Annotated in this window: 109 protein-coding genes and 4 pseudogenes (1 of these 113 running past the window's edge); 53 read left to right on the forward strand and 60 right to left on the reverse strand. The window is 72.7% G+C overall.

Annotated features, from left to right (window positions below; genetic code table 11):
- Window positions 1-125: 125 nt before the first annotated feature.
- From ACFWJX_RS18795 to ACFWJX_RS18805, 3 genes and pseudogenes are all read right to left on the reverse strand, one after another.
- Window positions 126-518, reverse strand: coding sequence for a VOC family protein (locus ACFWJX_RS18795; protein WP_383244058.1), 393 nt, complete (start codon window positions 516-518; stop codon window positions 126-128).
- Window positions 519-588: 70 nt separating this feature from the next.
- On the reverse strand, window positions 589-1,053 hold the full coding sequence (locus ACFWJX_RS18800; protein WP_383244061.1) for a pyridoxamine 5'-phosphate oxidase family protein: 465 nt from the start codon (window positions 1,051-1,053) through the stop codon (window positions 589-591).
- A pseudogene (locus tag ACFWJX_RS18805) lies at window positions 1,050-1,436 on the reverse strand (GNAT family N-acetyltransferase); the annotation flags it as partial. The pseudogene ACFWJX_RS18805 and the gene ACFWJX_RS18800, both read right to left, overlap by 4 nt.
- 153 nt (window positions 1,437-1,589) lie before the next feature.
- On the opposite strand from ACFWJX_RS18805, the gene ACFWJX_RS18810 reads away from it, so the two are divergent.
- Both ACFWJX_RS18810 and ACFWJX_RS18815 read left to right on the forward strand, forming a co-directional pair.
- Window positions 1,590-1,952, forward strand: a complete 363-nt coding sequence (locus tag ACFWJX_RS18810; protein ID WP_383244064.1) for a DUF1304 domain-containing protein — start codon at window positions 1,590-1,592, stop codon at window positions 1,950-1,952.
- Window positions 1,949-2,512 (forward strand): TetR/AcrR family transcriptional regulator, encoded by a 564-nt coding sequence (locus ACFWJX_RS18815; protein ID WP_383244067.1) that lies wholly within the window; start codon window positions 1,949-1,951, stop codon window positions 2,510-2,512. Before ACFWJX_RS18810 ends, ACFWJX_RS18815 begins: the two co-directional genes overlap by 4 nt.
- Window positions 2,513-2,516: 4 nt before the next feature.
- Here the strand turns inward: ACFWJX_RS18815 and ACFWJX_RS18820 are convergent, their stop codons facing one another.
- Together ACFWJX_RS18820 and ACFWJX_RS18825 are read right to left on the reverse strand one after the other, a co-directional pair.
- Window positions 2,517-3,368, reverse strand: coding sequence for a hypothetical protein (locus ACFWJX_RS18820; protein ID WP_383244070.1), 852 nt, complete (start codon window positions 3,366-3,368; stop codon window positions 2,517-2,519).
- A 63-nt stretch (window positions 3,369-3,431) separates the two neighbouring features.
- A complete protein-coding gene (locus ACFWJX_RS18825; RefSeq protein WP_383244073.1) occupies window positions 3,432-4,391 on the reverse strand; it encodes a GlxA family transcriptional regulator in 960 nt (319 codons plus the stop codon).
- Between the two features lie 71 nt (window positions 4,392-4,462).
- Here ACFWJX_RS18825 and ACFWJX_RS18830 point away from each other — a divergent pair, with 71 nt between their 5' ends.
- Entirely contained in the window at window positions 4,463-5,413 is a 951-nt protein-coding gene (locus ACFWJX_RS18830) for an NADP-dependent oxidoreductase (protein WP_383244076.1), read from the forward strand.
- Window positions 5,414-5,420: 7 nt separating this feature from the next.
- On the opposite strand, the gene ACFWJX_RS18835 is transcribed toward ACFWJX_RS18830, so the two are convergent.
- Both ACFWJX_RS18835 and ACFWJX_RS18840 read right to left on the reverse strand, forming a co-directional pair.
- Window positions 5,421-6,533, reverse strand: coding sequence for an NAD(P)-dependent alcohol dehydrogenase (locus ACFWJX_RS18835; protein ID WP_383244079.1), 1,113 nt, complete (start codon window positions 6,531-6,533; stop codon window positions 5,421-5,423).
- A 25-nt stretch (window positions 6,534-6,558) separates the two neighbouring features.
- Complete coding sequence (locus ACFWJX_RS18840) at window positions 6,559-8,022, reverse strand: aldehyde dehydrogenase family protein (RefSeq protein WP_383244082.1); 1,464 nt, start codon at window positions 8,020-8,022, stop codon at window positions 6,559-6,561.
- Between the two features lie 105 nt (window positions 8,023-8,127).
- Between ACFWJX_RS18840 and ACFWJX_RS18845 the strand changes: the two genes are divergently transcribed.
- Both ACFWJX_RS18845 and ACFWJX_RS18850 read left to right on the forward strand, forming a co-directional pair.
- Window positions 8,128-8,565 (forward strand): MarR family winged helix-turn-helix transcriptional regulator, encoded by a 438-nt coding sequence (locus ACFWJX_RS18845; RefSeq protein WP_383244085.1) that lies wholly within the window; start codon window positions 8,128-8,130, stop codon window positions 8,563-8,565.
- Window positions 8,566-8,779: 214 nt separating this feature from the next.
- Window positions 8,780-9,160 (forward strand): anti-sigma factor antagonist, encoded by a 381-nt coding sequence (locus ACFWJX_RS18850; RefSeq protein ID WP_383244088.1) that lies wholly within the window; start codon window positions 8,780-8,782, stop codon window positions 9,158-9,160.
- Between the two features lie 22 nt (window positions 9,161-9,182).
- Here ACFWJX_RS18850 and ACFWJX_RS18855 read toward each other — a convergent pair whose 3' ends face one another.
- The gene (locus tag ACFWJX_RS18855; protein WP_383244091.1) at window positions 9,183-10,136 is read right to left on the reverse strand and encodes a ribose-phosphate diphosphokinase; all 954 of its coding nucleotides are present in this window, start codon (window positions 10,134-10,136) and stop codon (window positions 9,183-9,185) included.
- 200 nt (window positions 10,137-10,336) lie between these two features.
- Between ACFWJX_RS18855 and ACFWJX_RS18860 the strand changes: the two genes are divergently transcribed.
- Both ACFWJX_RS18860 and ACFWJX_RS18865 read left to right on the forward strand, forming a co-directional pair.
- Window positions 10,337-10,999, forward strand: coding sequence for a DUF4230 domain-containing protein (locus tag ACFWJX_RS18860; RefSeq protein WP_383244094.1), 663 nt, complete (start codon window positions 10,337-10,339; stop codon window positions 10,997-10,999).
- Between the two features lie 229 nt (window positions 11,000-11,228).
- On the forward strand, window positions 11,229-11,864 hold the full coding sequence (locus ACFWJX_RS18865) for a VanZ family protein (RefSeq protein ID WP_383244096.1): 636 nt from the start codon (window positions 11,229-11,231) through the stop codon (window positions 11,862-11,864).
- 24 nt (window positions 11,865-11,888) lie between these two features.
- On the opposite strand, the gene ACFWJX_RS18870 is transcribed toward ACFWJX_RS18865, so the two are convergent.
- The 3 genes from ACFWJX_RS18870 to ACFWJX_RS18880 are packed head-to-tail and all read right to left on the reverse strand — an operon-like array spanning window position 11,889 to window position 14,033.
- On the reverse strand, window positions 11,889-12,131 hold the full coding sequence (locus ACFWJX_RS18870) for a hypothetical protein (protein WP_383244099.1): 243 nt from the start codon (window positions 12,129-12,131) through the stop codon (window positions 11,889-11,891).
- 35 nt (window positions 12,132-12,166) lie between these two features.
- On the reverse strand, window positions 12,167-13,213 hold the full coding sequence (locus ACFWJX_RS18875; RefSeq protein ID WP_383244101.1) for a DNA topoisomerase IB: 1,047 nt from the start codon (window positions 13,211-13,213) through the stop codon (window positions 12,167-12,169).
- A gap of 10 nt (window positions 13,214-13,223) precedes the next feature.
- A complete protein-coding gene (locus tag ACFWJX_RS18880; RefSeq protein WP_383244104.1) occupies window positions 13,224-14,033 on the reverse strand; it encodes an SDR family oxidoreductase in 810 nt (269 codons plus the stop codon).
- A gap of 126 nt (window positions 14,034-14,159) precedes the next feature.
- Between ACFWJX_RS18880 and ACFWJX_RS18885 the strand changes: the two genes are divergently transcribed.
- The 4 genes from ACFWJX_RS18885 to ACFWJX_RS18900 all read left to right on the forward strand — a co-directional run bounded on the left by ACFWJX_RS18885 (window position 14,160) and on the right by ACFWJX_RS18900 (window position 18,476).
- Window positions 14,160-15,197 (forward strand): PHP domain-containing protein, encoded by a 1,038-nt coding sequence (locus ACFWJX_RS18885; protein ID WP_383244107.1) that lies wholly within the window; start codon window positions 14,160-14,162, stop codon window positions 15,195-15,197.
- Window positions 15,198-15,258: 61 nt separating this feature from the next.
- A complete protein-coding gene (locus ACFWJX_RS18890) occupies window positions 15,259-15,915 on the forward strand; it encodes an HAD family hydrolase (RefSeq protein WP_383244110.1) in 657 nt (218 codons plus the stop codon).
- Window positions 15,912-17,087 (forward strand): aromatic acid exporter family protein, encoded by a 1,176-nt coding sequence (locus ACFWJX_RS18895; RefSeq protein WP_383244113.1) that lies wholly within the window; start codon window positions 15,912-15,914, stop codon window positions 17,085-17,087. The genes ACFWJX_RS18890 and ACFWJX_RS18895 overlap by 4 nt, the downstream gene beginning before the upstream one ends.
- A 357-nt stretch (window positions 17,088-17,444) precedes the next feature.
- Window positions 17,445-18,476 carry an SDR family oxidoreductase gene (locus ACFWJX_RS18900; RefSeq protein WP_383244116.1) on the forward strand — a complete coding sequence of 344 codons (1,032 nt, stop codon included), beginning with the start codon at window positions 17,445-17,447 and terminating at the stop codon, window positions 18,474-18,476.
- 1,044 nt (window positions 18,477-19,520) lie between these two features.
- On the opposite strand, the gene ACFWJX_RS18905 is transcribed toward ACFWJX_RS18900, so the two are convergent.
- Together ACFWJX_RS18905 and ACFWJX_RS18910 are read right to left on the reverse strand one after the other, a co-directional pair.
- Complete coding sequence (locus tag ACFWJX_RS18905; RefSeq protein WP_383244119.1) at window positions 19,521-19,817, reverse strand: hypothetical protein; 297 nt, start codon at window positions 19,815-19,817, stop codon at window positions 19,521-19,523.
- Between the two features lie 69 nt (window positions 19,818-19,886).
- On the reverse strand, window positions 19,887-21,176 hold the full coding sequence (locus ACFWJX_RS18910) for an ROK family protein (RefSeq protein WP_383244121.1): 1,290 nt from the start codon (window positions 21,174-21,176) through the stop codon (window positions 19,887-19,889).
- Window positions 21,177-21,294: 118 nt separating this feature from the next.
- On the opposite strand from ACFWJX_RS18910, the gene ACFWJX_RS18915 reads away from it, so the two are divergent.
- From ACFWJX_RS18915 to ACFWJX_RS18930, 4 genes are all read left to right on the forward strand, one after another.
- Window positions 21,295-21,891 (forward strand): HDIG domain-containing metalloprotein, encoded by a 597-nt coding sequence (locus ACFWJX_RS18915; protein ID WP_383244124.1) that lies wholly within the window; start codon window positions 21,295-21,297, stop codon window positions 21,889-21,891.
- Window positions 21,892-22,028: 137 nt separating this feature from the next.
- Window positions 22,029-22,523, forward strand: coding sequence for an FBP domain-containing protein (locus tag ACFWJX_RS18920; RefSeq protein WP_383244127.1), 495 nt, complete (start codon window positions 22,029-22,031; stop codon window positions 22,521-22,523).
- 105 nt (window positions 22,524-22,628) lie between these two features.
- Window positions 22,629-23,900 (forward strand): aromatic acid exporter family protein, encoded by a 1,272-nt coding sequence (locus ACFWJX_RS18925; RefSeq protein WP_383244130.1) that lies wholly within the window; start codon window positions 22,629-22,631, stop codon window positions 23,898-23,900.
- A gap of 129 nt (window positions 23,901-24,029) precedes the next feature.
- Window positions 24,030-25,271 carry a lactonase family protein gene (locus tag ACFWJX_RS18930; RefSeq protein WP_383244133.1) on the forward strand — a complete coding sequence of 414 codons (1,242 nt, stop codon included), beginning with the start codon at window positions 24,030-24,032 and terminating at the stop codon, window positions 25,269-25,271.
- Here ACFWJX_RS18930 and ACFWJX_RS18935 read toward each other — a convergent pair.
- Together ACFWJX_RS18935 and ACFWJX_RS18940 are read right to left on the reverse strand one after the other, a co-directional pair.
- Complete coding sequence (locus ACFWJX_RS18935) at window positions 25,239-25,964, reverse strand: DUF2470 domain-containing protein (protein WP_383244136.1); 726 nt, start codon at window positions 25,962-25,964, stop codon at window positions 25,239-25,241. The genes ACFWJX_RS18930 and ACFWJX_RS18935 overlap by 33 nt on opposite strands.
- Before the next feature lie 87 nt (window positions 25,965-26,051).
- Entirely contained in the window at window positions 26,052-26,666 is a 615-nt protein-coding gene (locus ACFWJX_RS18940) for a TetR/AcrR family transcriptional regulator (protein WP_383244139.1), read from the reverse strand.
- Window positions 26,667-26,773: 107 nt separating this feature from the next.
- Between ACFWJX_RS18940 and ACFWJX_RS18945 the strand changes: the two genes are divergently transcribed.
- Window positions 26,774-28,312 (forward strand): cytochrome P450, encoded by a 1,539-nt coding sequence (locus ACFWJX_RS18945; RefSeq protein ID WP_383244142.1) that lies wholly within the window; start codon window positions 26,774-26,776, stop codon window positions 28,310-28,312.
- Here ACFWJX_RS18945 and ACFWJX_RS18950 read toward each other — a convergent pair.
- Window positions 28,274-29,104 carry a pentapeptide repeat-containing protein gene (locus tag ACFWJX_RS18950; protein WP_383244145.1) on the reverse strand — a complete coding sequence of 277 codons (831 nt, stop codon included), beginning with the start codon at window positions 29,102-29,104 and terminating at the stop codon, window positions 28,274-28,276. The two genes, ACFWJX_RS18945 and ACFWJX_RS18950, sit on opposite strands and share 39 nt — an antisense overlap.
- A 184-nt stretch (window positions 29,105-29,288) precedes the next feature.
- Here ACFWJX_RS18950 and ACFWJX_RS18955 point away from each other — a divergent pair, with 184 nt between their 5' ends.
- Window positions 29,289-29,489: a DUF5999 family protein gene (locus tag ACFWJX_RS18955; RefSeq protein WP_383244147.1), complete on the forward strand. Its 201-nt coding sequence runs from the start codon at window positions 29,289-29,291 to the stop codon at window positions 29,487-29,489.
- A 176-nt stretch (window positions 29,490-29,665) separates the two neighbouring features.
- Here ACFWJX_RS18955 and ACFWJX_RS18960 read toward each other — a convergent pair whose 3' ends face one another.
- The 9 genes from ACFWJX_RS18960 to ACFWJX_RS19000 all read right to left on the reverse strand — a co-directional run bounded on the left by ACFWJX_RS18960 (window position 29,666) and on the right by ACFWJX_RS19000 (window position 39,509).
- On the reverse strand, window positions 29,666-30,409 hold the full coding sequence (locus tag ACFWJX_RS18960) for a PIG-L deacetylase family protein (protein ID WP_383244150.1): 744 nt from the start codon (window positions 30,407-30,409) through the stop codon (window positions 29,666-29,668).
- A 30-nt stretch (window positions 30,410-30,439) separates the two neighbouring features.
- Entirely contained in the window at window positions 30,440-31,741 is a 1,302-nt protein-coding gene (locus ACFWJX_RS18965) for an alpha/beta fold hydrolase (protein ID WP_383244153.1), read from the reverse strand.
- Between the two features lie 148 nt (window positions 31,742-31,889).
- A complete protein-coding gene (locus tag ACFWJX_RS18970) occupies window positions 31,890-32,921 on the reverse strand; it encodes a LacI family DNA-binding transcriptional regulator (RefSeq protein ID WP_383244156.1) in 1,032 nt (343 codons plus the stop codon).
- Between the two features lie 84 nt (window positions 32,922-33,005).
- Window positions 33,006-34,430 carry a BNR repeat-containing protein gene (locus ACFWJX_RS18975; protein WP_383244159.1) on the reverse strand — a complete coding sequence of 475 codons (1,425 nt, stop codon included), beginning with the start codon at window positions 34,428-34,430 and terminating at the stop codon, window positions 33,006-33,008.
- A gap of 50 nt (window positions 34,431-34,480) precedes the next feature.
- Window positions 34,481-34,801, reverse strand: coding sequence for an L-rhamnose mutarotase (locus tag ACFWJX_RS18980; protein WP_383244162.1), 321 nt, complete (start codon window positions 34,799-34,801; stop codon window positions 34,481-34,483).
- A 17-nt stretch (window positions 34,802-34,818) separates the two neighbouring features.
- Window positions 34,819-35,901, reverse strand: a complete 1,083-nt coding sequence (gene rhaS, locus ACFWJX_RS18985; protein WP_383244164.1) for a rhamnose ABC transporter substrate-binding protein — start codon at window positions 35,899-35,901, stop codon at window positions 34,819-34,821.
- A 50-nt stretch (window positions 35,902-35,951) separates the two neighbouring features.
- Window positions 35,952-36,965 (reverse strand): ABC transporter permease, encoded by a 1,014-nt coding sequence (locus tag ACFWJX_RS18990; RefSeq protein WP_383244167.1) that lies wholly within the window; start codon window positions 36,963-36,965, stop codon window positions 35,952-35,954.
- The gene (locus ACFWJX_RS18995) at window positions 36,958-37,995 is read right to left on the reverse strand and encodes an ABC transporter permease (RefSeq protein ID WP_383244170.1); all 1,038 of its coding nucleotides are present in this window, start codon (window positions 37,993-37,995) and stop codon (window positions 36,958-36,960) included. Before ACFWJX_RS18995 ends, ACFWJX_RS18990 begins: the two co-directional genes overlap by 8 nt.
- Window positions 37,992-39,509 carry a sugar ABC transporter ATP-binding protein gene (locus tag ACFWJX_RS19000; protein ID WP_383244173.1) on the reverse strand — a complete coding sequence of 506 codons (1,518 nt, stop codon included), beginning with the start codon at window positions 39,507-39,509 and terminating at the stop codon, window positions 37,992-37,994. Before ACFWJX_RS19000 ends, ACFWJX_RS18995 begins: the two co-directional genes overlap by 4 nt.
- A gap of 295 nt (window positions 39,510-39,804) precedes the next feature.
- Here ACFWJX_RS19000 and rhaI point away from each other — a divergent pair, with 295 nt between their 5' ends.
- The 6 genes from rhaI to ACFWJX_RS19030 all read left to right on the forward strand — a co-directional run bounded on the left by rhaI (window position 39,805) and on the right by ACFWJX_RS19030 (window position 47,501).
- Window positions 39,805-40,965 carry an L-rhamnose isomerase gene (gene rhaI / locus ACFWJX_RS19005; RefSeq protein ID WP_383244176.1) on the forward strand — a complete coding sequence of 387 codons (1,161 nt, stop codon included), beginning with the start codon at window positions 39,805-39,807 and terminating at the stop codon, window positions 40,963-40,965.
- A 115-nt stretch (window positions 40,966-41,080) separates the two neighbouring features.
- Entirely contained in the window at window positions 41,081-43,117 is a 2,037-nt protein-coding gene (locus ACFWJX_RS19010; RefSeq protein ID WP_383244179.1) for a bifunctional aldolase/short-chain dehydrogenase, read from the forward strand.
- 5 nt (window positions 43,118-43,122) lie between these two features.
- A complete protein-coding gene (locus tag ACFWJX_RS19015) occupies window positions 43,123-44,559 on the forward strand; it encodes a rhamnulokinase family protein (RefSeq protein WP_383244182.1) in 1,437 nt (478 codons plus the stop codon).
- A 73-nt stretch (window positions 44,560-44,632) separates the two neighbouring features.
- On the forward strand, window positions 44,633-45,388 hold the full coding sequence (locus ACFWJX_RS19020; RefSeq protein ID WP_383244185.1) for a (Fe-S)-binding protein: 756 nt from the start codon (window positions 44,633-44,635) through the stop codon (window positions 45,386-45,388).
- Window positions 45,385-46,863, forward strand: a complete 1,479-nt coding sequence (locus ACFWJX_RS19025) for a LutB/LldF family L-lactate oxidation iron-sulfur protein (protein ID WP_383244188.1) — start codon at window positions 45,385-45,387, stop codon at window positions 46,861-46,863. The genes ACFWJX_RS19020 and ACFWJX_RS19025 overlap by 4 nt, the downstream gene beginning before the upstream one ends.
- A complete protein-coding gene (locus ACFWJX_RS19030; RefSeq protein ID WP_383244190.1) occupies window positions 46,860-47,501 on the forward strand; it encodes a lactate utilization protein C in 642 nt (213 codons plus the stop codon). Before ACFWJX_RS19025 ends, ACFWJX_RS19030 begins: the two co-directional genes overlap by 4 nt.
- A gap of 7 nt (window positions 47,502-47,508) precedes the next feature.
- Here the strand turns inward: ACFWJX_RS19030 and ACFWJX_RS19035 are convergent, their stop codons facing one another.
- Window positions 47,509-49,047 (reverse strand): FAD-dependent oxidoreductase, encoded by a 1,539-nt coding sequence (locus tag ACFWJX_RS19035; RefSeq protein WP_383244192.1) that lies wholly within the window; start codon window positions 49,045-49,047, stop codon window positions 47,509-47,511.
- Between the two features lie 193 nt (window positions 49,048-49,240).
- Here ACFWJX_RS19035 and ACFWJX_RS19040 point away from each other — a divergent pair.
- Window positions 49,241-49,679, forward strand: a pseudogene (locus tag ACFWJX_RS19040) (NmrA family transcriptional regulator); the annotation flags it as partial.
- 13 nt (window positions 49,680-49,692) lie between these two features.
- On the opposite strand, the gene ACFWJX_RS19045 reads toward ACFWJX_RS19040, so the two are convergent.
- On the reverse strand, window positions 49,693-50,271 hold the full coding sequence (locus ACFWJX_RS19045) for a hypothetical protein (RefSeq protein WP_383244195.1): 579 nt from the start codon (window positions 50,269-50,271) through the stop codon (window positions 49,693-49,695).
- A gap of 181 nt (window positions 50,272-50,452) precedes the next feature.
- Between ACFWJX_RS19045 and ACFWJX_RS19050 the strand changes: the two genes are divergently transcribed.
- On the forward strand, window positions 50,453-51,310 hold the full coding sequence (locus ACFWJX_RS19050; protein ID WP_383244198.1) for an AAA family ATPase: 858 nt from the start codon (window positions 50,453-50,455) through the stop codon (window positions 51,308-51,310).
- The gene (locus ACFWJX_RS19055; protein WP_383244200.1) at window positions 51,307-52,683 is read left to right on the forward strand and encodes a VWA domain-containing protein; all 1,377 of its coding nucleotides are present in this window, start codon (window positions 51,307-51,309) and stop codon (window positions 52,681-52,683) included. Before ACFWJX_RS19050 ends, ACFWJX_RS19055 begins: the two co-directional genes overlap by 4 nt.
- A 63-nt stretch (window positions 52,684-52,746) precedes the next feature.
- On the opposite strand, the gene ACFWJX_RS19060 is transcribed toward ACFWJX_RS19055, so the two are convergent.
- The 3 genes from ACFWJX_RS19060 to ACFWJX_RS19070 form a co-directional block, all read right to left on the reverse strand.
- Window positions 52,747-53,106: a cupin domain-containing protein gene (locus ACFWJX_RS19060; protein WP_383244202.1), complete on the reverse strand. Its 360-nt coding sequence runs from the start codon at window positions 53,104-53,106 to the stop codon at window positions 52,747-52,749.
- Between the two features lie 207 nt (window positions 53,107-53,313).
- Window positions 53,314-54,291 carry a pyridoxal-phosphate dependent enzyme gene (locus ACFWJX_RS19065; RefSeq protein ID WP_383244205.1) on the reverse strand — a complete coding sequence of 326 codons (978 nt, stop codon included), beginning with the start codon at window positions 54,289-54,291 and terminating at the stop codon, window positions 53,314-53,316.
- Window positions 54,288-55,001, reverse strand: coding sequence for a transcriptional regulator (locus ACFWJX_RS19070; RefSeq protein ID WP_383244208.1), 714 nt, complete (start codon window positions 54,999-55,001; stop codon window positions 54,288-54,290). The genes ACFWJX_RS19065 and ACFWJX_RS19070 overlap by 4 nt, the downstream gene beginning before the upstream one ends.
- A 193-nt stretch (window positions 55,002-55,194) precedes the next feature.
- Here ACFWJX_RS19070 and ACFWJX_RS19075 point away from each other — a divergent pair, with 193 nt between their 5' ends.
- On the forward strand, window positions 55,195-56,013 hold the full coding sequence (locus ACFWJX_RS19075; protein ID WP_383244211.1) for an SAM-dependent methyltransferase: 819 nt from the start codon (window positions 55,195-55,197) through the stop codon (window positions 56,011-56,013).
- Between the two features lie 12 nt (window positions 56,014-56,025).
- Here ACFWJX_RS19075 and ACFWJX_RS19080 read toward each other — a convergent pair whose 3' ends face one another.
- Together ACFWJX_RS19080 and ACFWJX_RS19085 are read right to left on the reverse strand one after the other, a co-directional pair.
- Window positions 56,026-56,949 carry a helix-turn-helix domain-containing protein gene (locus ACFWJX_RS19080; protein WP_383244214.1) on the reverse strand — a complete coding sequence of 308 codons (924 nt, stop codon included), beginning with the start codon at window positions 56,947-56,949 and terminating at the stop codon, window positions 56,026-56,028.
- A gap of 134 nt (window positions 56,950-57,083) precedes the next feature.
- On the reverse strand, window positions 57,084-57,314 hold the full coding sequence (locus ACFWJX_RS19085; protein WP_366056571.1) for a DUF397 domain-containing protein: 231 nt from the start codon (window positions 57,312-57,314) through the stop codon (window positions 57,084-57,086).
- A gap of 173 nt (window positions 57,315-57,487) precedes the next feature.
- On the opposite strand from ACFWJX_RS19085, the gene ACFWJX_RS19090 reads away from it, so the two are divergent.
- The 6 genes from ACFWJX_RS19090 to ACFWJX_RS19115 all read left to right on the forward strand — a co-directional run bounded on the left by ACFWJX_RS19090 (window position 57,488) and on the right by ACFWJX_RS19115 (window position 60,825).
- Complete coding sequence (locus ACFWJX_RS19090; RefSeq protein ID WP_383244217.1) at window positions 57,488-57,898, forward strand: ATP-binding protein; 411 nt, start codon at window positions 57,488-57,490, stop codon at window positions 57,896-57,898.
- Window position 57,899: 1 nt separating this feature from the next.
- On the forward strand, window positions 57,900-58,391 hold the full coding sequence (locus ACFWJX_RS19095) for a hypothetical protein (RefSeq protein WP_383244220.1): 492 nt from the start codon (window positions 57,900-57,902) through the stop codon (window positions 58,389-58,391).
- Between the two features lie 18 nt (window positions 58,392-58,409).
- Window positions 58,410-59,375, forward strand: coding sequence for a pirin family protein (locus ACFWJX_RS19100; protein WP_383244223.1), 966 nt, complete (start codon window positions 58,410-58,412; stop codon window positions 59,373-59,375).
- An 86-nt stretch (window positions 59,376-59,461) separates the two neighbouring features.
- Entirely contained in the window at window positions 59,462-59,971 is a 510-nt protein-coding gene (locus ACFWJX_RS19105) for a MarR family winged helix-turn-helix transcriptional regulator (protein WP_383244226.1), read from the forward strand.
- A complete protein-coding gene (locus tag ACFWJX_RS19110) occupies window positions 59,968-60,402 on the forward strand; it encodes a MarR family transcriptional regulator (RefSeq protein ID WP_383244229.1) in 435 nt (144 codons plus the stop codon). Before ACFWJX_RS19105 ends, ACFWJX_RS19110 begins: the two co-directional genes overlap by 4 nt.
- Before the next feature lie 63 nt (window positions 60,403-60,465).
- The gene (locus ACFWJX_RS19115) at window positions 60,466-60,825 is read left to right on the forward strand and encodes a tetratricopeptide repeat protein (RefSeq protein ID WP_383244231.1); all 360 of its coding nucleotides are present in this window, start codon (window positions 60,466-60,468) and stop codon (window positions 60,823-60,825) included.
- Window positions 60,826-60,921: 96 nt separating this feature from the next.
- Here ACFWJX_RS19115 and ACFWJX_RS19120 read toward each other — a convergent pair whose 3' ends face one another.
- Window positions 60,922-62,316, reverse strand: a complete 1,395-nt coding sequence (locus ACFWJX_RS19120) for a PepSY-associated TM helix domain-containing protein (RefSeq protein WP_383244234.1) — start codon at window positions 62,314-62,316, stop codon at window positions 60,922-60,924.
- A 133-nt stretch (window positions 62,317-62,449) separates the two neighbouring features.
- Here ACFWJX_RS19120 and ACFWJX_RS19125 point away from each other — a divergent pair, with 133 nt between their 5' ends.
- A complete protein-coding gene (locus tag ACFWJX_RS19125) occupies window positions 62,450-63,094 on the forward strand; it encodes a peptide deformylase (protein WP_383244237.1) in 645 nt (214 codons plus the stop codon).
- Between the two features lie 7 nt (window positions 63,095-63,101).
- Here ACFWJX_RS19125 and ACFWJX_RS19130 read toward each other — a convergent pair whose 3' ends face one another.
- The gene (locus ACFWJX_RS19130; protein ID WP_383244240.1) at window positions 63,102-64,520 is read right to left on the reverse strand and encodes a dihydrolipoyl dehydrogenase family protein; all 1,419 of its coding nucleotides are present in this window, start codon (window positions 64,518-64,520) and stop codon (window positions 63,102-63,104) included.
- 142 nt (window positions 64,521-64,662) lie between these two features.
- Between ACFWJX_RS19130 and trxA the strand changes: the two genes are divergently transcribed.
- Window positions 64,663-65,040, forward strand: coding sequence for a thioredoxin (gene trxA / locus ACFWJX_RS19135; protein ID WP_363087959.1), 378 nt, complete (start codon window positions 64,663-64,665; stop codon window positions 65,038-65,040).
- Between the two features lie 9 nt (window positions 65,041-65,049).
- On the opposite strand, the gene ACFWJX_RS19140 is transcribed toward trxA, so the two are convergent.
- The 3 genes from ACFWJX_RS19140 to ACFWJX_RS19150 form a co-directional block, all read right to left on the reverse strand.
- Window positions 65,050-66,486: a benzaldehyde dehydrogenase gene (locus tag ACFWJX_RS19140; RefSeq protein ID WP_383244243.1), complete on the reverse strand. Its 1,437-nt coding sequence runs from the start codon at window positions 66,484-66,486 to the stop codon at window positions 65,050-65,052.
- Window positions 66,487-66,734: 248 nt separating this feature from the next.
- The gene (locus ACFWJX_RS19145; protein ID WP_383244246.1) at window positions 66,735-67,784 is read right to left on the reverse strand and encodes a LacI family DNA-binding transcriptional regulator; all 1,050 of its coding nucleotides are present in this window, start codon (window positions 67,782-67,784) and stop codon (window positions 66,735-66,737) included.
- 88 nt (window positions 67,785-67,872) lie between these two features.
- Window positions 67,873-68,523 (reverse strand): TetR/AcrR family transcriptional regulator, encoded by a 651-nt coding sequence (locus tag ACFWJX_RS19150; RefSeq protein ID WP_383244249.1) that lies wholly within the window; start codon window positions 68,521-68,523, stop codon window positions 67,873-67,875.
- Between the two features lie 119 nt (window positions 68,524-68,642).
- Here ACFWJX_RS19150 and ACFWJX_RS19155 point away from each other — a divergent pair, with 119 nt between their 5' ends.
- A complete protein-coding gene (locus ACFWJX_RS19155) occupies window positions 68,643-69,206 on the forward strand; it encodes an NAD(P)H-dependent oxidoreductase (RefSeq protein ID WP_383244252.1) in 564 nt (187 codons plus the stop codon).
- 101 nt (window positions 69,207-69,307) lie between these two features.
- Here the strand turns inward: ACFWJX_RS19155 and ACFWJX_RS19160 are convergent, their stop codons facing one another.
- On the reverse strand, window positions 69,308-70,189 hold the full coding sequence (locus tag ACFWJX_RS19160) for an LLM class F420-dependent oxidoreductase (RefSeq protein WP_383244255.1): 882 nt from the start codon (window positions 70,187-70,189) through the stop codon (window positions 69,308-69,310).
- Window positions 70,190-70,364: 175 nt separating this feature from the next.
- On the opposite strand from ACFWJX_RS19160, the gene ACFWJX_RS19165 reads away from it, so the two are divergent.
- Window positions 70,365-71,309 carry an FkbM family methyltransferase gene (locus ACFWJX_RS19165; protein ID WP_383244258.1) on the forward strand — a complete coding sequence of 315 codons (945 nt, stop codon included), beginning with the start codon at window positions 70,365-70,367 and terminating at the stop codon, window positions 71,307-71,309.
- 174 nt (window positions 71,310-71,483) lie between these two features.
- Window positions 71,484-72,458, forward strand: coding sequence for an alpha/beta hydrolase (locus ACFWJX_RS19170; RefSeq protein ID WP_383244261.1), 975 nt, complete (start codon window positions 71,484-71,486; stop codon window positions 72,456-72,458).
- A 19-nt stretch (window positions 72,459-72,477) separates the two neighbouring features.
- On the opposite strand, the gene ACFWJX_RS19175 is transcribed toward ACFWJX_RS19170, so the two are convergent.
- Window positions 72,478-73,806 carry a TerD family protein gene (locus ACFWJX_RS19175; RefSeq protein WP_383244264.1) on the reverse strand — a complete coding sequence of 443 codons (1,329 nt, stop codon included), beginning with the start codon at window positions 73,804-73,806 and terminating at the stop codon, window positions 72,478-72,480.
- A gap of 182 nt (window positions 73,807-73,988) precedes the next feature.
- On the opposite strand from ACFWJX_RS19175, the pseudogene ACFWJX_RS19180 reads away from it, so the two are divergent.
- From ACFWJX_RS19180 to ACFWJX_RS19190, 3 genes and pseudogenes are all read left to right on the forward strand, one after another.
- Window positions 73,989-74,977, forward strand: a pseudogene (locus ACFWJX_RS19180) (helix-turn-helix domain-containing protein).
- A 190-nt stretch (window positions 74,978-75,167) separates the two neighbouring features.
- Window positions 75,168-75,485: a response regulator transcription factor gene (locus tag ACFWJX_RS19185; protein ID WP_383244267.1), complete on the forward strand. Its 318-nt coding sequence runs from the start codon at window positions 75,168-75,170 to the stop codon at window positions 75,483-75,485.
- A 491-nt stretch (window positions 75,486-75,976) separates the two neighbouring features.
- The gene (locus ACFWJX_RS19190) at window positions 75,977-76,492 is read left to right on the forward strand and encodes a MarR family winged helix-turn-helix transcriptional regulator (protein WP_383244270.1); all 516 of its coding nucleotides are present in this window, start codon (window positions 75,977-75,979) and stop codon (window positions 76,490-76,492) included.
- Window positions 76,493-76,579: 87 nt separating this feature from the next.
- Here ACFWJX_RS19190 and ACFWJX_RS19195 read toward each other — a convergent pair whose 3' ends face one another.
- The 3 genes from ACFWJX_RS19195 to ACFWJX_RS19205 all read right to left on the reverse strand — a co-directional run bounded on the left by ACFWJX_RS19195 (window position 76,580) and on the right by ACFWJX_RS19205 (window position 78,278).
- A complete protein-coding gene (locus ACFWJX_RS19195) occupies window positions 76,580-77,002 on the reverse strand; it encodes a PPOX class F420-dependent oxidoreductase (protein ID WP_383244273.1) in 423 nt (140 codons plus the stop codon).
- Between the two features lie 71 nt (window positions 77,003-77,073).
- Window positions 77,074-77,469, reverse strand: a complete 396-nt coding sequence (locus tag ACFWJX_RS19200) for a nuclear transport factor 2 family protein (RefSeq protein ID WP_383244276.1) — start codon at window positions 77,467-77,469, stop codon at window positions 77,074-77,076.
- Window positions 77,470-77,495: 26 nt separating this feature from the next.
- The gene (locus ACFWJX_RS19205) at window positions 77,496-78,278 is read right to left on the reverse strand and encodes an MBL fold metallo-hydrolase (protein ID WP_383244278.1); all 783 of its coding nucleotides are present in this window, start codon (window positions 78,276-78,278) and stop codon (window positions 77,496-77,498) included.
- Window positions 78,279-78,888: 610 nt separating this feature from the next.
- On the opposite strand from ACFWJX_RS19205, the gene ACFWJX_RS19210 reads away from it, so the two are divergent.
- Entirely contained in the window at window positions 78,889-79,029 is a 141-nt protein-coding gene (locus ACFWJX_RS19210; RefSeq protein ID WP_383244281.1) for a hypothetical protein, read from the forward strand.
- Window positions 79,030-79,044: 15 nt separating this feature from the next.
- Here ACFWJX_RS19210 and ACFWJX_RS19215 read toward each other — a convergent pair whose 3' ends face one another.
- From ACFWJX_RS19215 to ACFWJX_RS19225, 3 genes are read right to left on the reverse strand one after another with little or no spacing between them, the layout of a single operon-like run.
- Window positions 79,045-79,494, reverse strand: coding sequence for a hypothetical protein (locus ACFWJX_RS19215; RefSeq protein ID WP_383244284.1), 450 nt, complete (start codon window positions 79,492-79,494; stop codon window positions 79,045-79,047).
- Complete coding sequence (locus tag ACFWJX_RS19220) at window positions 79,491-80,162, reverse strand: formylglycine-generating enzyme family protein (protein WP_383244287.1); 672 nt, start codon at window positions 80,160-80,162, stop codon at window positions 79,491-79,493. The genes ACFWJX_RS19215 and ACFWJX_RS19220 overlap by 4 nt, the downstream gene beginning before the upstream one ends.
- Window positions 80,163-80,204: 42 nt before the next feature.
- Window positions 80,205-80,588, reverse strand: coding sequence for a nuclear transport factor 2 family protein (locus tag ACFWJX_RS19225; RefSeq protein ID WP_383244289.1), 384 nt, complete (start codon window positions 80,586-80,588; stop codon window positions 80,205-80,207).
- Between the two features lie 373 nt (window positions 80,589-80,961).
- Here ACFWJX_RS19225 and ACFWJX_RS19230 point away from each other — a divergent pair, with 373 nt between their 5' ends.
- Complete coding sequence (locus tag ACFWJX_RS19230) at window positions 80,962-81,489, forward strand: TerD family protein (protein WP_383244292.1); 528 nt, start codon at window positions 80,962-80,964, stop codon at window positions 81,487-81,489.
- 144 nt (window positions 81,490-81,633) lie between these two features.
- Here the strand turns inward: ACFWJX_RS19230 and ACFWJX_RS19235 are convergent.
- From ACFWJX_RS19235 to ACFWJX_RS19250, 4 genes and pseudogenes are all read right to left on the reverse strand, one after another.
- A pseudogene (locus ACFWJX_RS19235) lies at window positions 81,634-82,131 on the reverse strand (MFS transporter); the annotation flags it as partial.
- 165 nt (window positions 82,132-82,296) lie between these two features.
- A complete protein-coding gene (locus tag ACFWJX_RS19240) occupies window positions 82,297-83,175 on the reverse strand; it encodes an alpha/beta fold hydrolase (protein ID WP_383244295.1) in 879 nt (292 codons plus the stop codon).
- Window positions 83,176-83,187: 12 nt separating this feature from the next.
- Window positions 83,188-83,889 carry an SDR family oxidoreductase gene (locus ACFWJX_RS19245; RefSeq protein ID WP_383244298.1) on the reverse strand — a complete coding sequence of 234 codons (702 nt, stop codon included), beginning with the start codon at window positions 83,887-83,889 and terminating at the stop codon, window positions 83,188-83,190.
- 551 nt (window positions 83,890-84,440) lie between these two features.
- Window positions 84,441-85,829 carry a glycoside hydrolase family 43 protein gene (locus ACFWJX_RS19250; RefSeq protein ID WP_383244300.1) on the reverse strand — a complete coding sequence of 463 codons (1,389 nt, stop codon included), beginning with the start codon at window positions 85,827-85,829 and terminating at the stop codon, window positions 84,441-84,443.
- A 229-nt stretch (window positions 85,830-86,058) separates the two neighbouring features.
- Here ACFWJX_RS19250 and ACFWJX_RS19255 point away from each other — a divergent pair, with 229 nt between their 5' ends.
- Together ACFWJX_RS19255 and ACFWJX_RS19260 are read left to right on the forward strand one after the other, a co-directional pair.
- A complete protein-coding gene (locus ACFWJX_RS19255) occupies window positions 86,059-87,480 on the forward strand; it encodes an amidase (protein ID WP_383244303.1) in 1,422 nt (473 codons plus the stop codon).
- A 485-nt stretch (window positions 87,481-87,965) separates the two neighbouring features.
- Window positions 87,966-88,412, forward strand: coding sequence for a type II toxin-antitoxin system PemK/MazF family toxin (locus ACFWJX_RS19260; protein ID WP_383244306.1), 447 nt, complete (start codon window positions 87,966-87,968; stop codon window positions 88,410-88,412).
- A 52-nt stretch (window positions 88,413-88,464) separates the two neighbouring features.
- Here ACFWJX_RS19260 and ACFWJX_RS19265 read toward each other — a convergent pair whose 3' ends face one another.
- Window positions 88,465-89,346: a TIGR02452 family protein gene (locus tag ACFWJX_RS19265; RefSeq protein ID WP_383244308.1), complete on the reverse strand. Its 882-nt coding sequence runs from the start codon at window positions 89,344-89,346 to the stop codon at window positions 88,465-88,467.
- Window positions 89,347-89,688: 342 nt separating this feature from the next.
- Here ACFWJX_RS19265 and egtA point away from each other — a divergent pair, with 342 nt between their 5' ends.
- From egtA to egtD, 4 genes are read left to right on the forward strand one after another with little or no spacing between them, the layout of a single operon-like run.
- Window positions 89,689-90,996, forward strand: a complete 1,308-nt coding sequence (gene egtA, locus ACFWJX_RS19270; RefSeq protein WP_383244310.1) for an ergothioneine biosynthesis glutamate--cysteine ligase EgtA — start codon at window positions 89,689-89,691, stop codon at window positions 90,994-90,996.
- The gene (egtB, locus tag ACFWJX_RS19275) at window positions 90,993-92,318 is read left to right on the forward strand and encodes an ergothioneine biosynthesis protein EgtB (RefSeq protein ID WP_383244312.1); all 1,326 of its coding nucleotides are present in this window, start codon (window positions 90,993-90,995) and stop codon (window positions 92,316-92,318) included. Before egtA ends, egtB begins: the two co-directional genes overlap by 4 nt.
- Window positions 92,318-93,106: an ergothioneine biosynthesis protein EgtC gene (gene egtC, locus ACFWJX_RS19280; RefSeq protein WP_383244315.1), complete on the forward strand. Its 789-nt coding sequence runs from the start codon at window positions 92,318-92,320 to the stop codon at window positions 93,104-93,106. Before egtB ends, egtC begins: the two co-directional genes overlap by 1 nt.
- Window positions 93,103-94,065 carry an L-histidine N(alpha)-methyltransferase gene (gene egtD / locus ACFWJX_RS19285; RefSeq protein ID WP_383244318.1) on the forward strand — a complete coding sequence of 321 codons (963 nt, stop codon included), beginning with the start codon at window positions 93,103-93,105 and terminating at the stop codon, window positions 94,063-94,065. The genes egtC and egtD overlap by 4 nt, the downstream gene beginning before the upstream one ends.
- A gap of 21 nt (window positions 94,066-94,086) precedes the next feature.
- Here the strand turns inward: egtD and ACFWJX_RS19290 are convergent, their stop codons facing one another.
- Window positions 94,087-95,349, reverse strand: coding sequence for an extracellular solute-binding protein (locus tag ACFWJX_RS19290; RefSeq protein WP_383244322.1), 1,263 nt, complete (start codon window positions 95,347-95,349; stop codon window positions 94,087-94,089).
- 222 nt (window positions 95,350-95,571) lie between these two features.
- On the opposite strand from ACFWJX_RS19290, the gene ACFWJX_RS19295 reads away from it, so the two are divergent.
- Complete coding sequence (locus ACFWJX_RS19295; RefSeq protein WP_086765982.1) at window positions 95,572-95,787, forward strand: dodecin; 216 nt, start codon at window positions 95,572-95,574, stop codon at window positions 95,785-95,787.
- A 147-nt stretch (window positions 95,788-95,934) separates the two neighbouring features.
- On the opposite strand, the gene ACFWJX_RS19300 is transcribed toward ACFWJX_RS19295, so the two are convergent.
- Complete coding sequence (locus ACFWJX_RS19300) at window positions 95,935-96,426, reverse strand: hypothetical protein (protein WP_383244325.1); 492 nt, start codon at window positions 96,424-96,426, stop codon at window positions 95,935-95,937.
- A gap of 112 nt (window positions 96,427-96,538) precedes the next feature.
- Here ACFWJX_RS19300 and rpmF point away from each other — a divergent pair, with 112 nt between their 5' ends.
- Complete coding sequence (gene rpmF / locus ACFWJX_RS19305; protein ID WP_383244328.1) at window positions 96,539-96,709, forward strand: 50S ribosomal protein L32; 171 nt, start codon at window positions 96,539-96,541, stop codon at window positions 96,707-96,709.
- A 50-nt stretch (window positions 96,710-96,759) separates the two neighbouring features.
- On the forward strand, window positions 96,760-97,776 hold the full coding sequence (locus tag ACFWJX_RS19310; RefSeq protein ID WP_383244330.1) for an LLM class flavin-dependent oxidoreductase: 1,017 nt from the start codon (window positions 96,760-96,762) through the stop codon (window positions 97,774-97,776).
- A 120-nt stretch (window positions 97,777-97,896) separates the two neighbouring features.
- On the opposite strand, the gene ACFWJX_RS19315 is transcribed toward ACFWJX_RS19310, so the two are convergent.
- The 6 genes from ACFWJX_RS19315 to ACFWJX_RS19340 all read right to left on the reverse strand — a co-directional run bounded on the left by ACFWJX_RS19315 (window position 97,897) and on the right by ACFWJX_RS19340 (window position 104,071).
- Window positions 97,897-98,799, reverse strand: coding sequence for a DUF2382 domain-containing protein (locus tag ACFWJX_RS19315; protein ID WP_383244333.1), 903 nt, complete (start codon window positions 98,797-98,799; stop codon window positions 97,897-97,899).
- Window positions 98,800-98,840: 41 nt separating this feature from the next.
- The gene (locus ACFWJX_RS19320; RefSeq protein WP_383244335.1) at window positions 98,841-99,701 is read right to left on the reverse strand and encodes a lysophospholipid acyltransferase family protein; all 861 of its coding nucleotides are present in this window, start codon (window positions 99,699-99,701) and stop codon (window positions 98,841-98,843) included.
- Window positions 99,701-100,474: a GNAT family N-acetyltransferase gene (locus tag ACFWJX_RS19325; protein WP_383244338.1), complete on the reverse strand. Its 774-nt coding sequence runs from the start codon at window positions 100,472-100,474 to the stop codon at window positions 99,701-99,703. The genes ACFWJX_RS19320 and ACFWJX_RS19325 overlap by 1 nt, the downstream gene beginning before the upstream one ends.
- Window positions 100,475-100,701: 227 nt before the next feature.
- Window positions 100,702-101,451 (reverse strand): succinate dehydrogenase/fumarate reductase iron-sulfur subunit, encoded by a 750-nt coding sequence (locus ACFWJX_RS19330; RefSeq protein ID WP_383244341.1) that lies wholly within the window; start codon window positions 101,449-101,451, stop codon window positions 100,702-100,704.
- The gene (locus tag ACFWJX_RS19335) at window positions 101,448-103,397 is read right to left on the reverse strand and encodes a fumarate reductase/succinate dehydrogenase flavoprotein subunit (protein WP_383244344.1); all 1,950 of its coding nucleotides are present in this window, start codon (window positions 103,395-103,397) and stop codon (window positions 101,448-101,450) included. The genes ACFWJX_RS19330 and ACFWJX_RS19335 overlap by 4 nt, the downstream gene beginning before the upstream one ends.
- Window positions 103,398-103,399: 2 nt before the next feature.
- Window positions 103,400-104,071 (reverse strand): succinate dehydrogenase, encoded by a 672-nt coding sequence (locus ACFWJX_RS19340; RefSeq protein WP_383245011.1) that lies wholly within the window; start codon window positions 104,069-104,071, stop codon window positions 103,400-103,402.
- A 120-nt stretch (window positions 104,072-104,191) separates the two neighbouring features.
- Between ACFWJX_RS19340 and ACFWJX_RS19345 the strand changes: the two genes are divergently transcribed.
- A complete protein-coding gene (locus ACFWJX_RS19345; RefSeq protein WP_383244347.1) occupies window positions 104,192-105,076 on the forward strand; it encodes a LysR family transcriptional regulator in 885 nt (294 codons plus the stop codon).
- Between the two features lie 256 nt (window positions 105,077-105,332).
- On the opposite strand, the gene ACFWJX_RS19350 is transcribed toward ACFWJX_RS19345, so the two are convergent.
- Window positions 105,333-105,734, reverse strand: coding sequence for a DUF4440 domain-containing protein (locus tag ACFWJX_RS19350; RefSeq protein ID WP_383244350.1), 402 nt, complete (start codon window positions 105,732-105,734; stop codon window positions 105,333-105,335).
- Window positions 105,735-105,784: 50 nt separating this feature from the next.
- A protein-coding gene (locus tag ACFWJX_RS19355) for a putative bifunctional diguanylate cyclase/phosphodiesterase (protein ID WP_383244353.1) crosses the window boundary here: on the reverse strand, window positions 105,785-107,807 show its 3' portion. 113 nt of this gene lie beyond the right edge of the window; the window shows 2,023 of its 2,136 coding nt (coding positions 114-2,136); its start codon lies beyond the right edge, outside the window; the stop codon is at window positions 105,785-105,787.

Consider the following 107,807-nt stretch of genomic DNA (forward strand, 5'->3'; position numbering starts at 1 on the left):
GGGGGCGGTGGGGCCGGGTGGGGCTGCCAAGCTCGCGCCCCCGGGGGGGGGGGGCCCGGGGGGTGGGGGGGGGGGGGGCGGGCGGGGGGGGGGGGGGGCCCCCGGGGGGGGGGGGGGCACCCCGGTCAGGCCTGCTTGGGTGCGGTGGACGGCCGTAGGCGCAGGGTGAAGGAGTGCCCGGCCGGGTCCCCGTACTGGCGCTCCTCGAGCGGGCCGTGGGCGCCCCTGGTCTCCAGCGGGCGTCCGCCGAGGCCCACGATCCGGCGTTCCGCCTCGTCGAGGTCCTCCACCAGGAACTCGAGGTGGGCCTGGAGCGAGTTCTCGGGGCGGGGCCAGCTCGGCGGGGTCGCGTTCGCGTCGCGCCGGAAGGCGATCCGGAAACCGGCGGCGCCCGTGATCTCCACGAGGTTGGCGTTCGCGTCGGTCTCCTCGGTGTCCAGCAGGGCCTTGTAGAACTCGGCGAGCTTCTCGGGCTCGGCGCAGTCGAGCACCACGATGCCCGCTTTCACCAGTGCCATGTCTCTCCTCCGCGAGGTCCGGTGGCGGGGCGGACCCGTGCCGCCCCCGAACCCTGCGGATACCCCGGATTCAGTCGGCCACCAGCCACTCCCCGTCCCGCATCAGTTCCCGCCCCTCCGGTGCGTCGGTCTCGCGCCAGGCCTGGATGCGGCGCGGCCGGACGTAGAAGTACAGGTAGGGCTCGGGCAGTTCGCGCGGGTCGAAGCCGGTCTTCGCCTCGAAGATCTCGGCGTCCTCCTCCGGGAGGTCGGCGGGTTCCACGGCCAGGGCCGAGCCCTCGATGAGCACGACGTCACGGGTCGGGCCGATGCCGAGACGGGCGACTCGGGTGGCGCTCAGGTTGCGCCCGGTGCGGCTCGCGGCCGGGGTGGCGATGAGCAGGGTCGCGCCGTCCCAGACGTAGGAGAGCGGGATCAGGTAGGGGGCTCCGCCCCGCTCGGCGGCCGTGGCGACCCAGGCGTCGACGTCGTGTTCCAGCCGGCGCAGGGTGTCGTGCTTGCGCTGCTGCGGGGAGCGTGCGGGTGCTGAGGTCATGATCCCAGTGTGGACGTCGGGAGGCTCGCTCGCAGGGTCTCGCCGTCCGGTGGCGGCGCCACGGCTACAGGGCGCCGCAGGACAAGGGTGTGCGGGCCGAAGCCGTGCCGTGCGTAGAAGCGGACGGCGTCGGTGTCGTCGGTGTACGCGGTCACCTCGGCCTGCCGGGCGCCCTGTTCGCGGGCCCGGTCGGCGAAGGCCTCGACGAGCCGCGCACCCGCCCCGGACCGCCGGTGGGCGGCACGGACGTGGATCCCGACGAGGGTCGCCGAGGTCACCGGCGGCACGGCGGTGCCCACCGCGACCGACCCGCTGAGATGCCCGACCACCCGCCCGCCGCGCTCGGCCACGAGCACCGGCCGCGTGGGGTCGCCGAGCGCGGCGGCGAAGGACGCGGCGCCGTGCTCACGCGGCCGCTCACCTCTTGATCACTCATGCACCGGCCAGCTGCGACCACCGACAACGCCTGCCCCCCCCCTGACTTCTGGACACCTGTCCATCTATAGTGGACACCTGTCCAAGAAATGAGGAAGACGATGGAAGCCGTCGCCGGTGTTCTCGTGGGGCTCGTCGCCGCACTGCATCTCTACATCCTGGTGATGGAGATGTTCCTGTGGCAGAAGAAGCAGGGGCGCTCGTTCCACGGGTTCGACGCGGAGATGGCGCGGGCGACCGCCCCGATGGCCGCCAACCAGGGGCTCTACAACGGGTTTCTCGCCGCGGGCCTGGTCTGGGGGCTGATCGCCGGTGACCCGACCGGTTTCCGGGTGCAGGTCTTCTTCCTGTCCTGCGTGATCGTCGCGGGCGTCTACGGGGCGGTCACGGCCAACCGCCGGATCCTGGTCGCGCAGGCGCTGCCCGGCGCCCTCGCCCTGGCCGCCGTCCTGATCGCGCCGTGATCCGCGGCGAGCCGGAGGACCCGCGGGCGGCCCGCACCCGGGCGAGGCTGCGCACCGCGCTCCTCGCCGAGTGCGCCGAACGGCCGCTGGCGGAGGTCGGTGTGGCCGCGCTGGTCCGCCGGGCCGGCGTCGGCCGGGCCACCTTCTACGTCCACTACGACGACCTGGAGGCCCTCGCGGTCGACGCGTGCGCGGACGTCGTACGCGAGGCGGTGGAGGCGCTGCACTCCTGGCGGGGCCGGCCCGATCCGGTGCGCGCCCCGGCGGCGCTCGGGGAGTTCTTCGCGTCTCTGACCCCGCACGCGGCGCTGTACCGGGCCCTGTTGACGCCGGGCGGCGGGGGGCCGCTGGGCCGGGTGCTGCACCGGGATCTGCGGGCCTACAGCCTGCGGGAGCGCGAGCGGGCGGGCGCGGCGGACGCGCCGCTGGTCGCCTCGGCCGTCGCCGCGACGTTCGCCGGGGTGCTCGCGGACTGGCTGCACGGCCTCCTGGGCGCCGGCCCCGCCGAGATCGCCGACCAGGTGTGGCAGTTGCTGGTCGCCCTGCACGCGAGCCGCTGAGCGCTCACATGCACGCCACCCCGTCCGTCGCCGAGGGCCAGGCCTCGACGCCGTCGGGAGTGCGGACGTACGCCGTCCCGCGGTCGTCCGTCAGCCACAACTGCCGGTCGCCGTACCGGTATCCGGTGTCGCGCGCGCCGGCGGGCAGCGGGACCTCGGGGTCGTACGGGGCACTCAGCAGGCCGGTTCCGAGGGCGCCGTCGGGGTCGCGGACGTAGGTCGTGGCCTGTTCGCCCCGGCCGAGCGTCAGGAAGCGGGCGGTCTGCCAGTCGCAGTGCTCGGGGCCCAGGGAGCTGTGGATCCGCGCGATCGGCTGCCGCCTGCCGTGCACGTCCGTCCAGAACTCGTAGCGACTCGAGTCGGTGAATTCCGCCGGGAGTTCGGCCGGGTCGCAGGAGGCGCTGGTCTCCGGGCCCCAGCCGGGCCGTTCCTTCTGGTCGTGGGCGACCACGACGGCCACCTTGGTCCGGCCGCCGACGTCGAAGGAGTACAGGACCCGGTCCGTCTCGCGGCGTTCCACGCGGTAGCCGGAGAGGGGCACTTCGGGGGCGAAGAGGTCGAAGTGGAGCCGCAGCCCGTCCTCCGGGGTGTCGCCGCCGTCGCCGCTCCCCCAGCCGTCGGGCCCGTTGCCCCCGAAGATCTCCCCGTCGCACTCCAGGGCGCGGCCCGCAGCGCCGGTCACGGCGAGCAGCGCCCGCTGGGTGCTCCCGTCCACGTCCTTGGTCGGGATGTCGAGCGCGCCGCTGTACGGGGTGGCGGGCGGAGTCCCCTCGACCACCACGTCCTCGCCCTCGGCGCCGCATCCCACGGCCACCACCGCCGCCAGTGCCGTCATCGCCACGAATCCTCTGCGCATTCTTCCGCCCCTGTTCCACCGGCCGCTCCTGCGCTTCTGCGACGCGGCGGGGGCCCGGAACGTTCAGCGGGCCGTCTGGAACGTCTTCCGGTACGCCTGGGGCGAGACGCCGATCGCCGCGTGCAGGTGCTGGCGCAGCGAGGCGCCGGTGGCGAAGCCGACCCGGCCGGCGACCTGGTCCACGGTGAGGTCGCTGGACTCCAGCAGGTGCCGGGCGTGCGCCACGCGCTGCTGGATCAGCCAGCGGCCGGGGCTGAGTCCCACCTCGTCGTGGAAGCGGCGGGCGAAGGTGCGCAGGCTCATCCGGGAGTGCGCCGCGAGGTCGGCGAGGGTGAGGGGTTCGCCCAGGCGTCGCAGGGCCCAGGCGCGGGTGGCCGCCGTGCTGGTGGCGCCCGCCTCGGGCACCGGCCGCTCGATGTACTGGGCCTGGCCGCCGTCCCGGAAGGGCGGGACGACACAGCGGCGGGCCACCGTGTTGGCGAGGCCGCTGCCGTGGTCCTTGCGGATGAGATGGAGGCAGATGTCGACGCCGGAGGCGGCGCCCGCGGAGGTCAGCACCGGGTCGTCGTCGACGAACAGGACGTCCGGGTCGAGGTCGACATGCGGGAACAGCCTGCGGAACTCGTCGGCGAGCTGCCAGTGGGTGGTGGCCCGGCGACCGTCGAGGAGACCGGCGGCGGCGAGCACGAAGGCGCCGGTGCAGATGGACACGATGCGGGTGCCGGGGCGGATGCGGGCGAGGGCGGCGGCGACCTCGTCGGGGAGGACGGCGGTGACCCGCGAGGAGGACACGGGAGCGATGACCACGGTGTCGGCGGTCTCGAGCGCCTCGGGGCCGTGTTCGACGCCGATCGTGAAGTCCGCGTCGGTGCGCACCGGACGGCCGTCGACCGTGCAGGTCAGCACCTCATAGCGGCCGTCGGCCGCGCCGAGGATGCGGCTCGGCATGCCGAGTTCGAAGGGATAGACACCGTCGAGGGCGAGGACGACCACGCGTTCGGGATGCCGCTGCTTGCCACGCATGGCACGATTCTATCGAAGAGTGGCAATCATGCCATTGGCTGGGTGCGTGGACCCTGGCAGGCTGTGGCCTCATGAGTACTGAGCGCACGATGCGCGTCATCGGACAGGACGTCCTCGGGGGACCCGAGGTTCTGAAGGTGGAGACGGTGGAGCGGCCCGAACCGCGCCCCAACGAGGTACTGGTGCGGGTGCGCGCCGCCGGGGTGAACCCGACGGACTGGAAGCACCGTGCCTCGGGCGGCTTCCTCGGCAAGCCGCCGTTCACCCTGGGCTGGGACGTCTCCGGCACGGTCGAGAAGGTGGGCATCGGCGTCGCCGCCTTCGCGCCCGGCGACGACGTCTTCGGCATGCTGCCCTATCCGCACGGCCACGGCTCGCACGCCGAGTACGTCGTCGCCCCGGTCCGCGCCCTCTGGCACAAGCCCGCCTCGATCGACCACGTGCAGGCTGCCGCACTGCCGCTGGTGTCGCTGACCGCGCTCCAGGCGCTCGGCGAGGCCGCCGATCTCCAGCCGGGTCAGCGGGTGCTGATCCACGCGGCGGCCGGCGGCGTCGGGCATGTGGCCGTGCAGATCGCCAAGGACCGCGGCGCGTATGTGATCGGCACGGCGAGCGCGGCCAAGCACGACTTCCTGCGGGAACTGGGCGCCGACGAGGTGATCGACTACCGGGAGACGGACTTCACCGAGGCCGTGAAGGACGTCGACGTGGTGCTGGACACCATCGGCGGGAGCACCTCGACGGGTTCGCTGCGGGTGCTGCGTCCGGGGGGCGTCGTGGTGTCGATCCTGCCGGTCGGTTCCCGGAAGTTCTTCGACGAGGCCGAGGCGCTCGGCGTGCGCGCGGTGCGCATGCTGGTGGACGCCGACCGGGCCGGGATGCGGCGGATCGCCGAGCTGGTCGATGCGGGCAGTCTGCGCGCCACGATCGCCGGGACGTTCCCGCTGGCCGATGCCGCCGAGGCGCACCGGCTCGGCGACACCGGGCGGACCACCGGGAAGCTGGTCCTGACCGTCGACTGACGGTCGGTCAATCCCCGAAGGTGAGCACGGGCTTGATGGTCCGGCCCTTGGTCATGTCGCGCACCGCCCGGTCGATGTCCTGGAACGGATAGGTGCCGACCAGGCGGTGCAGCGGGAGCCGCCCCTCCTTGACCAGCCGGACCAGGGCCGGGATGAAGGTCTGCGTCTCGCTGTCGCCGAGGGTGAGACCGACGACCCGCTTGCCGCTCAGCAACCCGTTGACGTCCAGGGCGACTTCGGTACCGAAGGGCGGAGCGCCCACGACGACCAGGGTGCCGCGGGCGGCGAGCGCGTCGACGCCCTGGCGGAGCACGGCGACGCTGCCCGTGGTCTCCACGATGCCGTCGGCGCCGCGGCCGCCGGTGATCTCCGCGAGGGCCGGGCCGAGGTCGGCCTCGCCCGCGTTCACGGTGTGGGTGGCGCCCAACTCCTTGGCCAGGTCGAGGCGTTCGGTGACCCTGTCGACGGCGACGACGGTGGTCGCCGGGCCGAGGGCGGCCGCCATCACCGCCGACAGGCCGACGGCACCGGCGCCGAGCACGACGACCGTGCCGCCGGCCGCCGGCTTCAGTACGTTCCACACGGCACCGACGCCCGTCTGCACTCCGCAGCCCAGCGGAGCGATCGAGGCCAGCGGCACCTCGGGGTCGACCTTGACGAGGCTGCGCTCGTCCACCAACGCCCGTTCGGCGAAGGAGGACTGGCCGAAGAAGTGGCCGCCGAGCGCCACTCCGTCCCGGCTGACGGTGGCGGTGCCGTCGGCGCGGCGGCCGCCGAGGAGGTTCAGCGGCAGCCAGGACGCGCAGTAGGCGGGGTGCCCGCCGTGGCATTCGCGGCACGCGCCGCAGGAGGTGAAGGACAGCACGACGTGGTCGCCCGGGGCGACGCCGGTGACGGCCGCCCCCACCGCCTCGACGACTCCCGCGCCCTCGTGGCCGAGGACGCCGGGCAGCGGGAAGGGCAGCCCGCCGCTCGCCACGCTCAGATCGGTGTGGCACAGCCCGGCCGCCACCAGCCGGACGACGGCCTCGTGCGGGGCGGGGTCGTCCAGGACGACCTCGGACAGGGTGAAGGGGGCTCCGCCGGACTCGACGACGGCCGCGCGCGTGATGAGGGACATGCGGCGAACTCCTTTGGTACGGCGCTCAGTCGAGCGAGAGGACGACGGACTTGACCTTGGTGTAGGAGGCGAGCGCCTCGGGCCCGTACTCGCGCCCGAAGCCGGACTCCTTGACGCCGCCGAAGGGGACGGCGGGGTCGAGCATCGCCCAGTCGTTGACCCAGACGATCCCGGCCTGGAGCCGGTCGGCGACCCGGTGGGCGCGGGCGAGGTTCCCGGTCTGCACCCCCGAGGCCAGGCCGTACGGCGTGGAGTTGGCGAGGGCGATCGCCTCGTCCTCGCTGTCGAAGGGCTGGACGGTGAGGACCGGGCCGAACACCTCCTCCTGGATCACGCGGGAGTCGTTGGCGAGGTCGGCGATCACGGTGGGCCGGTAGTAGTAGCCGCCGTCGAGGTCGAGACGCTCTCCGCCGCAGACGATCCGGCCGCCCTCCTCGCGGGCGAGGGCGACGTACTCCTCGACCTTGCGCAGGTGCCGCTCCCCCGCCATCGGGCCGACGACGGTCTCCGGCAGCCTCGGGTCGCCGACCGGGACGCCGGGGACGGCCTCGGCGAGGATCTTCAGCAGGGTGGCGTGGACCGGGCGGGCCACCAGCAGGCGCGGGCCTCCCATGCAGAACTGGCCGGTGTTGAAGACGAAGGCCTTGATGACCGCGCCGACGGCCCTTTCCAGGTCGGCGTCCTCGAAGACGAGGTGCGCCGCGTTGCCGCCCAGTTCCATGGTGACCGGCTTGAGGGTCTCGCCGGCGACGCTCGCGGCGTGCCGGCCGACCGCGGTGGAGCCGGTGAAGGCGATCTTGTCGACGCCGGGGTGGCGCAGCAGCGCCTCGCCGGCCACCGGGCCGGTGCCGGTGACCACGTTGACCACGCCGTCGGGGACGCCCGCCCGCTGGAACAGCCCCGCCATGTAGAGGGCGCTGAGCGGGGTCTCGTCGGCGGGCTTGTGGACGACCGTGTTGCCGGCCGCCAGCGCCGGGGCGATCTTCGAGCCGGCCAGGATCAGCGGGAAGTTGAACGGGGTGATCGCGGCGACCACGCCGAGCGGGCCGCGCTTGGTGTAGGCGAGGGCGTTGAGCGGGGTGTCGCGGGTGGCGCCGTCCAGGGTGTGGGCCAGGGCGGCGTAGTACTCGTAGTCGTTCGCCGCGTTGGTGACGTCCACGGCGCGCGCCAGGGTGATCGGCTTGCCGACGTCGAGGCTCTCCAGGCGGGCGATCTCGTCGGCCTCCTCGCGGATCAGCTCGGCCACGCGGTGCAGGACGCGGCCCCGCTCCCGGCCGCTGAGGCGGGACCACGGTCCGGTGTCGAAGGCCTCGCGGGCGGCCCGCACGGCCGCGTCCACGTCGGCGGCGCCGGCCGCGGCGACGGTGGTCAGGACCGTGCCCCGGGACGGGTCGACCACCTCGGTGCGGGCTCCGTCGGCGGCTTCGCGCCACTGTCCCCCGACGAAGAGTCGGCCGGGGCCGGTCGGGTCGGTCTCGAAGGTGGTCATGGCCACTCCTCAGCATCGTCGCCAAGTTTTCAACAAACAGGATTCCTGTTGGTCCGCAGTCTCATTACAGACAGGTTTCCTGTCAATGCTCTAGGCTCCGGTCTCATGGTCGGCACTCACACAGCCAAGGCACCCCCGTCCCTGCTCTACATGGTGAAGCAGGTGGAGCTGGTCGTGCGCTCCCACCTGGACGAGCTGGTCAGGCCGTCCGGGATCACGGCGCTCCAGTACACGGCCCTCACCGTGCTGGAGCGGCACGACGGACTGTCGGCCGCGCAGCTGGCCAGGGACTCCTTCGTCACCGCCCAGTCCATCGCCGACGTGGTGCGCTCCCTGGAGAGCCGGGGGCTGATCCGGCGCGAACGCAATCCTCGCAACCGGCGTGAGTTGCTGATCCTGCTCACCGACGAGGGCCGGCAGGTGCTCGACCGGCACGCCGGGCCGGTGCGGGAGCTGGAGGAGCGGATGGTGCGGGACCTCACCGACCGCCAGGCCGAGCAGTTCCGGCAGGCGCTGTCCAAGGCGTGGCAGGCCCTTTCGTAGGCGCGCACGCCCCCGTCGGAGGGTATTCTTCACCACTTCGTTCACGGCACGAAAAAACTCGGTCGAGACACGTCCTCATTTCGAAGACATATGTCAATCGAACATGCTGGAATTCACTCCACCGGGGGTACCTTGCTGGGGTGGGGAACTGCCGCGCGCGCCCCCGCCGTTGGAGGCTCCCGACCGGTGGAGCTGTGTGGGAGGCGATGTCGTCGTGCAGCATGAACCCGCCGCGGACACCCCGCATCTGCGCGTCCGCGAGGACCGGGGATACACGGTGCTGGAGTTCCGCGGCGAGATCGACATCGTTGCCGCGACGGAGATCGGCTCGCACCTGGACAGCGCCACGGCCGGTCCCGCCCCGCGCGTGGTGCTCGACCTGAGCGGGATCGAGTTCTTCGACTGCTCGGGCCTGCGCCTGCTCTACCGCGCCCGCGGCCGGGTCCTGGACCACGGCGGCGACCTGCACCTCGTCTGCACCCACGCGCTGACCCTGCGCATCCTGCGGGCCACCGGCCTGTCCCGGCTGCTGCCGCCAGCGCCCAGCCTGGACGCCGCTCTGGCACGGCCCGGGGCCACGTCCGGCTCGTTATGACCCTGATGACCCCGCCCGGGGACTATCCGGCCCGGTCCGCGTCGAACAGGGCGCTCACCGACTCACCGTTGTGAATGCGCCGTACGGCCTCGGCGAGGGCCGGGGCGATGGACAGCACGCGCAGCTTGTCGGTGTGTTCCCCGGCGGCCACGGGCACGGTGTTGGTGCACACGATCTCCAGTACGTCCGGCTGCTCGCTGAGCCGCTTGAGGGCGCCGCCCGCGAAGAGTCCGTGCGTGCAGGCCACCCGGATCGACCGCGGCTCCGACTCCCGGAGCCGGTCCAGGAGTTCGAGGACGGTGCTGCCCTTGGCGATCTCGTCGTCCAGCACGATCACATCCCGTCCGGTGACCTCGCCGATCACCGTGTTGATGCTGACCCGGTCGTCGGGATACCGCTGCTTGGCCCCGGCCGCCACCTGCGCTCCGAGCATCCGGGCGAACGCGGCGGCCTCCTTGGCGTTGCCGAGGTCCGGTGAGACGACGGTCGTCCGGGTGAGGTCGTAGCGGCGGAAGTGGGCGGCGAGTTCCCGGCGGGCGTGCAGATGGTCGACGGGGACCGAGAAGAAGCCGTGCACCTGCGGCGAGTGCAGGGTCATGGTGAGGACCCGGTGCACTCCTGCCGCCGCCATCAGATCGGCGACCAGCCGTCCGCCCAGGGAGATGCGGGGCTCGTCCTTCTTGTCGGAGCGGGCGTAGGAGTAGTGCGGCATGACGACGGTGATCCGGCCCGCGGACGCCCCGCGGGCCGCGTCGCACATCAGCAGCAGCTCCACGAGGTGCTCCTGCACGGGCCGGACCAGGGGCTGCACGAGAAAGACATCGCGTTCCCGGCAGTTCGCCTGGAGCTGGACCTCCAGGCAGTCGTTGGCGAACCTGCTGAGCCGGGACGGGCTGAGGGGCACGCCGAGGTGGGCACAGACCTCGGCGGCCAGGTCGGGGTGGGCGCTGCCGCTGAACACGGAGATGTCTCGCACTGAGGGCTCCTCGGATGACCCTGGTCCGGCGGGATCTCCCATGCTGGCCGATCTCACCCGTCCCGTCACCCTCACCCGTACGCCGTCCGGACCCGCCGCGGCCCGGCCCCGGCCCGGAAGCCACCGGCACAGGTCCTCAACGGGCGGGCCTGTCGCGGCATTTGGCGGGCATCAGGTGTGCAGGAAGGAGGACCGTCGACATGACGACTTCCATCAAGCGCCTCCCCGGGCGCATGCCCGGCTGGGCCAAGATGCTCACCGCCGTCGTGGTCGTGCTCGTCGTGATGTTCGCCGGGATCCGGCTCAGCCTGCTGCCGGGACTGCGCGACTTCTTCGGCACCGAGACCCACGACCGTTCGGGGCCCGCACTGCTCAGGTCCATCCAGGACATGAGCCGCTACGAGGCCGCCTCCGGCAACTTCCAGGTCGTCGTCGACCTGGAGAAGGACGCCAAGTACCTCCCCGACGCGCTCCGCGGCACCCGCACCCTGTACGTCGGGGCGGGCACCGTGGACGCCTACGTCGACCTCGGTCAGGTCGGCGACAAGGACGTGACGGTCGACGCCGACCGCACGTCGGCCACCCTCCGGCTGCCCCACGCCCGGCTCGGCACACCGGCCCTCGACCCCGACCGCTCCTACGCCGTCTCCAAGCAGCGCGGTCTCCTCGACCGGCTCGGCGACCTCTTCTCCGACAACCCCAACGGCGAGCAGGCCGTGCAGAAGCTCGCGGCCCGGCACATCGGCGACGCGGCGAAGGACAGCGAGCTGACCGCGCGCGCCGAGACCAACACCACCAGCATGCTCCAGGGCCTGCTGCGCTCCCTCGGCTTCGAGGAGGTGCGGGTGACCTACGGCGCCTGACCTGCTGGGCCTGATCCAGGAGTGACCAGGCCCGGCAGGGCCGGCCCCGCTCCGGGTGCATGGCGCCGGCGAGGCCGGGGTCACCCGACGGCGAGGGAGGGGGCCGCCGAGCGCACGAACGGGCACCGCGGGTGGGGGGACGGGGAACCGGGATCCGGCCCGTCGCATCCTCCCGCCGTTCGGGGGTAACCGCCCTACCACGCAGGCAAGTTGAAGACTGGAGGACCGCATGGACCGTGCAGCCCTACGTCCGCGTGCCGCCGCACTGCGCGTGCGCACCGCGTTTCGCCTGCGCACCGCCAAGCCCGAACCGCCGGCGGAGGCCGCGCCCGCCAAGAGGGGCAAGGGGGCGAAGGCCGGCAAGGGGGCGCCGAAGCCGTCCGGTGGCTCGGAGCGGGGCGGGCGTCGGCCGCTGCCGCTCCCCCTGCGGCTGCTGGCGATGCTGCTCGCCTTCGCGTTCATGGTGGCGTTCGCCGTCGTGCTGGCCCGGCTCACCCTGGAGCCCTCCCCCGCCTCCGAGTCGCTGGTGCACTCCAACCTGCGGCCCGGCCGGTCGCTGCGGGCGTATCTGGACCAGCCGGAACTGCGCGACGCGGTGAAGCAGATCGGCGGGAATCTGCTGCTCGGTGTGCCGTTCGGTGTGCTGGTGCCGGTCGTCGCGCCCCGGGCGCGCGGACTGGTGCGGGTCCTGCTGCTGACCGCGAGCGTGATGCTGCTGGTGGAGTTCGCCCAGGGTGCGCTGGTGACCGGCCGCGCCTTCGACGTGGACGACGTCATCCTCAACACGGCGGGCGCGCTCGTCGGTTATCTGCTGGTGGGCCGGCGGATGGGCCGGGCCGTGCACGCGCGGGAGCGCCGGGTGTGACGACTCGGGCGGCGGGCGGCGGCGCTAGTGGCGTCGGGGGCTCCAGGTGTACCGGTCACCGCCCACCCAACGCACCACGTCCGGGTCGTCGAGGTCGTGGACGATGATCCCGAACGCGGCGGCCGTCTCGAGGACGTCGGTGACGGCCCTGGCCTCACCGACCACCTCACCGTCGATTTCCACGATGCGGAACGGGGACTCGCCCGGCTGCACCCCGAGCACCGTGATCCGCGGTCGGGAGATGTAAGGGCTCGCGATTTCGGTCATGCCATAGAGCCTAAATCGCAACCGGCGGGTAGGAATCACCCGATTCTGTCCTCGGCTCGGCTTTTCCCGCCGTTGAGCAGGTCCAGCACGGCCGCCTCGACGGCACCCTGTGTGGCCGGCCGCCCGAACGCCCCGTGTTCGCCCAGCCGGGTGAGCGCGGGGGCGATCGTACGGCCCTGGTCGAACAGCTCGAAGACGCGCGGGTCGATGTAGGAGGCCCGGCACACGGCGGGCGTGTTGCCGAGGTACCGGCTGACCTCCCGCACCGCGCGGGCGGCCTGCCGGCGCCGGGCGGCGGGGGTGGCGCGAGCCTCCCCGGTGGTGACGGCGAGGGCGACAGCGGCGAGCACGGTGGCGTGCCAGGTGCGGAAGTCCTTGGCGGTGACGTCGGTTCCGGCCAGCCGGCGGAGCGCCTCGTTCAGGTCGCCGCCGTGCAGGTCGTGCCAGGCGCCCCGTTCCCAGAAGACCAGCAGCCGCTCCCCGCCGCGGCGGCGCCGCAGCAGGGCACGGACCACGGCGTGGGCCTGCTCGTCCACCAGCGCCCGGACCAGCTCCGTGCCGCCCTTGGCCGGGAAGCAGAACGCCAGCTCGCCGCGCCCGCAGGTGACGTGCTCACGCAGCATCGTCGTCAGTCCGTACGTCTCGCTCACCTTGGTGTGCCGGTCGCTGCCGATCCGGAAGAAGCCGAGGTCCAGCAGGCGTACGGCGCACGCGGTGACGCGGCTCCGGCTCAGGCCGCGGCCGGCGAGGTCGGCGGAGACCCGCGCCCGCAGCTCGGGCAGGGCACGGGCGACCACGCGGACGTGGGCGTGCTTGGCCTGCTCCTGCTGGGCGCGGAAGCGCTCGTGGTAGAGGTACTGGCGGCGGCCGGCGTCGTCGGTGCCGACGGCCTGGAGGTGGCCGTCGGGCCAGGGGCAGATCCACACGTCGCGCCAGGCGGGCGGGATGGTCAGGGCGCGGATCCTCGCGAGCTGCTCCGGGTCGGTGAGGGGGCCGCCGTGCTGGTCGCAGTAGCGGAAGCCCCGGCCGTGGCGCAGCCGGGTGAGGCCGGGGCCGTCGCAGGAACTGGTACGGAGTCTCACGGCCGGCCGTTCAGGGCCTGCGCCAGTCGTCGCCGCCGAGATGCGATCCGGCCTGGGGGCCCATCCGGAGCATGCCGCCGTCCACGCTCCAGGAGGCGCCGGTGACGTAACTGGCGTCCGGCCCGGCGAGGAAGGCGATGACGGCGGCGACCTCGCGGGCGTCGCCGGGGCGTCCCAGCGGGACACCGGGGCGCTTCTGCGTGTGCGGGTCGGTGTCCTCCTGCCCCGTCATGGGGGTGGCGATCTCGCCGGGCGCGACGGCGTTGACGGTGATGCCGTACTCGGCGAGTTCGAGGGCCATGACCTGGGTGAGCAGGCCCAGGCCGCCCTTGGCCGCGCAGTACGGTGCGGCGCCGACGCGCGGCTGGTGCTCGTGGACGGAGGTGACGTTGACGATCCGGCCGCCGTCGCCCTGCCGGATCATGTGCCGGGCCGCCTTCTGCCCGCACAGGAAGGGGCCGACGAGGTCGACGTCCAGGACCCGTCGCACCTCGTCCGGCTCCAGGTCGAGGAAGGGCGTCATGGTGCCCGTACCGGCGTTGTTGACGAGGACGTCGACGCGGCCGAGCCGCTCGCACAGCTCGTCGACGGTGTCGGCGGCGGAGGGCAGCCGGGTCAGGTCGAGCTGGGCGACGGCGGCCCGCCTGCCGTGCGAGCGGACCTCCTCGGCGGTCTCCTCGGCCCCCTTCAGGTCGCTGTGCCAGGTGATCCCGACGTCCATCCCCGCCGCGGCGAGGCGTACGGCGGTGGCGCGGCCGATGCCGGAGTCGGCGCCGGTGACGAGGGCCACCTCGGGGCGGGGGACGGTCGGGGCGGACATCGGCGGCCTCCTCGGGAACGGCGAGGTTGTCGGGACGTCGCAGTACCCGGGTGGGTACCGGGCAAACCGGCGCCCCCGTCGTGCGGGCCCGGCGCGGGTGGGGAACTCTGGAGCCAGGAGGTGGCGATGGATCCCGTCGAGGCCCTGGACCGGATCGCCTTCCTGCTGGAGCGGTCCCTGGCGCCGACCTACCGGGTACGCGCCTTCCGTACCGCGGCCCGGGTGCTGGCGCGGCTGCCGGCCGGGCAGATTTGGGAGCGGGCGGACACGGGGACGCTGGAGTCCCTCAAGGGGGTCGGTCCGAAGACCGCGCAGGTGGTGCGCGAGGCGCTCGCCGGAGGGGTCCCCGCCTATCTGGAGAAGCTGGAGGAAGAGGTCGGCAAGCCGCTCACGGGCGGTGGCGCGCGGCTGCGGGCGCTGCTGCGCGGGGACTGCCACCTGCACTCCGACTGGTCGGACGGCGGCAGCCCCATCGAGGAGATGGGCCTGGCGGCCGCCGCGCTCGGACACGAGTGGGCGGCGCTGACCGACCACTCGCCGCGCCTGACGGTGGCCCGCGGGCTGTCCCCGGACCGGCTGCGCCGGCAGTTGGACGTGGTGGCGGAGCTGAACGCGACGTGGGCGCCGTTCCGGCTGCTGACCGGCATCGAGTGCGACATCCTCGACGACGGCTCCCTCGACCAGGAGCCCGAACTGCTGGAGCGGCTCGACGTGGTCGTGGTGTCCGTCCACTCCAAGCTGCGCATGGACGCCCGCGCGATGACCCGCCGCATGGTGAACGCCGTACGCGATCCGCACGCGGACGTGCTCGGGCACTGCACCGGGCGGCTGGTGACCGGGCGGGGGCGGCCGGAGTCGCAGTTCGACGCGGACGAGGTGTTCGCCGCCTGCGCCGAGTCGGGAACGGCCGTGGAGATCAACAGCCGGCCCGAGCGGCTCGACCCGCCCCGGCGGCTGCTGCGCCGGGCCGTGGAGGCGGGCGTGCTGTTCTCGGTCGACACCGACGCGCACGCGCCCGGACAGCTGGACTGGCAGGTCCTCGGCTGTGAGCGGGCCGAGGAGTGCGGGGTGCCGCCGGACCGGGTGGTGACCACCTGGCCGTTGGACGATCTGCTGGCCTGGACGCGGGAGGGCCGGGTGCCGACGGGCGTGACGGGCGGCTGACGTGGTACTCGGTGCCGGCCACGCGGACGACAGCTGGCGAACGCCGACGAAAGGACCCCGGATGGAACGCGCCGCCGTCTTCGATGTCGACGGCACCCTCGTCGACACCAACCACCTGCACGTCGTGACCTGGTGGGAGGCCTTCCGGCAGGCGGGTCACCGGGTGCCCATGCACGCCGTGCACCGGGCGATCGGGCTCGGTTCCACCGATCTGATCGCCCATGTGCTGGGCGTGGACCGCGACGAGGACCAGGACTCCGCGCTGAGCGCCGCGCACAAGGCCCTGTACGGCCAGTACTTCGACCGGCTGCCCGCGCTCGCGGACGCCGGGGCGCTGCTGAGGCGGCTGCACGGCGACGGCCGTCGGGTGGTGCTGGCCACCTCGGCCAGCGGCGCGGAGCTGGCGGCGCTGCGACGTGCCCTGGACGCCGACGAGGCGATCACCGCCACGGCGAGCGCGGACGACGTCGAGGAGGGCAAACCCGCGCCGGAACCCGTCGAGCACGCCCTGGAGCTGGCCGGGGTGCCCGCCGAGCGGGCCGTGTTCGTCGGCGACACCGTGTGGGACATGCGGGCGGGCCGCCGGGCAGGCGTCCGGTGCGTGGCGGTGTTGTGCGGCGGCATTCCGCGCGCCGACCTCGAGGAGGCCGGCGCCCAGGCGGTCTACGCCGATCCGGCCGCCCTGCTGGCCGCCCTGGAGGACAGCCCGCTGGCATGAGTTTCCGCGACGGGACACGGGTGACGGAGGCGGTACGGCGGGAGGCGGGTGCCGTCGCCGGGGCCGCGCGGGCGGCCGGCGCCGGGCCCGGCCGGGAACGGGACCTGGTCGTGCAGTCGCTGAAGGCGGCGGTGGCGGCCCTGCTGGCCTGGCTGGTGGCGGGCTACTGGCTGGGCGACCCGATGGCCCTGATGGCGCCCTGGGTGGCGCTGGTCCTGGTGCAGGCCACGGTGTACGGCTCGCTGCGGCAGGCCGCCCAGCAGTGGTCGGCGATCTGCGCGGGGACCCTGCTCGCCTCGGCGGCGCAGGCAGTCACCGGGGACACCCTGGGCGCGCTCGCGCTGTCACTGCCGGTGCTGATGCTGCTGGCCAACTGGCCAAGGTTCGGCGACCAGGGCGTCTACGCGGCCACCACGGCGGTGTTCACGGTCGCCTCGGGAGCGGTGTCGGCGTCGGCGGTCGGGCACCGGGTGTGGCAGGCGGCGCTCGGCGCGGTGATCGGGGTCGCCGTGAACGCGCTGGTGCTGCCGCCGGTGCACCTGCGGGACGTGCGGGAGAACCTGGTGTCGCTGGCCCGGGAGGCGGGCGAGCTGCTGGACGCGGTCGCGGGCGGGCTGCGGGAGGGCGAGTGGGACGCGGCGACGGCCGCCGAGTGGTCGCGGGCGTCCGCCCGGCTGGAACGTCGGCGGGAGGGGCTGCGCTCGGCGCGCGGCTGGAGCCGGGAGAGCCTGCGGCTGACCTCCGGCCCGCTGCGCGCGCTGCACCGGGTTCCCCTGGACGTGCCGCCGGAGTCGGAGGACGTCCGCTGGGGCCGGGTCACCGACCATGTCGCGGCCCTCACCCGCACGCTCGCCGTGGCGGCCGACGGCGACCGTACGCCCGCCCCGCCCGAGGCGGCGGCGCTGCGGACGTACGCCCGGCTGCTGGAACTCCTCGGCGGAGCCTGCCGGACCGAGGCGGAACGGCTCCGGGGCGCCGCGGCCGGACGCGGGGAGAGTGTGGAGGAGCCTGCGGAGCTGGAGGAGCTTCGGTGCCTCTTGCAGGACAGCCTGCGCGACCACGCCACGCGGGGCGCGGCGCACACGGCGGTCCTGGGGACGCTGCTGCTCCAGGCGGAGAACCTCTGGACCGAGATCCTCCCGGCCGCCCGGGAGGCGGACCGGAGCCGGTGACACAGATCACCGGGGGCGGCCGCAGAGCGGGGAACACCCACAGGTGGTTCGCCGTTGAACAGACCGTGGGTGCGGATGGGACAGTGTCCCCGGGCCTCACCTTTTGCCCACAGGGACGATCGTTCGGCTGAAGCCCTGTGGAGCCTTTCGCCGAGAGGCGACCGCCGTCCGCGCCCACGCACAGACCGCCCCGGCCGTGATTCCCCCGTCACGGTCGGGGCTTCTCACTCATCCCGCTCATCCCGCTCGTGCGGTGATCACCTCCCACCCCTCCGGCTCGTCCCGGGCGCTCGCGTGCCCCGCGCGGAACGGGGGTACTCGTCGCGCCCCAGCCGAGGGCGGCGAGAGGAGTCGAAGGTGAGCAGCGGGTCGGGCAAGAGGGTCGTGGTCACCGGGGCCACCGGCAATGTCGGCACGAGTGTGGTGCGGCTGCTGGCGGAGGATCCCGAGGTGGAGTCGGTGGTGGGGCTGGCCCGGCGGTTCCCGGACCGGACGCCGCCGAAGACGGAGTGGTCGACGGTCGACCTCAGCGCCGAGGAGGGCGGTCTCGCCCGGGTGTTCGAGGGCGCGGACGCGGTGGTGCATCTCGCGTGGGCGTTCCAGCCGACGCACGATCCCGCGGTGACCTGGCGGACCAATGTGCTGGGCAGCCTGCGGGTGTTCGAGGCGGTGGCGGCGGCGAACGTGCCGGCACTGGTGCACGCCTCGTCGGTCGGCGCGTACTCGCCGGGGCCGGAGGAGGAGCGTGCGGTGGACGAGTCGTGGCCCACGCACGGCTGGCCGGACGCCGCGTACTGCCGGGAGAAGGCCTATCTGGAACGGGCGCTGGACACCTTCGAACGCGATCACCCGAGGACCCGCGTGGTGCGGATGCGGCCGGCGTTCCTGTTCAAGAGGGAGTCCGCGAGCGAGCAGCGCCGCATCTTCGGCGGCCGGTTCCTGCCGGGGCCGATCGCCCGGCCCGAGCTGCTGCCGTTCCTGCCGGACGTGCCGGGGCTGCGGGTGCAGGCGCTGCACACCGAGGACGCGGCGGAGGCGTACCGGCTCGCCGTGCGCACGGACGTGCGCGGGCCGTTCAACCTCGCGGCCGATCCGCCCGTCGACGTGGAGCTGCTCGCCGAGATGTTCGACGCCCGCCCGGTGCGACTGCCCAGGACGGCGGCCCGCTCGGCGATCGCCGCCGCGTGGCGCCTGCATCTGCTGCCCGCCTCCCCGCACCTCTTCGACGCGGTCCTGCGCCTCCCGCTGCTGGACTGCACCCGCGCGCGCGTGGAACTGGGCTGGCGCCCGCAGCGTACGGCGACGGAGGTTCTGGAGGAGTTCCTGCACGGGATGCGCGCCGGCGCGGGCGCGCCGACGGAGCCGATGCGGGGTCGCAAGGTCGGCTGACGGCCGGGCGGGACGGTCAGCGCCAGGCCCGATGCGGTCCACCACCGCGTCCGCCTCCTCCCGCCGTACGGCCGCCTGCATCCAGCCGGGCCAGGAGCCGTCGCCCTGCCGCCGCGCCCAGTGTCCGGCGGCCTCCTCCCGCAGTTCGGCCAGCGCCCGGCCCGGGTTCACCCGCGGCGGCGCGAACAGGCCGGGGGCGGCGCGGGCGTGTTCGGTCCAGCGGTCCGCCCAGAAGTCGACCGTCCACCCGGGCCACCGCGTGGCCATCTCCGCCGCCCGCGGGACGGTACCCAGGAGCCACCAGCCGATCCGCCCGCGCGCGGGGTCGATGTGCAGGCCCGACTGGACGGCGGCCCGGCACCGCCCGTGCCGGGGCGCCCCGGCGAGCCGGTCGAGGAGCGCCGGTCCTTCGGTGACGGGGTGGTCGTTGACGGCCGTGAGCAGGTGGCAGCGGTCCTCGCCGACGGTGACGATGCGGAGGTAGGGGTCCCGCTCGCGTGCTTCCTCGTCGTCGCGCCCCAACGGCCACTCCGGGTACACCCGTGCCTCGCGCTCGCGGACGGCGTCCGGGTCGAGGCCCAGGTGGATCCGGAGATCGGCGGGGCCGTCGTACGCCCAGCGCGGTTCCCAGCCGGGCCAGGCGAGGGCGAGGCGGTGCAGCGTCACGGCCCGGTGCCGCAGCTGCGTCACCGGGCCCTCGCTCGCGAACAGCAGCATGACCCGGCGGTGCAGGTCGAGGAGGACCGCCGCCTCGCACACGCCGTCGTCGCGCCAGTGGCCCTCCACGCGCGAGCGGGCCCTGACGGCGGGCAGGACCACGTCCGGGCCGGCCAGCAGGTCGAGATCCAGGCCCACCGCGCCGAAGCGCGCCTCGTACACCTCGTGCGTGCCCGGCGTGCCGTCCTCCGGCACCACCACGAAAACCGCCCAGTCGGCCATGCGGACGATCATCGCAAGGAACTGGGCGGTCGGCCGTCGGGTTCTCTGCCCCGTTGTCTGCCCCGTTCGTCGGCCCGGGTCATGGGCCGGGAGTGGAGGCGGGGTTCAGCCGGTCGACTCGTCGGGGATGGGGTGATCGGGGTTGACGGTGGCCGGGCGGGGGGCGCCCTGCCGGCCCGCGCCCGCCTCGTCCGTGTCGGGGACGTCCATGTCGGGGGCGTCGGCATCGGCGTCGGCCGAGTCGTCCGCGTGGCCCGAGTCGGCGTCCGTGCCGGTGTTCCCGTCCGCCCTCGCGGGGGCGACCTCCCAGGGGTCCTCGCCCGCGTCCGCCTGCTGGTCGGGCAGGTCGCGCGGGACGGGCGTGCCGTTCTCCCCGGGTCCTTCGAGGCGATGATCGGCCACGATGTCCTCCCTTCGAGGTCGTGTCGCACGCGGCGGGACGCGAGTACCTCCGGGTCGACCGGCGAAACCTCAGTGCGGGGCGCGTTCCTCCAGCGCGGTGCGCCAGGCGGGCGCCGGGCCGGCGGGGAGGGGCTCGGGGCGTCGGCCGCCGCGGGAGAAGAAGTCGGCGAGCGGCAGGATCGCGGCGCCCACGGTGACCGCGTCGGGCCCGAGCCGGCCCAGTTCCACGGTGACCTTCTCGGCCGGGTGGCGCAGCGCGTACGCGGTGGCGTGGCGCCGTACGGCGGGCAGGAAGCGGGTGCCGAGCTGGAGGCCGGCCCAGCCGCCGATGAGGATGCGCTCGGGCTGGAAGAGGTTGATCAGGTCGGAGAGCCCCGCGCCCAGGTACTCGGCGGTCTCCTCCAGGACGGCGAGGGCGACCGGGTCGGCCTCGCCGCCGTGGGCCGGGTAGGCGGCGGCGAGCATCGCGGTGAGCGCGGTCTCCTCGTCGGTGTCCCGAGGGGGCTCGCCGCCCTCCTCGCGCCAGCGGTCGAGGAGCGCCTCGGCGCCCGCGTACGCCTCCAGGCAGCCGAGCGCCCCGCAGCGGCAGCGGCGCCCGCGCACCCGCACGGTGAGGTGCCCCCACTCGACGGCCCGGCCGTTCTCCACGTCGGGGGTGACCAGGCAGGCACCGACGCCCGAGCCGAAGAGGACGACGCAGGCGTTGCGGGCCCCGCGGCCTCCGCCGAACCACATCTCGGCCTGGCCGAGGGTCTTGGCGCCGTTGTCGATGAAGTACGGGACGCTCTCGGGGAGGGGGGATCCCGCCCGCAGCAGTTCCTCGAGCGGGACCGCGTCCCAGCCGATGGTCTGGCCGTGCACGACGGCCCCGTGTTCGGGGCCGCGCTCGACGATGCCGGGGACGCCGATACCGACGCCGAGCAGCCGCTCGGGGCCGATGCCTGCGGCGTCGAGCACCTGGGCGATGCCGTCGCGGATGTGGCCGACGATGCCCTCGACCTCGTACCGGCGCTGCTCCAACGGGCGTTCCGCGCGGGCGAGTTCGGTGAGGGTGAGGTCGAACAGCTCGACGCGTACGCGGGTCTCGCCGACATCGACGCCGATCATGTGGCCGCTGGCGGGCGCGACGCGCAGCAGGGTGCGGGGGCGGCCGCCGTCGGAGTCGACGCTGCCGGCCTCCTCCACGAGCCCGTCGGCGACCAGGTCGGCGACGACGTTGCTGACCGAGCCGGAGCTGAGGCCGGTGACCGGGCCCAGCTCGAAGCGGCTGAGGGGGCCGTCGAAGTAGAGCCGTTGCAGGACGGCCGTGCGGTTGGCCCGCCTGAGATCGCGTACCGTACGCCCGTTGCGCTCCGCCATATCGGCCCCCTTCGAACCCTGCCCGACCTGCAACATACCTGGGCGGGCGGGGTCCGCGCGACATTCGTCCAACCCTTAGTTCACGATGTGAGCTAAGAGACGTGACTACTCTGACCCGATGACCACCGGCCCGAGCCTGCTGTCGACCGCGCTGGACGAGACGCACGATCCGCCGCTACGGCCGCTGCCCGCGGCGGTGGTCGCACTGCTGAGCGACGTCGGTGCACCGCCCCGGCTGGTGGCCCACCTGCGGGCCGTGCACGACGTCGCCGCGCAGCTCGTCGACTGGGTCGGCGCGCGCCGCCCGGAGTTGGCGGTGGACGGCGAGGCGGTGCTGTTCGGCGCCGCCACCCATGACGTGGGCAAGACCCTGCACCCCGCCGAACTGTCCGCCCCCGGCTCCCGCCACGAGGAGGCCGGCCGCGACCTCCTGCTCGCCCACGGCGTACCGCCCGAAGTGGCCCGCTTCGCCGCCGGCCACGCTTCCTGGGACGCGGGGACCGGCGTCGAGGACCTGCTGGTGAGCCTGGCCGACAAGGCCTGGAAGAACAGCCGGGTGCCGGACCTGGAGGACCTGCTGGTGACCGCCCTGTCCCGCGCGGGCGGCCGGCCACCCTGGGAGGAGTTCCTGGCCCTGGACGAGTTCCTCACCCACATCGGCGAGGAAGCGGACCGGAGACTGGCCTGGCAGGCGGCGCACCCGGTGCAGGACTGAGGCGCACATCCTGAAGGAAAACAACTGTCTTCTTCCCCCCAGGGCTCTCTACACTTAGGCCTGAACCTAGAGCCCCAAGGAAACGATCGCCCGGACCGCCGGGGGTCGTGGGCCGCACGAATCAGGAGACTCTCCCGATGAGGACCCTCAACGAGCAGGAAATCCGCGACTCCCTTGTGAACTGTTCCAAGGGAGAGGCCAAGCGGTTGGCGGTGCCTCGGGATCTGGAGTCGCGGCCCTGGGGCGATCTGGACTTTCTGGGATGGCGGGATCCGGGGGCGCCCGACCGGAGTTGTCTGGTGACCGAGCGGGGCGGGCGTCCGGTGGGTGTGACCCTGCGGTTCCCGGCCTCGCGGCGGGGCTTTCTGCACCGCAGCATGTGCTCGCTGTGCCTGACCACCCACCCGGGCGGTGGTGTCTCGCTGATGACGGCACGCAAGGCGGGTGCGGCGGGCCGGGAGGGCAACTCGGTGGGCCTGTACATGTGCACGGACCTGGCCTGTTCGCTCTATGTGCGCGGCAAGAAGATCCCGGAGTCGGGGGGCCGGTTCGAGGAGAGCCTCACCCTGGAGGAGCAGATCGCCCGGACGACGGGCAATCTGTCCGCCTTTATCGACAAGCTGTTCGACTGACCTCGCGGGCTCAGACCGCGAGCCGACCTCCGTTCGACGCCTCCGTCCGAAGTGCGTGACGGAAGAAACGTTCGAGGCTGGTGAGGAACGGGAACTGGCCAAGGGATGCAAGATGTACGTGAGCGTGCCGCACCGCTCCTGAGGTTGGTGCGGCGTCATCGGGAACCCGCGGTCGTCCAGGCTTTTCGATCCTCCGCAGCCGCGACGATCGCCTACGTCATCGCGCTGCACCTCAGCCCCGAGACCGCCCCTCTCACGGCGCCGCTGACCGCGCTGCTGGTCGTCCAGGTCACCCTGTACGCGACGCTCACCAACGGTGTGCGACGGGTCAACGCGGTGGTCGCGGGCGTACTCGTCGCCATCGCCTTCAGTCTCCTGGTGGGGCTGACCTGGTGGAGCCTCGGGCTGCTGATCGTGGCCGCGCTGGCCGTCGGCCATCTGGTGCGGGTCGACGAGTACGTGCCCGAGGTGGCGATCAGCGCCATGCTGGTGCTGGGCGTGACGACGGTCGGGAACACGGCCTGGGCGCGGGTGCTGGAGACCCTGATCGGTGCCGTGGTCGGGCTCAGCATCAACCTGCTGCTGCCGCCCCCGGTATGGGTGGAGGAGGCCGGCGAGTCCATCGAGGGGCTGGCCCGGCGGGTGCGGCAGCTGATGCTGCGGATCGGCGAGGAGGCCGCCGGCGGCACGCCCTCCGAGCAGGCCGCCGCCCGGCTGCACGAGGCGCGCCGCCTGGACCACGACATCGTCGAGGTGGACGCGGCGCTGCGGCAGGCGGAGGACAGCCTGCGGCTCAACCCCCGGGTGCGCGAGGGCGTGCTGCACCGGGTGGTGCTGCGCACCGGCCTGGACACCCTGGAGATCTGCACGGTCGTCCTGCGAGTCCTCGCCCGCACCCTCACCGACCTGACGAAGGAGCGGGAACCGGCGGCGTTGTTCCCGGCGGAGACCAGCGCCGCCCTGGAGCGGCTGCTGTCGGAGATCGCCGACGCCGTGGTCAGCTTCGCGGTGCTGGTCACCACGCACGTCAGCGAGAACGCGGAGTCCGCCGAGGAGCGCCTCACCTTCCAGCTGCGGCAGGCCGCCGCCACCCGCGACAAGCTCGCCCAGCTGCTGCTGGAGCAGCTCCAGCACGACGCCCGGCAGTGGCAGCTGCACGGCGCGGTGCTGACCGAGGTCAACCGCATGCTCGACGAACTCGACACCGAACACCGCTCACGCCGCCTCCTGGAGGAGCTGGACCGCGCCACGCGGGAGCAGGGCGGCCGGCTGCCCTGGCTGCCGCGGCTGCGCGAGCGCATCCACCGGCGGCTGCGGGTTCCCGACCGGCTGCGGCGGAACCGGCGGGACGACTCACGCCGTTCGCGCGACCTGTAGGCGGGAGTTCCGCTTTCGGCTCCGCATTCGGCTCTGCGTTCGGTTGTGCGTTCGGTTTTGCGTTCGGCGGTCCTCGCGGGTCAGGGTGGCTGTCACGACGGTGACGGACGACGACCCGAGGTGCGGCACATGGGCAGTGGGACGGAAGCGGCACACGGTGGCTGGAGCAGGCGCCGTTTCGTCGGGGCGCTCGGTGCGGCGGCCGGGGCCTCGGTCGTGGCGGGCTGCCAGGACGGCGCCTCCCGGACGCCCGCGGCACCGGACGGCGGGACGGCGAGCGGCACCGCGGCCCAGCCCACCGCCTCGGCCGCCGCTTCCGCCCCGGCCGCGAAGGAGCCGTCCGGTCCCCGGCCGCTCTACCTGGGCACCTACACCTCGGTGGAGGGCGGCGGCAGGGGCATCGGGGTCGCCGCGTACGACCCCGTGTCGGGCCGGATCACCGGCTCCGGCACGATCACCGGCGTCCCGGACCCGTCGTATCTCGCGGTGCACCCCGACGGCCGGACGCTGTACGCCGTCCAGGAGCGTGAGCGCGGTGCCGTGACCGCCGTACGCACGGCGGACCGCGAGGTGCTGGGGAGCCGGGCGACGGGCGGGGCGCACACCTGTCATCTGTCGGTGCATCCGGGCGGGCGCTGGCTGCTGAGCGCCGACTACGGCTCGGGCACGGTCGCCGTGCACCCGATCGACGCCTCGGGGGCGCTCGGCGCGCCCACCGGCCTGGTCACCCACCGCCGTCCGGCGCCCGGACCGGGTCAACAGGGGCCGCACGCGCACCAGATCGTCACGGCGCCGGACGGCGGGCACGTCCTCGCCGTGGACCTCGGCACCGACACCGTGTACTCCTACCGCCTGGACCAGCGGGCGGGCACGCTGACCGAGGTCGCGCAGGCCCACACCCGGCCGGGCGCCGGGCCGCGCCACCTCACGTTCCATCCCGGCGGCCGGTACGCGTACCTGGCCGACGAGGTCGACGACACGGTCTCGGTCTGCTCCTACGACCCGGCCTCCGGCCGCCTGACGATCGGCCGGCCCCAGTCCACGGGAGCGAGGGCGGGCACCAACCATCCGGCCCAGTTCGCCGTCACACCGGACGGCGCGTACGCCTTCCTGGCCAACCGGGGCGACGACACGATCGCCCGGTACGCCGTCGAGGCGGACGGGGCGCGGCTGCGGCTGCTCGGCACGGTGCCGTCGGGCGGGGAGTTCCCCCGGCAGCTCGCCCTCTCCCCCGACGGCGGCCTGCTGTTCACCGCGAACCAGCGCTCCGGCACGGTCGGCGTGTTCCAGGTGGACGGCCGCGACGGCGCCCTGCGGCGCACGGGCCAGCCGTTCGTGTCACCCGTCGCGGTCTGTGCGCTGCCGCTGTAGGGCACGCGGGCAGGACGCGGCGCCGGCCTGCGTGAGCAGGACGTGCATGCGCTCGGTGAGCTGACCGACGTCGTCGGCCGGCGCGTGGAAGGGCAGGCGTACGTCGCCGTGGGCGCGGGCGCGTTCGATGCGCAGCGTCAGTCCGTGCCGGTCGACGGCGAGCGGCCTGACCCGGACGGCGCCGTGCAGGCTCTCCGTGCGGACGAGCCGGGTGAGCCGTTCGACGGCGTCGGGGTGCGCGTCGGCGAGGTGGGTGAGCAGGTGGGCCTCGGCCAGTGCGAGGGGGTCGGGCTCGGCGGCGGCGAATTCGTCGAGGGCGACGACGACCGCCCCGGAGGGCTCCTTCAGCACGACGCGGGTGGTACGGAAGGCGAGGTGGCCGTCCTCGGGGACGAACCAGCCGGCCAGCCAGAGCCGGGCGCGGATGCGCCCCCGGACCGGGACGGGTGCGACGTCCGCGAACTCCAGCACGGCGGAGGGCTCCCCGCGCGGCGCGAAGATCGCGGCCGTCTGCAGTGCGCTGTCCTCCGGCACGTGCAGGAACACCTGCCCGTCGTCGCCGACGGTGTGCGCGCCGACGAACTCCTCGCGGCCGCCGTCCGCGGTCACCGCGCAGGACCACGACGCGGCGAGCACGGACCGGGCCCGCTCCGCCGCGCCGGGCGCGGCCGTCCAGCTGTCGCTGTCACCCATCCCAAGACCTCCTTAGGTAAGCCTTGCCTAACCTATCGGAGATCGGGGTGTACGCCAACCAGGGCCCGCGAACCTGTGCGGCACCCGTCAGCGGGCGATGACCCCGAGCAGCGCGCGCGCACACAACTCCCGTACCCGCTCCCGCGACAGCGCGTCGTCGGACCCGCGCAGCCACTCCAGGCACACCGCCGTGGTGAACGCCAGCCAGCCGCGCACCGCGAGGCGCACTTCGGCACGCTCCCCGAACAGCGGGCCGAACTCGGGGTCGGCGGCGAGTGCCGCGAGGATCTGGCGTTCCTGGGCGGCCAGCGCCCGCTGGTAGACGCGGCGCACGGCCTGGTCACCGGCCGCGTCCGCCCGGTGGAAGGCGCGATAGCCGTGCGCGTGGGCGCGGACGTACTCCAGGTAGGTGTCCAGGCCGGCGGTGAGCTGTTCGCGGACGGGGATGCCGGGGACGGCCGCCGTCATGCGCAGCATCCGCTCGCTCTCCAACTCGACGACCGCCGCGAAGAAGTCACGCTTGGTAGGGAAGTAGTGGTAGAGCAGCCCCCGCGAGACTCCGGCGATCTCGGCGACCTGCTCGATCCGCACCTCGTCGTACGGGCTCTCCGAGAACAGGCGCGCGCCCACCGACAGGAGTTGCTCACGGCGCTCTCCGGTGCTGAGGCGGCGCCGTGTGCGCTCCCCCGGGTTGGCGGCCATGTCGGCACCTTACTTGACGCCGGTTCGACGGCGGGACGAGACTGGGCGCGCTATTGAACGCACGTACAACACGCTCAACCTGCCGCTGGATCAAGGGAGATCGCGTCATGGCGGAGACGACGACCGGGGCCGGGTCGGGCACGGCGACCGGGGCCGCGCTGCCCAAGGGGTTCCGCAGTGCCGAGCTGGGGTGGCCCGAGCTGCGGCGCATCCCGCATCCGCCGTACCGGCTGCCGCTGCTCGGGGACGTGCTGGGCGCGAGCCGGCGGACGCCGGTGCAGGACTCCCTGGCGTACGGCCGCCGGCTCGGGCCGATCTTCCGGCGGCGCGTCTTCGGCCGGGAGTTCGTCTTCGTCTGGGGTGCGCGGCTCGCGGCCGACATGGCGGACGAGACCCGGTTCGCCAAGCACGTGGGGCTCGGCGTCGCCAACCTGCGGCCGGTGGTCGGGGACGCCCTGTTCACGGCGTACAACCACGAGCCCAACTGGCAGTTGGCGCACGACGTGCTGGCGCCCGGGTTCAGCCGGGAGGCCATGGAGGCCTACCACCCGATGATGCTGGACGTGGCGGACCGGCTGACCGGCCACTGGGACCGCGCGGCGGCCTCGGGGGACGGTGTCGACGTTCCCGGCGACATGACGAAACTGACGCTGGAGACGATCGCGCGCACCGGTTTCGGACATGACTTCGGCTCGTTCGAGCGGTCCCGGCCCCACCCCTTCGTGACGGCGATGGTGGGCACGCTCGGTTACGCGCAGCGGCTCAACACGGTGCCTTCTCCCCGGCTGTTGTGGCGGGCCACGCGCCGCAACGAGGCGGACATCGCCCACCTCGACCGCACGGTCGACGAACTGGTGCGGGCCCGCCGGGCGGGCGCCGGCGGCCACGGCGACCTCCTCGACCGGATGCTGGAGACGGCCCACCCGGAGACCGGGGAGCGGCTGTCGGCGCAGAACGTGCGGCGCCAGGTCATCACCTTCCTGGTCGCCGGTCACGAGACCACCTCGGGCGCGCTCTCCTTCGCCCTGCACTACCTGTCCCGCCACCCCGAGGTGGCCGCCCGCGCCCGCGCCGAGGTGGACCGGGTGTGGGGCGACGCGCCGGTGCCGGGGTACGACCAGGTGGCGAAGCTGCGCCACGTGCGCCGGGTCATCGACGAGTCGCTGCGGCTGTGGCCGACGGCACCCGCGTTCGCGCGGGAGGCCCGCGAGGACACCGTGCTGGCCGGGGAGCATCCGATGCGGCGCGGCGCGTGGGCGCTGGTGCTGACGGCGATGCTGCACCGCGACCCGGAGGTGTGGGGTGCCGACGCCGAGGAGTTCGACCCGGACCGCTTCGAGGCGGGGGCCGTCCGCGCGCGTGCCCCGCACACCTTCAAGCCGTTCGGCACCGGGGCGCGGGCCTGCATCGGGCGGCAGTTCGCGCTGCACGAGGCCACGCTCGTGCTCGGCCTGCTGCTGCGCCGCTACGAGCTGCTGCCCGACCCCGGCTACCGGCTGCGGGTGGCCGAACGGCTGACCCTGATGCCGGAAGGACTGCGGCTACGGCTGGAGCGGCGCACCCCGACGGCGGCCACGGTGGGCGAACGGGAGGCGGAGGAACCCGCCTCAGTGCCCCGCTGTCCAGTGCGCGGGCCGGCCGACTGACCCCGGCAGCCTGGTCCCCGCGCTCCCCCGGGCCGCGGTGAGCTGCGGCTGGGTCAGGAAGAGCACGCCGGTCAGATCGGCGTCCGTGAGGTCGGTGTCACGCAGGTCCGCCCCGATGAGGTCGGCACCGCGCAGGTCGGCGCCGGTCAGGTCGGCGGCGATGAGCAGGGCCCCGCGCAGGTTCGCGCCCCGCAGGTCGGCGCCCTTGAGGCGGGCGCCCATCAGGTCGGCCCCCCGGTGTTCCTTCCTGCGGCCGGGCAGGCCCGCGCGGGCCAGTTCGCTGGTCCGCAGGAGCAGGGCGTTGACGTCCTCGCGGTGGGCCGGCACGTCCAGCGCGGCGAGTTCCTCCGGGGTGCCCCGGGTCAGCTCCCCGGTGCGCTCCAGGGCCCGGCGCAGCTCGGGATGGATCGGGCGGGCCGCGGGGAGGGCGAGGGCCTCGGTGAGGTACCAGAGCAGTTCGTGGAGGTGCCGGACCACCGGGAAGACCTCCATCATGCGGCGGGCGTGGTCGCGGGGGGCCGTACGCCAGCCCTGGCCGCCGAAGGTGATCTGCGAGACCTTCTGGCCCGCGCCGAAGCAGTCGTAGACCGTGCAGCCGTTGAAGCCCTTCTGCCGCAGCCGGGTGTGGATGCCGCAGCGGTGGTCCTCGCCCAGGTTGGGGCAGGGCCTTCCGGCGTCCTTGTCGATCGCGAAGTCCGCGGAGCGGGCGAAGGGCAGGGCCACGCAGCACAGCCCGAAGCAGTTGCCGCAGTCGCCGCGCAGGTCGCCGCGGTCCATCGTCTCGTCTCGCATTCCGTCCACCCTACTGACCTGCGGCGCTTGTCCGCGCACCGGTGCGGGGCGCTCGCGCGGAACGAGAACTCACCGCTGGGTTTCCGGGGCTGTGGGGGTCCGCTCATCCAGCGGAAAACAACGTCGGCTATCACGGAGTCAGGAGCCGGCTGCGGCAGAAGCCGACGGACCGAGGAGCCACACCATGTGCAGTCACCAGCCACCGTGCCCCACCCCGGAGAGCGCCGACCGGCACTCGGCCGTCGTCGTCACGGCCCACCCCGAACAGGGGTGGAGCCTGCTGTGCAACGGCACCCTCGTCTTCGACGACACCGGTGAACTCCTGCCCGACGGACGGGTGGTGGCCCCCCACCGGGTCCCCGGCCCGCCCGTCGCGGCGGTCTGACTCAGCCGGCGTCCGGCGGTACCTCCGGGCGCGTGAGGCTCGGGGTCGGCCAGGATGTACAGGGCGACGATCCTGCCGTCGACGACCGTGACGCCCATGACCGGCCGCAGGACGCCGTCGGGGGCATTGAGCACGCCGGCCTCGCCGTCTCCCCTGCCCCGTCGGCTGTGTCCGCCCTATCGGCCGAACAGTTCGAAGGCGACCGCCGGCGTGCCGCCGAAGCGTTCCCCCACCGACTGTGCCACGTCGGTCAGGAAGCCCCGTACGTACGACTCGGGCTCCTCGTCGGTCAACGCCTCGATGTACGCCCGGTGTTCGAGCAGCGAGGCGACGGCCCGCTCCAGTCCCGCCGTCGCGTCCACGGCGTGCGTGGGGGTCGCGGACCCGGCGACGGCGACCCAGCGGACGCCGTCCCAGGGTTCGAGGCCCTGCTCGGTCAGCTCGGGGAAGATCCAGCGGTTGCCGGCGTCCCCGGCCGCGTCGAGGGTGGCACGGCCCACGGCGACGTGGTCGGGGGTGTTCCAGGCCACCCCGCCCCAGGTGTCCCGGTGGTTCAGGGTGACCACCAGCTCGGGGCGGTGCCGGCGGATGGCGGCGGCGATGTCCCGGCGCAGGGCGGGACCGTACTCGATCACCCCGTCCCGGTGGTCGAGGAACTCCACGGTGGAGACGCCGACGACGGCCGCGCTCGCCCGCTGCTCACGTTCCCGCAGCGGGGCGCAGTCGGCGGGCGCGATCGTGTCGATGCCGGCCTCGCCGCGGGTCGCCAGCACGTAGGTGACCTCGCGGCCCGCGTCCGTCCAGGCGGCGATCGCCGCGGAGCAGCCGTACTCCAGGTCGTCCGGGTGGGCGACGACGGCCAGGGCGCGCCGCCAGTCCTCGGGCATGGGGGTGAGCTGGGGGGTCGTCGGCTCGGTCATGGTCCGTACCCTAGGGCCTCCGCCTCGGGGTCAGGCCTCGTCGCGGGTGAGTGCCAGCAGCCGGTCCAGGACGCGGGAGCCGCCCGCGCGGACCCCGTCGTGTTCGAACTCGTCGGTGACCCAGGTGCGCAGGCCGCGAACGGCACGGGCGGTGCGCAGGGAGTGCGCGGTGTCGACGTACAGGTCGTCGTGGTAGATCGCGGCGGCGACCGGGACCTCGTTGGCGGCGAGGCGGGCCGGGTCGTACAAGGGGGTCCAGTCGGTGCGGGCGGCCAGAAGTTCGGCGGTCTCGCGCAGCGGGCGCAGTGCGGGGTCGCGGTCGAACATCCAGGGGTGGACGGTCTCGCCGGTCAGCAGCAGCGGTCCGTCGCCCGCGAGGGTCTTGGCCGCGTCGAACTGCGGGAATTCGGCGCGCACCCGCTCGGCCGACCAGGCGGTGGGCCGGTCGTCCTGGCCGTAGATCGACTCGTGGACGAGGGCGTAGAGGGGGTGTGCGGCGTACGACAGGAGGCTTTGGATCTCCTCCTGGAAGGCGTCGGAGAGGGCAGGGCCCCGCGGGGTGGGCACGAAGGCGTCCTCGAGGAGGAAGTGCAGTCGGTGGCTGCCCTCGCTGCCGCCGAGGAGGATGCCGAGACTCTGGAAGGCCTCGGCGCCCAGACGGTAGCCGCCGGGAAGGGTGACCTCGTGCTGGAGCAGGTGCTCGGCGATCCGGCGGGCGCGCTCGACGTCCTGCGGGTAGCGGGCGTAGTGCGCGGCGACCTTGCGTTCCATGCGCGGGTAGGCGGCGCGGTAGACGTCGTCGGCGTGGGCGTCCAGGGAGGGCAGGCCGCCGGTGATCACGGCCGCGGCGAGCCCTTCGGGGGCGAGGGAGAGGTAGGTGACCGTGCAGAAGCCGCCGAAGCTCTGGCCGAGGACGGTCCAGGGGGCGCCGCCGGTGACCTCGCGGCGCACCAGCTCGCAGTCCCGGACGATGGAGTCGGCGCGGAAGCGGGCCAGGTAGTCGGCCTGCTCGGCGGGGCCGCCGCGCAGCGGGAGCGTCTGGCGGTTGGCGGGCGTGGAACTGCCGGTGCCGCGCTGGTCGAGGAGGAGGACGCGGTACTCCTTCAGGGCGCGGTCCAGCCAGGCCTGCCGGCCGACGAACCGCTGGGCGCCGAAGCCGGGTCCGCCCTGGAGGTAGACCAGCCAGGGGAGGTCCTGCCGCGCCTTGTCGCTCGCGACGACCTCGCGGGCGTACAGCTCGATCGTCTCCCCTGCCGGGTCGGCGTGGTCGAGGGGCACGGTGAAGCGGCGGTCGGTGAGGACGACGCCGGGCTGGCGGTAGCTGACGGACAACGTGGGGCTCCCGTGACGATGGGTGTGCGGGCCGCGTCCCAGTTCAGCACACGTCCGGTCGCCGGCGGAGCCCGGGGGATCATGACCGGCTACTGAACGACGGGTCAAGTCGCTGCCGTCCCACGGGTCACCGCGGCTGAACGACTGGTCAGCGTGACGACAGGCTGGACCTGCGCACCACCAGCTCCGGCTGGAGCACGACCCGCCGGTGTTCGTGCGCCCGCGTCCCGCCGCCCGGCCCCTCCTCGGTCTCCTCCAGGAGCATGTCGGCGGCCAGGGCACCCATGGTGACGGCCGGCTGGCGTACGGACGTCAGGGGTACGGCCGCGGCGGCGGCGAACTCGATGTCGTCGTAGCCGACGATCGCGAGGTCGTCCGGGACGTTGACGCCGGCCGCGTACATGGCCTGGAGGACGCCGAGGGCGAGCAGGTCGTTGGCGCAGAACACGGCGGTCGGACGGTCGGCCAGGCCGAGGAGACGGGCGCCCGCGTCGCGGCCGGCGGCCACGTCGAGCCGTTCGGTGGGCAGTTCGCGCAGACAGTCGGGACCGAGTCCCGCCTCGGCGAGGGCGCTCAGGGCGCCGGTGCGGCGGTCGCGGACCTGGGTGAGGCCGGGCGGGCCGCTGACGTAGGCGACGGAGCGGTGTCCGGCGTCGAGGAGATGACGTACGGCGAGCGCGCCGCCGGCCACGTCGTCGACGGAGACCGAGCACTCCGTGGTGCCCTCGGAGACGCGGTCGACCAGCACGAACGGGATGCCGTGGCGGCGGAACGCGGCGATGTTGCGGCCGGTGGCGTCGGCCGGGGTGAGCAGCACGCCCCGCACCCGCTGCTCGGCGAAGAGGGACAGGTACTCGGCCTCCTCGCCGGCGCTCTCGGCGCTGTTGCAGACCATCACGCCGAGCCCGGCCTGCCGGGCGGCCCGCTCGGCGCCGCGGGCCACGTCCACGAAGAAGGGGTTGCCCATGTCGAGCACGAGCAGCCCCATGATCCGGCTGCGGCCCGCGCGCAGTTGGCGGGCGGACTCACTGCGGACATAGCCGAGCCGGTCGATCGCGGACAGCACGCGCGCGCGGGTCTCCGTGGCCACGGTGTCCGGGCGGTTGATGACGTTGGACACCGTGCCGACCGAGACTCCGGCGACTCGGGCGACGTCCTTGATTCCCACCGACTGGGCCATCAGGCAGAGACCTCCAGAGAAGCAGGGACGAGGGGCGGCGGGGGGCCTTCACATTATCGCCGTCCCGCCGCGCACCTTGACCGGTCAGGCGGGCAGGCGGAAATCGACCACGTGGAGCGCCGAGGGGGTCGTTCCGCTCGACTTCACCTGGTACATGACGGACAGGACGCCGTCCTGCGCGATCCGGGTCTCGTCGATGACGACCTCGCCGAAGGCGTTGAGTCCGGCGCCGTCGAACAGCAGCCTCCAGTCCGTGTGTCCGGAGGCCTTCGAGGCGCCGGCGATCCGGCCGAACGGAAGGATCGCGTAGGCGTTGTCGTACTTGTCGACGATGAGCCTGGTGCGCTGGCTGGAGTTGAGCGGGACCGGGATCTCGGTCTTCTGCCAGGCGCCGGAGGTGTTCTTGCGGAGGTGGAAGGCGCGGCCGTTCGCGGTGCGGTCGGCGACGTAGTCGGTGGTGCACTGGCCGAAGCGGCCGGGGACGTAGCTGATGATCGCGTGCGGGCGGCCGGCCGAGTCGGTGGTCTGGCTCTCCTGGTTCATCAGGGAGTGGTCCGGGTTGAGCGGGTCGACGACCAGTCCGGCATCGGTGACGGAGACCTTGTCGGAGCCGCCGGTGGTGCCGACGACCGTGCCGACGTCGTTGCGCCAGGTGCGGCCGCGGTCGTCGGAGTAGACGTAACCGGTGTCATGGTTGGTGATGCCGCCGCCGTTGCACATGACGGCGCCGTTCTGCTCGCGCCAGGTGAAGAAGGCGTGCAGCCGGCCGTTGCGGTCGTAGTCGATGCCGTGCAGATACATGTTGCGGGCCGTGCTGGAGCCGTGCTCGCTGGTGTAGGTGCCGGTGGAGGCCGACCACTCGCCGAGGTTGGTCCACTTGGTGCCGTCGTACTCGGCAAGGGCGTTGCGGCCGTTTCCGGAGACGGCGACCCGGTAGCTGAGCTGGAGCCTGCCGTCGGGGGTGGAGACGAACTGCGGGTAGGTGAACTGCGTGGTGAGCGCGAGTCCGTCGAGCGTGGACTGGGGTGCGCCGAAGCGGCTCGCGGTCCAGCTCAGGCCGGCCGGGTCGTCGAGGAGGCCGGCCACCGACTTGACGTAGGTGAAGCCGTCGCTGTGCGAGTCCATGTTGAGGTGGAGGCGGCCGTCGACCTTGGAGACGCCCATGGAGATGACGTTGTGGGAGTCGTCGTAGCGCAGCGTGTGGCCGACCTTCACGGTGGACCAGGTGCTGCCGCCGAGGACGCGGCGGCCGACGACGGCGTTGCGGTCGGCGGTGTACCAGACGGCGTACTGGTAGCCCTTGTAGGTCAGCAGGGCGTTCTTCTGGAACGAGTTGTTGTTGACCAGGCCGTCGTACGAGACGAAGAAGATCGCCTGGCTGTCGAGCGTGGTGGTGCCGGTCCTCGTCACCGAGGGGCCGGGGTCGGCGGCCCGTGCGGTGCCGGCGGCGAGGGCGGGGGTGGCCAGGGCACCGGCCAGGGCCGCGCCGAGCAGCGTGCGTCTTTTCATCTCGGGGACTCCATCGTCGTACGAGGTGAACGGGGGGAGGTAGCGGTGGATCAGGCGAGGTGGAAGACCTCGGTGAGCGGTTTCATGGCCTCGTCGGGCCGGGCGCCGTCCAGCGATTCGAAGAACGGCGCCATCTCCGCCTGCCAGCGGGCGTTGACCTCGGTGGCCTCCATGCCGGCCTGGGCCGCGGCGAAGTCCTCGGTCTCCAGGTAGCCGACGAGCAGTCCGTCCTCGCGCAGGAAGAGCGAGTAGTTGTGCCAGCCGGTGGCGGAGAGCGCCGCGAGCATCTCCGGCCAGACGGCGGCGTGCCGCTCGCGGTACTCGTCGAGTCGGTCCGCCCGGACCTTCAGCAGGAAGCACACGCGCTGCATCAACACCCCTTGGTTGCTCAGAAGTTGAACTGGTCGATGTTCTTGGCGTCGAACACGGTCGGCTTGCCGAGGCTGATCACGCCGTCCTTGCCGATGGTGTAGGTGGTGCCGCCGGCCTTGAAGGTCTCGCCCTCCGCGCCGGTGATCTGACCGGAGACCAGGGCCACGGCGGTCTGCGCGGCCAGCGCGCCGAGCTTGGACGGGTCCCACAGCTCGAAGGCGTCGACGGTGCCGTTCTTGACGTACTTGCGCATGTCGTTGGGGGTGCCGAGGCCGGTCAGCTTGACCTTGCCCTTGTACTTGGAGCCCGACAGGTACTGGGCGGCGGCCTTGATGCCCACGGTGGTCGGGGAGATGATCCCCTTCAGGTTCGGGTACTCCTGGAGCAGGCCCTGGGTCTGCTGGAAGGACTGCTGGGCGTCGTCGTTGCCGTAGGCGACCTTGACGAGCTTGATGTCCTTGTACTTGGGGTCCTTCAGCTCGTCCTTCATGAAGTCGATCCAGATGTTCTGGTTCGTCGCGGTCTGCGCGGCGGACAGGATCGCGATCTCGCCCTTGTAGCCGATCTGTTCGGCGAGCAGCTGCACCTCGGTGCGGCCGAGGTCCTCGGCGGAGGCCTGCGAGACGAAGGCGTTGCGGCACTCGGGGTTGGTGTCGGAGTCGTAGGTGACGACCTTGATCTTGTTGCTCATGGCCTGCTTGAGCGCGGTGCACAGGGCGCCCGGGTCCTGCGCGGACACGGCCATCGCGTCGACCTGCTGCTGGGTGAGGGTGTTGACGTAACTCACCTGGCCGGAGGTGTCGGTGGCGCTGGACGGGCCGACCTCCTTGTAGCTGGAGCCCAGCTCCTTCAGGGCCGCCTCGCCGCCCTTGTCGGCGCTGGTGAAGTAGGGGTTGTTGACCTGCTTGGGCAGGAAGCCGACGGTCAGGCCCTTCTTGGTGGCCGCGTTCGGGTCGGCCTTGCCGCCGGAGGCGGCGGCGCCGGTGCTCTCGTTCTTCACGTCCTCCTTGGTGGTGCCGCCGCAGGCGGTGGCGGCGAGCGCGAGGGAGGTGACGGCGGCGAGGGCCGCGCAGGTGCGGCGGAGGGATGACTTGCGCATGGCGAAGGGTCCTTTGCGAGTACGAGGGGAAGCGGGGAGCGGCTGAGGGGTCACGAGGCCGGGGCGGGTGTCCCGGCCGGTGGTGGTGCCGACGCGGCTCGCCGGCCGGCCCGTGCGACCGCGATCTGGCGGGCGACCCGGGGGCCGAGCACGGAGAGGACGAGCAGGACGCCGGTGACGACGATCTGCGACTGTGCGGAGACGTCCTGGAGGCTCATCACGTTCTGGAGGGCGCCGAGGAGGAAGACACCGGCGATGGCTCCGCCGAGGGTGCCCTTGCCGCCGTCGAAGTCGATGCCGCCGAGCAGCACGGCGGCGACGACGGAGAGTTCGAGGCCGGTGGCGTTGTCGTAGCGGGCGCTGGCGTAGTGCAGGGCCCAGAAGATGCCGGTGAGGGAGGCCATCAGGCCGGTCAGGGTGAACAGGATCAGCTTCTGGCGCTTGACGCGGATGCCGGCGAAGCGGGCGGCCTCCTCGCTGGCGCCGATCGCGAAGAGCGAGCGGCCGAACGGGGTGGCGTGCAGGGCGACCACGGCGATCGCCAGGAAGACGACGAAGGGCAGGAGTGCCTGGGGGACGAAGGTGTCCCCGATGCGTCCGGCCGCGAAGTCCAGGTACTGGGTGGGGAAGTCGGTGACCGCGTCGGAGCCGAGCACGATCTGCGCGATGCCCCGGTAGGCGGCCATGGTGCCGATGGTGACGGCGAGGGACGGCAGCCCGAGGCGGGTGACCAGCAGGCCGTTGATCAGGCCGCAGACCACGCCGAGCAGCAGGCAGATCGGGATGATCGCCTCGATGGTCATGCCCTGGTTCCACAGGGCGCCCATCACCGCGCCGGACAGGCCGGCCGTGGAGGCGACGGACAGGTCGATCTCGCCGGAGACGACCAGCAGGGTCATCGGCAGGGCGATGAGCGCGATGGGGAGCGTGTTGCCGATCAGGAAGGACAGGTTGAGGGCGTTGCCGAAGCCGTCCACGAGGGAGAACGACAGCAGGAGCAGGACGATCAGGAGGGCGCCTACGACGGTGTCCCACCGGATGGCGCGGGCCAGCGACTCAGGCATGGCGGGCGTTCCTCTTCTTCAGTGCCGACGCCACCCGCAGCGCGACCACGCGGTCGACGGCGATGGCGAGGAGGAGCAGGATGCCGTTGATGGCGAGCACCCAGACGGAGCTGACGCCGAGGGCGGGCAGCACGCTGTTGATGGAGGTCAGCAGGAGGGCGCCGAGGGCGGCGCCGTAGACGCTGCCGGAGCCGCCGGTGAAGACCACTCCGCCGACGACGACGGCGCTGACGACGGTGAGTTCGTAGCCGTTGCCGGTGCCGGAGTCGACGTTGCCGAACCGGGCCAGGTACAGGGCTCCGGCGAGACCGGCCAGGGCGCCGCAGAAGGTGTAGGCGACGAGGATCCGCTTGCGGACGGGGATGCCGGCGAGGCGGGCGGCCTCCGGGTTGGAGCCGAGCGCGTACAGCTCGCGGCCGCTGCCGAACTGCTTGAGGTAGTAGGCGGTGGCGATGAGGACGGCGAGGGCGATCATCGCCAGCCAGGGCACCGCGGAGAGGCCGCCGGAGCCGAAGTCGACGAATCCCTCCGGGAGGTCGGCCGCGGTGATCTGCCGGGAGCCGACCCAGATGGAGTCGATGCCGCGGATGATGTACAGCGTGCCGAGGGTGACGACCAGGGCCGGTACCTGGCCGAGGCTGACCAGGAGGCCGTTCAGCAGGCCGAAGCCGATGCCCAGCAGGACCGCGAGGACGACGGCGACGACGGGGTTGCCGCCGTCCTGGAGGTAGACGCCGGCGGCGAAGGCGCTGATGCCGAGCGTGGAGCCGACGGACAGGTCGACGTTGCGGGTGATGACGACCAGGGACTGGCCGGTGGCGACCAGGACCAGGATGGTCGCGTTGAGCAGCAGGTCCTTGATGCCCTGCTCGGACAGGAACTCGCTGTTCCCGGCCTGGGTGATGCCGATCATCACGAGGAAGACGAGCAGGATGGCCAGTTCGCGCATCTTGAACACGCGGTCCACCAGGCGGGTGCCGCCGGCCTTGGACACCTCGGCGGCGGGGGCTTCGGGAGCGGTCACCGTCATGCGGCGGCCCTCCCCGTGGCTGCGGCCATCACGGTTTCCTCGGTGGCGTCGGAGCGGGGGATCTCGGCGGTGAGCCGGCCCTCGTGCATCACCAGCACGCGGTCGGCCATGCCGAGGATCTCGGGCAGGTCGGAGGAGATCATCAGGACGGCGACCCCGTCGGCGGCCAGCTCGGACAGCAGCCGGTGCACCTCGGCCTTGGTGCCGACGTCGATGCCGCGGGTGGGCTCGTCGACGATGAGCACCTTCGGCCCGGTGGCCAGCCACTTCGCGAGGACGACCTTCTGCTGGTTGCCGCCGGAGAGGGTGTTGACGGTGTCGGCGATCCGGGCGTACTTCACCTGGAGCCGGACCGCCCAGTCGAGGGAGCGGCTGCGCTCGGCGCCGCGGTCCATCAGGCCGGCCTTCACGGTGGTACGGAGTCCGGTCAGGCCGATGTTGCGCTCGATGGACATGTCCATCACCAGGCCCTGGGCGCGCCGGTCCTCGGGGACCAGGGCGAGGCCCGCCGCCATGGCGGTGGAGGGGGCGCCGTTGGTGAGCGTGCGGCCGCCGACCTCCACCTCACCGGCGTCCCAGCGGTCGATGCCGAACACCGCGCGGGCGACCTCGGTACGCCCGGCGCCGACCAGGCCGGCGAGGCCGACGATCTCGCCGCGCCGGACCTCGAAGGAGACGTCGGTGAAGACGCCCTCGCGGGTCAGCCGGCGGACGCTGAGGGCGACCTCGCCCGGCTCGACGTGCTGCTTCGGGTACAGCTCGTCGAGGTCGCGGCCGACCATGCGGCGGACCAGGTCGTCCTCGGTCATGCCGTCGAGGGGTTCGCTGGCGATCCAGGCGCCGTCGCGCAGGGTCGTGACCTGCCGGCAGATCTCGAAGATCTCCTCCAGCCGGTGCGAGATGAACAGCACGGCGGCGCCCTGGTCGCGCAGGGTGCGCACGACTCCGAAGAGGCGGGCGACCTCGCTGCCGGTGAGGGCGGCGGTCGGCTCGTCCATGATCAGGACGCGGGCGTCGAAGGAGAGCGCCTTGGCGATCTCGACGATCTGCTGGTCGGCGATCGACAGGCCGCGTGCCGGGCGGTCGGGGTCGAGGTCGACGCCCAGGCGCCGCATCAGGGCGGCGGTGGCCTCGTGGGTGGCCCTGTGGTCGATGCGGCCGAGGGCCCGCCGTGGCTGGCGGCCCATGAAGATGTTCTCGGCGATCGAAAGGTCGGGGAAGAGCGTGGGCTCCTGGTAGATGACGGCGATACCGGCGTCGCGGGCGTCGCCGGGGCCGTGGAAGACGACGGGCTCGCCGTCGAGCAGCACCTGACCGGCGTCCGGTCGGTGCACTCCGGCGAGCGCCTTGATGAGGGTCGACTTGCCCGCGCCGTTCTCGCCGGCGAGTGCGTGCACCTCACCGGCGAACAGCTCCAGGGAGACGCCCCGCAGAGCGCGTACGGCGCCGAAGGACTTGGAAACGTCCCTGAGTGCCAGCACCGGGGCTCGTCCCGTGTCGGACGGGTGGGTCATGGATGGCTCCTCGACGACGTCCGCCGACAGCCCCTGAGGGCCGCCACGGCGTCGTGAAAGGTTTCAACTGGATTGCCGGGACGTTAGGCACGACGGACATGTCGCGTCAATGGGTCCGTCTCGAAAAGTTTTCGATAGTCGAAGGTCACGCGTCGGTTACGGAGGGTGGGCCTGGACAGAGGGGTTGACACACCCCCGGCAGGCTCATAGCTTCCCGTTCTGAATCGTTTCACCCGGAAGCCTTTCCGGAAGCCGTTCAGGTTGTCCTTCCGGACCGATGTCACAGGAGCCCCAAGTGACCGACCTCGCCGCGGTGAAGGCCGCGCTCAAGACCCAGGCCGTAGAGACGCCGTCGTGGGCGTACGGGAACTCGGGCACCCGCTTCAAGGTGTTCGCCCAGGAGGGCGTGCCGCGCAACCCGCAGGAGAAGCTCGACGACGCCGCGAAGGTGCACGAGTTCACCGGCGTCGCCCCGACCGTGGCCCTGCACATCCCGTGGGACAAGGTGGAGGACTACTCCGCACTTGCGAAACATGCCGAGGACCGGGGGGTGAAGCTGGGAACGATCAACTCCAACACCTTCCAGGACGACGCCTACAAGCTGGGCAGCATCTGCCATCCCGAGGCCGCGGTCCGCCGCAAGGCCGTCGACCATCTCCTCGAGTGCGTCGACATCATGGACGCGACCGGCTCCGCCGATCTCAAGCTGTGGTTCGCCGACGGCACGAACTATCCCGGCCAGGACGACATCCGGGCCCGGCAGGACCGGCTGTCCGAGGGCCTGGCCGAGGTGTACGAGCGGCTCGGGGACGGGCAGCGGATGCTGCTGGAGTACAAGCTCTTCGAGCCGGCGTTCTACACGACCGACGTGCCGGACTGGGGCACCGCCTACGCCCACTGCCTCAAGCTCGGCGCGAAGGCGCAGGTCGTCGTCGACACCGGGCACCACGCGCCCGGCACCAACATCGAGTTCATCGTGGCCACGCTGCTGCGCGAGGGCAAGCTCGGCGGGTTCGACTTCAACTCGCGCTTCTACGCCGACGACGACCTGATGGTGGGTTCGGCCGACCCGTTCCAGCTGTTCCGGATCATGTACGAGGTCGTCCGGGGCGGTGGGTTCGACTCCGACGTGGCGTTCATGCTCGACCAGTGCCACAACATCGAGGCGAAGATCCCGGCGATCATCCGGTCCGTGATGAACGTGCAGGAGGCCACGGCGAAGGCGCTGCTGGTCGACCGGTCGGCGTTGGCCGCGGCGCAGGCGTCCGGCGACGTGCTGGAGGCGAACGCGGTGCTGATGGACGCGTACAACACGGATGTACGGCCGCTGCTGCGCGAGGTGCGGGGGGAGATGGGGCTGGGCCCCGAGCCCCTCAAGGCGTACAAGGCGTCCGGGTGGGCCGAGAAGATCATCGCCGAGCGGGTCGGAGGGGAACAGGCCGGTTGGGGCGCGTGAGCGTCCGCCGTCACCTGTTCGTCTCGGGCTGCGGGTCCGTCGTGGCTGGTCGCGCAGTTCCCCGCACCCCTGAAGTAAGTGCACTCGCCCTCCGTCAAGTAAGGACTGAAGGTTCATGACCCACCCCGAAGCCGCCGCTCTCGTCGCCCGGTCGCACCGGCTCGGCGCTGATCCTCGGAACACCAACTACGCCGGCGGCAACACGTCCGCCAAGGGCACCGACACCGATCCCGTCACCGGTGGGGATGTCGAGCTGATGTGGGTGAAGGGGTCCGGTGGCGACCTCGGGACCCTTACCGAGGCGGGGCTGGCCGTGCTGCGGCTGGACCGGCTGCGGGGGCTCGTCGATGTCTATCCGGGCGTCGAGCGCGAGGACGAGATGGTCGCCGCGTTCGACTACTGCCTGCACGGCAAGGGCGGCGCCGCGCCGTCCATCGACACCGCCATGCACGGCCTCGTGGACGCCGCCCACGTCGATCATCTGCACCCGGACTCCGGGATCGCCCTCGCCTGCGCCGCCGACGGGGAGAAGCTGACCGCCGAGTGTTTCGGGGACAGCGTGGTGTGGGTGCCGTGGCGGCGGCCCGGTTTCCAGCTGGGGCTGGACATCGCCGCCGTGAAGGCCGCCAACCCGCAGGCCGTCGGCTGCATCCTCGGCGGGCACGGGATCACCGCCTGGGGGGACACCGCCGAGGAGTGCGAGCGCAACTCGCTGCACATCATCCGCACCGCGGAGGCGTTCCTGGCGGAGCGGGGCAAGGCCGATCCGTTCGGGCCCGCCGTCGAGGGCTACGGGGCGCTGCCCGAGGACGAGCGCCGGGAGCGGGCCGCCGCGCTCGCGCCGTACGTGCGGGCGGTCGCCTCGCAGGACCGGCCGCAGGTCGGGCACTTCGACGACTCCGGCGTCGTCCTGGACTTCCTGGCCGCCGCCGAGCATCCGCGGCTGGCCGCGCTCGGCACCTCCTGCCCGGACCACTTCCTGCGGACCAAGGTGCGGCCCCTCGTCCTGGATCTGCCGCCCACCGCCACGGTGGAGGAGGCGGTCGCGCGGCTGAAGGAGCTGCACGCCGCCTACCGTGAGGAGTACGCCGCCTACTACCGGCGGCACGCCGAGCCCGGCTCCCCCGCGATGCGTGGCGCCGACCCGGCGATCGTGCTGGTGCCCGGGGTGGGCATGTTCTCCTTCGGCAAGGACAAGCAGACCGCGCGGGTGGCCGGCGAGTTCTACGTCAACGCGATCAACGTGATGCGCGGCGCGGAGTCGGTGTCGACGTACGCGCCGATCGAGGAGTCGGAGAAGTTCCGCATCGAGTACTGGGCGCTGGAGGAGGCCAAGCTCCAGCGGATGCCGAAGCCGAAGGCGCTGGCCACGCGGGTGGCGCTGGTGACGGGCGCGGGCAGCGGGATCGGCAGGGCGATCGCGCACCGGCTGGTCGCCGAGGGCGCGTGTGTCGTCGTCGCCGATCTCAACGGGGACAACGCATCGGTGGTCGCCGAGGAGCTGGGCGGGCCGGACAAGGCCGTCGCCGTGACCGTCGACGTCACCTCCGAGCAGCAGATCACCGAGGCCTTCCGGGCCGCGGCGCTCGCTTTCGGCGGGGTCGACCTGGTGGTCAACAACGCCGGTATCTCCATCTCCAAGCCGCTGCTGGAGACCTCCGCGAAGGACTGGGACCTCCAGCACGACATCATGGCCCGCGGTTCCTTCCTCGTCTCGCGTGAGGCCGCCCGCGTGATGATCGCGCAGGAGCTGGGCGGCGACATCGTCTACATCGCGTCGAAGAACGCCGTCTTCGCCGGCCCCAACAACATCGCCTACTCCGCGACCAAGGCCGACCAGGCCCATCAGGTGCGGCTGCTGGCCGCCGAGTTGGGCGAGCACGGGATTCGCGTCAACGGGATCAACCCCGACGGCGTGGTGCGCGGCTCGGGCATCTTCGCGGGCGGCTGGGGCGCCAAGCGCGCGGCCGTGTACGGGGTGGACGAGGAGAAGCTGGGCGAGTTCTACGCGCAGCGCACCATCCTCAAGCGGGAGGTGCTGCCCGAACACGTCGCGAACGCCGTGTTCGCGCTCACCGGCGGCGAGCTCACCCACACCACCGGTCTGCACATCCCCGTCGACGCGGGTGTGGCGGCCGCCTTCCTCCGGTGACGGCCGTGAAGTCGTACGCCGCGGTCGACCTCGGCGCCTCCAGCGGGCGCGTGATGGTCGGCCGCGTCACCCCGGACTCGCTGGAGCTGGCCGAGGCGCACCGCTTCCCCAACCGGCCCGTGCGCGTGCCGGAGGGGCTGCGCTGGGACGTGCTCGGGCTGTACGCCGGGGTGCTGGAGGGGCTGCGGGCCGCCGGCCAGGTCGACTCCGTCGGCATCGACAGCTGGGCCGTGGACTACGGCCTGCTCGACGCCGACGGGGCCCTGCTGGGCAACCCGGTGCACTACCGCGACGCCCGCACGGAGGGCGTCGCGGAGAAGGTGTGGGGTCGCGTCCCGGCCGCCGAGCTGTACGCGGCGACGGGGTTGCAGTACGCGCCGTTCAACACGCTGTACCAGCTCACGGCGGCCCGCGAGAGCCGTCAACTGGCCTACGCCCGGCGCCTGTTGCTCGTGCCCGATCTGCTGTCGTACTGGCTGACCGGCGAGCAGGGCACCGAGCTGACCAACGCCTCCACCACCCAGCTCATCGATCCGCGGACCCGCGACTGGTCGTACGACCTCGCCGCGCGGCTGGACATCGACCTCGGCCTGTTCCCGCCGCTGCGGCGGCCCGGGGACGCCGCCGGGGTGCTGCGGGCGGCGGTGCTGGAGGAGACCGGACTGGCCGGGCCCGTGCCGGTGACGGCCGTCGGGTCGCACGACACGGCGTCCGCGGTGGCCGCCGTACCGGCGACCGGCGAGCGCTTCGCCTACATCTGCACCGGCACCTGGTCCCTGGCCGGCCTGGAACTGGACGCGCCCGTCCTCACCGAGGACAGCCGCGCCGCCAACTTCACCAACGAGCTGGGGCTGGACGGCACGGTCCGCTACCTCCGCAACATCATGGGGCTGTGGCTGCTCCAGGAGTGCGTACGGGCCTGGGGCGACCCGGATCTCGGCGGGCTGCTGCGCGACGCCGCCACGGTACCGGCGCTGCGGTCGGTGGTGGACGCGGGGGACGCCGCCTTCCTGGCGCCGGGCCGCATGCCGGAGCGGATCGCCGAGGCCTGCCGTGCCTCCGGGCAGCCGGTGCCGGGAACCCCCGCCGAGGTCACCCGCTGCATCCTGGACTCCCTCGCGCTCGCCCACCGGCGGGCGGTCGAGGACGCCCAGCGGCTGGCCGGTCACCCCGTCGATGTCGTGCACATCGTCGGCGGCGGCACCCGCAACGCGCTGCTGTGCCAGCTCACCGCCGACGCCTGCGGGCTGCCGGTGGTGGCCGGACCGACGGAGGCCGCCGCGCTCGGCAACGTCCTCGTCCAGGCCGGGGCGCACGGGCTGGTCGGCGACCGGCACGCCATGCGCGGGCTGCTCGCCAGGACCCAGCCCCTGACGCGCTACGAACCGCAGGGCGGGACCGGGCGTTGGCGGGACGCGCAGGCCCGGCTCGCCACGCGGTGACCGAGCCGGGGCCTCCCCCGGTCCGGCCGCCGCTACCCTGCACCCATCCGATGATCAACCCCGAGGAGCCGCGATGCGTGTCGCACTGTTCCTGACCTGTGTCAACGACACGCTGTATCCGGACACCGGCCGCGCCGTGGTGAAACTCCTGACCAGACTGGGTGTCGAGGTCGACTTCCCGATGGCCCAGACCTGCTGCGGCCAGGCCCACTACAACACCGGTTACCGCCACGAGGCCGAACCCCTCGCCCGCCACTTCTCCGACGTCTTCGGGGAGTACGAGGCGATCGTGACGCCCTCGGGGTCCTGCGGGGCGATGGTGCGCGAGCTGTATCCGCGGATGGGCGAGCGGGCGCGGGCCGAGGGGCGCGGCGACACCCTCGCCGCGACCCTGGCACCGGTCGTGCCGAAGACGTACGAACTGACCGAGTTCCTCGTCGACGTGCTCGGCGTGACGGACGTCGGGGCGTACTACCCGCGCACGGTGACGTACCACCCGACCTGTCACGGGCTGCGCGGTCTCGGCCTCGGGGAGCGGCCCCGGCGGCTGCTCCAGGCCGTGAAGGGGCTGGAACTGGCCGAGCTGCCCGGCGCCGACGAGTGCTGCGGCTTCGGCGGGACCTTCGCGGTGAAGAACGCCGACGTCTCCGCCGCGATGGGCGCGGACAAGGTGCGCAACGCCGAGTCGACGGGCGCGGACGTCCTGTGCGCGGCCGACAACTCGTGTCTGATGCACATCGGCGGAACGATGACCCGGCTCCGGTCGGGCCTGCGGCCGGTGCACATCGCGGAGATCCTGGCGAGCACGGAGGAGGAACCGGCCGTATGAGCGGGACGTTCGTCGGGATGCCGGCGTTTCCGAAGGCCGCCCACGAGGCGGTCAACAACCCGACGCTGCGCGGGAATCTGCGGCACGCCACCCACACCATCCGCGGAAAGCGCGCGAAGGCGGTCGCCGAGGTCTCCGACTGGGCCCAGTTGCGGGAGGCCGGCAAGCAGATCAAGGATCACACGCTCCGCCATCTGGACCGCTACCTGGAGCAGTTGGAGGAGTCGGTCACGGCGGCGGGCGGCATCGTCCACTGGGCGGCCGACGCCGACGAGGCCAACCGGATCGTCGCCCGACTGGTCAAGGAGACCGGCGAGTCGGAGGTGGTGAAGGTCAAGTCCATGGCCACGCAGGAGATCGGGCTCAACGAGGCCCTCGAAGCCGAGGGCATCCGCGCCTACGAGACCGATCTCGCCGAACTGATCGTGCAGTTGGGCAAGGACCGGCCCTCGCACATCCTCGTGCCCGCGATCCACCGCAACCGCGGGGAGATCCGGGACATCTTCGCCCGCGAGATGAGCGAGTGGGGGCGCCCGGCGCCCGAGGGCCTGACGGACACACCGGCCGAACTCGCCGACGCCGCCCGTCTGCACCTGCGCGAGAAGTTCCTGCGGGCCAAGGTCGGCATCTCCGGCGCCAACTTCATGGTCGCCGAGACCGGCACCCTCGTGGTCGTCGAGTCCGAGGGCAACGGACGGATGTGCCTCACCCTGCCCCAGACCCTGATCTCCGTCGTCGGCATCGAGAAGATCGTGCCGACCTGGCGCGACCTGGAGGTCTTCCTCCAGACCCTGCCCCGCTCCTCCACCGCCGAGCGCATGAACCCCTACACCTCGACGTGGACGGGCACGACGGACGGCGACGGGCCTCGGACCTTCCACCTGATCCTCCTCGACAACGGCCGCACCGACACCCTCGCCGACGAGGTGGGCCGCCAGGCCCTGCGCTGCATCCGCTGCTCCGCCTGCCTCAACGTCTGCCCCGTCTACGAACGCGCCGGCGGACACGCCTACGGATCCGTCTATCCGGGGCCCATCGGCGCGATCCTCAGCCCCCAACTCCGCGGCACCCAGAGCGAGATCGACGCCTCGCTGCCGTACGCCTCCTCGCTGTGCGGCGCCTGTTACGAGGTGTGCCCGGTCGCCATCGACATCCCGGAGGTGCTGGTGCACCTGCGGGAACGGGTCGTCGAGGGCGGGCCGGTGACGCGCGAGGGCAACAAGGTGGTGCTGAAGCCGGCCAAGGGGCATGCCGTCGAGCGGGCCGCCATGCGGGCCGCGCGGTGGACGTTCAGCCACCCCGGCGCCCTGCGCACCGGGCAGCGGCTGGCCTCCCGCACCCGCCGGCTGCATCCGAGCTCGCTGCCGGGCCCCGGCAAGGCGTGGAGCGCCGCGCGAGACCTCCCGGCCGTGCCGGCGGAACCCTTCCGCGACTGGTGGCAGCGCACGCACGGCGGAAAGGACGGTGCCAAGTGAGCAGCAGAGAACGGATCCTGGGCCGGGTGCGGCGCGCACTGGCCGACGTACCGGGGGACGAGCCGCCGTACGAGGAGGCGATCCGCCGCGACTATCTGCGCGAGCACGGTGACCGGGGCGTCGAGGAGACGGTGGACCTGCTGGCGGAGAACCTGGCGGACTACCGGGCGATCGTGCACCGGTGCACGCCGGACGACCTGGCGGCGACGATCGCCGGGATGCTGGCGGCGCGGGGCGCGAGGACGGTGCTGGTCCCGCCGGGGCTCGACCCCGGCTGGCCGGCGGCCACCGACGCCCAGCGTGTTCCGGACACCGCCGAAAGCACGCCGCACGAACTCGACCGGGTCGACAGCGTGATCACGGCGTGCGCGGTGGCGGTGGCCGAGACGGGCACGATCGTCCTGGACGGCTCCCCCGACCAGGGCCGCCGCCGCATCACCCTCGTCCCCGACCACCACATCTGCGTCGTACGCGTCCCCGACCAGGTGGTCTCCTCCGTGCCGCAGGCCATGGAACGGCTCGACCCGGCCCGCCCGTTGACGTGGATCTCCGGCCCGTCGGCGACCAGCGACATCGAACTCGACCGGGTGGAGGGCGTGCACGGCCCGCGCACTCTGGAAGTGATTCTGGTCGGCTGAGCGGACGTCACAACTCACGTCGCTGCAGGGGCTGCTGAGCGGGACCCTGGACGACCTTGCCCTGTACGTCGAAGCGGGAGCCGTGGCACGGGCACTCCCACGCCTGCTCGGCGCGGTTGAACGCCACCAGGCAGCCCAGGTGCGTGCAGCGCGCGGAGACGGCGTGCAGTTGTCCGGCCTCGTCGCGGTGGACGGCGCAGCGCTCCCCGGAGACGCGGACGACCGCGCCGTCGCCGGGGGCGATCTCGTCCACCGCCGAGCCGGTCCCCGTGGGCAGCCGGTCCCCCACGAAGTGGCGGGCCACGTCGGCCTGCTGCTTGAGGAAGGCGGCGCCCTCGCGGACGACGGAGGCGATACGGCGGGGGTCGTAGAGGTCGTTCCAGGGGCATTCGCGTCCGGTGATGCGGTCGCTGAGCATCCGGCCCGCCATGATGCCGCTGCTCATACCCCAGCCGCCGAATCCGGTGGCCACGTACACGTTCTTGCTGCCGGGGTGCAGGGGGCCGACGAGCGGGACGGAGTCGGTGGACTCGTTGTCCTGGGTGGCCCAGCGGTGGGTGAAGGACAGGTCGCCGAAGTGCCCGGTGGCCCAGCCCGCGAGCGTGCCGAACCGTTCCTCGACGTCTCCGCCGGCGCCGGGGGTGAAGTGTTCGCCGGTCACGACGAGCAGCCGCCGGCCGTCGGGCAGGGGCGCGGTGCGCACCGAGCGCGTGTTGCGCTCCGGGGTGATGTACATACCGTGCGGCGCCCGGTCGGCGTCGATCGGCGCGGCCACCACCAGTTCGCGGCGCGGGGAGAGCCGGGTGAAGAGAAGGGCGCGGTCGAAGACGGGGTAGTGGGTGGCGACCACGACGGCGTGGGCGGTCACCTTCGTCGCGGACACCGGGGACTCCACGGTCAGCTCGCAGGGATCGCCCTCGTGGAGGTCGGTGACGCGGCTGTTCTCGTGGAGGGTGCCGCCGAGCCGCCGGATGGCGTCGGCGACGGCCAGGAGGTACTTGCGGGGGTGGAACTGGGCCTGGTCGGCGACCCGGACGGCGCCCGCGACAGGGAAGGGCAGCTCGGTCTCGGTCACGAACTCGGCGGGCAGCCCCGCCTCGCGTGCGGCCCGCGCCTCGGCCTTCAGCAGGTCCGTGCGGGCGGGGTCCTCCGCATAGGTGTAGGAGGCGGTGTCCTCCCATTCGCACTCGATGCCCAGTTCCTCGGCGATCTCGGCCGCGTGCCGGATGGCATCCGTCTGGGAGCGTGCGTACAGCCGGGCGCCTTCGGGGCCCCGGGTGCGCCGCAGATGGTCGTAGACGAGGGTGTGCTGGGCGCTCAGCTTGGCCGTGGTGTGGCCGGTGACGCCCGCCGCGACCCGGTGCGCCTCCAGGACGGCGACCGAGCGGCCCCGCCTGGCCAGTTCCAGGGCCGTGCTGAGCCCCGCGATACCCGCGCCGACGACGGCGACATCGACGTGGAGCGGCCCCTCCGGAGGGGGTGCCGGATCGCCGGGGGGCGCGGTGTGCAGCCAGTACGACCCGTGGATGTCCGCCTGCTGTTCCATGGGCCCCGGGTTCCCGCGACGGGGCCGGTCACACGGCCGGGCGGCGCGGACGGCGCGCGGAACGGTGCACGGGTGGGGTCACTGCCTCCCGTCGTGGCCTTCGCGGGCCTGTGCCACCTCGGGGAGGTTGTCCGTGGCCCATTCGGCGAGGTGGGCGGGGGCGCGCGGCTGAGGCCGAGTTCGCTGATCTCGCAACGCGTTCGCCTGGTCCGAGCCGGTCCGCGCCCACCGCACCGTCGCGGCGCCCTTCGGGGACGTCGGCCTGCCCACGGTCGACCCGGCCGACATCGCGGAGGCCGCGGCCGTGGCCCTGCGCGAGGACGGGCACGCCGGTGCCGGCCATGAGCTGACCGGCCCCGCTCCCACGTCCCCCCGCCCCCGCGAGCGGGCGGAGGCGATCGGCGCGGCGCTCGGGGAACCGGTGCTGTTCGTCGAGCAGGGCCGGGACGAGGCCCGCGCCCGGATGCTGGCGTTCCTGCCCGAGCCCGTCGTGGAGACCACCCCGGCGATCCTCGGTGATCCGACGCCGGCCGAGCGGCGGGTCGGCCCGGACGTGGAGCGGGTGCCGGGGCGCGCACCGCGGCCCGTTCGCGGACTGGGCCCGGCGGCACGTGGCGGCGTTCCGGGGGTGACCGGCGCGCGTGATCAGCTGTAGGTGATCGGGCAGCCGTACCGCAGCGCGTACTGGGCGGCGCGCAGGTACACGGCCACGTAGAAGGCCGTGTCCAGATCCTCGGCCCAGGCTCCCGGTCTCGCGGCGGCGGTCCTGCGCACCTGGTCCTCCATGAACCAGAGGCTCAGTTCGAGGTTGGCGCCCGTCGCCGGTATCGCGTCGAGGGGCAGGCCGAGGATCCCGGCCAGCCGCTCGCCCAGGGCGAGGACCTGTGGGGCACCGGCGATCACCGTCTCGTCCGTGTAGGCGGAGCCGACGGGCAGCGGGATCGGCTCCTCCAGGGACAGCGGCACCAGGACGGTCCAGCCGTAGAAGATCTCGCGCTCGGCCTCGGTCAGCCGGTCCCGGCAGAACGCGTCGAACCCCTTCATGGAGGGGCTGACCTTCTCCTCGAACCAGCCGCCCCCGGCTCCGGCCCCCGGTTCGTACGGCGGCAGTCCGCGCCGCCGCAGCTCGTCGTCGAGCGCCGAGGCGGCGGCTCCGTGTCCGCCCGCTCCCTCGTCCTCGCCGAACCATTCCCGCGCATCGATGCTCACCAGGTAGACGCCCATGATCGGAAGGTACCGGCAGGCACCGACAACGGCGGACCGGACGGCCGGCACCGGTGGAACCGCTGGCACGGCCGGCAACCGCCGGCACGGCAGACCGGGTGACAAGGGTGCTGAACAAGCGCTTAGATAGTGCCCCGGACCTACCTCGCTCTGCCCGCACCCGCCCCCCCCGGAGGCCCCGTTGTTCACATCCGTCGACGATGTCTCCGCACGCCTCGCCGAGACCGGCTATCTGGCCTCGCCCTCCGTCGCCACCACCGTCTTCCTCGCCGACCGGCTCGGCAAGCCGCTCCTCGTGGAGGGGCCGGCCGGTGTCGGCAAGACGGAACTCGCCAAGGCCGTCGCCGAGGTGGCCGGGGCCCGGCTGGTGCGGTTGCAGTGCTACGAGGGCGTCGACGAGTCGCGGGCGCTGTACGAGTGGAACCACGCCAAGCAGTTGCTGCGCATCAGCGCGGGCCGCGACGAGACGTGGGACGAGGCCCGCACGGACATCTTCAGCGAGGAGTTCCTCCTGCCCCGCCCGCTGCTCACCGCGATCCGCGGCGACGAGCCGACGGTGCTGCTGATCGACGAGACCGACAAGGCGGACATCGAGGTGGAGGGCCTGCTCCTGGAGGTGCTCAGCGACTTCCAGGTCACCGTCCCCGAGCTGGGCACGATCACCGCGACCCGCCGCCCCTTCGTCGTGCTCACCTCCAACGCCAGCCGTGAGCTGTCGGAGGCGCTGCGCCGCCGCTGTCTGTTCCTGCACATCGGTTTCCCCGAGGAGGAGCTGGAGCGGCGGATCGTCCGGCTGAAGGTGCCCGGCATCGACGCGGCGCTGGCGGAGTCGGTGGTCAGGGTGGTGGGCGCGCTGCGCGCGATGGACCTGCGGAAGGTGCCCTCGGTCGCGGAGACGATCGACTGGGCGCGCACCCTGCTCGCCCTGGGCGCCGACGCGCTCGACGAGGTTCTCGTCCGCGACACCCTCGGCGTGATCCTGAAGCACCAGGACGATGTGCTGAAGGCCGCCGCGAAGCTCGATCTGGACGCCGTGTGACCGGCACGACGGAGGTGGCGGCGAGGCTGACGGGCCTGGTCGCCGCATTGCGCGCGCACGGCGTGCGGATCGGCACCGGCGAGACGGTCGACGCCGCGGAGGCGGCGGCCGCCCTGGGCTTCACGGACCGCGCGCTGCTGCGCGAGGGACTCGCCGCGACACTGCTGCACTCCGCGGACCAACGGCGGGTGTTCGACACGGTCTTCGACCTGTACTTCCCGTACGGCGTCGGCGCGCCCGAGGCCGGCCGGTCCGGCTCCGCGACGGCAGCGGACCGGGACGGCCTGCGCGACCGGCTCGCCACCGCCCTCGCCGACGACGACGAGTCCATGACGGCCCGGTTGGCGATCGAGGCCGTCGACGCCCTGGGCGGATACGGGAGTTCACCGGGGGCGGACGGCTGGTCGGCGTACCAGACCCTCGAACGGCTGCGTCCGCAGACCCTGTTGGCACGAGTGCGGGACGAGGTCCGGCGGCGGGGCGGGGCCGCCGGCTTCACCGACCGGCTGCTCGAGGACGAGGTCCGGCGGCGCATCGAGGCCTTCCGGGCACTGGTGGCCGTGGAGGCGCGGCGGCGGGTGGCCGAGCGGCGCGGCCGGGACGAGATCGCGCGGCGGGCGGTGGCCCCGACCGCGGACCGGGTCGACTTCCTGTACGCGGGCCGTGACCGGCTGGCCGAACTGCGGCGCACGGTGCACCCGTTGGCGCGCAAGCTCGCCACCCGGCTGGCGGCGCGGCGGCGCCGGGCCTCGCGCGGTGCGATCGATCTGCGGCGCACGCTGCGCGGCTCGCTGTCGACGGGCGGGGTGCCGATGCGTCCGGTACTGCGCCGTCGGCGCCCGGCCCGGCCCGAGCTGGTGCTGCTGTGCGATGTGTCGGGCTCGGTGTCCGGGTTCTCCGACTTCACGATGCTGCTGGTGCAGGCGCTGCACGACCAGTTCAGCAAGGTGCGGGTGTTCGCCTTCGTCAACCGCGTCGACGAGATCACCGGCCTGCTCCGGCACGGCGCGGCCGACCCGGAGGGCCTCGGCGCCCGCATCCGCGCGGAGGCCACGCTGACGGGCTGGCACGGCAGCAGCGACTACGGCACCGCCCTGGGCGAGTTCGCGGAACGGTACGGCGCGGCGGTCGGTCCCCGCACGACGGTGTTCGTGCTGGGCGACGCCCGCACGAACATGGGCGACCCGAACCTGCCCGCCGTACGGCGGATCGTGGCGCGGGCGCGCCGGGTGCACTGGCTGAATCCGGAGCCGCGTCCGCAGTGGGGTACGGGAGATTCGGCCGCCCCGGACTACGCCGAGCTGGTCGCGATGCACGAGTGCCGCAACGCCCACCAGCTCGGCGCGTTGATCAGCCGTATCCTCCCGGTCTGATCCGCTCTGGTACGGGTCTGATCCCGTCCCGGCCGTCCAGCCCTTTCTGCTCAACGGTCGGCCTCAGTCGGCCTTCGCGTACTCCTGGGCCATCTGTCCGGCGAAGTCGTACACCACGACCTGCTCGTCGCCGACCACCCAGGCGTCGTGGCCGGGCGGGCAGACGAAGACGTCACCGGGGCCCACTTCGCCCTCGGCTCCGTCGTCCATACGGATGCGCAGGCGGCCCTGGACGACGTAGCCGTTGTGATGGACCTGGCAGCTCTCGGTTCCCGCGAGCGGCGCCACCGACTCCGACCAGCGCCAGCCGGACTCGAAGGTCGCCACGGCGAAGTCGAGGCCCGTCATGTGGACGGCTTCGAGGTGCCCCCGCGGAAAATCACGTCGCTCGTCCGGCTTGTCGAGCGTCTTCACTTCCAGCATGACGCTCCTCCTTCCGGCCGCGCTGCACGGCGGCCGGGGCCGGTCTCCCCGGCGGCACTGGACGTCACCGGTGGGGGCCGGTCCCCACACGTTCATCCTCCGCCCGCGACCCGGGGGCCGCCATTCGGGTGAACCGGACGGCGAACCGGGCAGGGGTGGGGGGCGGCTCGAAGATCACGTCGAGGGGGTACAGCGATCACGGCGTCCTCAGACGCCGTCGCCGCAGAGTCGCGCGAAGCGTTCCGCGTCGATGTTGCCGCCCGAGACGATCACGCCGACCCGGCGCGGCAGGGGGCCGGTCCGGCCGGAGAGCAGGGCGGCCAGCGGGGTGGCGCCGCTCGGCTCGATCACGATCTTCAGGCGTTCGAAGGCGAACCGCATGGCCGCGCGGATCTCGTCGTCGGAGACCAGTGCGATCGCGTCGACCAGCCGCTGGTTCACCGAGAAGGTGAGTTCGCCGGGCGTGTGCAGGGCCTGCCCGTCGGCGATGGTGTGCGGCACGGGGATCTCGATGCGCCGGCCCGCCTCCAGCGACCGCCGGGTGTCGTCACCGGCCTCCGGCTCGACGCCGACGATCCGGATCCGCTCGTACAGGCCCTTGGCCGCCGTGGCGCTGCCCGCGATCAGTCCGCCGCCCCCGACCGGCGCCAGAAGTGCCCCCAACTCGCCTGCTTCCTCCAGGAGTTCGAGTGCGGCGGTGCCCTGTCCCGCCATGACGTGCGGGTGCTCGTAGGGCGGGATGAGGGCCAGGCCCCGCTCGGCGGCCAGGGCCTCGGCGATGGCCACCCGGTCGCCGCCGTAGCGGTCGTACGTCACGATCTCGGCGCCGTAGGCCTCGGTCGCCTCCCGCTTGGAGCGCGGGGCGTCGTCGGGCATGACGATCACCGCGGTGCTGCCGAGTTCCCGGGCCGCGAGGGCGACGGCCTGGGCGTGGTTGCCGGAGGAGTAGGCGGCGATGCCGCGCGCGAGCTGCTCGGAGGTCAGCCGGGAGGCCGCGTTGTAGGCGCCACGGAACTTGAAGGCGCCGACCCGCTGGAAGTTCTCGCACTTCAGGAGGACCTCGGAGCCGACCAGCGCGTCGAGGGTGCGGGAGCGCAGGACGGGGGTGCGGTGGGCGACGCCCTTCAGGCGGGCGGCCGCGTCCCGGACGTCGTCCAGGGTGATGATCGGCGGGGGTGTGGTCACGGGTGGGCTCCCTCGGAGGTGGGGTGCGGGCCGGGTGCGGCGGCCGTCCGGGCCTGGGACAGGTAGCTGTAGGCGGAGGCGCGGGAGATGCCGAGGCGGGCGGCGACCTGCTCGATCGCCCGGCGCACGGCGAACACGCCGCGTTCGTCGAGCGCGCGGAAGAGAGCGAGGCGCCGGGGCCGTTCCAGGCCGGCCCAGGTCCGGTCGCGCGGCAGGTGGGTGTCGAGGAGCGAGTCGACGACGGAGTCGATGTCGTCGCCGAAGGTGGTCACGGGTGCGTCCGCGGGCGGGCCGCCGGCCCCGGCGAATGCGGCGAGGAGGCTCTGGACTCGGCCGACCTCGGTGACGTCCACGTTGACGCAGAGGGCGCCGAACACCGTGCCGGCGGAGTCGCGCAGCACCATGGTCGAGGACTTCAGCGTCCGGCCCGTGCCGGTGCGGGTGACGTAGTTGAGTTCGTCGTCGGCGTCGTCGCCGCGGGCGAGGACGCGCATGCCGATCTCGCTCATCGCCCCGCCGACGGTCCGCCCGGTCACCTCCCCGGCGACGGCGACCACGGAGGTCTCCGGACGCCGGTAGTCGTGCAGCACCACCTCGCACACCGGCCCGAAGGTCGCCGCGATCCCGTGCACGACGGGCCCGAGGGCGTGCAGGATCGCATCCCGCTCGGCAGTGCGTGGATCCTCGTCCGGGGTGTCCTGGACCGTCATGCGGTTCCTCCTTCGTACGCCGGTTTCATTAGACCACAGTTCCAGCCTCTGGACAGACATTCCAGAAGCTTCTCCTGCCCGTCCCTTCGTCAGGGGAACCGGGGATCAAGGGGTGGCATCGCCAATTGTCGTTTCCCTAGGATGGGTTGCCGACCGTGCCAGCCCTCGGCGCGGGCCCGGACTGGGGGAAAATATGCAGCCAGGCAAGCAGCTGTCCACGTCGATCGATGCCACGGTTCCGACAGCCGCGCGCATGTACGACCACTATCTGGGCGGCAAGGACAACTACGCGGCGGACCGCGCGGCGTGCGAGGAACTCGACAAGGTCGTCCCCAGCACGCGCGCCCTCGCCCTGAACAACCGGCGCTTCCTGCAGCGCGTCGTACGGACCCTGACCCAGGAGTACGGAATCCGGCAGTACCTCGACCACGGGTCAGGCCTGCCCACGCAGAACAACGTGCACCACGTCGCCCAGAGCATCGACCCGAGCGCGCACGTCGTCTACATCGACAACGACCCGATGGTGCTCGTCCACGGCCGGGCCCTGCTGGAGCAGGACGAGCGCACCACGGTCATCCACGCCGACATGCGCGAGACCGAGGCGATCTTCACCCACCCCGACACCGAGCGCCTGATCGACTTCTCGGAGCCGGTGGCCGTGCTGTTCAACTCGGTCTTCCACTGCATCCCGGACAGCGAGACCGACGGACCGCCGGCCGTGGTCCGCCGCGTGGCCGAACGCCTCGCGCCGGGCAGCTTCCTGGTCATGTGCCAACTGGTCAGCGAGGACCCGAAGGTCCGCGAGTTCGTCACGAACTTCATGGACCAGGCCACACAGGGCCACTGGGGCCGGGTGCGCCAGGAGAAGGACATGGCCGCGCTGTTCGACGGCCTGGAGATCCTCGACCCCGGGCTGGTGGAGGTCTCCACCTGGCGGCCCGACACCGAGGTGGCGCCCCGTCAGCTCACCCAGGAGTGGATCGAGTACGGCGGGGTGGCCCGGCTGCCCTGACCGGCACCGGGCTCACGGGGCCGGGCGGTAGCGGGTCTCCGCCGTCTCGCGCAGGAGGGCGAGGGAGTCACGGGGACTCAGCGCCTCGTCGGCCAGCCGGTCCAGCGTGACCCGGTACTCCTCCGTCTCGTCCTGGTCCTCCAGGAAGGTGGCGCTTCTGATCTGCTCGAGGTAGACGACGTCGGGCAGATCGGAACCGCCGAACCGCAGGTACGTCACCGGGATCGACGGCGCGGAGGCGTGGGTGACGTCCAACGGCACCACCTGCACGGTCACATGGGGCAGCGCGGCCATCTTCACCAGGTGGTCGAGCTGCTTCCGCATCACCTCACGGCCGCCGAGCACCCGCAGCAGCACCGACTCGTCGACGACGGCCCACAGCTGCGGGGCGTCCGGCCGCTCCAGGAGCCGGGTGCGCCGCGTGCGCAGCTCCACCCGGCGCTCCACCTCGCGGACCGGCGCCGTCGGCAGGCCGCGCTCGACGACGGCGCGGGTGTACTCCGGGACCTGCAACAGGCCCGGCACGTACTGGATCTCGAAGGTACGGATGGCCGTGGCCGCCTCCTGGAGTCCCACCAGGCGGTCGAACCACTCGGGCATCAGCCGCTTGTCGTAACGCTGCCACCAGCCCGGCTCCCCCGCCCGCCGCAGCAGCTGGAGCAGGACGGAGGCCTCGTACTCCTCGGTCCCGTAGAGGTTCAGGAGTACCCGGACGTCGCCCTCCGTGGGAGGGCGGCGCCCCTTGCCCGCCTCGATCCGCGACAGCTTCGCCGGGCTGAACCCGACCGCACGCGCGGCCTGGTCCTGGGACAGCCCGGCGTCGTCGCGGATGCCCGCCAGCTGCACGCCGACCAGCATTTTCAGCAAGGTCGGGGCGGGCTCGGCCCGGTTCAGATACGGTTCGAGGCGGGAGACGCGAGGCGACTCGGCAGACATCCTGGGCTCCCCGTTCTGGCTTGCGTTGACCGGCAGACGACAGACCTCATTGTCGCATCCGAAGGCCACCGACCGCACGGTGCACGGCAATTGAGTCAGTCCGTGCCGCCCCGACACCAGGTGATCGCATGCCGTTACAGCAGGTGGTCGAACTCCCCGCCCTTCGCACCGGCCACGAACGCCGCCACCTCGGCCGGCGTGTACACCAGGGCCGGCCCTTCGGGGTCACGGGAGTTGCGCATCGCGACCCCTCCCCCGTCCAGGACGGCCACCTCCACACAGTTGCCCTCGGCATTGCTGTGACTGCTCTTGATCCAGCGGGCACCCAGCGCGCTCGCCCGGACTCCGTTCGGCACTGACGACACTGCACTCTCCTCGCTTCGTACGCGCAATTTCCCGTGAAATTGCACGAGGACATCGTCAGCGTGGATAATAGCCCTGTCGTCAACCGCTCTTCCCCCGCCCCGTACTGACGTTGCCTCAGGGAGATGCCGTGCCATCACCTGCGCAGTTCCGGAGTCCCGAGTCCGTCCGCGACTTGTCCAGAACGGCCGTGCTGCACCTCTCGGGCAGCCGGGAAGGATTCGCCGAGGCACGGGACTTCACCCACCGCACCCTGGACGGCTGGTCCCTGGAGCGCTGTGCCGACGACGCGCTCACCGTCGTCACCGAACTCGCCGCCAACGCCGTCCTGCACGCCCTGCCGGACCCACCGGAGGACGCCGCGGACGTACGGCTCAGGCTCTCGCTGCGCCGTTCCCACCTGGTGTGTGCCGTCACCGACCCGAGCGACGACCTGCCCGTCTACCCGCATGCCGGAGATCCTCTGCTGGAGCACGGCCGCGGACTGCACATCGTCGAAGCCCTCTCGGAGCACTGGGGCTGGACCCGCCGCTCCCCCACGGGCAAGACCGTCTGGGCCATGCTCCCGACCCGTACCCACACCTGACATGACTGCCATCAAGAGATCCACGCCGCTCGAGGACCTCGGCCATGTGCCCTGGCCCGAGATGGCCGACTCGACCGGGTCCGCCGAGGCCATCCCGGTCCTGCTGACCACCGTCGCCCGCGGCGACGCCGACACCGCCGGGCCCGCACTCGGCCAACTTCGCCAGCGCATCTGCCAGTACGGCTTCGTGGTGGGACAGGCGACGGCGGCCACGGTGCCCTTCCTCTGGGAACTCGTCCGGCTCCCGCAGGTCACCTGCCGCGTCGAAATACTGCACCTGCTGAAAAGCATCGCCGACGCCCGGCAGTGGGAGACCACCGCGGCCGCCTACCCCAAGCTGCTGCGCCGCCGCGAGAAGTACGTCGAATGGGAACGCGACGCGCGCCACGCCGTCCAGGCCCAGCGCGGCGTCCTGCGCCACCTGCTCGACGAACCGGACCACGAGATCGTCCGGGCCAGCAGAGAACTCGCCGCCACGCTGACCGACCGGTGACGCGTTAGGTTGTGGGCCATGAGCAACCTGGACCGCTCGCCCGTGCCCAGCGTGTGCGGCGGACGCGGATTCGTCGTCACCGAGCCCGTGCGTGAGCTGCTGAGTCCCCGCCGCGTCAGACTCGGGGAGTCGACCGAGGTACGCCGGCTGCTGCCGAACCTCGGCCGGCGCATGATCGGCGCCTGGGCGTTCGTCGACCACTACGGCCCCGACGACATCGCCGACGAACCCGGCATGCAGGTCCCGCCGCACCCCCACATCGGCCTCCAGACGGTCAGCTGGCTGCACGAGGGCGAGGTGCTGCACCGGGACTCCACCGGCAGCCTCCAGACCATCAGGCCCCGCGAACTGGGCCTCATGACCTCGGGCCGGGCGATCAGCCACTCCGAGGAGAGCCCCAGGTCCCACGCCCGGTACCTGCACGGCGCCCAGCTCTGGGTCGCGCTGCCCGACGCCCACCGCCACACCGAGCCGCACTTCGAGCACCACGCCACCCTGCCCACGGTCACGGCCCCCGGCCTCACGGCGACCGTGATCCTCGGCGACCTCGACGGCGCGACCTCGCCCGGCACGGCGTACACCCCGATCGTGGGCGCCGACCTCGCGCTCACCCGGGGCACCGACGTCCGGCTGCCGCTCGTCCCCGACTTCGAGTACGGCGTGCTGGCCATGTCCGGCGAAGTGCGCGTGGACGGCGTGACCGTACTGCCGGGTTCGATGCTCTACCTCGGCTGCGGCCGCAGCCAACTGCCCCTGCACGCTGAGTCCGACGCCGGCCTGATGCTCCTCGGCGGCGAGCCCTTCGACGAAGAACTGATCATGTGGTGGAACTTCGTCGGCCGCACCCAGGCCGAGATCGAACAGGCCCGCGAGGACTGGATGAAGGGCACCCGTTTCGGTGACGTGCGCGGCTACGACGGCGCCCCGTTGTCAGCGCCCGAGCTGCCGGCGACCCCGCTGAAGCCACGGGGACGGGTGCGCTGACCCACGGGTTACTCGGCGAACGCGAGAACGAACGCGAGAACGAACAATAGTAGCCATGTACATAATCGCCATGTACCGTATCCGTCATGAGCAACGGTTCCGCAGGGGCCACGCCCGGTTATCTGGTGTGGCGGCTGTCCACGAAGTGGCGGGTGGCGGTGGACCGGGCGGTGGCACCGCTCGGCCTCACCCACGCGCAGTACGCGGTCGTCGCGTCGCTGTACGGCATGCGGCAGGCCGGTGAGCGCCCCAGTCAGCGGCGGCTCGCCGACCACACCGGCCTCGAACCGCTGTACGTGTCGAAACTGGCCCGCGCCCTGGAGTCCGCGGGGCTGATCGAGCGCACCCGCGATCCACGCGATCCACGCGCGGTGCAGCTGGCGCTCTCCGAGCAGGGCCAGGACGTCGCCCGACGGGCCATCGGCGTGGTGCACGGGCTGCTGGAGCAGTTGACGGAACCGCTCGGCGGCCTGGACAGCGCCCGCACCCGCACGTTCGCGAGCGAGCTGGGCCTCCTGCTCGACGTACCCCTGGAACCACCGCACGACAGCACGGCACAGACCATCACGGACGAGAGCACCAAGGGGAAGTCATGACCACCACCGCACCTCCCGTCGACAGCCGCGTCATCGGCCTGGCCCACTACGCCGCCCGCGCCGTCGTCGAACGCGTCCTGAGCCGCCACGGAGCCACCTTCCAGCAGCAGATCGCCCTCCGGCCGGCCGTCGTCGACGGGCCTCTCGACCGGGAAGCGCTCGCCGGCCGGGTCGTCGCCGCCCTGAAGGCCGACCCCGCCGACGCCCACGCAGTCATCGGGGAACTGCTGGCCAAGGGCCTGCTGGCGGCCGACGGCGAGAGCATCGGCGCCACGGACGCCGGGCGCGCGCTCCACGACACCGTGACCGCCGAGACGGCCCCGATCTCGGCCCGGATCTACGCCGGGATCCCCGCGGAGGACCGGGCCGTCGCCGGCCGGGTGCTCGCCCGCATCACCGAGCGGGCGGACGCGGAACTGGCCGCCATGTAGCCCGGCGAACTAGTGGAATATTCAACTGTCCGGCGCGGTTGTGGGGGTCGAAGGAGGCCACGAGTGGACATCACCTACGACACCGAGTACTACGCCCACGGAACGCCGGCCGAGCGCTGGGAGCGTGCGCGGCTGTTCTTCGACGCCAAGGAGTACACTGCCGCCGCGCGGGTCCTGGCCGGGCTGGTCGAAGAGGTGCCGGAGCAGACCGGACCGCGGCTGCTGCTGGCCCGCGCCTACTACCACTCGGCCCAACTGGGCCGTGCCGAGGCCGAGTTGCGCGTCATCGTGGAGCGCGACCCGGTGGAGCACTACGCCCGTCTGATGCTGGGCCGCACCCTGGAGCGGCAGGGACGGCACGCGGAAGCGGGCCCGCACCTGAGGATCGCCTCGGCGTTCACGGGTGACTTCACTCAGGCCTGACACAGAGCCTGAGGCCAGGTCCGGCACGGGGCCCGGCGCGGAGCGGCCCGGCGGTGAACTCCACCGCCGGGCCGCTCCGTTGCGCTGTACGCATACTCAGACGGACGCCCGCCGCCCCCGCCGGTGCGCGATCTCCCCGAGGACGACGTCCACGGCGAGGAACACGGCGAGGGGGATTCCGAGGAGCGGCAGGAAGTAGCCGAGGACGGCGATCGCCGCCATCAGCGGCACCATGACGTACGGCGGGACCTGTGCCCACGCGCCGCGCGGGACGGGCCGGCCGAAGGCGGAGCCGCGGCCGCGCTGCCACCACATGCGGTAGCCCCACACGATCAGCAGGACCAGCGCGAGCGCGAGCGCCATCAGGACGATCTGGTTGACCAGGCCGAACAGGACGCCGGTGTGCAGGTCGATGCCCCAGCGGGTCAGCTTGGCGAGCACCGGGAAGTCCTCGAACCGCAGGACGTCGGTGACCTCGCCGGTCGCCGGGTCGACGGCCACCGCGTCCTGCTTGGTGGGCCAGCTGCGCTGCACCTGCCGTACGACGTACGCGGATTCGGTGTCGGCCGGCGGCACGATCTCCACGGGGTCGCCGAGGCCCTCGGCGCGGGCGGCGGCCAAAATCTTGTCGATGCCGACGCCGTGCTCGCCGTCGCCGCCGTCGCCGGCGGCCGCGTCATGGCCGGCGTGTTCGCCGCCGCCCGCCGCGGAGACGGCCGGGGTGGACTGGCCGAGCGAGGTGCGCAGTTCGTCGATGTGGGCGCCGGCGTACTGGGACCAGGTGAGCCCGGTCGCGGAGAGGAAGAAGAACCCGGCGGCCGCCCAGACGCCGACCGTGCCGTGCAGACCCAGTGTGCGACGACGGCCGCCGGTGCCGCGGACCTTGCGCAGGGCGCGGCGGCGGGAGAACCACAGCGCGACACCGCCGCCCGCGATCACCCAGAGCCAGCTCGCGGCCAGCTCGCTGTAGAGGCGGCCGTTCTCGCCGAGACGCAGGTCGCGGTGGAACTCGTCGATCCAGGTCCGCAGCGGCAGCGCGCCGGTCGAGCCGTACTGCTCCAGCGCACCGCGCACCTCGCCGGTGTACGGGTCGACGAACACGGCCAGGGAGTGGGTCGCGCCCACGCCCTTGACGCCGGAGAGCAGCACCCGGGTGGTGGCGTCGTCCTGCGGGGAGGGCCGTACGGCCGTGACCGTGCCCTCGGGGTGGGCCTTGCGGGCGGCGGCGACCTGCTCGGACATCGGCAGCTTCGTGTCGCCGACGGGGACGGTCGTCTCGTGGGCGTACACCAGCTTCTCGGCCTGGAAGGCGCCCGCGTAGAGGAAGCCGGTGAGGGCGGCGACGAGGAGGAACGGGGCGACGAGCAGGCCGGCGTAGAAGTGCAGGCGCAGCACGAGCGGACGCAGCGGGGCCCACGGGCCGCGGGGCCCCGGCGGGGGTGCCGCGGGCTGCGGGGCCTCGTCCTTGGTGGTCGAGGAAGTGGTGGACATCGGCGGGCTTCTCCGGTGGTCGGTGGGGACGTATCAGCCGTGACGGAGCAGTAGTCGGACCGCGGCCCCGCCGAGTTCCCGGCCGTTTCGGTGACCTGCGTCACAGGCATGGCGGTCGTGGCATGCTGGCCGGATGGCATCTCCCAGTCCTCGCGCACCTCTTGCCGAGCGGGTCGAGGAACTCCTCGCCGTCGGCGGCCCGTTGCCGATCGTGGCGGCCGGTGACCCGGTCCTGCGCACCGGCACCGAGCGCTACGACGGTCAGCTCGGCCCCGCGCTGCTGGCCCGCTTCGTCGAGGCGCTGCGCGTCACCATGCGCGCGGCGCCGGGCGTGGGCCTGGCCGCGCCGCAGGTCGGCGTGGAGCTGCGGATCGCGGTGATCGAGGATCCGGCGCCGGTGCCGGAGGAGGTGCGGCTGGCCCGCGGCCGGGTGCCGCAGCCGTTCCGGGTCCTGGTCAACCCCGCCTACGAGCCGTCGGGTTCGGGCCGCGTCGCCTTCTTCGAGGGCTGTCTGAGCGTGCCGGGCTGGCAGGCGGTGGTGGCCCGGCCCGCCGAGGTACGGCTGACCGGCGAGGACGACAGTGGCCGGGCGGTGGACGAGGTGTTCCGCGGATGGCCCGCCCGGATCGTGCAGCACGAGACGGACCACCTCGACGGCCTGCTCTACCTGGACCGGGCGGAGCTGCGCTCGCTGTCCGCCAACGAGACGGTGGCCCGGCGCTGGGCGCAGCCGACACCGGAGGAGGCAGCCCGCGCGCTGGGCTTCGGGCTGCCGTAACCGGACCTCAGTTGTCCCGGAACGCCTCCAGCAGGCGCAGCCAGACCTCGCTGATCGTCGGGTAGGACGGGACGGCGTGCCACAGACGGGCGATGGGGACCTGGCCGACGACGGCGACGGTCGCCGAGTGGATCAGTTCGCCGACGCCGGGGCCGACGAAGGTGACGCCGCGCAGGATCTCGTCCTCCAGGTCGACGACCATGCGGGCGCGGCCCTTGTAGCCCTCGCCGTAGAGGCCCGCCCCGGCGACCGAGGAGAGGTCGACGTCGACGGCGCGGACGCGGTGTCCGGCCTGTTCCGCCTCCGCGAGGGAGAGGCCGACCGCGGCGGCCTCCGGGTCGGTGAAGACGACCTGCGGGACGGCGGCGTGGTCGGCGGTGGCGGCGTGGGCTCCCCACGGGCCGGCGTCCAGGTCCGTCTCCCCCGAGGCGCGGGCGGCGATCGCGGCACCGGCGATACGGGCCTGGTACTTGCCCTGATGGGTGAGGAGGGCGCGGTGGTTGACGTCGCCGACGGCGTAGAGCCACTCGCTGCCGGTGACGCGCAGGCTGTCGTCGACCGGCAGCCAGGAACCCGGTTCCAGGCCGACGGTGTCGAGGCCGATGTCGTCGGTGCGCGGGGCGCGGCCGGTGGCGAAGAGGATCTCGTCCGCCTCGATACGGTCGCCGGTGCCGGTGACGACCACGACCGTGCCGTCCCTGCGGGTCACCGACTCCACCGAGGTCCCGGTCCGCACGTCCGCGCCGGCCGCGGTGAGCGCCTCGGCGACCAGTTCGCCGGCGAACGGCTCCATGCGGTTGAGCAGCCCCTTGCCGCGTACCAGGAGGGTGACCCGGGAGCCGAGGGCCTGCCAGGCGGTGGCCATCTCGGTGGCGACCACTCCGCCGCCGACCACGACCAGGCGGCCGGGCACGGACTGGGCGCTCGTCGCCTCGCGGCTGGTCCAGGGCCCGACCTCGGCCAGCCCCGGCAGATCGGGCAGGACGGCCCGGGTTCCCGTACATACGGCGACGGCGTGCCGGGCGGTCAGCACCTTGTCGCCGACGGTCACCGTGCGCGGGCCGGTCAGGCGGCCGTGGCCTCGGTAGAGGTCGGCGCCGATGCCGTCCAGCCAGCCGACCTGGCCGTCGTCCTTCCAGTCGGAGGTGAAGTAGTCGCGGTGGGCGAGGACCGCGGCCGCGTCGAGGGGGCCCTGCACGGCCTGGCGCAGGCCGGGCAGGCGGCGGGCCTCGGCCTGGGCGATGACCGGGCGCAGCAGGGCCTTGCTGGGCATGCAGGCCCAGTAGGAGCACTCGCCGCCGACCAGTTCGCTCTCCACGACCGCGGTGGTGAGGCCTGCCGCACGGGTGCGGTCGGCCACGTTCTCCCCCACGGGCCCGGCCCCGAGCACCACGACGTCGTACGCGATGGTTTCCGTTTCCGTCATGGGGTCAGTCTGGTGGTTGGTGTGCGGGGTGGCCACACGGGTAGGGCGCGGAATACGCGACCGGCCGGCCGTGTTGGCGAGGTCGGCTTCACCCCATGCCGGGAGGACCCGGCAGGAAGCACCGGGAAGAGGGAATGACGTCATGAGCAGCACCGTGGAGCTCACCAAGGAGAACTTCGACCAGACGGTCACCGACAACGACTTCGTCCTGATCGACTTCTGGGCGTCCTGGTGCGGGCCGTGCCGTCAGTTCGCCCCGGTCTACGAGAAGGCCGCCGAGGAGAACCCGGACCTGGTCTTCGGCAAGGTGGACACCGAGGCCCAGCCGGAGCTGGCCGCGGCCTTCGGCATCCAGTCGATCCCCACGCTGATGATCGTGCGTGACCGTGTCGCCGTGTTCGCGCAGCCGGGCGCCCTGCCCGAGGCCGCCCTGACGGACGTCATCGGGCAGGCCCGCAAGCTGGACATGGACGAGGTCCGCAAGTCCGTCGAGGAGCAGCAGGCAGCCCAGGGCGAGTGACCCCCGGAGCTAGAACGGGTACGGCGCCACGTCGCCGCGCACCGTCGTCCAGCGCACGTCGGTGAAGGCCTCCAGGTTCGCCTCGCCGCCGAAGCGGGCGCCGGTGCCGGAGGCGGCGACCCCGCCGAACGGCGCCACGGCCTCGTCGTTGACCGTCTGGTCGTTGATGTGCACGATCCCGGTCGGGATGCGCTCGGCCAGGTCGAGGCCGCGGGCCGTGTCGCGGGTGACGATGCCCAGGGACAGGCCGTAGGAACTGGCGGCGGCCAGGGCGGCGGCCTCGTCGGGGGTGCCGAAGGCGCGGACCGGGGCGACCGGCCCGAAGACCTCCTCCGCGTACGCGGGGGTGTGGTCGTCGACGCCCGCGAGGACGGTCGGGCGGTAGAAGAGGTCCTCGTGCGTGCCGCCGGCCGCGAGCTTCGCGCCGGCCGCCGTGCTGGCCTCCACCAGGGCGTGCACCTTGCCGAGTTGGCCGCCGTCGATGAGCGGGCCGAGGTGGACCTGGGCGCGGTGCGGGTCGCCGACGGCCAGGGCGTCGGCCTTCGCCGCGAGCCGCTCGACGTACTCCTCGTAGATCGAGGCGTGCACGAGGTGGCGGCCGGTGGTCATGCAGATCTGGCCCTGGTGGAAGAAGGAGCCCCAGGCCGCGGTGGAGATCACCGCGTCGAGGTCGGCGTCCTCCAGCACGATCAGGGCGGAGTTCCCGCCGAGTTCCAGATGGGCGCGCTTGAGGTGGCGTCCGGCGGCCTCGCCGACCGCGCGGCCGGCCGCGGTGGAACCGGTGAAGGAGATCACCGGGACGCGCGGGTCGGCGACCATGGCCGCGCCCGTCTCGGCGCCGCCCGGCAGGATGTGCAGCAGTCCCTCGGGAAGACCGGCCTCGGCGAAGACCGCGGCCAGGGACAGACCGCCGCAGACCGCCGTGCGCGGGTCCGGCTTCAGCAGGACCGCGTTGCCGAGCGCCAGGGCGGGCGCGACCGAGCGGATCGACAGGATCAGCGGGGCGTTGAACGGGGAGATCACGCCGACGGCTCCGACGGGGACGCGCCGCGTGTACGACAGCCGGGGCGCCTCGCTGGGCAGGACCTGGCCGGCCGGGCGGGAGGCGAGGGCGGCGGCCTCGTAGCACTCCTGGGCGGCGACGTGCAGTTCGAAGTCGGCCTTGCCGGGGACGGAACCGGACTCCCGCACGAGCCACTCGCGCAGTTCGTCGGCGTGCGCGCCGAACAGGTCGCCGGCCTTGCGCAGCACCGCGGCCCGGACGAAGTGGGGGGCGCGGGCCCACTCGGCCTGGGCGGCGAGGGCGGTCTCCGCGGCCGGGGCGACATCCTCGGCGCCGGCGAGGACCACCGTGCCGAGGGAGTCGCCGGTGGCGGGCTCGGTGACGGGATACGTGGGACCCGACAGGCTGCGGGACTGCCAGGTCGTGGGGTCGAGCAACGGCATGACGGCTCTCCGATCAGTGACCCGCGGGACGTGCCGGGGGGAGCGGAAGTCCCGTGTTCTCGCCGCCTGTTGGGCGGTCGCGTGGCGGGATGCGGTGATCCGGCGCAGCCCGGCGAGCTGCGTCAGGTGTCGAACGCGGTCCCATCTGGTTGAGCATGCAACATCCTAGTCGGCGGGCGGCGGATACGGGCGGGCCGCGGCCGTGCCGGTCGGCCGTACCCGTCGGCCGTACCCGTCGGCCGTACCGCTCAGGTCGAGTCGCGCTGCACCACCGTCGCTGAGAAGAGTTCGTGCGACTCGGGCGTGGCGCCGGGGTTACGGACCGCCCGGTCGACCAGCTCGGCGAGGCCGCGGCCGGAGGGCAGCGCGATCCGGACGGTGCTGAGCCGCGGACGCAGCAGTCTGGCCAGCATCAGATCGTCGGCGCCGATGACGGCCGCGTCCTCGGGGACGCGCACGCCCTCGTCCTGAAGGGCGCTCATGAGCAGCATCGCGTACTCGTCGTTGTAGGCGAAGACCCCGTCCAGGCCGAGGGCGCGCCAGCGGGCGGCGAGAGCGGCCGCGGACTCCTCGGTGTAGGCCAGGGACAGCGCGGTGACGGTGGCACCGGTGCCGTGCAGGGCCTCGCGGGCGCCGTCGAGGCGGGGCGCGGAGAACGTCTCCAGGCCGGGCTCCTCCGGGACGACCACGCCGATACGGCGGCGCCCTCGCGCGTACAGATGGCGTGCGGCGCCGCGGCCGACGCCGGCGTGGTCGGTGAGCAGCGCGTGGGCGCCGTCGACGGGCTCGGTGCCGAGGGTGACCACGGCTCGGGCGCCGGCCCGCTTGAGCACGGCGACGCCCTGCGGGCCGAGGCCGGGACCCGGCACCAGGACGGCCACGGGCCGCAGTTCGGCCCAGGCGCGGGCGGCCTCGTCCCCGTGCAGGCCGCTGGCGCCGTACTGGACGACGGTGTAGTCGAGGCGGCTGAGGGCGCCCTGGAAGTCGTGCACGAACTGGCTTTGGAGAGGGCCCGCGGGGACGGGCGGGGCGGGCATCAGGACCATGCGGCTGTGTCCGGCGCGCAGGCTGCGGGCCGCCGCGTGCGGGACGTACCCGAGTTCCTCGGCGGCCCGGTGGACGCGGCGGCGGGTGGGCTCGCTGATCCGGACGGCGCCGGTGTCGTTCAGGACGTAGGAGACGGTCGCGCGGGAGACGCCGGCCAGGCGGGCCACGTCGGCGCTCGTGGGCACGGAGCGCGGCGCCGACGGCGATGTCGGCGCGGGCGTGTTCGGTATCTGCACCATGACGTACGGCATCTTGGCAGAGGCGGGGGCGGGGGTTTTGGGCGGGGGAACACTCAAATCGTCCGTGATTTGACGAACTCGTTCGTGACCGGGGCCCGCTTCAGCCCGCCGTGATCCGGTTCACCAGGTCGGTCCAGCCGGCTTCCAGCCGGGCCGGCGGGGTGCCGCACTGGCGGACCAGGTGGTGGATCAGGGGCGGGTCGAGGTAACCCAGCAGGGTGTGGGCCAGCAGGTCCGCGTCGGCGTCCGGGGCCGCCTGGCGCAGCAGCAGGGCGATATGGCCGTGGTGCAGGCGGCGGACCGGGCCGATGAAGCGGCGGTCCGGGCCCGCCTCGGCCGCGAGCAGCAGGTCCAGCTCCTCGATGGCGCGCCGCAGGTAGGCGATGCCGAACGCCCGCAGGCGCTCCGCCGGCTCGGGGCCCGGCCCGAGCGGCGGGGGCCCGCCGAGGAAGGCCGCCTGGAAATTCCGCTCGGAGTGGTCCAGCAGTGCCGTCAGCAGTCCGGTGCGGTCGCCGAAGCGGCGGAAGACCGTCCCCTTGCCGACGTTCGCCGCGGCGGCCACCGCCTCCATGGTGACCCCGGCCGCGCCGTGCTCGGCGACCAGCCGCGCGGCGGCGTCCAGCAGCCGGGCGCGGTTTCGGGCCGCGTCGGCGCGCAGGCAGGGTTCGTCCTCGGCGGACCCGAGCTGGAGCAGCTCGGGTCCGTCGAGGGGCGTCTCGGGTCCGGGGAAGGGCGGCAGGGCGGCGGACATGAACTCAGCGTAAAGCACCGGGAATGAAACTGGACCGCGGTCCGGTTAGAGTGGTAGAACAGTGAAGCGGACCACGGTCCGGATCCTAACGACAACGTTTCAGCCCTTTGGGAGTACCCATGTCTGTCCGCATCCTCGCGCTCGTCGGCAGCCTCCGCGCCGGTTCCACCAACCGTCAGCTCGCCGAGGCGGCCGTCAAGGTCGCTCCCGAGGGCTCGGAGGTCGACCTGTTCGAAGGCCTGGCCGACATCCCGTTCTACAACGAGGACCTCGACGTCGAGGGCAGCGTGCCGGCCGCCGCCGCCAAGCTCCGTGAGGCCGCCCAGGCCGCCGACGCCTTCCTGCTCTTCTCGCCCGAGTACAACGGCACCATCCCCGCCGTCCTGAAGAACGCCATCGACTGGCTGTCCCGCCCGTACGGCGCCGGCGCCTTCGCCGGAAAGCCGACCGCCGTGGTCGGCACCGCGTTCGGCCAGTTCGGCGGCGTATGGGCGCAGGACGAGGCCCGCAAGGCCGTGGGCATCGCCGGCGGCAAGGTGATCGAGGACCTCAAGCTCTCCATCCCCGGCTCCCTGACCCGCTTCGCCGAGACCCACCCGGCGGACGACGCCGAGGTCGCCGCGCAGCTGACCGAGGTCGTGGCCCGTCTGCACGGCCACGCGGGCGAGACCGTGGCCGCCTGATCGCCGTAGCGACAGAGCGACGAAGCGACGAAGCGACAAAGAGGGGTCCGGTCTCCGGGCCCCTTCTGTCGCGTCTGCCGTGGCAGGTGACCGCCGGACGCTCAGTCCAGTTCCGCAAGCCGCTCCACCGCCGGGCCGACGAACCGCTCCAGCCACCCGGACGTCTCCCCCAGGCGCGGGGCGAGGATCACCGTGTCCACGCCGAGTTCGGCGTAGCCGGAGACGTCCCGCAGGAAGGCGTCCAGGTCCCCGTCGCCGGCCGCTTCGCCGGAGTAGGTGAGCGTCTTCAGGATCGTGCCGTAGTCGCGGTCCTCCGCCTCGCAGTGGCCGCGCAGGACGTCCAGCTTGTGGCGGACCTCCTCGGGCGAGGAGGCGAACAGGTTGCAGGCGTCGCCGTAACGGGCGACCAGCCGCAGCGTCTTGCGCTCGCCCCCGCCGCCGATGAGGATCTCCGGGTGCGGCGTGCTGACCGGCGCCGGGACGCACAGGGTTTCGGCCAGCCGGTAGTGCCGGCCCTCGAAGGGCCCGTTGTCGGCCGGGTCCCACATCTGCCGGCAGATCCGCAGCGTCTCCTCCAGCCGCTCGAACCGCTCCGCGACGGGCGGGAACGGCACGCCCAGGCCCTCGTGCTCACGGTCGTACCAGGCTGCCCCGATGCCCAGCCACGCCCGTCCGCCGGACACCACGTCGAGCGTCGTGGCGATCTTGGCGAGCAGGCCGGGATGCCGGTACGTCACCCCGGTCACCAGCGCGCCGAGGCGGACCGTGGTGGTGTGGGCGGCGAGGAACGCCAGCGTGGTGTACGCCTCCAGCATGGGCTCCTCGGCGCCGCCGTTGAACTCCATCTGGAAGTAGTGGTCCATCACCGACAGCCGGCTCACCCCGGCCGCCTCGGCGGCGGCTCCGGCCGCGGCGAGTTCGGCGCCGAGCGCGGGCCCGCCCCCGGGGTTGCCGAACTGGTTGATGTGCACACCGACACGCATGTCCGTCTCCGTTCACCGGCATCCTCAGGAACCGTGACGACGCTAGGCGCTGGAGCGCTCTCGAAGTCAAGAAGGGACCCCGGAACGCACCGCATGTAAGAAGGCGGTTAACCCCGGCGACGAATGTCGTTCAACGGGGCGACCGCACCCCGTCATGTCTGATAGGGCTGACGAGATGCAGACTCTCTATCGACGACTCCTGCGGCTGATGCCCCGCATCGGCGTCCAGGTGACCGACATCGCCCCGGGGACGGCGCTGGTGTCCCGGTCCGCCACTCCCCTGTCGGTCACCGGTGCCGACAAGGGCACCTGGATCGTGCGGCGGACGAAGGGCGGCGCGGCCGGGGAGCCGGGCTCCAGCGCCGTCCGGCTCGGCGAGACCGGCGCGCTGCTGCTCATGGACGCGGCGGCCGGGCGCGACGAACGCAGACTGCAACTCGCGGCGGCCGAGTACCTGTGCACCCAGCACGTCGCCGCCATGCTCGCCCTGTACGAGGCGAACTGCGTCTTCGACGTCGGTGCCAACAGCGGCCAGTACGCCCGGCGGCTGCGCCGGCTCGGCTACGCCGGGCGGATCGTGTCGTTCGAGCCGACCTCGGAGACGTTCGCCAAGCTGGAGAAGGCCGCGGCGCAGGACCCCGACTGGCACGTGTACCAGTGCGGGCTGGGCCGCGAGGAGACGACCGCCGAGATCCACACCGGCTGGAAGACCATGAACTCCCTGCTGGGGCCCAGCGACTACGGCAAGGACCGCTACAGCCGGTTCACCAGGTCCGAGACCGAGGAGATCCGCATCCGCCGGCTCGACGAGGTCATGGACGAGGCGCTGGACGGCCTCGCCGATCCCCGCCCCTACCTGAAGATGGACACCCAGGGCTACGACCTGGAGGTGTTCGCCGGGGCCGGGAAGCGGGTCGAGGAGTTCGTCGGCATGCAGTCCGAGGTCGCCGTGCTGCGGCTGTACGAGGGCAGCCCGGGGATGGGCGAGGCCGTCGCGACGTACGAGGCGGCCGGGTTCGGCATCACGGGCATGTATCCGGTGACGCGCGAGGCGACCACCGGCCGGGTGATCGAGTTCGACTGCGTGCTGATGCGCGCGGACGCGGCCCCCAAGCCGTAGCGGGCCCGGCTCGTGACGGGCCGGCTCATGCCGAGGGCCGGCCCGTGCCGGGGCCCGGCGGCGGCGGTACCCGCCGGACGGCGGACAGCTTCCGCCGTCCGGCGGGGCTCCGCACGGCGCGCGGGCGCCGACGATGGCGGGACGAGCCGCCGCGTTCCCGCGTGAGGAGACACCATGACGACCGTCCCGCCGCCCTTCGACCCCGAACTCGCCGCCGCCCTGGAACTGATCAAGGACATGATCTCTCCCGGCATGAGCCTGGAGGACATCGAGACAGTCCGGCAGTCCCCGGGCATCGCGCTGCTGGCCCAGGCGGACCTGACGGCCGACGGCGCGTTCGAGGCCGAGGACCGGACCGTGCCCGGCGCCGACGGCTCCCCCGGGATCTCGCTGCTGATCTGCCGGCCCACCGCCCCGTCCCCCGCCCGGCCGCGCCCGGTCGTCTACCACGTGCACGGTGGCGGCATGGTCCTCGGCACCAACCGGGTCGGCGTCGACCAGGTCCTGGACTGGGCGCGGGAACTCGACATGGTCGTGGTGTCCGTCGAGTACCGGCTGGCCCCCGAGCACCCGTATCCGGCGCCGCTCGACGACGTGTACGACGGACTGCTGTGGACCGCGGAGCACGCCAAGGAGCTGGGCGGGGACCCGGAGCGGATCGTGGTCGCGGGGGCCAGCGCGGGCGGCGGGCTGACCGCGGCGCTCGCGCTGCTGCTGCGCGACCGCGGCGGGCCGCGGCCGCTCGGCCAGGTGCTGCTGTGCCCGATGCTGGACGACCGCAACGACACCCCGTCCTCGCACCAGATGGCGGGCCTCGGCGTCTGGGACCGTACGGCCAACGAGACGGGCTGGACGGCGCTGCTCGGCGAGCTGCGCGGCGGCCCGGACGTCTCCCCGTACGCGGCGCCGGCCCGTGCCGAGGACCTCTCCGGGCTGCCGCCGGCCTTCCTCGACGTGGGCTCGGCGGAGACCTTCCGGGACGAGGTCGTCGCCTACGCCTCCCGGATCTGGCAGGCCGGAGGGGTCGCCGAGCTGCACGTCTGGCCGGGCGGCTTCCACGGCTTCGACGGCTTCGCCCCGCAGGCCGCGGTCTCGCGGGCGGCCCGAGCGGCACAACTGGACTGGCTGCGACGGCTGTTGGCGGAGTAGGTCCCGGCGCCCCGCGCGGTCAGCGCCGCTTGAACTCCACGGGGCCCGCGTTCATCTCGATGGTCCCGTCCGGGTGCAGGACGGGCCGGCGCTCGGTCATCCGGGCGCTGTAGGCCTCGATGTGGTGGATGGCCGCGCCGTCGGCGGAGGTGAAGTCGACGAGCGCGATCGCCACCCAGTACCGGGTCTTGGTGTTCTCGTAGAGCGGCACGGTGACGGTGGAGCCGCGGCCGTCGTCCACGACGACCTTCGCGCCGAAGCTGCGGAAGGAGCCGAAGCCGTTGCTGACCGCCGAGTAGGCACAGAGCAGGACGTAGCCCTGCTCGTCGGGGCGCACGATCCGCACGGCCTCACGGCCGGGGACGCGGGAGTCGCCGTCGAGCCGGATGTGGGGGCGCTCGGTGAGCGAGCCGAGCTGCCGGTAGTAGACGATGTCGGCCTTCTTGCCCTTCTTCTTCCCGTTCCCGGTCGCGGGCTCTCCGCCGGGCCGCACCGGTTCGCCCTGCGGGGAGTGGCCGGACTTGACGAGGGTGCCCGGTTCCGGGGCGCCGCGCAGGGCCTTGCCGGCCGGCACGAACAGGGCGTACAGGTCGAGGTCGGCGCCCTTCTGCCGGCGTCGGTCGCTGCCGCCGTCCCACTCCAGCGCCACCGTGACCACCAGGTCCCGGTCGCCCTTGTCCATGCTCAGCGAGACCTGGCTGCCCTTGTCGAGGCTGATCCTCCCGAGCGGCGGCTTGACCAGGCTCGGCCGGACCGGGGCGGGAGCAGAGGCCGGCACCGGGGCAGCGGCCGGCGCCGTCTCGGGTTCCGGTGTGTGCGGTACGTCGTCGGCCTCGGCGACCTCGATGCCGAAGTCCGTGGCCAGACCGGCCAGTCCGTCGGCGTAGCCCTGCCCGATGGCGCGCAGCTTCCAGGCGGTGCCGCGGCGGTACAACTCGGTCAGCAGGACCGCGCGTTCGCCGTCGGTGAGGGCCGGCGGACGGAACAGGACCGTCTCGGCACCGGCCTGCGCGGCACTCACCCGGACGTTCTCGACCTCGCGGAACGTGCGCGTGACGTCGTCGGGGTCGCAGCTGGCCACCAGCACGACCCGGTCCACGTCGGCGGGCAGGGCCGCCGGGTCCACCTCGACGCGCTCGGGTCCGTCCGCGTCGGCGGGCAGGTGGCGGACCGCGCCGGACTCGGCCGAGGGCTGGTTGTAGAAGACCAGGTCGTCGTCGGACCTGACCCGGCCGTCCGCGGTGACCAGCAGCGCGCTGAGGTCGACGGTGGCTCCCTCGGCGTACAGCTCCATGGTGACCGGCCCGGCACCCAGCGCCGTGTTCCCGCCCTTGCCCAGTTCCGGCATCTCGGCCCACCCCCGTACGCGATCCCCGTCGTTTCCCGGTCACTGTGCCATACGGCGTACGGCGGCGATCGGCGCCGTCGGTCTCCGTCGGTCTCCGTGCGCGGCCGGGCCGGGCCGCACGCCTGCCCCGGCCCGGCCGCCGCCCCCTCCTCTCCGGCGGGCCGGTGGCGCATGATGGTCGTATGAAAGAGCTGGCCGGGCGGCTGGCGGCGCTCGATGCCGACGCCGGTGCCGCCGTGCGGGTCATCGCCTACTTCGACCGGCTGGCCGAGGCACGGGCCGGGGTGGAGGCGCTGGTGCGCGGGGCCGCCGTGCTCGCCGGGGTGCCCGCGCGGCTGGTGGACGCCGAGCGGCGGGTGCGGGTCCGGGTGGAGCCGGACGGCACGCGCCGGGACGCCGACCTGCCGCCGGACCCGGCCTGGCCGACGGTCGCGCTGACGCCGGGCGGGGAGCCCGCGCTGTGGCTGGAGCGGACCGGCGCGGCGCCGAGCGTCGTCGACGCCGTGATCCTGGAGCGGGCCGCCGGAGTGGTCCGGCTGGTGCTCGACCGGACGCGGGGGCGGGCCCCGCTGGACGACCCGGCCCTGGTGGAGACGGTCTGGACGCGACGGCGGCCGAACCGGCCCGGCTGCACGCGGCCCGGCGGCTCGGTCTCGACCCCGCCGTCCCGGCCCGCGCGCTGGCCTCACCGCAGGGGCCGCCCCGGGTGCTGACCGGGTCGCGCGAGACCGGGCCGTACGCCGACCGGACCGGTGTCGGGCCCGCCGTCCCGGTTCTCGACCTGCCCCGTTCCTGGGCCGCCGCCCGCACCGCTCTGCGGTTCGCCGCGGACGGCACCGCGCACGATCCCGGCCCTCGTGTCGTGTACGCCGACGAGCTGGGCGGGCTCGCGTTGCTGGCCGACCTCGTCGTCCCGGGCGCCGAACCCCCGGCCGACGTCCGGGCCGTGGAGGCGGCGGCCTCGGACGCCCCCTGGATGCTCGCCACCCTGCACGCCGTGACCGCCACGACGAGTCTGCGGGCGGCCGCCGTCGAGGCCGGCGTGCACCACTCCACCCTCCAGGACCGCCTCACCCACGCCGAGCACCTGCTGGGCTGGCCGACCCGCACTCCCCAGGGCCGGCTGCGTCTGCACCTCGCGCTGACCCTGCGGCGGCTGGCACGGGGTTAGGACTGCGGCAGCCCCGAGGGAGGCGGGCCGCCGTTCAACCGTTCCCTTGAACGCGGGCCACATCGGACGCTCAGACGGCGCTCCGCCCGGAGGACGCGCGTCCCGCTCCCCCGGCGGAGGAATCGGCGGTGACCGTGGCGCCCGGTCGTCCCCCGACACCCCCGTTCCCTCCCCTCAGAGAGGCCTCGGCATGCCCGGCTTCCCCAGCAGGCGGCGCCTCACCCTCGGTGTCAGCTCCACCTCCGCCGCGGCCTCCCCGCGGCAGCGGTCCGGCGGTGCCGAGGAGACCGGGTCGCTGGACGTCCGGCGGGAGTTGAGCGGGCGTGAGGTCGAGGTGGTGCGGCTGCCGGCCGAGGGCCTCGGCCACCGGACGACCGCCGAGGCCCTCTTCCTGAGCGAGGCCACCGTCAGGACGCACCTGGTGCGCATCCACCGCAAGCTCGGCGCGGACGATTGCGCGGCGGCGGTGTCGGAGGCGGTCCGCAGAGGGCTGCCGGACCTGGCCTGATCCCTACGGCGGGTGCGGGAGCGTGAAAAGCGCAACGCCCCACGCCCGCAACGCCCCACGCCCTCGCACCCCTTCCGGGACTCAGACCTTGGCCCGCGCCGGCTCGCAGGCCGCGTCGGTCTCCTCCGCGGCGGAGGCGGCCGGGCGGACGCCGGGATGAAGGACGCGATGGCCGCGGAGACCAGGGCGAGGCCGCCGCCGACGAGGAGCGCGGTACGGAAGCCGTCCTCACCCAACGCCACCTGGATCCGAGGAACGACTTCCACGCCAAGGTCCGCGCCCGTGGGCAGACCCCCGACAGCGAGAAACGGCTGCGCCGGCAGGTGCGGCGCCCGAGGGAACTGCGAGCGGCGGACGCCGAAGAGATCGGTCAGCTCAAGGCCGACGTCGCAGCAGTGGTCGGTGTCCAGACCCTGGCATCCGCGGAGAGCCCCGATACCGGTGCCCTACAATTAACTGTCTATGGAAGATAATTCTTTGGAAGATGAGTGATGGCTGACGCTGACCTGAAGATGCTGTACCGGGAGCTGGTCTCGCTGGAGATCGAATTGTGGGACGGCATCGAGGGGCGGTTGCGGGCGGAGTACGACCTGCCGCTGACGTCGTTCGAGGTGCTGCACCTGCTGCTGCGTCGGCCAGGGCCGCGGATCCAGGACATCGCCGAGGAGTTCTCGATCACCGTGGGCGGCACGAGCAAGGTCGTCGACCGTCTGGAAGGGGCGGGCCTGTGTGGGCGCAGGGCCAATCCGAACGACCGCCGTTCCTCGATCGTCGAGCTCACCCCCGAGGGGCGGAAGCTGGTGGACGGGGCGCTGAAGGTCTTCGAGGAGGAGCTGGAACTGCGGATCGGGTCGGTGATTCCCGAGGAGTCGGTACGCGAAGTGACCGCGGTCCTCACTACGCTGCGGGCGGCCGGACGTGCTCTGAACGCGGAGCGGAAATCCGCAGGTCAGACGCCGGTTCGGGGGATGCGGGCGCCGAAGCACCCAGGCCGGTCGGCCTCGTGAGCCACCGTCTGTCGGGCAGGACGACGGGCGGCTGGTGCGGGGCGGGTGACCATGTTCACCCGCCCCGCACCAGCCGCCCCCTGTCGTTCAGTCGGCGATGCCGTCGTAGGCGATGACTTTGTCGATGTGGGCACGGACGAGGAGGTTGCCGGGGCCGCCGTTGCGGGCGGCGTACTCCTGGGTGCGGTCTTCGCCCATGTAGCGGGCGCCGAGGAGGCCACCCCAGTGCAGCATCTCGTCGGGGTTCGCGGAGGTCTCGGCGTGTCCTTGGAGGATGACGAACGCGTATGGGGGGTCGTCGTCGACGCAGAGGGCGCAGCGTCCGTCGCGGGCGAGGTTGCGGCCCTTGACGCCGTCCTTCTCGGTGGTGAGCACGATGTCGTCGCCGTCGAGAAGGAACCACACCGGTGTGACGTGCGGGCTGCCGTCGGCTCGGACGGTCGACAGCTTGCCGGTGCGGGTGCCGTGCGTGACGAACGACCGCCACTGCTCGTCGGTCATCTTCCGCATGCGATGTCTGTCGCTCTGGTGGGCCGTTCGCCGCCCCGAGGCCGGGCCGGCCTCGGGGCGAACAGTGGGTGTCAGCGGCCCCAGAAGGCGTCTTCGGCGTTCTGGTCGCCGGAGAAGAGCCACATCTCGGTGATCTTGCCGTTCTGGATGCGCAGGAGATCCACGCCGTCCATGGCCATGGACGCGTCGCCGCGGCGGCCGGTGAAGTGGATGGTGGCGGCGACCAGGTCGCCGTTGCCCATGAGGGAGTGGATCTTGTCGATGGCGAAGGTGCCCTGACTGGCCTCCATCATGGTGCCGAGCATCTGGAAGACGGCGCCCTGTCCCTTGTGGTCGCCGGAGAACTGGTTGGTGCCGGGCTGGTGCCAGACGATCTGGTCGTCGAGGAGGCCGCCGAGGGCGGCCATGTCTCCGGTCTGCACGGCCTGGAAGTAGGCGCGGGCCAGGTCGAGGTTGGCAGTGGTCATCGTGGTCTCCATGGGTTCGGTCGGGCTTATCGGGCGAAGTCGAGGCGGTCGGCCAGGCCGGCCTCGGTGAAGGCGGCCTGGATCTCGGTGCGGCCTTCCTGGAAGTGGGCCCAGCTGTCGTAGTGCGCGGGGACGACGCGTCGGGCGCCGAGTGTCTTGGCGGCCTCGGCGCCCAGGGCGCTGTCGAGGGTGAGCAGGGCGCCGTCGAAGGCGAAGGGCATGCGGGCGCCGCCGAGGAAGAGGATGGCGGTGTCCACCGGTGCGAACTTCTCGGCGATCTCCTTGACGTGCTCCAGGGCGGCGTTGTCGCCGCTGACGTAGACCGAGGGCAGGTCGTCGGAGGTGAGCATGAAGCCGATGACGTCACCGGAGATCGGCTCGCAGCCCACGGGACCGTGCCGGGCGGGCACGCCGGTGATGGTCACGGTGCCGCCGTCGGGCCGCTTGAGCTCGGCGGTCTGCCAGAAGGCGAGGCCTCGGGCGTTGCCGCCCAGGCGGCCGGCGCCGCTTTCGGTGGTGAAGACGACCGGCACGTCGACCAGGAGGGCACGGCCGGCGTTGTCGAGGTTGTCGTCGTGCTCGTCGTGGGAGAGCAGGACGGCGTCGATGCGTCCGAGGTCGGCGGCGGTGACCGGCGAGGGGGCGGTCTTGACGAGCTTGTGGTCGCCCGGGAGGGGCATGGGGTACTCGCCGGGTGGGTCGAAGGTCGGGTCGGTGACGACCCTGAGTCCGCCGTACTCGAACAGGACGGTGGGGCCGCCGTAGACGCGGACGGGGATCTTTTCGCTGGTGGCGCTGGCGCCGGACATCGGGGAACCTCTCGGTCGGGGGAACGGTGGTAGGACGCCCTGCGGCACGCTCCGGCGGGGAGGCAGGGCGGAAGAGGCACGGGTTGCGGGGTCGCCCGCTCCCTGAAAGGGCGGCCGGGCCCATGGCCGGGCTTACCGGGCGGGTAGGGAGAGGACGCCGAAGTGGTTGCCGGTGTCCTCCAGCCGGGCGAAGGCGAGGGGGCAACTTCCCCCACTACGCGATCTTCTACGTCCTGGTCCGGGACGTCGCCGCGACTGTCGAGCGCGGCCGGGAACTCGGCGCCACGGTTCTCATGGAGCCGGTCTCCGACTCCGCGTGCGGCGGGAACGGTCACGACACGCACTCCTAACCCCCTAGAAAAGGGAGAAATGTAACTCTCTGAGGTCGACTGAATCCAAGCGGCGATCAGCCCCGTGGACTCGTGGGCGCCCGCAGGAGCTCCGGACCGGCCCGGCTCCAGCAAACCATTTACATTCCATGGAAGCAACTTCCACAGATTATTGTTCCGTGTGTATGGGTTCGGTGTCCTGCGGTCCACCGGCTCTCGGACAGCACAGGAGCCCGGCATGTCCCACACGGACGGGCCGGGCCGCAGGAAGGAAGTACGTCATGGAGCCGGTCGAGATCGAGGCGAAGACCCTGATCCAGAAGTCGAGGACCCCGTCGAACGACTACGTCATCAACCCCTACACCGGCTGTGTGCCGGGCTGTGCCTACTGCTTCGCCAGCTTCGCCGGGCCCGGCGGCTGACCCCGGCGGCCGCGGTCAGCGCAGGCTCGTCCCCGCCGCCGGCACGAGCCCCCGCTCCGGGTGGGCGCGGTAGCCCGCGGTCCAGGCCGTGGGCGGGCAGGCAGGGCCGTTGGGGTGCTGCTCCGTCAGCCGGGCGGAGACCTGGTCGGTCACGACGACCCGGCCGTCCTTCGCCGCGGTGACGGTGAGCCGTACCGGCACGGTGGTGTCGCCGACGTCGTCCGGCAGCCGGACCGAGAGGCTCGCGAACGGGTCGTCGGGACTGCCGGACGCCCGCTGGGCGCACCGCTCCCGCACGCACACCCGCACGACGGCCGCGTCCGCGCCCCCGAAGTCGGCGGGCAGCCACCGGACGCCGACCGCCGAGTCCATCCCCATCTGCGTGCAGGCCGTTCCCCGGCCGGGGAGCGAGCACCCGGACAGCGCGGCGGTCAGGAACAGCACGGCGAGCAGCCGGCCCCTCACCGGGCACCGGCCGACCGGGCGACGCGGAAGCCGACGTCGTCCACCCGGAACGTGGGATGGCTGCGGCGCCGCACGGAGGCCCGGCAGCTCCAGTGTTCGTCGAACCAGCCGCCGCCGCGCAGCACGCGGTAGCTGCCGTAGACCTCGGTGTCGTAGTGGTCCCAGCACCACTCCCAGACATTGCCGAGCGTGTCGTGCAGCCCCCAGGGGTTGGGCAGTCGGCCGCCCACCTCGTGGATCCGTTCCTCCGAGTTGCCGCGGTACCAGGCGATGTCGTCGAGGGGGCCGTAGCGGGGTCCGGTGGTGCCGGCCCGGCAGGCGTGCTCCCACTCGGCCTCGGTCGGCAGCCGGTACCCGTCGGCCGCGGCGTCCCGCCCGACGCTCTCGCCGTCGGCGGCGAGATCGTAGACGGGGGCCAGGCCCTCCTGCCGGGACAGGGCGTTGCAGAACCGGACCGCGTCCCACCAGGAGACGCTCTCCACGGGCAGCCCCCGCGGACCGTCCGGCCGCCCGCCGGTGACCCGCCCGTACAGCTCCCGGGTGACCGGGTACGCCCCGATCCGGTACGGGGCGACATCGACCACCCAGGTCCGGCTGGTCCGCCGGTCCGCCAACGTGACCCGGCCCGCCGCCACGTCGACCATCCGCTCCCCCGCCCTGACGTCCATGGGCCGATGATCTCACCGGCGGGCTGTCGACCCCACCCCGTCTCACCAACTTCTGGCCACGGAACGCAGAGCGATCCAGCTGTCGCGTACCCGGGCGTAGTCCATGGTCAGCTGGAGTCGCTGGTCCTCGGGTGCGCCGTCCCCGGTCGCGCGCGTGATGACGCGGCCCACGAGGCGTGCCGTCCCGCCGTCGACCACGACGGTCACGGTCTTCTCCTCGATCCCCAGGGGGACGAACGTCGCGGCGCGAAGGTCCGCCAGCCACTCGGCCTTCGCCTGCCGGTCCCCCGTGGTCTGCGTCAGGGTGAACCCGTCGTCGAGCAGGGCGTCGAGCGCGACGGTGTCGCCGTCGGCCATCGCGTGCAGATGGGCGCGGTAGGCGTCGATGACCTCCATGCGTGTGTTGACGTCGGCTGAAGGGTTCATACGGGCTCCTGTCGTCGTGCCCCGTCTCCGCCGCCGGCTCACCCGGCAGGGTCGCCGTCACCGCGCGGCAGGTCGTGGGCGTACCTCGGCGCATGCCTGTCAGTGATCATCATGGCTGCTCGGGTCACCCCGTGCTCGCCGCACCGCCGCCGACGGGGTCCGCTCGGGTTCGGGTGCCACGAAGGGCTCAACTCGCCTTGCGGGGTCGTCCTGCCTCGTCGTGCAGGCGGGTCGTCCCGGCCGAGGCGCGCGGCGATCACCGGCGAGGCCGAGGCGGCCCTCCCCACGGGGCTTCAACAGTGTGGCGGACAGCCATACTTGACGGAGCGGGAGAGCATCCCGTGGTGGTACGGCACGAGGAGGCGGTGATCCGGTGAGCAGCGACAACCCGGGACTGGAGAAGGCCGAGGTACGGCTCAAGTGGGACCCCAGCCCGTGGAACGAGCCACCCCATCATCTCGACATCATCGCCACGACCTACTCGGCGGACGACCCCCACGGACGGCCGGTCTACGTCGTCCACTTCGACAGCCGCTCACCCGACGGCACCATCAACATGAACCGGCACAGCCAGACCGGCCAGGGCCTCGGCTACGTCGAGGAGATGACCCTGGAGCTGAATCGCCTGGCGTCCTCCTTCGCACGGGTGGTCGTGGGCGTGGTCATCCACCAGAACACCGGTCCGAAGACCTTCGGCGACCTGTCGAACGCCGGGGTGCTGGTCCTGGAGGGCTACAAGGAACTGCTCAAGGACGACTTCGCGCAGGTCGCCGGGTCCACCGCCGCCACCGTCGCGGAGTTCACCCGGGACACCGCCACGACGTGGACGTACCGCGAGCTGATCCGGGGGTTCGACAGCGACCCCGTGGTCTTCACCGCGGAGATGGGCGGCGTGTCGTAGCGCCGGTTCCGTCCGTGGCGCTGGGTCGTTCCGGCGTTCCGGCGTTCCGGGTCCAGCCGGTGCCGGCCGTGGTACGGCGAGACACTCCTCCGTGGGCCCGGCACCCGACCGGCGGCGGCCGGCAGGCGAGGAATGCACCCACCTGCTCGGCGCGCCGGCCGGCCCGCTCAGCCGGCCGGGGGGGAAGCCGTTGCGGCGTGCGAGTACGGTGAGGAGGGCCACGGTGAGCAGGGCGGACGCCGTCCAGGGCAGTGCGCCGGTTCCGGCGCCGGTGAGGACCACGCCACCGAGCAGGGATCCGTCGGCCATGCCGATGTTCCAGCCGGTGACCCACAGGGAGTCGGCGGTGTCGGGGTCCTGGGGTGCCGCTCCGACCCCCGCGGTCTGCATCAGCGTGGGGATGCCTCCATGGGTCACGCCCCACAGGAGGGCGGCGAGCAGTACGGCCACGGTGCTGTGCGCGAACAGCCCGAAGGACGCCAGGCACAGCAGGGCCAGCGCCAGCAGGCCGACCGTCGCGGTGCGCAGCCGGCGGTCGGCGGTGACTCCGGCGATCCAGACGCCGCCCATGGAGCCCAGGCCGAACACGAAGAGCACGGTGCCGGTGCTGACGTCGTGAGGGTTCCACGCTACCTCGGGCATCGACGGAGCCGGTCCGACCCGGTCACCCACCCGCTTCCCTACCGGGCCTGCACCAAGGCAGGGGGATGCGGAACGGCCGGGTGGACTCGTGGAGTCGTGGAAGACCTGCTGCGGTGCCACTCGGATCACCGGCACCCTGTCCTTCGGATGCCTCCGGCCGACGGTTCAAGCCCTCCGGGCGAGCAGCTCCGCCACTGCCTCCGGCCGCTCGAGTGAGATGAAGTGGCCCACTCCTCGCAGCTCCGTGAAGTCGGCGGCGGGCAGCAGCTCCTTGTTGGCCTGCCGGTCCGAGGGCCGGGACCAGTCCTCCTCCCCGTAGAGGAGGTGGACGGGCGCCTTGACGTCGGGGTAGCGCGAGCGGGCCGCGATGAGGCTGGGCAGGTTCCGGTACACGGCACGGGCGACGGTCGGGTAGCCGGGACGGCCGCCCACCTGGAGGAGCTCGTCCACGTAGTCCTCGCGCAACGCGCTCTTGTCGCCCAGGCCGCCCTGAAGGATCTTCGTGAGCGCGGGCTTGGGCTCCACCTGGGCGATCAGCGGGCCCACCCCCGGCATGAGGACACCGCTGACCACCATGCGGGCGAGGAGGCCGGAGCGGGCGATCCCGCCGCGGAAGTCGTAGGTGTTCACCGCGACGACACGCCGTACCCGCTCGGGCAGACCGGCCGCGGTGGTCAGGGCGAGCACCGCCCCCATGGACTCTCCGACCAACGTCACGTCGTGGAGGTCGAGTTCGGTGAGGAGCCGCTCGACACCCGCGCGCATGGCCGGCTCGTCGTACGACGCCCCGGGCACGATCTCGGAGTAGCCCATCCCCGGCAGATCGAGGGCGTACACGGTGTACTGGTCCGCGATCAACGGGATGAGGAGGCGGAAGTGCTCGGCCTGGGTGCGCACGGTGTGCAGCAGGACCAGCGGGGCACCGCTGCCCGCCTTGAGGTAGCGCAGCGTTCCCTCGCGGCGGTGCCGTCCTGCGCGCGGGGCGATGGTGTGGCTGGTGGTCCCCGGGATGTGGATCGTGGGACCGGACTCCTGGCTGGGCATCTCGCCGACCCCCTACTTCGCCAGCTGCTCGTACAGGCCTGCCAGGTCTCCGGCCAGGCCCGCCTTGACCTGCCGGGAGATGTCGTCGGCGAGGACCTCGTACGCACCCGTCTCGACGCCGTCCAGGGCGAGTGCGGCGACGGCACGGGGGTCGGACTTGGGTGAGTCGACGCCGGCCGCCAGGTCGGTGTCCACGTAGCCCACGTGCAGTCCGGTGACGGCGATGCCGCGCGGCTGCAGCTCCAGGCGCAGGGAGTTGGTCTGCGACCACAGGGCGGCCTTGGAGGCGCTGTAGGAGCCGCCGAGGGCGAGCCAGGAGAGCACGGAGTGCACGTTGAGGAGATGGCCGCCGCCGTTGCGCTCGATGACCGGCACGAAGGCGCGGGCGACCAGCAGCGGGCCGTAGAAGTTGGTCTCGAACTCGCGGCGCACGTCGTCGACCGGCGAGTCGAGGAAGGACGCTCCGACGGCCGCACCGGCGTTGTTGATCAGCACGGTGACGTCTTGCGCCTGAGCGGCGGCCGCCGCCACGGACGCCGGGTCGGTGACCTCCAGCGCCACCGGGACCGCGTCCGGATGCGTCACCGTGCGCGGGTCGCGGGCCGTGGCGTAGACCTTGGCGGCGCCGCGCGCATAGAGCTCCTCCACCAGGGCCTTGCCTATCCCCCGGCTGCCGCCGGTGACGAAGACGTTTGCGCCCTTGAGTGCGGTCATGACTGCCTCCACAAATGAGAAACCGAACGGTTTCCACCACAGTAAACCGATCGGTTTCCATGCGCAAGTTCCAGCGAGGGCCGATCGCCTCTGAAACCGGACGCATCCGCGTGCGGCTCCAACCACTCGAAGACGTGCGGGATCCGGGCGCGGGGTGAAAGGCAGCCCCCTGGTGCCCCCGAGGCGGCCGCTCCTTGGATACACCCGGACAGCAGCCTCCTGGGGCTTCTTCTCGGCCGGGATGCGGTACAGCCCCTTGCGGTCGTACCAGCTCGGCGTGGTGGCACCGGCCGCCGGCACCGCCCCCGATGAAGACCAGGGTGACCACGAGCATGCCGGGCGTACCGAGGACGGCCAGGAGGGAGGATGACGCGAACCGTCGGCGCCAGGATCGTCGTGCGTGCCGACGGGACGAGCCGTCGGCGGAGTGGCCTTCGGCGGCGTGACCGGGACGCGGCGACCTCGGCCGCGAACTTCACCCCCAGGGCACCCGGTGCACAGTCGGTGCACGTGCGGCCGGGAACTCCGGGGGTGCAAGGCAAGGGTGTGCGTCAGGCCCAGGCGGTCACCGGCAGGAAGGAGCTGTCCGTCCGGAACAGTTCCGTGCCGTCCGCCTGTTCCACGCGGAGTTGGTAGTTGTAGTGGCGCAGGTAGTACCCGGGGTAGTTGTACGACTCGAAGCGTGCCGAGCCGCTCGTGGTGCCGGTCCGGGCGATGAAGGTGGCGTCCTTCGCGAACGTCGACGTGCCGTCGTTCGGGTCGAAGCGGGCGCGGAAGGAGTAGTGGCGCAGGTAGTTGCCGGACGCGTCGCGGAAGGAGTAGCCGTTCGCGTCCGCGAGGCCGGGGACGACCGTGAAGGTGGACGCCTGCTTCTCGGCCGTCGTGCTGGAGGCGGTCACCACCGGCAGGTTGAGCAGCGAGGACTGCGACTGCCAGTGCCGGGTGGTGTAGTTGACGGAGCGGAAGGAGCGGGTGACGTTCTTGGGGAGGTTCACGCCGCCGGTCACCGTCTCCTTGACCACGGTGAAGTGGCGGGCCGTACCGGAGACGGCGGGGAGGCCCTTCGGCGCGCTCCAGGTGGTGAAGGTGTCGTAGCTGTCGCTGTAGTAGTAGGTGCCGTCGCCGTAGCCGTCGAAGAAGATGCGCCAGCCGCCGTTGTCGAGCTGGACGAGGGCCGGGCCCTCGCGGTAGCTGCCCCAGCCGGCCCAGTTGCCGGTGCGGGAGATGGTGTACGGGCCGGCGAGGTTGGTGGCGGTGGCGTACTCGATGTACTTGGTCGTCTCGTTCTTGGTGAAGGCGTGGTAGGTCGAGCCGAGCTTCACGATGAAGGTGTCGATGTGGTTCTCGCCGATGCCGGACAGGGCGAGCGGCGAACTCCAGGCGGTGAGCCCTGAGTTGGTGGCCTTCAGCAGGTAGGGGGTGAAGATCCACTCGTCGTCCGTGGTGGAGCAGGACACGATGATGTTCACGCTGCCGTCGCTGTCGACGAACCACTCCGGCGCCCAGGCGCGCGAGAGGTTCGCGACGGGCACCGTGTAGTCGTACAGGAACGACCAGGTGAGCCGGTCGGAGCTGCGGGCGAAGCCGATGGTGGTGCTGGGGTCCTGCCAGGTGTGGGTGGTGTAGGTCAGGTAGTAGTAGCCGTTGGTGTGCTTGATGATGCTCGCGTCGCGGATGCGGTTGGCGGGCGGGGTGTAGGCGGCGGACTTCGCGAGGCGGAAGTCGGTGGCGTCGTCCGACTGGTAGACGTTCACCGTGCCGTCGTTGCTGTCCAGGAACGGCACGATGGTGTAGCGGGTGGCCGAGCCGCTGGGCGGGGCGGCGGCGAGCGCGGTACCGAGCAGGCCGGGCACCTCTCCGAGCACCAGTGCGGAGGCGGGCAGGGCGGCCATCGCGCGCAGCAGGCTGCGGCGGGACGGGGTGGGGCGGCGTGTGGTCATGTGCGGCTCTCTCCCTACGACTCAACGTTCGACCAACCGAACGAGGTTCGGAAAGTCGATCAGAAGGTAGGGGTGGCTCCAGGGCACGTCAATGCTTTGCGCAGGAACGGCAGCGCCCTGTGCGGCACCTGTCGCGGACACGGAACTCGCCGTCGGCCCGAGTGCGGTCCACCACCGGGCCCCAGACGTTACCGTTCGGTAGACGACGTGCTCCCGGAGGTGCTCCGCAATGCCGCTCGACCGTTCCGCAGGCCTGATCGACACCGCCCGCGCGCTGGCCGCCGGGGAGATCTCCTCCCGCACGCTGGTCGAGCAGGCCCTGGCGCGGATCGAGGCGACCCGGGACACCCTCAACGCCTTCCGCATCGTCCGCACCGAGGCCGCGCTCGCCGAAGCCGAGGCCGCCGACCGGGAGTTGGCCGCCGGTGCGCGCAAGCCTCTGCTGGGGGTACCGGTCGCCGTGAAGGACGACATGGACGTGGCGGGCGAGCCGACCGCCTTCGGCTGCGCCGGCACCCACCCGGCGGTCACCGAGGACGGGGAGGCGGTACGGCGGCTGCGCGCGGCCGGAGCCGTGATCGTCGGCAAGACCAACACCTGCGAACTCGGGCAGTGGCCGTTCACCGAGGGCCCGGCCTTCGGCGCCACCCGCAATCCATGGCACACCGGGCACACCCCGGGCGGCTCCTCCGGTGGCTCGGCGGCCGCGGTCGCGGCGGGTCTGGTACCGGCCGCGCTCGGCTCGGACGGCGCCGGCTCGGTCCGCATCCCGGCGTCCTGGACCCACCTCGTCGGCGTCAAGCCGCAGCGCGGACGGGTCTCGACCTGGCCGCGCGGCGAGTCCTTCCAGGGCATCACGGTCAACGGCACCCTCGCCAGGACCGTGGCCGACGCGGCTCTCCTCCTCGACGCGGCGAGCGGCAACCATCCGCGCGACCCGCACTGTCCACCCGCCGTCGACGCCCTCGCCGCGGTGGGCCGCGATCCCGGCCGGCTACGGATCGCACTGGCACTGAAGCCGCCGTTCACCGCCGTCCCCGCCCGGCTGCTCCCCGAGGTCCGCGACCGGGTCGTCGGCCTCGCCGGGACACTGGCCGGCCTGGGGCACGCCGTCGAGGAGGCCGACCCGCCGTACGGGCGGATCGGGCTCACCTTCGTGCCGCGGGCGACCGCGGGTATCGCCGAGTGGGTCGCCGACGCGCCCTTCCCCGCGCTGCTCGACCGGCGCACCCGTGACGCCGCCCGGCTGGGCCGGCTCCTCGGCGGCGCCCCGCTGCGCGCGGCCCGCCGTGCGGAGACGGCCCTGCACCGCCGTATCGGCCGCTTCTTCGAGACGTACGACGTGGTGCTCGCGCCGACGACGGCCGCTCCCCCGCCCCGTATCGGGGCCCTGCTGGAGCTGAGCGGGTTCGCCACCGACCGCGCCATGATCGCCGCGTGCCCCTACGCGTGGCCGTGGAACGTCCTCGGGTGGCCCGGCGTCAACGTGCCGGCCGGGTTCACGCCCGGCGGGCTGCCGGTCGGGGCCCAACTGCTCGGCCCCGCGAACAGCGAGCCGCTGCTGCTGTCGCTCGCCGCGCAGTTGGAGGCGGAGCTGCGCTGGCACGAACGGTGGCCGGAGCCGCTCGTGACGGATTCCCCGGCGGTGTGATCCGGCGGAGGGCGGGCACGACGCGGATCTCGGCGGCGGAGGCGGAGCCGGAGGCAGAGGCAGAGGCAGAGGCGAAGGAACCGGAGCCGCCTGCCGCGACCGAGGCGATACGGGACCCGGGGTGAAGGCGGCGGGAGCCGATGCCGGGCGACGAAGGCGGGATGCGGCCACGGCCGCGGCGTCCGCCGCTCAGGCCGTCAACTCGGCGAGTCCTGGCCGGAGATCGCCTGGGCGGGCGTGTCCGCCGACGTCGACGCCGACAACCTGGTGCTGCCCGACGGCGCCCGACGGCATGGCCAGGTGTGCGCGAAGCCGCTCACTGGCCCGGACCGGCGGCCGGCGGCGCCCATGCCCCCGACGGGCAGGGGCCGCAGGGGACTTCCCTCGATGGGCCGTGCCGCCGCCGGGCGCGCGGAAGGTGCCGGTCGAGCGCCGTGCCGGACCGCGGTCGCGGGGCGCACCGGGGCAGCCTCTAGGGTGCCCTCGTGACCGCGTCTACCGAAGAGAACGTTCCGGGCCGCTTCGGCCCCTCCGCCACCACCGAGGCCGAGCCGCGCGAGGCCGGCCGGGTGCGCACCGAGTACTCGCCCGCGTACGACGGCGACCCGGACCCCGGCGAGATCGTCTGGACCTGGGTGCCCTTCGAGGAGAACGACGGGCGGGGCAAGGACCGTCCGGTGCTGGTCGTCGCCCGGGAGGCGGCCGGCACCTTCCTGGCCGTGCAGCTCTCCAGCAAGCGGCACGACGGGGACCGCGAGTGGGTGCCGATCGGCAGCGGGCCCTGGGACCGCTCGGGGCGGGACTCCTGGGTGGACATCGACCGTGTGCTGCGGCTGCACGAGCAGGGCATGCGCCGGGAGGCCTGCGCGCTGGACCGGATGCGGTTCAACCTGGTGGTGCACCGGCTGCGGGAGCGGTACGGCTGGAGCTGATGAACGGGCCGTCACGGCCGTGGATCACGGCCGTGACCGCGCGTCGGCCCGATCACGCCCGGTTCTGCAGCGACGGCTCCGGGAACGCCCGTGCAAACGCTTCCCGGACCGCGCTTCCCGGCGTCCGGTCCAGCACCCCGAACACCACGTGCGCGAACGTCCGCTCGAACCGTCCGCCGGGGCCCAGCAGCGTCCGGAACGCACCCGCCACCTGCGCGGGGTCGTTGCGGAACACGCCGCAGCCCCAGGCGCCGAGGACCAGCCGCCGGTAACCGTGCGCCGCGGCCGTCTCCAGGACGCGTTCAGCACGTACGGCCAGGGTGCGCGGCAGCTCCGACGCCCGCTCCGGCGCCGTGCGCAGCACCACTCCGGCGTTCGGCGCGGCGGCCGTCAGGAAGCCGGCGGTGTACGGCTCGGGCAGGAACCGGCCCCGGTCGTCGCGGAAGACCGGCACAGCGGGTGAGTGGATGACGCGGTCCGTGTAGAACGGGTCCCGGTGGGCCCGGTGGTGGTCGTAGAACTCGGGCGCCCGCAGCAGGCAGGCGTACAGCGCCGAGCCGCGGCACAGGGCTTCCTCCTGGGCCTGGGCACCGTTGAGGTAACCGCCACCGGGGTTGCGGGCGGAGGCGAAGTTGAGGACCGCCACCGGGGCGTCCGCGAGTCTGCGGGCGGCCTCCAGGCTGCTCTCGCCGGTGACCTCGATCCGCGGTTCGGCCGACGCGGTTCCGGAAACCGTTTCCCGAGCGGTTCCGGAAACCGTTTCCCCAACGATTTCCGGGACCGGCACCGGGTCGGGTCCCACCATGCGGGTCCCCTCCCGGGCGGCCTCGACCGCGGCGGCAAGCGGTATCTCGCGCCCGTCGGGCGTGCGGTACATGCCCGCCGCCACGGCCTCTTCCGTCTCCCGCGCGATACCGCGCAGCCGCGCGCTCATGGCGCCACCCCCGTGGACGCCACAGCCGCCTGCCGCACGGTGCGCCGCACGGCGTACCGCGTCCCGCCGGTCGTCACGCCCGTCTCCCCCGTCGTGCTCATGCACGCATCGTGAGCGATGCTGGACAGGCGCTGCAACCGAGTTTTTACCGATCCGGGAACGTCGGCCGGACTCCCCGGAAACGCGCTGGAAACGGTGTGGAAGCGGCGGCTCTCCGGCCCCGGACGCGCCAATGCGCACCCTTGTGCGATTCGGCGAGAGGGTCTTGGGTGGACGAGCGAACCGGTCCGGCGCCACCGAAGCCGGACTGGTGGCATGGTGGACTCTCAGGAGGATCCCGACATGTCCGACACATCGAGCAGCGCCTCGGGGAGTGACTGTACGGAGACCCGTACCGCCCTCACCGAGGCGGAGGTGGAGGCCCTGGTCAAGGGCATCTGCTTCAAGACCGGACCACCGCGCACCGTCGGGGTCGAAGTGGAATGGATCGTCCACGAGCTGCGCGGACCGCGGCTCCCCGTCACACCCGAACGACTCGCTGCGGCCTACGAGGCCCTGCGGACGGTGCCGCTCTCATCGGCGCTCACCGTCGAACCCGGTGGCCAGCTGGAACTCAGCTCGCCGCCCGCCGCCTCCCTGATGGAGTGCGTGACCACCGTCTCCGCCGACCTGGACGCCGTCCGCACGGTCCTGCGCGAGGCGGGACTGGTCCTCGCCGGACTCGGCACCGACCCCTGGCGCCCGCCCCGGCGGTTCCTGCACGAGCCGCGCTACGACGCCATGGAGGCGTGTCTCGACCGCACCGGTCCGGCCGGGCGGGCCATGATGTGCACCTCGGCCTCCGTGCAGGTCTGCCTGGACGCGGGCCACGAGGAGCCCGGCCCGCTGGGCCACGGGCGGCGCTGGTGGCTGGCGCACACGCTGGGCCCGGTCCTGGTCGCCGCCTTCGCCAACTCGCCGATGCTGGGCAGTACTCCGACGGGCTGGCGCTCCACCCGGCAGCTGCTGTGGATGGAGATCGGCGCGGGCCGCGCGGGCGCACCCGCCCTGGACCGGGAACCGCGCGCCGCCTGGGCCCGGCATGTCCTGGACGCCCCGGTGATGTGCGTACGCCGGGACGGCGGCCCGTGGGACGTGCCCGAGGATCTGACCTTCCGGGAGTGGACCCGGTCGGGAACGCCCACTCGGGCGGATCTCGACTACCACGTCTCCACGCTGTTCCCGCCGGTCAGACCGCGTGGCCATCTGGAGCTGCGCATGATCGACGCGCAGCCGGGCGAGAACGGCTGGATCGTGCCGCTCGCCGTGACGACGGCGCTGTTCGACGATCCGGAGGCCGCCGAGAGCACCTATCGGGCCGTGAAACCGCTTGCGGAACGGTCCCGATCACTGCCGGCCCCGCACAATCCGCTGTGGAGCGAGGCCGCCCGCGCGGGCCTGGCCGACCCCGAGCTGCGGGAGACCGCCGTGGCCTGCTTCACGACGGCCCTGGAGGCCCTGCCGCGGATCGGCGCCACCACCGAGGTGACGGACGCCGTCGCCGAGTACCTGGAGCGCTACGTCCGCAAGGGCCGCAGCCCCGCCGACGACCAGCTCGACCGCCTGTGCGGCACCGACGGCCGCACACACGGGAAGGACATCCGTACATGACCGACCTCGCACCCGAGGCGCTGGACGCCGAGGAGCTGCGCGAGCGGGCGTTCACCACCCTCGTCACCGCCCGCGAGCGCACCACCCTGCTGACGAGCTGCGTCGAGGAGCCCGACCTCACCGCCCAGCACTCCCCGCTGATGTCCCCCCTGGTGTGGGACCTCGCTCACATCGGGAACCAGGAAGAACTGTGGCTGCTGCGCGCGGTGGCCGGCCGTGAGGCCATGCGCCCCGAGATCGACGGGTTGTACGACGCCTTCGAGCACCCGCGGTCCGAGCGGCCCTCGCTGCCGCTGCTGCCGCCCGCCGAGGCCCGCGCCTACGCGGCGGAGGTGCGCGGACGCGTCCTGGACGTGCTGGAGTCGGCCGACTTCGACGGAACGCGGCTCACGGAGGCCGGTTTCGCCTTCGGGATGGTCGCCCAGCACGAACAGCAGCACGACGAGACGATGCTGATCACCCATCAGCTCCGCACGGGCCCGCAGGCCCTGACCGCCCCCGACCCGGAGCCGGCCCCGCTGTACACCGGCCCGTCCGAAGTGCTCGTGCCGGGCGGCCCGTTCACGATGGGCACCTCCGGCGAGCCGTGGGCGCTGGACAACGAGAAGCCCGCGCACCGGCGTGAGGTGGCGGCGTTCCACATCGACACCACGCCGGTGACCAACGGCGCCTACCAGGCGTTCATCGCCGACGGCGGTTACGACGACGCCCGCTGGTGGACGCCGGAGGGCTGGTCCCACATCCGCCGGCACAGGATCGTCGCCCCGCTGTTCTGGCACCGCGACGGCAGGCAGTGGCTCCGCCGTCGCTTCGGCGTCACCGAGGTCGTGCCGCCCGAGGAGCCGGTGCTGCACGTGTGCTGGTACGAGGCAGACGCCTACGCCCGCTGGGCCGGGCGGCGGCTGCCCACCGAGGCCGAGTGGGAGAAGGCGGCCCGCTTCGACCCGGCGACCGGCGGCTCGATGCGCTACCCGTGGGGCGACGCCGACCCCGCGCCCGAGCACGCCAACCTGGGCCAGCGCCATCTGCGCCCGGCCCCCGCCGGCAGCTATCCGGCGGGCGAATCCCCGCTGGGCGTACGGCAGTTGATCGGTGACGTGTGGGAGTGGACGTCGAGCGACTTCCAGCCCTATCCCGGTTTCCGGGTGTTCCCGTACAAGGAGTACTCCGAGGTCTTCTTCGGCCCCGAGCACAAGGTGCTGCGCGGCGGTTCGTTCGCGGTGGACCCGGTGGCCTGCCGGGGCACCTTCCGCAACTGGGACTATCCGATCCGGCGGCAGATCTTCTCCGGCTTCCGCACCGCCCGCACGGGGGCTGCCTGATGTGCCGTCATATCGCGTACCTGGGATCGGAGGAGCCGTTCGGCCGACTCCTGGTGGAGCCCCCGCACGGCCTGTACCGCCAGTCGTGGGCACCGCGCAGACAGCGGTACGGCACGGTCAACGCCGATGGCTTCGGGGTGGGTTGGTTCGCCGGGGACGACCCCGTGCCGGCCCGCTACCGCCGGGCCGGGCCGATCTGGGCCGACCTGTCCTTCGCCGACCTGGCCCGCGTCGTGCGCAGCCGGGCGGTGCTGGCCGCCGTACGGGACGCGACGCTGGCCGGGGCGGACGCGGAGGCCGCGGCGGCGCCGTTCGCGGCGGGGCCCTGGCTGTTCAGCCACAACGGGGCCGTGCCGGGATGGCCGGGGTCCCTGGAGCCGCTCGCGCGGTCGCTGCCGGCCGCCGCGGTGCTGTCGATGGAGGCGCGCAACGACTCGGCGTTCGTGTGGGCGCTGGTCCTGGCCCGGCTGCGCGCCGGGGACACGGAGGGCCAGGCACTCGCCGACACCGTGCAGGAGGTCGCCGCGGCGGCCCCCGGCTCCCGCCTCAACCTGCTGCTGAGCAACGGCGACGCCGTCACCGCGACGGCCTGGGGGGACACCCTCTGGTACCTGACGGAGCCCGGCCGCACGGTCGTGGCCTCCGAGCCCTACGACGACGATCCGCGCTGGCAGGAGGTCCCCGACCGCACCCTGCTCGCGGCGACCCGCACCGAGGTGCTGCTCACCCCGCTGAAGGACCCGAGCGTGGACGCGGCGCCCGTACGACCCGAGGAGACCGGCTCGTGAGCCCCTTCCAGATCACCCGCACCCTCCCCGAGGACGCCACGGACGCCGCCCTGCGCGCCGACGTCCTCCAGGGCCTCACCGCCACCCCCAAGACGCTGCCGCCCAAGTGGTTCTACGACGCGCACGGCAGCGAACTGTTCGAGCGGATCACCGAGTTGCCCGAGTACTACCCGACGCGGGCCGAGCGCGAGATCCTCGTCGACCGGGCCGGTGAGATCGCCGCCGCGGCCGCCGCCCGCACCCTCGTCGAGCTGGGCTCGGGGTCCTCGGAGAAGACCCGCCATGTCATCGACGCGATGACGGACCTGGACACCTATGTGCCCGTCGACGTCAGCGAGAGCGCCCTCACCGGGGCCGGACGGGCGTTGGCCGCCGAGCGGCCGGGACTGTCCGTCCATGCCCTGATCGCCGACTTCACCGCTCCGCTGACGCTCCCGGACACCCCGGGTCCGCGGCTGCTGGCGTTCCTCGGCGGCACGATCGGCAACCTCCTCCCCGAGGAGCGCGCGGCCTTCCTCGGCTCGGTCCGCGCGCTGCTCTCGCCGGGCGACGCGCTGCTGCTCGGCACGGACCTCGTCAAGGACGAGGAGGTGCTGGTGAGGGCGTACGACGACGCGGCCGGGGTGACGGCCGCGTTCGACAAGAACGTCCTGACCGTCGTCAACCGTGAGCTGGGCGCCGACTTCGACCCCGGCGCCTTCGACCATGTCGCGCTCTGGGACGCGGAGAACGAGTGGATCGAGATGCGGCTGCGGTCCCGCACGGCGCAGACGGTGAAGCTCCCCGCGCTGGATCTCGCCGTCGACTTCGCGGCGGGCGAGGAGCTGCGCACGGAGGTGTCGGCGAAGTTCCGCGAGGAGGGCGTACGTGCCGAACTGTCCGCGGTGGGATTCGAGTTGTCCCGCTGGTGGACGGACCGGGAGGGCCGCTTCGCGCTCTCGCTGAGCACCGTGCGGTAGGCCCGTGGCAGGGCCGGCCGGTCAGCCCGCGGACACCGTCAGCGCCTCCGTGATGCTGCGGGAGGCGCGGCGGGCCTCCGTCGCCGGATCGGCTCCGCCGAGCACCTTGGTCATGTACGTCTTGATCGGGTTGTCCGCCTCCACGGCGGCCCACTCGGGCGTGCTGGGGGTCGCCCGGCCCTGTGCGGCCCCCGCCGCCATGGCCGCGACCCCCTCCTCGCCCGCGACGGCCGACGCCAGCTTCGCCTTGTTGGGCACGTAGTTCATGGTGCGGGCGAGGTCGGTGTTCCACTCGGCGCCGGCCAGCGCGGCGACCACGGCGACGGCCCCCTCGCGCTGGTCGGTGTTGCGGGGGACGACGAGGTCGGAGCCGCCGATGAAGACGGCACCGGGCTTGGCCGCCGCCTTCCCCGGCACGGGGAAGTACCCCAATTTTCCCTCCAGGTCCGGGTTCTGCTGGATCACCGCCCGCGCGAGGCCGGGGACGGCGACGATCTGGGCCACCTTGCCCGCGGCGAACACCCCTGCCTGGGGCGGGTGTTCCTCGTCGGCGTCGGCCGGGCCCGCGCCGAGGGACTGAAGGCGCTGGTAGAACTTCATTCCGCGCAGGGCGGCCGGCGTGTCCAGGCTGCCCTCCCAGCGGCCGCTGTCCTCCGTGGCGAGGTCGCCGCCCTCGTCCCAGATGAAACCGGTGAGGGTGTACCAGTCCTGGCCGGCCAGGTAGATGCCCTGGTTCCCGTCCGAGTTCAGCTTCCCGGTGGCGGCCAGCCACTCCTCGCGGGTGCGCGGCGGTGCGGTGATGCCGGCCTGGTCGAAGAGGTCCTTGCGGTAGATCACGACTCGGTTGGCCGCGTACCAGGGGATGCCGTACTGGTGGAAGCGGCGTTGTCCGGGATCGGCGAGGCCGGGCAGCCACTCGTCCTTGTCCCACTTGGCCACGGACTCCAGGGTCAGGTCGAGCAACCGGTTGCCGTCCACGTACCGCGGGACCTGGGTGTTGCCGACCTCGATGACGTCCGGTGCGTCCTCGCCGTCGCCGTCCAGGGCCGTCTGGACCTTCCCGCCGATGCCGGTCCACTCCTGGATGCGGATGTCCAGGTCGAGGTCGGGGTGGTCGCGTTCGAAGTCCTCGGTGAACCGGTCCAGGAAGTCCTGCGAGGCGCTGTCCTTCATCAGCCAGACGGTGACGGTGTGCCGGTCGCTCCCACCGATGCCGGGCACGGCACCGCAGCCGGTGAGGAGGGAGGCGGTCACGCAGAGGAGGGCGAGGAGGCGACGTCTCACGGGGGTCCTGTTCTGCCTGGTGGACAGGGATGAGAGGCCCGGCGTGGGGGAACGAGCATGGTTGCTCGAACGGGTGTGCAGGATTTTGGTATGGACCAATGCGGAGGTCAAGGGGGAACAGGCCCGCAGCTCCGACGCCTCGCGCTCCGCCGCAGCTTGGGGCACGGTGGAGTGACGCGTGACACAGGTGACACCGCCGTCACGGCCGAGAGGAGCACCCGCATGTCGAACCACACCTACCGGGTCACGGAGATCGTCGGCACCTCGCCCGACAGCGTGGACCAGGCGATCCGCAACGGCATCTCCCGCGCCTCGCAGACCCTGCGGCATCTGGACTGGTTCGAGGTGACCCAGGTGCGCGGCCAGATCGAGAACGGCGACGTCGCGCACTGGCAGGTGGGCCTCAAGGTCGGCTTCCGCCTGGACGCGCCGGAGTGACACGGGGCGGTCGGCCGGCCACGGCGGCGCGGCCGGCCGGGCCCACGGCGGCACGGGCGGTCGGGCCCACGGCGGCACGGGCGGTCGGGCCTGCGGGTCGCCGGACGAAGTGACAGGCGGCGGCCCGGCGCTCGGGCCGTCGCGGCGTCAGGTACGGCCCTCCCGCTCCTGCGCGACGCGCAGCGCGGCCGAGGGGTCCGCCCAGCGTGCCCGGATCACGGTGAAGCCGGCCGCCTCCGCGTCGTCGCAGACCAGTTCGTCGTCGTCCACCAGGACCCGTACCTCGCGGTCCTTGCCGAGCCGGCGCAGGATCTCCATCTTGGTGCGGCGGGCGGGCCGACGGTCACCGTCGCGCCGCATGTACACCCGCCCCTCGGGCAGTCCGTACCGGTCGAGCCACTCGCGCGTGTCCGACCCGCAGCGCTCGGGCCGCCCGGTCAGGTAGACGACCTCGCACTCCCGCGCGCTCTCCACGGCGAGGGCGATCCCCTCCGCGAGGGGCGGGTCCTGCGGCGCCGCCGCGAAGAAGGCGTCCCAGTCGCGCGGCTTGCGCTCCAGGAACCGCTGCCGGTGCGCGGTGTCGGCGAGGGTGTTGTCCAGGTCGAACACGGCGAGGGGCCGCCTGCTGCTGTCGGTCACATCACCACCCTAGAGACCTCCCACAGCCGGGCAACCTCGCGGCCCGCCAATTGCTAATGGAACCCATTTTCATATAGCGTCCTCGGTGCTCAGCCCGACGAGGAGGTTCCCCATGGCCGTGCCCAAGCGGAAGATGTCCCGCAGCAACACCCGTCATCGCCGCGCCCAGTGGAAGGCGATCACGCCGGCACTCGTCCCCGTCACCGTGGACGGGGTGCGCCACCTCGTCCCGCAGCACCTGGTGCGGGCGTACGAACGCGGTCTGCTGGGGCCTGAGGGCTGACCGGCGACGCCGTACGGGAATCCCGGCGCCCACCGCGCGTTGAACACCGTGTGAGCTCTGTGATCGAAGCCGCCCGGTTCTCCGTCCTCGACCGTTCCCGCACCCGCGAGGGCCATCCGGCCGACGCGGCGCTGCGGGACACCGTGGCGCTGGCGCGAGAGGTGGAAGCACTCGGTTACGAGCGTTTCTGGGTGGCCGAGCACCATGGAGTGCCCGGGGTGGCCGGCTCCGCGCCGACCGTCCTGGCCGCCGCCGTGGCCGCCGCGACCAGCACGATCCGGGTCGGCACCGGCGGGGTCATGCTGCCCAACCACCGGCCGCTGGTGGTCGCCGAGCAGTTCGGGGTGCTGGAGTCGCTGTTCCCCGGCCGGATCGACATGGGTCTGGGCCGGTCGGTCGGCTTCACCGACGGGGTCCGCAGGGCGCTGGGACGCGACAAGGACGACGCCGAGGACTTCGGCGCCCAGGTACGGGAGTTGCTCGGCTGGTTCCGCGGCACCTCACCGACCGGCGTGCACGCGCGCCCCGCCGAGGGGCTGACCGTGCCGCCGTTCGTGCTGGCCATGGGCGAGGGGGCGCGGATCGCGGCGGAGGCGGGTCTGCCGATGGTCATCGGTGATCTGCGCGACCGGGACCGGCTGCGGCGCGGGGTCGACGACTACCGCGCCCGTTTCCGCCCCTCCCCCTGGGCCGCGGAACCGTACGTCGTCGTCTCGGGGACGGTCGCCGTCGCCGCGACGCCCGAGGAGGCCCGGCGGCTGCTGATCCCGGAGGCCTGGTCGATGGCGTACTCGCGCACGCACGGGACGTTCCCGCCACTGCCGCCGGCCGAGCGGGTCGAGGCCCTTTCGATGACCACGCGGGAACGCGGTTTCTACGAGTCCGGCCTTGAAGGCCAGATCGCGGGCACCGAGGAACAGGTCGCCGACGAACTGGCGACGGTGCTCAAGGACACGGGGGCCCAGGAGGTCCTCGTCACCACCAGCACCTACGACCGGCGGGCGCTGCTCGACTCCTACCGGCGGCTGGCGGCCGTCGTGCACGGACACCGGGAGCCGCGCTCCTGAATCCGTGAACCGGGTCGCGGAGCTTGGTACGGGCGGCGGTTCCGTGCCGCCGCCCGCTGCGTCACCGTACCGCCGGGGCCACCGCGCGGCCGGGTTCGTGCTGCTGTCGGACGGACGGGCTCACGGGCGGTCCGGCGGGTTGTCGCCGTGTGCCTCGGTCTCGATCCCCTCCGCCTCGATGCGCTCCTTGCGGACCTGGCCGCGCACGGTCTCCTCCTCGGTGTGCTCGTCCGTGGTCAGCCGGACCCGTTCCACCGGCACGGACTCGGTCTCCACCACGGGACGTTCCTCGTGCAGGGTGACCTCGTGCTCGGCCTCGCTGATCTCGGGCCCGGAGAGGGCGGCGTCGCGGTTGGCCTCGGTGATGGGCTCGCGCTCGATGCGTGCCTGCTCCTTCCGCACGGGCACGGTCTGCTCGACGTCCTCGGTGACCACGTACTTGCGCAGTCGGGCCCGTCCGGTCTCGCGCCGCTCGACGCCGACGTGCATCTGCTCCTCGGAGCGGGTCATCGCGTCGCCGGAGGCGGTCGTGGCGTCTCCGGCGGTGCGGCCCGCGCCGTAGCCGGTGTCCGCCTCGCCCGGACGCATGCCCGGAGCGGCGCCGGGTACCGTGCCGGCCGCCGCGGCGGTGCCGGTACCGGCGGCCCAGCCGCTCTGACCGCTCTGACCGCTCTGACCGGAGGTGTCGTCGCCGAGGACGCTGTCCCAGTCGATGCCGTAGTAGTCGTACAGGCGGTGCTCCTCGGACTCCGAGAGGTGCCCGCCCGAGTCGACGTCGACGCTGGGTGCGCCCTTGATCCGGTCCTTGGCGTAGGGGACCTCGATGTGGTCCTCCACCATCGAGGCCTCGCGGATCGGCACGAACGACTCGCTCGAGCCGAAGAGGCCGGTCTTGACCGTCACCCATTCGGGACGCCCGGTCATGTCGTCGAAGAAGACGTGCTTGGCTTCGCCGATCTTGTGACCCTCCCCGTCATAGACGGGGTGGTCCAGCACATTTCTGATCTCTTCCCGGGCGATCATGGCATCGCCCTCCCTTCCATGGACGGCTTCTGGGTTCCGAGTCACCTCCCCACTGGACAGGAAACGGACAAATGCCCAGATTCCTCTTGCCGGTTCGGCTCCGCCGCGCGTCCCGGCGTCGCCCCGCCGGGGTCGGGCCACGGCTGGGCGGCCAGGGCCAGTGACCGGCGATCGGCGTGGGCGCCCGGCCGGAGCACGGCACGCACCTCGACCTCGGCCACCAGTCCGCGCGCGGTGACCACCCGCCACAGCGAGGCGAGCAGGGAGTCCTCGCCGACGAACGCGGGAACGGTGGTGGCTCCGCCCCCGGTCAGCCGGTAGTGGATGCGGACGGGCTGGACGGGCACCCCCGCGTCCAGGGCGGCCTGGAAGACGGCCCGGCGGAAGGTGCCCTGCGCCCGGCCGCACCAGGTGCTGCCCTCGGGGAAGACGCCGACGGCCGCCCCCGAGCGCAGCACCCCCGCGACCTGGGCGACCGTGCCCGGCAGGGTCCGCAGCCGGTCACGGTCGATGAACAGGACGCCGCCGCGGGCGGCCAGCGGGCCCGCGACGGGCCACCGCCGTATCTCGGTCTTGGCGATCATCCGGGCCGGGCGGACCATGGCCAGCAGCGGGATGTCCAGCCACGAGATGTGGTTGGCGACCAGCAGCAGGCCGCCGTCGGGCACGGCGCCGCCGGTGACCTGCGGCCTGACCCCGGCGGCCCGCACGATGGCCCGGGTCCACCGTCGCACCAGTGCGGCCGGGACGCCGCCTCCGACGGGCAGCAGCGCGATCCCGGCCAGCAGCAGCACGGTCACCGCCACGAGCCGCAGCACGGCCCGCGGTACGGCGGTGCGGGAACCCGTCCCCTCCACGCACGCCCGCGGGGTGCAGGGCGCGCCGGGCAGCCAGACGCTCATCAGGCCGGGACGAGCGAGAGGAAGTGCCGCAGGTAGCGCGAGTTGACCTGGCGCATCGACAGCAGCACGTACAGGTCGGCGACCCCGAAGTCCGGGTCGTGGGCGGGCTCGCCGCACACCCACGCGCCGAGTCGGAGATAGCCGCGCAACAGGGCGGGCAGCTCGGTGCGGGCGGGCAGCGTCAGGTCCGGCTTCGGCACCCACGGCAGCAGCGGACGTACCCGGAACTCCTCGGGCGCCAGGTGCTTCTCCCGTACGCGGTCCCAGGTGCCGGCCGCGACGGTGCCGCCGTCGGCGAGGGGGACGGAGCAGCAGCCGGCCAGCCACTCGTGGCCGTTGTCCACCATGTAGCGGGCGATGCCGGCCCAGATGAGGCCGATGACGGCGCCGTCGCGGTGGTCGGGGTGCACGCAGGAGCGGCCGACCTCGACGAGCCCCGGGCGGATCCGGTCCAGCGGGGTCAGGTCGAACTCGCTTTCGGAGTACAGCCGCCCGGCGACCGCGGCACGCTCCGGCGGCAGCAGCCGGTAGGTGCCGACGACCTGGCCGGTGCCGGCGTCGCGCACCAGCAGGTGCTCGCAGTAGGCGTCGAAGGGGTCGGCGTCGAGGCCGGGCTCCGAGGACGTGAGCAGGGCGCCCATCTCCCCGGCGAAGACGTCGTGCCGCAGCCGCTGCGCGGCCCGCACATCGGCCTCGTCGTGGGCCAGGGTGACGGTGTAGCGGACGGGGGCCGTGGACTGCGGGGGACGATCGAGGGTGGAAACGCCGGTCATGGCTCTCTCCTGGACACGCACGAGGTGGGGACGGAGCGGTACCCCCTGTTTCTTCCGATGCCGGTTGGCGTGTACGTGACGTGTGCCAGGAGTGCGGGTGTGGGAATGCTGAATGCCTGGCGCTCCCCGGTCGCCGGAACAGCCAGACGGGGCCGGGGATGAGCACCACTCCCGGCCCCGCCCGTCCGCGCGTTTCGGCGAACGTCTTCTCGCTGCGTGCTGTGCGCTCAGCGCTTGGCCACCTTGCGCGTGGCGCGCAGCCACTCCTTGTTCATTCCGGTGATGGAGACCAGCGGGATGCCCTTCGGGCAGGCGGTGGCGCACTCGCCTGCCAGGGTGCAGCCGCCGAAGCCCTCCTCGTCCATCTGGGCCACCATGTCCAGCACCCGGGTCTCCCGCTCGGGCGCGCCCTGCGGCAGCACGTTCAGGTGGTTGATCTTGGCGGAGGTGAACAGCATCGCCGCGCCGTTGGGGCAGGCGGCCACGCAGGCGCCGCAGCCGATGCACTCGGCGTGCTCGAACGCGAAGTCGGCGTCCGGCTTGGGGACCGCGGTGGCGTGGGCCTCGGGGGCGGCGCCCGTGGGCGCGGTGATGTAGCCGCCGGCCTGGATGATCCGGTCGAAGGCCGAGCGGTCCACCACCAGGTCCTTGATCACGGGGAACGCGGACGCCCGCCACGGCTCGATGTCGATCGTGTCGCCGTCCCGGAAGGACCGCATGTGCAGCTGACAGGTGGTGGTACGTTCCGGCCCGTGCGCGTCGCCGTTGATGACGAGGGAGCACGCGCCGCAGATGCCCTCGCGGCAGTCGTGGTCGAAGGCGACCGGGTCCTCGCCCCTGAGGATGAGTTCCTCGTTGAGGGTGTCGAGCATCTCCAGGAAGGACATGTCGGAGGAGATCCCGTCCACCTCGTAGGTGGACATGGCGCCTTCGGCGTCGGCGTTCTTCTGCCGCCAGACGCGCAGGGTGAGCTTCATGCGTAGCTCCGCTGGGTGGGGTGGACGTACTCGAAGACCAGGTCTTCCTTGTGCAGGACGGGTGCGTCGCCGGTGCCGGTGAACTCCCAGGCGGCCGCGTACGCGAACTCCTCGTCCCGGCGGGCGGCCTCGCCGTCCGGGGTCTGGCTCTCCTCGCGGAAGTGGCCGCCGCAGGACTCGGCGCGGTGCAGCGCGTCGAGACACATCAGCTCGGCCAGTTCCAGGTAGTCGACGACGCGGTTCGCCTTCTCCAGCGACTGGTTGAACTCCTCGCCGGTGCCGGGGACCTTGATGCGCCGCCAGAACTCCTCGCGGATCTGCGGGATCCGTTCGAGGGCCTTGCGCAGGCCGGAGTCGGTGCGGGCCATGCCGCAGAACTCCCACATCAGTTCGCCGACCTCGCGGTGGAAGGAGTCGGGCGTGCGGTCGCCGTCGACGGACAGCAGCAGGTTGAGGCGGTCCTGGGTCTCCGCCAACACCTCCTGCACGACGGGGTGCTCGTCGCTCACCTCGCTCTGCCGCGGGTTGCGGGCGAGGTAGTCGTTGATGGTGGCGGGCAGCACGAAGTAGCCGTCTGCCAGGCCCTGCATCAGCGCGGACGCGCCGAGCCGGTTGGCGCCGTGGTCGGAGAAGTTGGCCTCGCCGATCGCGAACAGGCCGGGGACGGTGGTCTGGAGGTCGTAGTCGACCCACAGGCCACCCATCGTGTAGTGCACGGCGGGATAGATCCGCATCGGCACCTGGTACGGATCCTCGTCGGTGATCCGCTGGTACATGTCGAAGAGGTTGCCGTACTTGGCCTCGACGGCCGCGCGGCCCATCCGCTCGATCGCGTCCGCGAAGTCGAGGTAGACGCCCTGACCGCCGGGTCCGACGCCCCTGCCCTCGTCGCAGACGTTCTTCGCGGCGCGGGAGGCGATGTCACGCGGGACGAGGTTGCCGAAGGCGGGGTAGATCCGCTCCAGGTAGTAGTCGCGCTCGTCCTCGGGGATCCGGTTCGGCGGCCGGTCGTCGCCCTTGGCCTTCGGCACCCAGATGCGGCCGTCGTTGCGCAGCGACTCGCTCATCAGCGTCAGCTTGGACTGGTGGTCGCCGGTGCGCGGGATGCAGGTCGGATGGATCTGCGTGAAACACGGGTTCGCGAGATAGGCGCCACGCCGGTGCGCCCGCCAGATCGCGGTGGCGTTGGAGTTCATGGCGTTCGTCGACAGGTAGAAAACGTTTCCGTAACCACCGCTGGCGAGTACGACGGCGTCCGCGAAGTAGGTGTCGATCCGACCGGTGATCAGGTCCCGCGCCACGATCCCGCGCGCGCGTCCGTCGACGACGATCAGGTCGAGCATCTCGGTGCGCGGGTGCATCTCGACGTTGCCGGCGGCGATCTGCCTGCTGAGGGCCTGGTAGGCGCCGAGCAGTAGTTGCTGGCCCGTCTGGCCGCGGGCGTAGAAGGTGCGGGACACCTGGACGCCGCCGAAGGAGCGGGTGTCGAGGAGGCCGCCGTACTCCCGGGCGAAGGGCACGCCCTGCGCCACGCACTGGTCGATGATCTCGACGGATATCTGCGCGAGGCGGTGGACGTTGGACTCCCGGGCCCGGAAGTCGCCGCCCTTGACGGTGTCGTAGAACAGCCGGTGGACGGAGTCGCCGTCGTTGCGGTAGTTCTTCGCCGCGTTGATGCCGCCCTGGGCGGCGATCGAGTGGGCGCGGCGCGGGGAGTCCTGGTAGCAGAACTGGACGACGTGGTAGCCCTGTTCGGCGAGGGTGGCGCCGGCGGAGCCGCCCGCCAGGCCGGTGCCGACGACGATGACGGTGTGCTTGCGCCGGTTGGCCGGGTTGACCAGCTTGGCCTCGAAGCGGCGCGTGTCCCAGCGCTCGGCGATCGGCCCGGCGGGGGCCTTGGCGTCGACGACGGGCTCGCCGGTCGTGTAGTCCGCGTAGGAAGTCATGTTCAGCTCACCACTCCGGTCATGACGCCCACGGGTACGGCGATGAAGCCGGCCGTGAGCAGCAGCGCGAGGACGTCGGCGACGGTCTTGAGGGCGCGGTCGCGGGTGCGGCTGCCGGCGCCCAGGGTCTGTGCGGCGCTCCAGAAGCCGTGCCGGACGTGCAGGCCGACGGCGAGCATCGCGACGATGTAGATGACGTTGCCGTACCAGGTGGAGAAGGTGTCCACGACGTTCTGGTACGGCCGGCCCTCCTGGAAGCCGCCTGAGTGCACGGTGCCGGTCGTCAGTTCCAGGACGTGCCAGACGATGAACAGGCCGAGGATGATCCCGCCCCAGCGCATGGTGCGCGTCGCATAGCTGGCCCGCGCCTTCTTGTGGACGTACTTGCTCGGGCGTGCCTTGATGCCGCGGCGGCTGAGCTGGTAGGCGGACACGGCGTGCGCGACCGCCGCGACGACCAGCACGACGCGAATCAGCCACAGCGTCCACTCGTAGTGCATGAACGGCTCGCCGACCGTGCGCAGCCAGTGCGCGTAGTGGTTGAACTCGCCCGGCCCGAAGAAGATCTTCAGGTTGCCGATCATGTGGGCGACCAGGTACAGCAGCATGATCAGGCCGCTGACGGCCATCACTGTCTTCTTGCCGACGGAGGAGTCCCACACCGTGCGCGCCATGGACGTCCGTCGGTCCGTCCGCGTTGCCAGAGCCATGGAACAGGACGCTAGGCCCCAACGACCCCATCAGTCCAAGACATGGTCCGGCTCGTTTCCATAGCGAACACCTATCATGGCTGTATGCAGTTCCAGCAGCTCCAGTACTTCGTGGCGGTCGCCGAGACCCGGCACTTCACCCGGGCCGCCGAGCTGGTCCATGTCGCGCAGCCCTCGCTGTCCCAGCAGATCAAGGCGCTGGAACGGGAGTTGGGGGCCGACCTGTTCCAGCGGGCACGCGGCAACATCACGCTCACCGACGCCGGCGAGGCGCTGCTGCCGCTGGCCCGCCGGATCCTCGCGGACACGGAGACGGCCCGGTACGAGGTGCAGGAACTGGCGCAGCTGCGCAGCGGGCGGGTGCGGCTGGGCGCGACGCCGAGCCTGTGCACCGGCCTGCTGCCGGACGTCCTGCGGGCCTTCCACGACCGCTACCCCGGCATCCGGCTGCTGATCGAGGAGGGCGGCTCGCACGACCTGGTGCGGGAGCTCGCCCGCGGCGCGCTCGACCTCGCCCTGGTGGTGCTCCCGCTGCCCACCCCCTCCCCCGCCCTGACGACGGTGGAGCTGCTGCGGGAGGACCTGGTGGTGGTGTCCTCGCCGGAGGCACCCCGGCCGGGACACGGCCGGCGGACCGTGCGGATCGCCGACCTGGAGGGCGAACGCCTGGTGATGTTCCGGCACGGCTACGACCTGCGCGAGCTGACCGTCGCCGCGTGCCGCTCCGCCGGGTTCGAGCCCGACTTCGCGGTGGAGGGCGGGGAGATGGACGCGGTGCTGGGGTTCGTGCGGGCGGGGCTGGGCATGGCCGTCGTGCCGCGCATGGTCGCCGCGCGGTCGGGGCAGGGGCTGCGGGTCACTCCGTTGGCTCGGCCGGGGCTGCATCGGGCGATCGCGCTGGCGCATCGTAGTGATGTGGCTCCGCCACGGGCGGCTCGGGAGTTGCAGCGGATGTTGTTGGAGCGGTGAGGGTGGCTGCGCCGCTTGGGCGGGACCGGGGCGGTGGTGGGGGGGCGTCGTCGTCCCGGGCTGCGGCGCCGTCGTGGCCGGGCGCACAGTTCCCCGCGGGTGCGCCGTGCAAACGTGCGGCGGCGTCGTGGCCGGGCGCGCAGTTCCCCGCGCCCCTGGGTGGGCTGTCGGCCGCGGTGATTATCGGCCGAGGAGATCGGGTGCGCCGTGCAAACGTGCGGCGCCGTCGTGGCCGGGCGCGCAGTTCCCCGCGCCCTCAAGGTGGGCTGTTGTCAGGGGAGGTCGGGGGGATCGGGGTGGCTTGGTGGTAGTACATGCGCCAGCCTGTTCGAGGGGCCTGCTTGCGCCACAGGGAGGTGCGGTGGGCTCGGTGGCCGGCGAAGGTGGTGGTGTAGGTGAGGTGGATCAGGCCGGGGGCCAGGAGTACGCCCCTGATCGCCGAGGGCTCGTAGCGGGGGCCCGTCGGGGAGCTGCCGGGATGGTCGGGGAGTTCGGCCACCGTTTCGGCGTACGTGTAGCGGCGGCCGGAGGCGCCCACCTCGGTGAACTCGGGGTCGAGCAGGCGGGCCGTCTCGGTGCGGGAGGAGCGGACGGCGGGGTCCATGAGGCTCAGTTCGCCCGCGATCGCCGCGGCCACGTCGTCTGATTCCTGGGTCACCCGCACATGATCGCGCGTGCCCCGGCCCCTCCCGCAACCGAGTTGTGCCGTCACCCCGTGGCGTCCACCAGCGCCAGCTCGTGCAGGCGGTCCGGCGGGCCGGGGCGGGCGTAGTACCAGCCCTGAGCCGTGTCGCAGCCCAGTATGCGCAGTTGCTCGGCCTGAGCACCGGTCTCCACGCCCTCGACCGTGACCGCGAGGTCCAGGCTGTGGGCGAGCGAGACGATCCCCTCGACGATCTTGAGGTCGACGGGGTCGGCCGGGAACTGCTGCATGCTCTGGGTGAAGGAGCGGTCCAGCTTGAGGACACTCACCGGCAGCCGGCGCAGGTTGGCAAGGTTGGAGTAACCGGTTCCGAAATCGTCCAAGGCGATGTCGACGCCCATCTCGGCGAGCCGGCGCAGCGGCTTGAGGAGATCGTCGTCGGCGCCGATCAGAGCCGACTCGGTGACCTCCAGGCAGAGCGCCTCGGGCGAGACGCCCGCGCGTTCCAGGATGTCGACGGTGTCCTGCACCAGCCCGGGGTGGGTGAGCTGGCACGGCGAGAGGTTGACGTTGATGCGCAGCGGACCCGGCTCGCCCCGGCGCTCGCGCCAGTCGCGGGCCTGGCGCACGGACTGCTCCAGGACCCAGCGGCCCAGCGGCACGATCAGCCCGGTGTGTTCGGCGAGCGGGATGAACCGGTCGGGGCCGAGCACGCCGTGCTGGGGGTGCAGCCAGCGCACCAGGGCCTCGGCGCCGCGCACGCTGCCGTCGCCGAGGTGGACGAGCGGCTGGTACTCGATGAAGAACTCGCCCCGCTCCAACGCGGCCGGCAGGGCAGTCGTCAGACCGTGACGGGTGATGGCGCGGGCGTCGGCCTCGGGGTCGGCCAGCTCGAAGCGGTTGCCGCCCGCCGACTTGGCCCGGTACATGGTGATGTCGGCGCTGCGCAGCACCTCGGCGGGGCTGCGCTCCCCCGCCGGGCCCTCCACGATGCCGATACTGCCGCGCACGGTCAGTTCGCGCCCCTCGATGCGCACGGGCGCGACCAGGGCGTTCATGATGCGTGCGGCGAGGTCGTCGACCTCGCGGTGCGTGTCGGGGCCGGTGGTCAGCGCCACGAACTCGTCACCGCCGAGCCGGGCGACCATCTCGCCGGGCGCGGTCGCGCAGGACTGGAGGCGGTCGGCGACCTCGACGAGCAGCCGGTCGCCGGCCGCGTGCCCGAGGCTGTCGTTGATGGTCTTGAAGCCGTCCAGATCCAGGTAGCACAGGCCGAAGCGCTGGCCCTCCCCGGCGGCCAGGACCTTCTCCAGACGTTCGAAGAACAGGGTGCGGTTGGGCAGGCCGGTGAGCGCGTCGTGGGTGGCCTCGTACCGCAGCCGGAGGTTGAGCAGCCGACGCTCGGTGGTGTCCTCCATGAGCGCCAGCTGGTACTGCGGCTGCCCGTCGGCGTCCCGCAGCAGCGAGACCGTCAGATTGGTCCACAGGACCGTTCCGTCGGGGCGGTAGAACGCCTTCTCGACGTGGTAGTGCTCGCGTTCGCCGCGGACCAGCTCGTCGTAGAGCCGCCAGACCTGGGGCGCGTCGTCGGCGTGCGTCCACTCGCTGACGTTGCGCCCGCGCACCGCCTGCTCGCCGCCGCCGAACATGCGCACCAGCGCCCCGTTGACCTGGAGGATGTTGCCCTCCAGGTCGGCGATGCCGATTCCTATCGCGGCGCCCTCGAAGACCGCGCGGAAGCGGGCCTCGCTGGCGTGCAGCGCCTGCGCCACCACCCCCTGGGCCCGCAACGCGGCCTGGGCGATGGCCTCCTGCTCGGCCAGCGTGCGCTCGCGCAGCGCCTGCGCGAACCCGGCGGCCATGGCGTGCTGGAGCCGGGAGCAGCGGGTGCGCAGGTCCTCCTGGGGTCCGTCCTCACCGCAGTAGAGCACCAGGTAGGCGTCGACGCAGTCCAGGCTGCGGGCGAGGGCGTCCGGGTCGGTGCAGTGGGCCCCGACGAGGGCGGCCCCGACCGCCTTGGGCGCCTCCGCGTCGAAACTCCTGGCGCGCAGCGCCTCGCTCAACCGCCGGGCCAGCGGAAGGAGTTGC

Source organism: Streptomyces sp. NPDC058335 (assembly GCF_042723915.1).
GTDB lineage: Bacteria > Actinomycetota > Actinomycetes > Streptomycetales > Streptomycetaceae > Streptomyces.

Bases quoted from the DNA above. Each gene is read 5' to 3' on its own strand.
- ACFWJX_RS18825 (WP_383244073.1), bottom strand. From the start codon at position 4,391: ATGCGTGGCAAGCAGCGGCATCCCGAACGCGTGGTCGTCCTCGCCCTC.
- ACFWJX_RS18830 (WP_383244076.1), top strand. From the start codon at position 4,463: ATGAGTACTGAGCGCACGATGCGCGTCATCGGACAGGACGTCCTCGGG.
- ACFWJX_RS18890 (WP_383244110.1), top strand. From the start codon at position 15,259: ATGGAACGCGCCGCCGTCTTCGATGTCGACGGCACCCTCGTCGACACC.
- ACFWJX_RS18935 (WP_383244136.1), bottom strand. From the start codon at position 25,964: ATGGGTGACAGCGACAGCTGGACGGCCGCGCCCGGCGCGGCGGAGCGG.
- ACFWJX_RS18945 (WP_383244142.1), top strand. From the start codon at position 26,774: ATGGCGGAGACGACGACCGGGGCCGGGTCGGGCACGGCGACCGGGGCC.
- ACFWJX_RS18975 (WP_383244159.1), bottom strand. From the start codon at position 34,430: ATGAAAAGACGCACGCTGCTCGGCGCGGCCCTGGCCGGTGCCCTGGCC.
- ACFWJX_RS19060 (WP_383244202.1), bottom strand. From the start codon at position 53,106: ATGCTGGAAGTGAAGACGCTCGACAAGCCGGACGAGCGACGTGATTTT.
- egtA (WP_383244310.1), top strand. From the start codon at position 89,689: ATGTCCGACACATCGAGCAGCGCCTCGGGGAGTGACTGTACGGAGACC.
- ACFWJX_RS19110 (WP_383244229.1), top strand. From the start codon at position 59,968: ATGACCACCACCGCACCTCCCGTCGACAGCCGCGTCATCGGCCTGGCC.
- ACFWJX_RS18845 (WP_383244085.1), top strand. From the start codon at position 8,128: ATGGTCGGCACTCACACAGCCAAGGCACCCCCGTCCCTGCTCTACATG.
- ACFWJX_RS19255 (WP_383244303.1), top strand. From the start codon at position 86,059: ATGCCGCTCGACCGTTCCGCAGGCCTGATCGACACCGCCCGCGCGCTG.
- ACFWJX_RS18950 (WP_383244145.1), bottom strand. From the start codon at position 29,104: ATGCGAGACGAGACGATGGACCGCGGCGACCTGCGCGGCGACTGCGGC.
- ACFWJX_RS19205 (WP_383244278.1), bottom strand. From the start codon at position 78,278: ATGTCCGGCGCCAGCGCCACCAGCGAAAAGATCCCCGTCCGCGTCTAC.
- rpmF (WP_383244328.1), top strand. From the start codon at position 96,539: ATGGCCGTGCCCAAGCGGAAGATGTCCCGCAGCAACACCCGTCATCGC.
- ACFWJX_RS18880 (WP_383244104.1), bottom strand. From the start codon at position 14,033: ATGTCCGCCCCGACCGTCCCCCGCCCCGAGGTGGCCCTCGTCACCGGC.
- ACFWJX_RS19190 (WP_383244270.1), top strand. From the start codon at position 75,977: ATGGCTGACGCTGACCTGAAGATGCTGTACCGGGAGCTGGTCTCGCTG.
- ACFWJX_RS19095 (WP_383244220.1), top strand. From the start codon at position 57,900: ATGACTGCCATCAAGAGATCCACGCCGCTCGAGGACCTCGGCCATGTG.
- ACFWJX_RS19130 (WP_383244240.1), bottom strand. From the start codon at position 64,520: ATGACGGAAACGGAAACCATCGCGTACGACGTCGTGGTGCTCGGGGCC.
- ACFWJX_RS19295 (WP_086765982.1), top strand. From the start codon at position 95,572: ATGTCGAACCACACCTACCGGGTCACGGAGATCGTCGGCACCTCGCCC.
- ACFWJX_RS19200 (WP_383244276.1), bottom strand. From the start codon at position 77,469: ATGACCACTGCCAACCTCGACCTGGCCCGCGCCTACTTCCAGGCCGTG.
- ACFWJX_RS19220 (WP_383244287.1), bottom strand. From the start codon at position 80,162: ATGGACGTCAGGGCGGGGGAGCGGATGGTCGACGTGGCGGCGGGCCGG.
- ACFWJX_RS19070 (WP_383244208.1), bottom strand. From the start codon at position 55,001: ATGACGGTCCAGGACACCCCGGACGAGGATCCACGCACTGCCGAGCGG.
- ACFWJX_RS19035 (WP_383244192.1), bottom strand. From the start codon at position 49,047: ATGGAACAGCAGGCGGACATCCACGGGTCGTACTGGCTGCACACCGCG.
- ACFWJX_RS19165 (WP_383244258.1), top strand. From the start codon at position 70,365: ATGCAGACTCTCTATCGACGACTCCTGCGGCTGATGCCCCGCATCGGC.
- ACFWJX_RS19150 (WP_383244249.1), bottom strand. From the start codon at position 68,523: ATGTCCGCCGCCCTGCCGCCCTTCCCCGGACCCGAGACGCCCCTCGAC.
- ACFWJX_RS18930 (WP_383244133.1), top strand. From the start codon at position 24,030: ATGGGCAGTGGGACGGAAGCGGCACACGGTGGCTGGAGCAGGCGCCGT.
- ACFWJX_RS19250 (WP_383244300.1), bottom strand. From the start codon at position 85,829: ATGACCACACGCCGCCCCACCCCGTCCCGCCGCAGCCTGCTGCGCGCG.
- ACFWJX_RS18860 (WP_383244094.1), top strand. From the start codon at position 10,337: ATGACGACTTCCATCAAGCGCCTCCCCGGGCGCATGCCCGGCTGGGCC.
- ACFWJX_RS18810 (WP_383244064.1), top strand. From the start codon at position 1,590: ATGGAAGCCGTCGCCGGTGTTCTCGTGGGGCTCGTCGCCGCACTGCAT.
- ACFWJX_RS19045 (WP_383244195.1), bottom strand. From the start codon at position 50,271: ATGGGCGTCTACCTGGTGAGCATCGATGCGCGGGAATGGTTCGGCGAG.
- ACFWJX_RS19315 (WP_383244333.1), bottom strand. From the start codon at position 98,799: ATGATCGCCCGGGAAGAGATCAGAAATGTGCTGGACCACCCCGTCTAT.
- ACFWJX_RS19335 (WP_383244344.1), bottom strand. From the start codon at position 103,397: ATGACTTCCTACGCGGACTACACGACCGGCGAGCCCGTCGTCGACGCC.
- trxA (WP_363087959.1), top strand. From the start codon at position 64,663: ATGAGCAGCACCGTGGAGCTCACCAAGGAGAACTTCGACCAGACGGTC.
- ACFWJX_RS19020 (WP_383244185.1), top strand. From the start codon at position 44,633: ATGCGTGTCGCACTGTTCCTGACCTGTGTCAACGACACGCTGTATCCG.
- ACFWJX_RS18990 (WP_383244167.1), bottom strand. From the start codon at position 36,965: ATGCCTGAGTCGCTGGCCCGCGCCATCCGGTGGGACACCGTCGTAGGC.
- ACFWJX_RS19160 (WP_383244255.1), bottom strand. From the start codon at position 70,189: ATGCGTGTCGGTGTGCACATCAACCAGTTCGGCAACCCCGGGGGCGGG.
- ACFWJX_RS18920 (WP_383244127.1), top strand. From the start codon at position 22,029: ATGAGGACCCTCAACGAGCAGGAAATCCGCGACTCCCTTGTGAACTGT.
- ACFWJX_RS18835 (WP_383244079.1), bottom strand. From the start codon at position 6,533: ATGTCCCTCATCACGCGCGCGGCCGTCGTCGAGTCCGGCGGAGCCCCC.
- ACFWJX_RS19000 (WP_383244173.1), bottom strand. From the start codon at position 39,509: ATGACCCACCCGTCCGACACGGGACGAGCCCCGGTGCTGGCACTCAGG.
- ACFWJX_RS19025 (WP_383244188.1), top strand. From the start codon at position 45,385: ATGAGCGGGACGTTCGTCGGGATGCCGGCGTTTCCGAAGGCCGCCCAC.
- ACFWJX_RS18995 (WP_383244170.1), bottom strand. From the start codon at position 37,995: ATGACGGTGACCGCTCCCGAAGCCCCCGCCGCCGAGGTGTCCAAGGCC.
- ACFWJX_RS19125 (WP_383244237.1), top strand. From the start codon at position 62,450: ATGGCATCTCCCAGTCCTCGCGCACCTCTTGCCGAGCGGGTCGAGGAA.
- ACFWJX_RS18940 (WP_383244139.1), bottom strand. From the start codon at position 26,666: ATGGCCGCCAACCCGGGGGAGCGCACACGGCGCCGCCTCAGCACCGGA.
- ACFWJX_RS19225 (WP_383244289.1), bottom strand. From the start codon at position 80,588: ATGAACCCTTCAGCCGACGTCAACACACGCATGGAGGTCATCGACGCC.
- ACFWJX_RS18980 (WP_383244162.1), bottom strand. From the start codon at position 34,801: ATGCAGCGCGTGTGCTTCCTGCTGAAGGTCCGGGCGGACCGACTCGAC.
- ACFWJX_RS19340 (WP_383245011.1), bottom strand. From the start codon at position 104,071: ATGGCGCGCACGGTGTGGGACTCCTCCGTCGGCAAGAAGACAGTGATG.
- ACFWJX_RS19080 (WP_383244214.1), bottom strand. From the start codon at position 56,949: ATGTCTGCCGAGTCGCCTCGCGTCTCCCGCCTCGAACCGTATCTGAAC.
- ACFWJX_RS18970 (WP_383244156.1), bottom strand. From the start codon at position 32,921: ATGGCCCAGTCGGTGGGAATCAAGGACGTCGCCCGAGTCGCCGGAGTC.
- ACFWJX_RS19345 (WP_383244347.1), top strand. From the start codon at position 104,192: ATGCAGTTCCAGCAGCTCCAGTACTTCGTGGCGGTCGCCGAGACCCGG.
- egtC (WP_383244315.1), top strand. From the start codon at position 92,318: ATGTGCCGTCATATCGCGTACCTGGGATCGGAGGAGCCGTTCGGCCGA.
- egtB (WP_383244312.1), top strand. From the start codon at position 90,993: ATGACCGACCTCGCACCCGAGGCGCTGGACGCCGAGGAGCTGCGCGAG.
- ACFWJX_RS19120 (WP_383244234.1), bottom strand. From the start codon at position 62,316: ATGTCCACCACTTCCTCGACCACCAAGGACGAGGCCCCGCAGCCCGCG.
- ACFWJX_RS19145 (WP_383244246.1), bottom strand. From the start codon at position 67,784: ATGCCGTACGTCATGGTGCAGATACCGAACACGCCCGCGCCGACATCG.
- ACFWJX_RS18795 (WP_383244058.1), bottom strand. From the start codon at position 518: ATGGCACTGGTGAAAGCGGGCATCGTGGTGCTCGACTGCGCCGAGCCC.
- ACFWJX_RS19185 (WP_383244267.1), top strand. From the start codon at position 75,168: ATGCCCGGCTTCCCCAGCAGGCGGCGCCTCACCCTCGGTGTCAGCTCC.
- ACFWJX_RS19105 (WP_383244226.1), top strand. From the start codon at position 59,462: ATGAGCAACGGTTCCGCAGGGGCCACGCCCGGTTATCTGGTGTGGCGG.
- ACFWJX_RS18820 (WP_383244070.1), bottom strand. From the start codon at position 3,368: ATGCGCAGAGGATTCGTGGCGATGACGGCACTGGCGGCGGTGGTGGCC.
- ACFWJX_RS18925 (WP_383244130.1), top strand. From the start codon at position 22,629: ATGCAAGATGTACGTGAGCGTGCCGCACCGCTCCTGAGGTTGGTGCGG.
- ACFWJX_RS18885 (WP_383244107.1), top strand. From the start codon at position 14,160: ATGGATCCCGTCGAGGCCCTGGACCGGATCGCCTTCCTGCTGGAGCGG.
- ACFWJX_RS19325 (WP_383244338.1), bottom strand. From the start codon at position 100,474: ATGACCGGCGTTTCCACCCTCGATCGTCCCCCGCAGTCCACGGCCCCC.
- ACFWJX_RS19330 (WP_383244341.1), bottom strand. From the start codon at position 101,451: ATGAAGCTCACCCTGCGCGTCTGGCGGCAGAAGAACGCCGACGCCGAA.
- ACFWJX_RS19265 (WP_383244308.1), bottom strand. From the start codon at position 89,346: ATGAGCGCGCGGCTGCGCGGTATCGCGCGGGAGACGGAAGAGGCCGTG.
- ACFWJX_RS19245 (WP_383244298.1), bottom strand. From the start codon at position 83,889: ATGACCGCACTCAAGGGCGCAAACGTCTTCGTCACCGGCGGCAGCCGG.
- ACFWJX_RS18955 (WP_383244147.1), top strand. From the start codon at position 29,289: ATGTGCAGTCACCAGCCACCGTGCCCCACCCCGGAGAGCGCCGACCGG.
- ACFWJX_RS19155 (WP_383244252.1), top strand. From the start codon at position 68,643: ATGTCTGTCCGCATCCTCGCGCTCGTCGGCAGCCTCCGCGCCGGTTCC.
- ACFWJX_RS19170 (WP_383244261.1), top strand. From the start codon at position 71,484: ATGACGACCGTCCCGCCGCCCTTCGACCCCGAACTCGCCGCCGCCCTG.
- ACFWJX_RS19140 (WP_383244243.1), bottom strand. From the start codon at position 66,486: ATGCCGTTGCTCGACCCCACGACCTGGCAGTCCCGCAGCCTGTCGGGT.
- ACFWJX_RS18915 (WP_383244124.1), top strand. From the start codon at position 21,295: ATGACCACCGGCCCGAGCCTGCTGTCGACCGCGCTGGACGAGACGCAC.
- ACFWJX_RS18800 (WP_383244061.1), bottom strand. From the start codon at position 1,053: ATGACCTCAGCACCCGCACGCTCCCCGCAGCAGCGCAAGCACGACACC.
- ACFWJX_RS18840 (WP_383244082.1), bottom strand. From the start codon at position 8,022: ATGACCACCTTCGAGACCGACCCGACCGGCCCCGGCCGACTCTTCGTC.
- ACFWJX_RS18870 (WP_383244099.1), bottom strand. From the start codon at position 12,131: ATGACCGAAATCGCGAGCCCTTACATCTCCCGACCGCGGATCACGGTG.
- ACFWJX_RS19195 (WP_383244273.1), bottom strand. From the start codon at position 77,002: ATGCGGAAGATGACCGACGAGCAGTGGCGGTCGTTCGTCACGCACGGC.
- ACFWJX_RS18960 (WP_383244150.1), bottom strand. From the start codon at position 30,409: ATGACCGAGCCGACGACCCCCCAGCTCACCCCCATGCCCGAGGACTGG.
- rhaS (WP_383244164.1), bottom strand. From the start codon at position 35,901: ATGCGCAAGTCATCCCTCCGCCGCACCTGCGCGGCCCTCGCCGCCGTC.
- ACFWJX_RS19075 (WP_383244211.1), top strand. From the start codon at position 55,195: ATGCAGCCAGGCAAGCAGCTGTCCACGTCGATCGATGCCACGGTTCCG.
- ACFWJX_RS19010 (WP_383244179.1), top strand. From the start codon at position 41,081: ATGACCCACCCCGAAGCCGCCGCTCTCGTCGCCCGGTCGCACCGGCTC.
- ACFWJX_RS19240 (WP_383244295.1), bottom strand. From the start codon at position 83,175: ATGCCCAGCCAGGAGTCCGGTCCCACGATCCACATCCCGGGGACCACC.
- ACFWJX_RS18895 (WP_383244113.1), top strand. From the start codon at position 15,912: ATGAGTTTCCGCGACGGGACACGGGTGACGGAGGCGGTACGGCGGGAG.
- ACFWJX_RS18910 (WP_383244121.1), bottom strand. From the start codon at position 21,176: ATGGCGGAGCGCAACGGGCGTACGGTACGCGATCTCAGGCGGGCCAAC.
- ACFWJX_RS19175 (WP_383244264.1), bottom strand. From the start codon at position 73,806: ATGCCGGAACTGGGCAAGGGCGGGAACACGGCGCTGGGTGCCGGGCCG.
- ACFWJX_RS19320 (WP_383244335.1), bottom strand. From the start codon at position 99,701: ATGAGCGTCTGGCTGCCCGGCGCGCCCTGCACCCCGCGGGCGTGCGTG.
- ACFWJX_RS19210 (WP_383244281.1), top strand. From the start codon at position 78,889: ATGGAGCCGGTCGAGATCGAGGCGAAGACCCTGATCCAGAAGTCGAGG.
- ACFWJX_RS18865 (WP_383244096.1), top strand. From the start codon at position 11,229: ATGGACCGTGCAGCCCTACGTCCGCGTGCCGCCGCACTGCGCGTGCGC.
- ACFWJX_RS19100 (WP_383244223.1), top strand. From the start codon at position 58,410: ATGAGCAACCTGGACCGCTCGCCCGTGCCCAGCGTGTGCGGCGGACGC.